We start from the raw sequence: 112,006 nt of genomic DNA, 5'->3' as shown, positions 1-112,006 counted from the left end.
GGCATCACCGAGCACGATCACCGTGGTCTGCGGCGTCAGCGTGCTCATGAAGTCCTTCTCGAAATCGACCAGCGAGGAGCCGTAGTCGGACGAACCGAAGCCGACCTTGGACATGATCTCGGCCATCGCCTCTTCCGGCGAGTTCTTCTCTAGAATTTCGCTGACCTCGATCAGGTGCGAGGAGAAGGCAAAGGAGCGGACGTCGTCGACCACCTCGTGCAACGAGTGGATCAGCAGCAGGAAGAAATCGGAGACCTGGGCGACCGAACCGGAGACGTCGCAGATCGCCACGATCTTCGGCCGGTCGCGATGCTTGCGCTTCCATGCGGTCAGGAAGGGCACGCCGCCCCAGGCGGCGTTGCGACGGAGCGTGCGGCGCACGTCGAGATGCCCGCGGCGCTGACGCTTGCGCGGCTTGGAATAGCGCTCACGCAGGCGGCGCGCGATCTGGCGGATCAGGGCGCGCATCTCGGCGACCTGACGCCGTTCGATGCGGGCGAGCGGCGCGTTGCGCAAAATCTCGTTGCGGAGGTTCTCGGCCTCTTCGCGGGCATAGAGCGCTAGCCCCTGCGAGACGGTGTCGCGCACCGCCTCGCGCAAGGCGTCGAGCGCGGCGCGCAAACGCTCGGCCAGCGCAGGGTTGGTCGCAGTGAGTTCGTCGAGGTCGTCGCGCAGGCGCTGCAGGCCCATGGCGTCGAGGATGCGGCTCGAAAAGATGCCGCGCTGGGTGGAGTAGCGGATATCGGACAGCGAGGCGGCGCCCGAGGCGCTGGCGATCGCGGCCGAGATGGCGTTGCGATCCTGCGACAGCAGCATCTGTGCGAGGGGGCCGAGGCTTTCGGGCGGCTGGGCTTGGCCCGGCTCGCCGGCCGAGCCGGATGAAGAAGACGGGTCCGCCTGTTGGTCCGCGTCCTGCGCGGCGTCGTCGTTGCCCGCGGCTTCAGTCTGGTCCTGCCGCGGCTCGGGCTGGCTGAAAAAGAGATCGAAGCAGTCGCCGAGCGCAAGCTTCTCGTCCTGCGACTTGGCGAGCGTCAGCAGCAGCGCGTCGCGCAGCACGGTGCGGTCGGAGATGCCGACTTTCGCGACAGCGCGCATCGCATCGATGCTTTCGGCAGGCGAAACGTGAACGCCGACGCCCCGCGCTGCCCGAAAGAAACGATGGAGGTTCTCGCGCATCGGCGTCAACCGAAGACGTTGGACCGGGCCGCCTTGGCAATGAAGGTCGTCACCTGCGGCGATGCGGCCTCGATGTCCGCTTCGTATTTCAGGAGCACGTTGAGCGTGTCCTTGACGATGTCGGTGTCGAGCTCAGTGGCCTGGAGCAGCACAAGCACGCGCGCCCAATCGATGGTTTCGCTGACCGAGGGCAATTTCTTCAGATCGAGCGAGCGGATTTCGTGGATGAAGCCGACCATCTGCCGGCGCAGCGCCTGCGAGATGCCGGGCACGCGGCTTTCGACGATGCGCTCCTCGAGCCGTTGCTCGGGGAAGCCGATATGCAGATGCAGGCAGCGCCGCTTCAGGGCATCGCCGAGGTCGCGCTCGCTGTTGGAGGTGAGGATCACCGTCGGCGGCGTGATCGCCGAGACGGTGCCGAGCTCGGGGATCGTGACCTGGAAGTCGGAGAGGATTTCCAGCAGAAGCGATTCAAATTCCGCGTCGGACTTGTCGATCTCGTCGATCAGCAGCACGCAGCCGCCCGGCTGCTCCAGCGCCTGCAGCAGGGGACGCGGCTCGACGAATTCCTTGGAGAAGAACACGTCGCCGAAATCGTGCAACTGGTCGAGCGCGGCATGCAGCGTCTGCGCGCCGCCGAGGACTTCACCGAGCTTGTCCTTGAGGATCTGGGTGTAGAGCAGCTGCTTGGCGTATTTCCACTCGTAGAGCGCCTTGGCCTCGTCGAGGCCCTCGTAGCATTGCAGGCGGATCATCTTCATGCCGCGCCAGGCCGCGATCGCCTTGGCAAGCTCGGTCTTGCCGACGCCCGCGGGTCCCTCGACCAGGATCGGCTTCTCGATCTGCTGCGACAAATAAACGGCGGTCGCGATCTGCCGGCTCGCGATGTAGCCCTGCGCGGCGAGGCCGCTCTCCACTGCCTCGATCGACGTCGAGGCCTTCTGATCAGCCACGAAAGGGCGCTCCCAAAGGTCTTGCTTTAGGGCTTGTTCTGCCTGCGTTCCCCGCAAAGAACAAGCCTCGTTTGGGAGGCATCAGATCCGCGTGAACGGCGCTTTTTCCGCTGAGCGCAAATAGTTGGGCGCCTCGCCGTTCGCGGGGTCAGTGCCGCAGCAGCTCCGGCTTGCGGATGGTCTGCCGGAGCTCGGCGCCGCAATCGGCGCATTCATAGACGAAGTCGATTTTGGCGAGGCTCCAATGCGGTTCGACCTCGCGCACATACATTGGCAAAAACCCCATGCAGGTGGGGCAATTCACGGGCGCGATTTCGACATCCTGATGATGCTGTACGTAAGCTGGCATCTCGGCTCTCCTTCGCAGGCGACAACCAAACCCCGCGCAGAAGCTACTGCCGGTCGCTACGAGCGCGTCATCAACTCTTTCGAACGGAGATGGAACGACGGACGTTTGTCGCTCGCTGTGACATTCTTGTTACGTGCCTGTACTGTAACGGGCGGACAGAATGCCTATTTCTGCGGCCAATCCGGCTTTTTCGGCCCATCACCCAACGAAAAGGGAGTAACGCCCATGACGCATGCCATTCGTTTTCACAAGACCGGCGGTCCGGAAGTCCTGGTCTGGGAGGAAGTCAGCGTCGGCAAGCCCGGACCGGGCGAGGCGCGCATTCGCCACACCGCCGTCGGTCTCAACTTCGTCGACATCTACAACCGCTCGGGCCTTTACCCGGCGCAATTGCCGAGCGGACTGGGCAGCGAGGCGGCCGGCGTCGTCGAGGAAGTCGGCTCTGGCGTTACCGATCTGAAGCCGGGCGATCGTGTCGCTTATGGCGCCTCGCCGCTCGGTGCCTATTCCGAGGCGCGGCTGATCCCTGCGGACCGTCTGCTGAAGCTGCCCGATGGCGTCGACGACAAGACCGCGGCCGCGATGATGCTGAAGGGGCTGACGACGCAATATCTGATCCGGCAGACCTATCGGGTGAAGGCCGGCGACACCATCCTGCTGCACGCCGCAGCCGGCGGCGTCGGCCTGATCCTCAGTCAGTGGGCCAAGCATCTCGGCGCGACCGTGATCGGCACGGTCAGCAGCGATGAGAAGGCCAAGCTCGCCAAGGCGCATGGCTGTGACCATGTCATCATTTACACGCGCGAGGATTTCGTGAAGCGCGTCGACGAGATCACCGGGGGGAAGAAGGTGCCGGTGGTTTACGACTCCGTCGGCAAGGACACCTTCCTGAAGTCGCTGGACTGCCTCGCGCCGCTCGGCGTTGCCGCGCTGTTTGGTCAATCTTCCGGTGCGGTCGAGCCGCTCAATCTCGGACTGCTGGCCCAGAAGGGTTCGCTCTACGTCACCCGGCCGACGCTGTTCACCTACGCCGCCAAGCGGGAGAATCTGGTCGCAATGGCGAACGAGCTGTTCGACGTCGTCAAGTCCGGCGCGGTCAAGATCGAGGTGCACCAGACCTATCCCTTGAGGGATGCCGCCCGGGCGCATGCCGATCTCGCCGCGCGCAAGACCACGGGATCGACCGTGCTCACGGTGTGATCCTCGATTTGTGGTGGCGCAGGTCACTCAGGGCCTGCGTCACGTCCGTTCGTGCTTGCGCAGGTCGCGGGCGTGATCAAGGCGGATTGCCTGGAGATCGACCTCTTCGGGGTCGATCATGGGAAGGGCCGCCTCGGCCAGGATGGCCTCGGTGACGTCCTCGACCGAATTCTCCGCGATCTCGTGGATGAACGAGATGTTCTGGTATTCCCCCGAGGCGATCCGGGAGACGACCTCGCGCCGGGTGATTTCCGGATCGACGACCGCCTCGCGGCCGCGCCGTCCATAGTCGATCATCACGACGAAATACTGCATGAAACGATCCTGCCGCGCGCCCGTCACCGGGAACGCGGCAGAGTATTTCCGAAAATCAGAATAAAGTCAAGGGCGATTTCCGAATAACGGAAATCGTCGTCACTTGCCCTTCTTGCGCGGACGCGCCGACTTGGCACGCAGCCGCTCGAGCTGGCCCTTGGGCATGGACAGGCAGATCTCGCCGACCCAGTCCAGCTTGACGCCGACGATCGGCTTGGCGTTGAAGCTGGTGAGATTGACGACGGACGGGCTCTTGCCCCGCTCGATGGTCTTCAAATAGCGCTCGCCGGTCTTGAGCCGGACCACGGCCTCCTCGCCGTAGAAGCTCGACAGCGGATGGCGCTGATCCTTGTAGACCACGATCACGTCGCCGCTTTCGTATTTGGGCAGCATCGAATCGCCCACGATCTCGAATGCGACGGTTTCTTCCATGATCGGGAAGGGCAGTGCGATGTCGCCGAGCCCCTCCGGCGGAACCTGCTCGTAATCCGGCTCGATCACGGCACCGGCGCCGACGCGGCCCATGATCGGTGCGAGATTGAGCTCGAGATATTCCATGATCGGAATGATCTCCGAAGCCTTCACCAGACGCTCGCCGCCGAGGATCTCCGAGACCGCGCCGGGCCGCACGCCCATGGCCGCCGCGAGGCCGCCCTTGCTCTTGCCCGTCTTTTCCAGGCCCCGCTCGATCATTGCAACGTCCAACATGGTGATTCCCTCGTTTGCGCACCGACTTGCCTCTTGTAATCCGAAATTCGGAATTGATGCAATTATGAATATCAGAATTATGGCTTGACTTGAGCTTCGGAATAACGGAAAGTGCGTCTCGCCATCCGGTCGAGCGATCGGAGGAGGCGCATCACAGGACAGCATTATGGAACCGGGCCATTGGCCGTCGGAGCATTCCGACGCGCTGCGCGACTATTTTCGCAAGGGGATGTCTTATGCGGAGATCGCAAGACAGATTAACGCAAGGTTTGGAACGGCTTACACGCGCAACGCGGTGATCGGCCGCGCCAAGCGGCTCGGGCTCGTCATACCGGAATGGATCACGAGCCCATCGCTCGCGCCCTATTTGCCGGGCGAGGCTCCGGTCTCGCCGCGCCGGGCGGTGTTGCCGAACCTGAATTTGCCGCCGAAATCCGCAATGAAGCCTGCGGCGCAAGTGAAGCTCCGCTGCGTCGGCGTTCAGCCGCGCCTGCTCCAACTGGTCGAGCTCGAGCCGGCCGACTGCCGCTATCCCTATGGCGGCGACAAGGACGGGGAGGCGATCGCCTTCTGCGGTCATCCCTGCCGGCCGGGCTCCAGCTATTGCGCACCGCATGCGCGCCTGACACGCCGCTCCGGTGCTGCGTCCTCGCGCGTCCCGGGTCCTGTCGTGCTGAGGCTGGTCTCTGCGGCCTGACCTCGTGCGCCCCGTCCAATCGTCAATTTCGCAAAGGAGCATCCGCTTGGCACGCGTCCGACGCAACAAGTCCTACAAACTGGCGAAGATCTACGACAGGCGGTCACGCGAGCTGCCGTTCAATGCCGACGTGACCGAGGTCGAGGTCGACAATCCGCTGGCGCTGGATTCCGGTGAGAAGATCCTGGCCGTCCGGTCGATCCGCGGCGATCCTCTCGGCCGGCTGCACGCCCACCATCAGATCGACGAGGCGCAATACCTCGGCGGACGTGCCTTCCAGAACGATTGGGAAAGGGCGGAGCGGGGGCCTCAAGCGATGGACCCGACGAGGGAATATGTCGATGGCGCGCGTACGCGCGAACCGGTCACCGAGCGCCAGCGCCAGGCGGTGCTGCGGCTGAACCGGGTCGAGCGCGAACTCGGCACGGACGGCGCCGCGCTGGTGCACGACGTGCTGATACTGGGCCTGACCATGGATCAGATCGCCGTGCGCCGCGCCGTCCGGACGCAGCGCTGGAACGATTACTTTGCGCGGCGCTTTCGCGAATGCCTGGACCGGCTGGCGCTGGTCTACGGCTTTGCGACGGCAACGGGGGCGCAGCGGGCGGAGCGGCGCGGATGAAGACGGTACGCCGGCGGCCATCGCCGCCGGCGTGTCAGCCGGTTGCTCAGGGATGCGGCACGATCTGGTAAGGTGTCGTGTAGGGCTCGACGCGGAGCGAGGCGTTGGCCAGAAGCCCGATCTTGGCGGTCGGGGCCTGCTGCAGTTCGCCATTCGGGCCGCGATGCACGTTGTATTGCCAGACCGTGAGATCGCCCTTCTGCGCCAGCGCGTGCGCGACCGCGCTCGCATCATTGCCGCCGAGCCCCTGCAGTTCCTCCGCCGATAATCCGACGACGATTTCGTCCTTGACGGTGATGATCTTGAACAGGTTCATCTTGGTCTCCTGCGCCCATGCGCCTTGTATCGAGAGGGTGAAGAGCGCGACCGCGGCGCCCTTGATGAGATCGCAGCGAGAAAGCATGCCGTCGTCCTTTAGTGCTGACGCGCGCCCGAATCGAAGAGTTTCAGCCATGGCGCCCGTTGTCTGCGTGGCCGTGTCGCAACGGCTTGGTCGCTCGCTTATGGACAACGGTTCATGGGCGGAAACATTTTCGGATTGGCCGGGACCGCGGCCGCGTCGGAATCAGGAGTCTGGAGAGATCCGGTTCCGGGATCGATGCATTTCGGCGTCGATACAACCGCTGAAGTCTGGCGCAACAATTGCGTGTATGCGCTGGTGAAGCGCCAATTCGTCGCCAACGTCCATTCATATCGGAAACAAGCAGAAACGTTGTGCCGATTGACAGCGATCGGGGCTCTGTGCGTGATGATGACGCTTCTTGACGCAGGTGGGTGACGGCGGTCGATATTCCTGTTATCCGGAATTGCCGTGGCGCGATGCGAACGAAGCATCACTCAATCAACGGTGGGACTTGCCGGACCAGTTGTTGCTTGGCATAATTGCAACCAGACGGTTGAGCCCGTCGTTCGGACGTTCGTTCAGCGTGCCAGCTGGCCGGGCCCACCCGGCCGAGGGTTGTCGCCATAGGGGTCCTGTTGTGGCGTCTTGTTGTGGCGTTCGGTTCTCGAGTGGATCACGAAGGCCGATGCTTGTCATAGGTGCGAGATGAAGAACGTCAATTTCGCGGCTGAACTGCACCTCAGGCTCGGCGCGCCCGCGGGCGGCACGGTCGAAAGTCTGCGCCTGCTCCGCGCGTTCCTGAAGCTCGCGCCTCGACAGCGTTTCGAGGTCATCAAGCTGGTCGAAGACCTCGCCACCGAAGAAGCTCTTCCCGAGCACCCCTTGTCCTGATCCGGCCGCGCGCCTCACGTCCCTTTCTTCCGTTTTCCTGCCGGAGCCGGACCGCCGGCGGGGTTTCCCCGACGCTGGCCGCTGGAAGGCGATCCCGCAAGTGTGGTATCCAGTCGGGAAACGGGAGGAGTGCGACCATGATCGAACCGAAGCTCGAAGTTCCGGCCGAACTGCGCGACCTGGCCGAGAAGACGATTGACCAGGCCGAAAAGGCATTCGGCATGTTTTTCGAAGCCGCCAGCAAGTCGATGTCGACCGTTCCGGGCGCGGGGACGGAGGTGTCGAAGCAGGCGCTGGTTTTCACCGAGCAGAATATGAAGTCGGCGTTCGAGCATGCGCGCAAGTTGGTTCACGCCACCGACCTTCAGGAAGCGATGCGAATCCAGTCCGATTTCCTGCGCAGCCAGTTCACCAGTGCCGGAGATCACATGCGGCAGATGACCGGCAGTCTCATGCAACCGGGCAAGGGTAAGTCCTGATTTGCGGCCGGCGCACGGCGTGCCCACAAGATCGGGCTTGCGCGGCGTGGAGATCCGATGCTGGCGCAGATCCTTTGACGGACCACCGAATGAGGGCGTTCGCCGTCCGTCATCTCTTCTGCTGATCCCTGTCGGTCCTCCGGCAGGGATTTGCATTTCTGGCAGGTGCCGTGCCCGGCGCGCGACTAACGCGCGATGAGATTTGGACGAACCGTCATCTTGCTCTGGGTTGTTGTTTGCGCATGATCGTTCCGGAAAACCGGTTCGCACTTTGCGCTAACGCGGCCCTTCGGGGCCGGATCATGCTTTAACGCAGCGTCGCGATGTAAGCCGCAATGTCGCCGGCTTCGGTCCGGCTCAGGGGGAAATTCGGCATCTTCGGGTGCGGATCGAGCAGGAAGAAGGCCAGCCTCTCCGGGCTGAAGTCCGGCCTGCGCGCCACGGAGGCGAAGGAGGGGACGTCGGCGCTCGCCTGGGTCTGGCCGGCAGCGACGACATGGCAGCTTGCGCACCAGCGCTTGGCAAGGTCGGCGCCGTGGTCGGCATCGGCTGCGAGCGCGGCCGAGGTGCCGACGCTCGAAGTTACGGCAAGCAGCAGGCCAATTCGTCTCAAATGCTGGCGCATAGGGTAACCTTCATGCGTTCGTTGCGGCCGCATTTCTACCCGCAGCACGATCCCGGAAATTGCGAGAGATCAATACGGGCGACGATCGACCGCAGCAGCTTGCGGGCCGAACGATGAAGATGCCGTAAGAACGCCGGCATTCTCGCCGCGGGCAGGCCAAGACTTCTTATATCGAGACTTCTTATATCAAGGCTTGTGGTGTCAAGACTTGTCGTGTCGAGACCCTTCGTATCAAGACTTTCGATATAGTTGGACACGTGTCTCTCCGAGGCCATAGGACCTTGTAGCCTGCTGTCTCGGAGGCGCCTTGATCTGCCGCAAAGCGGATTGCGGCTAATAATCGCCCGGATTCATGATCATCGGGCTTTTCGTGTCGGCCGGCGCCAGCGCGCTGCTGGCGCTGTCGCGCAGGAAGCGGTCGAGCGTTTCCTGGATCTTCTCCTTGACCGAGTTGGGGCCGCGATCGCTCATTTCCGTGTGCTGGGCGCCGGTGTGGATGATGTCGATACCGCTCGCCTTGGCCTCCTCCGGCGTCGGCAGCACGCCGGGATCGGTCACAAAATGCGGGTCCTTCGATCGGAACGACAGGATCTTCATGCCGTCGCTGCGCACGAAGGGGACCCGCAGATTGTCGAGCGTGATCACCTTCGACACCAGCTCCGGGTGTTGATGGGCGACATACATGGAGACATCGCCGCCGTTGGAGTGACCGACGAGGGTGATGTGGTCGTAATCGACGTTCTCCTGCTGTCTCCGCAGCTGGTCCAGCACGAACAGGATGTTGGCCTCGCAGCGGATATAGACCTCGCGCCGGCCGACATATTGCTGGCCGACATGGGTCATCAGCGGCGGGTCGCTCGGCAGGTCCTGCTGGATGCTGGCAACCAGATAGCCGCGCGCGGCAAGCACGTTGGCCAGGAAGGAGTATTCGGTCGCCTTGACGGTGTGGCCGTTGCTGATGATGGCGAGCGGAAGCTTCCAGAGGCCGAGATTGGCCTTGGTCTCGTAATCCCGCCGCACCGCCAAATCGACTGAAATCGGCCGCTGCCGCGAGGCGTCGAACAGCGCCAAGGCCTCGTGGCGGATCGCGAGCCGGCTGACGAGGAAATACTCCCCGATGCCGAGGACGCAGAGAAACGCCAGGATTGCAAGCACCCGCTTCATGGTTTGGTCTCAAATCACGTTTGGCTGAACATGGCCATTGGGAACTCCCGGATCGAGCAACCGTGAGCAGGTTACGGGATTAAATTTAGGCAACTCTGTGAGCAGGCGCGCAAAAGGCCCGGATGTCGGAGCGACTTGCGCAAATGACCGGGGGACTAGAGGCAGCCCGACCGGCCGCGTTCGGGGCATAGCCGGAACGCGCTCGACAATGTGAATAGGAAGCGGGGGCTGCGGCGCTCGTTGTCCGGCGCCCGGTAGCTCAGGGGAACGGCTACGCCGAGATCGGCCTGGAAATCGTCCGGCAGGAAGAAGCGCACGCCGGCTCCGGCCGAGGTGAGCGACAGGCCGTCGCTCAGGCGATAGCCATCGTTCCAGACGGCGCCGGCGTCGCCGAAGGCGTAGAGCTGATAGCCGGTCCAGTAGCGGAAATTGAGCTTCTGGTCGAAGCGCAGTTCGAGCGAGCCGGCAAGGCCGTTGTCGCCGCTGATCTCGGCTGCGCCATAGCCGCGGCCGAAGGCCAAGCCGCCGAGATAGAATTGCTGCGAGGTGAACAACGGCCGCGATGCGGTCTGGCTCGCCGCAGCGAGCTTGAGCGACCAGGCATCGTTGATCGTCTGGTAACGCGTGAACCAGAGATTCAGCACCGAGAAGTTCGAGGAGGCGCCGTCGCGCGACAACAGATCGTCGTCGAAATGCGAAGCGCCGAAGACGTCGAGGCCCTGGCGATAGGTCAGCGTCGCGAAACTGGTGCCGCCGAAGGAATCCTGCAGGCGATAGTCGGCGGTCAGGCTCGCCGTCCTGATGTGGTCGTTGTACCAGGGGCCGTAAAGGTCGTGCTCGGATACATTGCTGAAGGTCGTCGCCGCAGTCAGTGTGAGCGTGGAGGATTGCGATTGCAGCGGAACGATGCTGGCACGCAGTTCGAAGGCCTCGGTCGTCGTGATGTCGCTGTCGAGGCGGCGGAGATCGCCCGGCCTGACCGCGCTGTAGAGCACGGAGGCGCCGAGACGCACGCCGTCGACGCCGACGGGCGTGTCATAGGACAGACGCGCAAAGCCGAGCTGGCGAGGATCGTTGGCAATGGTCGACAGGTTGACCGCCAGCGTGTCTCCGGGCGCGAGGTAGGAGTTGAACGCGCCGGTGGCGTAGGTCTGCCACGGTCCGACCGAGGATGATCCGAGATTGTCCAGGCCGAACGAGGAGAAGACGTGCCATGTCTTCAAGGAGAGGATGAGACGGAAGCGGCCGGAGGTGCCGCCGATTTCCTCCAGAGCACTATCGGTGATCCGAACGCCCGGCCTGCCGTTGATCAGGAAGAGCTGGCGTTCGAGCGTCGGAAGGCGCGACGGTTGCTCCGCCAGAACCGGCCCCAGCATCGGCCTGACGCCGAACTGTTCGGCGCCGTCGCCCTTCAGCTCGACCTCCACGATGGCGCCTTCGATCACCTGGATCCGGACCTGGCCGTCGGCAATGTCCTGCGGCGGCACGATCGCCCGGCTCAGATGGAAACCGTCGGCGCGGTAGAGATCGCTGATCGAACCGGCGATCCCGGCAAGATCCGCCTGCGAGACCTTCTTGCCGAGATAAGGTTGATAGACCGCGGCAATGCGATCGCGGGAGATGGCGTGGGCGCCGCTGACGTTGACGCCGCGCAGCACGAATTGCGGCTTGGTATCGCCACCGGTGTTGGGCTGTCCGACCGTCGGCAGCCTGACCGGCGGCCGGCTCAGCGTTTCCCGCTCGGTTTGGTTTTCAAAGTATTTCTCGGGCTGGCGCGGATCGAACCCGGGCTGGTTGGCCTGTTGGGCGAGCGCCGCGGGAACTCCAGTGAAAATCGGTAGCAACACCGTCAGCGCGGTAACGAGATGCCGCTTCCCAACGCGCGCATGGGACCTTTCCCCGTAGTTCCACGGAGGAATTGCCGCGCGGCGGTAAGGCTTCGTTAGGCGCATGATTTTTCATAGATTTTTATGGTCAATGATTGGTTAATCCGGCCGCTCCGCTGGTCGCTTCCCGCTAATTCTATCTTGAGTGATTTCGGATACCCCTCAGGCTTGGCTGTAACGCGGACTGAGGGATCGTCATGTTCGGCAAGATTGGAATGCGGTGCGCCTTGTTGGCCGCGCTGATCCTGGGAACGGCCTCCGGCGCATCTGCCGCCGATGACGGGGCCTGGTCGGTCAGCAAGTCGTCGGGCGAGGTCTGGCTTGCAACGGACGGCGCGCAGCAGGTGTCGTTGAGCCAGGAAGGGACGCTGAAACCAGGCGATACCATCCGTACCGGGCGCAATGGACGCGTCCTGCTCGTCCGCGGCGAGGAAACGATTCTGATCTCTCCCAACTCCGTGGTCGGCTTGCCGGCCGAGAAGAAGGAGGGTCTGTCGACCACGATCATCCAGCAGGCGGGGTCGATCCTGCTCGAGGTCGAGAAGCGCAACGTCAAGCATTTCGAGGTCGAGACGCCCTATCTCGCCGCCGTGGTGAAGGGAACGCAGTTCAGCGTCACGGTGGGAGCAGGCAGCACCAAGGTCGGCGTGTTGCGCGGCCAGGTCGAGGTCTCCGACTTCAGGACGGGACAGATTGCCCAGGTCATGAAGGGGCAGGCGGCCACGGCCTTCGAGCACGGCAAGCCCGGTCTCAGCCTGAGCGGCGCCGGGACGTTCAACGCGATCGAGCAGGGCAAGCCGCGGGCGCCGAGCATCGAGCGCATTCCCGTGCCGAAATCGGGATTGACCGCGCCGCGCAATGCGGCGAACGGCCATGCGGTCCACGCGCTCGGCCCGATCGACAAGGCAAGCAAGGCGGCTGGCGCGCTGAAGCAGGCGCATCAGGCGGCAGGAAGTCACGCGCCCAAGGCCGGAATCGTGCGCATCTCGAGCTCGCTCGGCGAGGTCAAGCTGAACGTCCATAAGGTCACGCGCGGACTCGCCCATGGCGCGGCGGCTCCCGGCCAGGTGCGCAACGCGAACGCCAGCACGGGTGCCGAGACCGTCTGGAGCGACGGCAAGACCAGCACGACCGCATCGAATAGCGCCGTCCAGACCGCGGTGACGACAAGCGGTGCTGCAACGGCTGGCAGTAGCAGTTCGTCGAGCGCGGCCATCGCGGCAGCGACCGCCGGTTCCTCGAGCGACAGCTCCGGCGGCAACAACGGAAACGCCGGCGGCAATGGTAATTCCGGTAACAACGGCAATGGCAACAACGGCAACGGCAACAACGGTAACGGCAACAGTGGTGCCACCGGCAACGGCAAGGGCAACAACGGTAACGGCAATGGCAATGGCGGCGGCAACGGCAGCAACGGCCATGGTCACGCCTACGGCCGACGCTGAGGCGGCTTCTTAGACGGACGGGGGGCGCCCGCAGAAGCGGGCGCGCGGGAGGATCGGGTGAAACGCTATCGGCCGCATATCCTAGTCGTGATCGCGCTCGCGATCGTGCTGTCCACGGGATGGCATGGTGCGCTTCGCAACGCGCTCACCGATCTGCGGTTCGCCTGGCAATCGCGTGAGGCCAGCGGCGACGTCGTGGTGGTGGCCATCGACGCACCGTCCATCGATCAGATCGGGGTGTGGCCCTGGCCGCGCCGACTGCATGCGGAGCTGCTGCAGGGCCTTGCGGCGGCGGGAGCGGGCGACATCGCCTTCGACGTCGATTTCAGCACGCCATCGGATACCGCTTCTGACGAGGCCTTCGTCAAGGCCCTTCGCGAGGTCGGCGGCTCGACCATCCTGCCGTCCTTCAAGCAGCCGACGCCGAATGGTGGCCCGGCCCACATCAATCGCCCCTTGAAGCCCTTCAGCAACCAGTCGTGGCCGGCCGTGGTGAACGTCGCAGTCGAATCCGACGGCCTCGTCCGACGCTATCCGTTCGGCGAGAAGCTCGGCGATGCCGTGATGCCGTCGATGGCCGTCGTGCTGGCCGGGAAGGACGCCAATCGGCGGCCGCCTTTCCTGATCGATTTCAGCATTCGTGCGGCCTCCATTCCCGTTGTCTCCTATGTCGACGTCCTGCGCGGCAATACTGCCGCGCTCGCCAAGCTGAGAGACAAGAAGATCATCGTCGGCGCCACCGCGCTCGAGCTCGGCGACCGCTTCAGCGTTCCCAACGGCAAGATCGTCTCGGGGCCGGTGCTCCAGGCGCTGGCCGCGGAATCGATCCTTCAGGGCCGGATGCTGCGCTGGACGTCCGATCTCGGCATGATCCTCGGCCTGGGCGTGATCTGCCTCTTGATGATGTATTCGTGGCGTCGCCTCGGGCCGGGAATTCGCGTTGCAATCCTGGTCGGCACCGGGGCGGCTATCGAGCTGACCGCAGCGTTCGTGCAGGCGAGATGGTCCCTCGTCATCGACACATCGCTGCTGCACATTGCCATCGTCGCCTATCTGACCGCGATTGCGCTGGACGAACTCGATTTTCGCGGTCTGCTCGGACGCATCGCCGAGAGCCGCTTTCACCGTATCGCGATGTCGCTCGGCGACGGTCTCGTCTGCACCGACGAGAATCACTGCATCACGGTTTGGAATCCCGGCGCCAGTGCGATCTTCGGTTACGCGCCGGCCGAGATGATCGGCCGTCCGTTCGAAACGCTGTGCGCCGTGCAGGCGGCGGAGGGCGACACGAGACCATCCATGCACGACGCAGCGCGCCAGGCGCTGCTCGTTCCGGGCGGGGCGGTCGTCGTCGAGTTCGAGGGGCGGCGCAAGAATGGCGAAACCTTCCCCGTCGAGGCGAGCTTTTCGGGCTGGCAAGGAACGGATGGCTTTCAGTACGGCGCGATCCTGCGCGATATCTCGGTCCGCAAGCGCGAAGCCGAACGCGTCAAATATCTTGCCGAACATGACGCGCTGACCGGTCTTGCCAATCGCAACACGCTGCATGCCCGCCTGGTCGGGATGGTTGCGGATGCTGAGCGACAGCCCCGCGAGGTCGCATTGCTCGTGATCGGGCTCGACGGCTTCCAGCAGATCAACGACATGCTTGGGCATACGGCCGGCGACCTCGTGCTGCGAGCCGTCGCTGAGCGTCTCCGGATCGAGGTCGATGGCAAGGCGGTCGTTGCCCGGCTCAGCGGCGACGAATTCGCGATCGCGCTTGATTGTGCCGAGGCCGGCGAGCCGATCGCGGCGTTCGCCGAGCGGATCGCGCACGCGTTCGAAGCGCCGCTCGCGACGGCTGCGCGGCAGCACCGCGTCAGGATCAGCATCGGGGTTGCAGTCTATCCTGAAGGCGGACACAACGCTGACGAACTCCTGAGCAACGGCCATCTTGCGCTGAGCCGTGCCAAGGCGACGCGGCGGGGCAGCCATGTGCTCTTCGAGGCCGCGATCAGGCAGGAGCTGGAGAACCGGCTGACGCTGGAGAGCGAACTGGCGCTTGCGGCGGATCGGGGCGAGTTCGAACTGTTCTATCAGCCCCAGGTCCGCCTGATCGACGGTCGCCTGGTCGGTGCCGAAGCGCTCATCCGTTGGCGACATCCGGTGCGCGGTTACGTCTCCCCTGGGGAGTTCATGCCAGTGGTCAACAGCTCGGCTCTGTCCGAGCGGATCGCGAACTGGGTGATGGAGACGGCCTGCCGTCAGGCGCGCGCGTGGGAGCTATCTGGCAGCAACGTGCGGGTCGCGATCAATCTCTCGCCCTCGCAGCTTCAATCCGGCGATCTCGCCCAGTCAGTTTCAGCGCTGCTCGAAGCGACGGGACTGACCGCATCGCTTCTCGAAATCGAGGTCACGGAAGATATCCTGCTGCAGGACGAACGCCGCGTGCTCGCCATCTTCAAGCGGATTCAGGATCTCGGCGTCCGAGTCCTGTTCGATGATTTCGGTACCGGTTATGCGAGCCTGAGCTATCTCAAGAAGTTTCCGCTCGACGGGCTCAAGATTGACCGTTCGTTCGTCTTCGGTCTTCTGGCCAATTCCGACGATGCTGCCATCGTCAGCTCGACCGTCGGCCTCAGCAAGCAGCTCGGCCTCACCGTCGTGGCTGAAGGCATCGAGGACCGAGCCACGGCCGACTTCCTGGTCAGCATGGGATGCGAGGAAGGGCAGGGATATTTCTTCGGTCGGCCGATGCCGGCGCAGGTATTTGAAACGCAATTCCTGGCAGCTGAACTCGAGGCTGTCAGCGCTGCCTGAGGAGCGTAACGTCGCTTCTAGCGCCGCCGCGCGACCGATACGCCAAGAAGGAAGGCGACGAAGAGGCTCGCAAGCGGCGCTTCGCGCGTGATCGCTGCGACCGTCGCGAGAGCTCCGCCAGGTCTCCGCGACTCCTCGACTGCGGAGGTCAGACGGTCGACGGCTGCGTGCACACCACCGGCAACTTCACCGATCGTGCGAGAGACGTCCGCGGCCGTGTCCATGGCACGTTCGGCCATTCCGGGTTGGGACGTGGATTGCGGTATCTCCGTGCTCAAGCGCGATCTCCGAGGCAAGTGATTGAGGCCGGCACCTTTGGCTATCCGCGCGAGCGCTCGTTTTGAACAGCGGGTCTGATGACCTTTGGCTATCCGCGACAGGCGCCGTCATTAACGGCGGGTGCCGGCCTTGAATGAGCAATTCAGCGCGCGGGATTTTGTTCCGGACGATGTGTCGGCGGTGGCGTCCCCCGGGAAACGCCGGATGCGAATCTCTGCTAGGTTGGTGGCAGCCTTGCTGAATTAGGAGACAGCCGTGACCGATCGGACAATCATGGATCGAGCCCGGCGCATCGCCCTGCTCGGTGCGCCCATCGACATGGGGGCATCGCAGCGCGGCACTCTGATGGGCCCCGCGGCGCTGCGGACTGCAGGCCTTGCGACACTGCTTGAAAATCTGGATTTCGAGGTCGTCGATTACGGCGATCTGTCCGCAAGCGAGGTCCGGGACCTCACCGACAGGCCGCCGGAAAGAGCCAATCACTACCGTGAAATCCAGCGCTGGACGCGGATCCTGAGCCGCAGAGGCCATGAGATCGCGGCGACCGGCGCCCTGCCGATCTTCCTTGGCGGCGATCACACGTTGTCCATGGGATCGGTCAATGCCATGGCGCGTCATTGGCAGGAGCGAGGACGGGAGTTGTTCGTGCTCTGGCTCGATGCCCATGCCGACTACAACACGCCGGAGACGACGATCACCGCGAACATGCACGGCATGTCGGCGGCGTTCCTGTGCGGCGAACCCGGCCTCGACGGCCTGCTCGGCGACGATCCGCGCGCGTCGATCGACCCGGACAGGCTCGATCTGTTCGGCGCGCGTTCGATCGACAAGCTGGAAAAGGAGTTGATGCGCGCGCGCCGGATCAGGGTCGTCGACATGCGTCAGATCGACGAGTTCGGCGTCGCCGTGTTGGCCCGGCGCGTCATCGAGCGGGTCAAGGCGAGCAACGGCGTGCTACATGTCAGCTTCGACGTCGATTTCCTCGACCCATGCGTGGCGCCGGGCGTCGGCACCACGGTGCCGGGCGGTGCGACCTATCGCGAGGCGCACCTGATCATGGAGCTGTTGCACGATTCCGGTGTGGTCGGATCGGTCGACATCGTCGAGCTCAATCCCTTTCTGGACGAACGTGGCCGGACGGCGCGCACTGCCGTCGAGCTCATCGGCAGCCTGTTTGGCCAGCAGATCACCGACCGGCCAACGCCGAGCAACGCGATCGCTCCGGGCGAGTAGATCTCGTGGACGGCACTCAGTGCGTGACAAGGGCAACGGCGGGAGTGCGTGCCGTTCTTGGTGCGGGCAGCTTTTGCTGCCGCAGAAGGGAAGGCGCGCCAGTTTGGTCCGGAACTTGCTGGAAGGATGCAGGGAACCGGGAGGGGCGCCTTTGAATTAACCTAACAGTCGGACAATAGCGGATCCTTCGATGACAAGTCGTTTCGCGAACTCTATCTCCACCGCGCTCCGCCATCCCGGCGTGATTGCGCTCATCGTGGCAGGCGTGACGATTGCAGCAATGCTGATCGTCGACCACGGCCCGTGGAATCGCGCCAAGACCCAGCCGGCGCACGTGGCGATGTATGCGACCACAGGCGAAGCGGCGCATGCCGCTGGCGCCGAGGTGCTGCCGACCAGCCCGAAATCGCCGATCGAGCCGGCACGGCCGGGGCCCAGGACATCCCCGACCGTCAATCCCGTGACGCCGTAATCCCGTCAGCTCCTTTCGTCACCCCTTGCGGCCGTAATTCAAGAGTCCCCCGCTCGTCCTCGGCGGATGCGCGCGCAAGGCGTCCTCGTTCGGTTCGGTGCCCCAGCCGGGCCGATCCGGCACGACCAGATGACCGTTTTCGATCTCCGGCTCATGGGTGAACAGTTCGCGGTCCCAGGCCAGACGATCGATGTCGATCTCCATGATGCGCAGGTTCGGAACGGCGGCGCAGAAATGCGCGTTCGTCATCGAGCAGAGATGGCCGTAGAAATTGTGCGGGGCGACGTTGACCTCGAAGGCTTCGGCGGCGGCAGCGATCTTCATCGATTGCCAGACACCGTTCCAGGGCGTGTCGATGATCGCGACGTCCATGGCCTGCGCCTGGAAATAGGGCAGGAATTCGCGCAAGGAGAGCAGCGTTTCGCAGGAGGATATCGGATGCGGACTTTGCCTGCGGATATAACCGAGCGCGTCCGGATTGAAGCTGTCGATCTCGACCCAGAACATGTCGATGTCCGCAATGGTGCGCAGGATCTTCAGGTAGCCTTCGGTCTTGGCGTTGAAGTTGCAGTCCAGGAGGATGTCGACGTCAGGGCCGGCACCGTCGCGGATCGCTTCCAGATGCATGTGCAGGTCGCGCAGGATCTTGCGATCGACGTTGATCTCGGGCGCGAAGGGTGAGCCGAAGCCGGGGCGCCAGCCGGTCGGCTTGCCGTCGTCATAGGAAAAGATGTTGGTCTTGAGCGCGGTGAATTTCTTCTCGCGCACCTCGCGGCCCATCGCCTTGACGCCGTCGAGGTTTTCGATCGGCGGCTTGTACCAGGACGGATGATTGATGCGCCACGTGGCGCAATGCGACCAGTAGACCCTGATGCGGTCGCGGAGCTTGCCGCCAAGCAGCTCGTAACAGGGGACGCCAAGGCACTTCGCCTTGGCATCGAGCAGCGCGTTCTCGATCGCACCTAACGCTTGGGCCACCACGCCGCCGGCGGCGGGACGCGTCGCCGCGAACAATTCGGCATGGATGCGCTCGTGCTGGAAGACGTTCTGCCCGATGACGCGGGCAGAGAGGCGCTGGATGGCAGCCCCGACGCCGGGCGAGCCAAAACCCTCGTCGAACTCGCTCCAGCCGACGATGCCGTCCTCGGTCGTCAGCTTGACGAAATGGTAGTTTCTCCAGCCGGCATCGCAGGCGAGGATTTCGAGGCTTGTTGCTTTTGATGAGGCTGTCATGTCGCTCCCCTGCCGCCCGAAGCGGACGTTGTTTTCTTGTGGCCCGGCCGCAATTGTTAGGCGAGCGACGCCGCGCCGTGAAGCCGGATGTCATGCGGCGAGCCGAGGCATCGCGGCCGGTTTGCGGAAAAACCCCGTAGAATCCGGTGGGGATAGCCATGATCTTCCCGGAATCGTCGCTGAATCGAACCAGAGTTTGACATTTTTGGCCACAATCGGAGGCGACTTTCCCGGCCATGAAATTCTTGGGCGTGATTACGATTCTGGCGTTGCTCACCATGAGTGGGGCCGCCATTTCCGATCAGCTTCTGACGGCCGAGCAGCACGTCGCGCAAGGGGCGGAATAGCGCGGCGGCCGAGGGAGCTTTTTGTCTTTGGGGGGACAGATGCTTTCGATCGATCAGTTCTTGCGGTTCATCAGCGTGCCGGCCGTTTTCGCGGCCTTCGTCATCGCCTCGCAGATCTCGGCGGCGCTGTCGCCAGTCTAGCTTCAGCCGATCAGCGACGAGCCGAGCAGAGCAAGGACGGCCAGCGCCATCAGCGCGGTGCCGAGCCAGCCCAGCACGATCAGCCATGATCGTGCCCTGAAGCGGCCCATGATCGCCCGGCTCGAGACGATCAGCATCATCATCGCCATGATCGGGACCGCGACGACGCCGTTGAGCACCGCGCTCCACACCAGCATGTGGATGGAGTCGATGCCGGTGAAGCCGAGGCCGAAGCCGATGATCGTCGCCGCGGCGATGATGGTGTAGAAGCCCACCGCCTCGTCGGGCTTGGCCTCCAGCGTCGCATGCCAGCCGAAGATCTCCGCAACGCCATAGGCGGCCGAGCCCGCCAGCACCGGTATCGCGAGCAGGCCCGTGCCGATGATGCCGGTCGCGAACAGCGCGAAGGTGAAGTCCCCGGCGAGCGGCCGCAGCGCCTCGGCCGCCTCGGTCGCCGAATTGATCTTGGTGACGCCGTTCGCATGCAGCACGGACGCCGTGGTCAGGATGATGAAGAAGGCGATGCCGTTGGACAGCAGCATGCCCGAGAGGGTGTCGGTCCTGATGCGGTCGAGCTCGTGGGTGCCGCCGCGCTTGAGCTCGCGCAGCGGCTTGTCGCGCTGGCCCTGGTTCATCTCTTCGACCTCCTGTGAGGCCTGCCAGAAGAACAGGTACGGGCTGATGGTGGTGCCGAGCACGGCCACGACCATCATCAGATAATCGGCGCTGACATCGGCCTTCGGCCATACCGCGGCGAGCAGCGCCGTGCTCCACGGGATCTTGACGGTGAAGGCGGTCGCAACGTAGGCGAACAGCGCGAGGGTGAGGAATTTCAGCACCGGCGAATAGCGGCGATAGGGCAGGAACACCTGCAGCAGGGTCGAGCCCGCCGCAAAGATCAGCGCGTGCTCGTGGTTGAGCCCGCCGATGACGAGGGAGAGCGCCTCGGCCATCGCGGCGATGTCGGCGGCGATGTTGAACGTGTTCGCCGCCACCAGCATGGCGACGAGGCCCAGCACCGCCCAGCGCGGCGCGACCTTCATGACATTGGCGGCGAGTCCCTTGCCGGTGACGCGGCCGATCTGCGCGCTGACGAGCTGGATGGCGATCATGAACGGCGTGGTGAGAAACACCGTCCACAGCAGCCCGAAGCCGAATTGCGCGCCGGCCTGCGAATAGGTGGCGATGCCCGACGGATCGTCGTCGGCGGCCCCGGTGATCAGGCCCGGCCCCAGTCTTTGCAGCAGCGTCGGCGCGGACTTCGTCGGGGTGAGGGCGCTGTCGCTCATGGAGGGAAAGACCTCGATCGGGAAAATGTGCCAATGCAATGCTGGGCGGCGAACATAAGTTCCCTGACGAGAGAGACCGGCGACTTCTGATAAAGCTAAATCAGCTTGACCGCCGGGCAAAACACCTGTAGATTGGTACCATCGCCAGACATCCCGAACGTCCGCACGGCCGCATCGTGAGGCTGCCTGCCTTACAGCGGGCTTTCCAACGTCAGGGATGAGGATTGGCGGCGCCGCGTTACTTGACGCTGACGAACATGCCCCAGGCCGCAGCCAGCGCCGCGCCGGAAAAGACGATCAGCGGGTTGTCGCAGAACGCACCGCCATAGGTGCACATGGTGACGCCGAACGAGCCGATCTCGTGATGGCTCGCTGAGTAGAACAGTCCCGACAGCACCAGCAATGCAGCGGCGACGTAGTACATTGGTGATCTCTCCGAAGCTGTCCCGAATGCGTCCGCAAGGAAGCGTGTCCCAGCATGGCGCGAAGGAATTTCGTTTCGCCGAATCCGCTTTGTGGCATTTGAGATAAAGTTGAGCCTTTCGCGACGGGGCGAGCTTCGACAGAAGAAAGGCCCCGCACCGCGGGGCCCTTGTCGTGTTTGAGCAGCTTTAGCGCCGGGTGCCCGTGCCGTAGAGCTCGCGCTCGCGGCCGATGTCCTCCGGCGACAGCGGCGGGCTCGCCGCGTTGAAATCGGACCAGCCGGACTTCTGCCAGGCGGCGCTGCGGTCCTGCAGGTTCACCGACTTCTCGTGCAGAATGGCATCGAGGCGCGTGCGGTCCTGGTCGGGCACCCGCGCGGACACCAAGGTGCCGCCGCGGCGGACGCCTTCGGCATAGCGCGAGGCGTCTTCCTTCGAGATGCCGGCTTCCGTCAGCGCACCGACGATTCCGCCGGTGGCTGCACCGGCCGCTGCGCCGACTGCGGTGGCGGCAAGCCAGCCTGCCGCCACGACCGGACCGAGGCCGGGGATCGCGAGCAGGCCGAGGCCCGCAAGCAGGCCCGCTGCGCCGCCGAGACCGGCGCCGATGCCGGCTCCGGTGCCGGCGCCTTCGGCACGATCGTCCACGCCGTCGCGGTCACGGTCGACCTTGCCGGAGCGAGAGCCGTACCAATTGTCGGAATTGTTGGCGACGAGGCTGATGTCGGAGTGCGGCACGCCAGCGCCTTCGAGCCGGGTCACGGCGCGCTCGGCATCGGCGTAGGTGTCGTATAGACGCGAGATGGTGACGGTCATTGTTGGGTCTCCTCGTGATGTTCGTTACTTGACGGGATTGACGTTGCCCTGGAAGTCGATGCTGACGTCGGTCTTGGTGCCGGCCTTGTCGGCCTTGCCGCGCCAGACGCCCTGGTCGTCCTTCTGCAGGCTGGAGACGTTGGAATAACCGGCTTCCTCGATCCGCGATTTCGCCTGTCCTTCGGTGAAGCTGTTGCGGCCCGCGACCGGCTTGTTCGAGTTGTTCTGGTCCGAGCTGTTGACGGCATTGTTGCCCGGCCCGCTCTGCGCAGGCTGGTTCTGCGCGCCCGCGGGCGCCGCTGCGAGCAGCAAGAGAGTCGTGGCAAGTAGAGTGAGACGTCGCATTTTTTTATCCTCTGGCGTGAATGTGCCGGCGACAACAGGCGAGAGTCGAATTGGTTGCTAAGGTTTGCACGCTCCGAGTGCCGCAGCTCGTCTCGCGCCAGAAGCGCGCGTCCATCAATTTTAGGAACGTTTGCCACGTCGTCCCGTTACGGCGCGCCTCTCGCATGAATTGAGCTCGGACAAGCGGAGCCCCGCCGCCTCCGGAGATGCTGGGCTGGCTGCCGCTCATGTCGGAACTTCAACTGCGCAGGTCCATTATCGCCGGGTTCTCGGCGAGACGGCTCAAGCGATGCAATTACGCTATCCCATGTTGAAGAGGTGGACGGCGGAGGAGCACGCGCAGTTGAAGGCCATGGCTGAAGCGGGGCGGCGGCCTGACGAGATTGCGCGCGAGCTCGGCCGGAGCGAAGCGGCGGTGAGGGTGCGCGCCTGGCAACACGGCATCGGCTTGCGGCTCGTCACCCAAAAGCGCAGCAAATAGATGGCTAGTTTCGCGGGCCGCAGACGTGCGAGGCGATCTTGCCGAGGGCATCGAAGGTCAGGCTTGCGCTGACGACTCCGCCGCGGGCAAAGTATGAGACCAGCACCGCCTCTCCCGACGGCTGGAGATTGTCGAGGCTGGAGGCGGGATAGTTCGCGAGCCGGTCGAGCCAATAGGCGCGCAGGCCCTCCCAGCCCGAACTCGTCTTCAAGCCGCCGCAGCCGCACTGAATCACGGCGTCGTCCGCATACATTTCCAGAACTGTGTCGATGTCGCCGGCGCGGTAGGCATCGAGCCAATCGACCGCAGCGGCCATCGGGTCAAAGGACATGGTCCTACCTACCTGCCGTCTTGTCGGCGAGGTGTTTAAGGGCAGGGCCATGAATGCGAGGTGAAGGCCATCGCGTAAACAGCGCGTGTGCGCATGACGAAACGACAATCCATGCGCAGGGAACTCGGGCGCTGCGCGGGGAACCTCCAGCCTGTTCGACAAGCCGTCGAGCAACAATGCCTTTGAGCAACGCGCGTGGTGCCGAGCGCGCCTTGCGTGCCGATGAATGCGTCACGCAACTTGGGAGAGCGGCAACCCGTTCACTTCGCCGACTGCGCGTCGGCTTGCGCCGTGGCGGGCTCCCAGGGCGCTGGCAGGATGACGCGGATCGGACGCGCTTCGCTGGTGCCCTGCGCGGCAGGCCGGGCTTGATCCTTGATAGGCTCGGCCAGCGCCACCGACACCAGAGCAATCAGCATCGCCAGCGACGTCGTCACAACTCTCATATCCAGCATCACGTCCTCCATCTGCGCACCAACGCCACTGGGGCCAGATGGTTCAGTCGCAATCGGGAACAAGTGGCAATTGCTGCTGTTGGTAGCGGACAGATCCGGATGACCGGACTGCTGGAGGAGGACACCATGAACATCAAGACCATCATTGCCGCTGCCGTGTTGACGTCGTTTGCGGCGCCTGCGTTCGCGCAGTCGTTCTACGTGGTGCAGGACGTGAAGACCAAGAAGTGCACCATCACGGAGGCGAAGCCGACCACCACGGAAACCACGGTGGTCAGCGGCGACACCGTCTACAAGACCCGCGCCGAAGCCGAGACCGGCATGAAGACGGTCAAGGTCTGCACAACCAACTGAGGAGAGAAGCGATGCCCGTACTTCTGCTTTGGGCCGTCCCGGTCGTGGTCGTTCTCGGCGGCGGCGTCTATCTGATTGGCCATATGCACTGAACCCAAAGCCGGCGTCGTGGATTCGACGATGCCGGGCTTTCGAGGGAGGCTGCGCAAGCGGCAAGCAAAAGCCCGCGTGGAGCGATCCGCGCGGGCTTTTGTCTGTGGTCGGCGATCAGGAAAACCTGGAAGGGCCAGGCCTCACCCCGCGAGCGACACGGCCATCGGCGCGAGTCCCCGTACCGCCGGGAGCGACATCAAGCCGGGCCTGGCGAAATGATAGCCCTGAAACAGCGCGATCCCCGCGGCGCGCAGGGCGGTGAGCTCCGCCTCGTTCTCGACGCCCTCGGCCAGAACCGTGATATCGAGTGCGCGCGCGATGCCGGCGAGGCCTGCCACGATGACTTGCTTCGGATGGCTGAGATGGATGTCGCGCAGCAGCTCCATGTCGATCTTGATCAGGTTCGGCTGCAGCCGTGCCAGCAGGCCGAGGCCGGCATAGCCGGCGCCGAAATCGTCCAGCGCCGTCCAGAAGCCGAGCGCCTTGTAGGATTGCACGATGTTCTCGACATGCGCGGGGTCGCTCATCCGTTCGTTCTCGGTGAACTCGAACATCAGGTTGGCCGCCGGAAAATTGGCGCGCCGCGCGGCTTGCAGCGATTTCTGGATGCAGGCGCGCGGTTCGTACACGGCATTCGGCATGAAGTTGATCGAGAGGCGCGCGTGCGGATCCGTGAACAGCTTACCCGCGGTTTCGATCGCCATGACGCGGGCGGCCTGGTCGAAGCGGTAGAGCTGGTCGTCGGTGAGCTGGCTGAGCACGCTGTGCGCGCTCTCGCCGTTCGGGCCGCGCACCAGCGCTTCGTATCCCCAGATCCGGTGCGCGGTGACGTCGACGATCGGCTGGAACGCCATCCTGAATTCGAACGGCAACTCCGTTCCGTCAGCGCATCCCGCGCATTTCACGACCATTTCCAATACTCCCGCAAGCCCTGCAAATATGCCGACGTTACGGGAGCAGCCGTTAAGGAACCGCGAAGGGGGCCGCCATGTTCATTTGTGCACACAGGCAGGCCGGGCCTCGGTGGGAGGGCCCGACGAAACATTGCTGAAACAATGATGAAACCCGATTGTCCTGAACTCCGCATGCCCGGGGCCCGACCAACGGAGCGAAAAGGAGATCATCATGATCCAGATCGGTTCGAAGGAAGAAGTTGCGTTCCTGCTGGCGCTGTTCGGCACCCACACCCAGCCGGTCAAGCGGCCGAAGCCGAAGTCGCAGCAGCGGTGAAAGGCTGATTCCCATGCCCGGTTTGGCCGAATGCCAGAGCCTGCTCAGGCTCCTGATCGCCAGGGGCGATCCCAAGGCCATCCCGATCGCCAAGGGCGCCATCGACCAATATCTCAACACCGCGCCGGTCAGCGCCCGCGGGCGCGGCTTGCGCGTGCTCCAGCGCGACGCACTCGACCAGCATGATGTGGCGGTCGGCGTGCAGCGCTCGTTCGCCGAGACGGTGGACGCCTATATCGAGTGCAAGCTCGCGGAGGAATAGGGCGCGCCAGCAGGTGCAGTTCGCGCGGTCCGATCGACGTTCCCGGAACCTGTTGCAGCCTCAACAGAATTTTTCGGCGCTAGCAACCTTTGTCCCGTCCCGGGCCTAATAGGGCAAAGGAACACGAACATGCCGCGATATTACTTCGACTTGACCGACGAGCGCGGAACGGCGCTCGACGAGGAAGGGCTGGAGCTGTCCAGCATGCGCGCGGTCCGCGCCGAGGCCGCCAAGTCGGTCGGCGACATGGCACGCGACGCCATCATCTCCGCGCCGCCCGCGGGCGCCCGGCAAAGAATGGAAATCGGTGTTCGCGACGCCGGCGGCCCTGTCATGCAGGTGACGCTGTCGTTCGCGATCGAGACCCTCCGGCCCCCTGGACGATCAGGCGATCACTGACGCGTCAACGACTTCAGGGATCGCGCAGGGAGCGGCGGAAGCGGTTCTCCGGAATCGAGCACCGCGATCTTGCGGCCGAGCTGCCAGACCTCGACCTTGCCGAGTCGCGTGAACTGCCGAGCGAAGGTGAGGGCGGACTCGTCGGACGCAGCCTCGAAGGCTTCGGCTGAGCGGAAGATGCCGTCTTCGCCGACGAGGTAAGCGCGATATTGCTGGCTCATGTCGGCGCCCTCAGCCCGGGCGATCGCAGCCAGGAATCGATCTGCATCGCCATCTCGTCCTGCCGCGCCCGGCGCAGCAGCATCTCGCGGCGGTGCCCCGGCGCAAGCGCGCGCGCCTCTTCGCGGCAACGCTTGGCTTCCTCGGCGAGCCTTTCGTTCAGTGTCATGGTCTGCTTGAAACGACGCCGCTTCAACATGGCGCTGCTTCCTCGTGAGAGTGGCGCGGGAGCGCAACTGGCGTTCTCATCACCGGTGAATGCCACGGACCTTGCGGTGACGCCTGGAGCTTATGCCCCGTGCGCGGAAACGTCACATCATTTGATACGTCGCGCGAAATTTTTTTCGAGCGTTCTTCTGAGTGTTTTGAGCGACTTACTCAAGTGGGTGTAGTGGCGCTTGTGTTCACTTTTGGACCGAGGCGAGCTCAGGTCACGTCACCGGCCAAGGCTCTGCAAGGCTCTGCAAGGCTCCGCAAGGCTCTGTCCGCGGACGCCTATAACGAAGAGCAATCATGCTCTCACCTGCGAAGCGAAGGGCGCACAGCGATGCCCGTGTACAGGCCGTTGCCTGCCGATCATGACCGGCCGAAATCATGCGAGAGCTGATGCGCGAGGGCTGGCAATCGACTTGACGTCCACAACACAGCCGGGAGCAGCGGCTCTTCCGCCTCATCGAGCTTCGGGCGGCAGGTGGGCGGAGCTTCCTCGATCGATCCAGAGACCCGCGCTTTTGCGGATCGATTTGGCAATTGGGCCAGCACGGCAGACGGCTCTGTGCCCGTCGAGCCGGCAGGCTTGTACAAAGTGCCGGATTCTCCGGCACGGGGATCAGTCGCGCCCGAGAACGTCCGGCGCCTCACACAGGTCAACGAGTCCAACGCAGGCAGCGTGTTCACGTCGGGGAGTGCTCCGGTGCCGCATCTGCCTTCCACGGAGTTCAACGACCGGTTTGGCAATTGGACCTTGCCGACGGCCAACAGCGACCAACCGCAGCCGAGCAAGCCAATCGGCGCGTTCGCGGACGAACCAAGTTACCTCATTCCACCTCCGATCTTCGGCGTGAATGTTCCAGGCAATCCGAGCAATGGCGCCGAGGAGTGGTTTTCACGCTGGATACGGCCGTTGCTTCGGCCGGATTGAAGACTGATCTCGGAGTTGAGTACGTCGTTGACGATCGTTTGACACGTCGGGCAACAACGGCAGAGGAAGCGGCCACGTGGCGTGCTATGCAGCAGTCGGCCCGAACCACCGCGTCAACGCCTCCTCAAGCCCGCTTTTGCCGTCGTCTCCCACCCACGCGACGTGCCCATCCGGTCGCACCAGCACTGCGCCCGGCGCGGCGACTTGTCCGATTGCCGGAAGCTCCCACACGTCATCGGTGCCGGCGCTGACGATGTCGATGCGATCGGCCCATGGCATGAGGTCGATGCCGCCGCGCCTGCCAAAATCGAGCAGCAGGCCGCGCCCGCCGTGCAGCAGCGTGAACAGGTTCAGCTTCCGTCCCTCGACCGTCAGATCGAGATCGGGCATGCGCCGGCCAAGCAGCGCGTGGCCTTCGCCGAGATCGTAGGCGATGTCGAGCCCGCTCATCATCGCGCCAAAGCGCCGGCGCGGCTCGTCCATGGCGAGCAGGTCGGAAATGATGTCGCGCGCGGCCTTGAGGCCGTCGTCGCCGCGGCGGAGCAGGGCGATCTGCGCCAGGGTGTTTTTCAGCACGCGCGCGGCCACGGCATGGCGCTCGGCGTGATAGCTGTCGAGCAGGCCGTCCGGCGAGATGCCCTTGACCACCTGCGCCAGCTTCCAGCCGAGATTGACGGCGTCCTGCACGCCGAGGTTAAGGCCTTGCCCGCCGACGGAGTGATGGATATGCGCGGCGTCGCCGGCGAGCAGCACGCGGTCCTTGCGATAGGATGCGGCCTGCCGCGCCGCATCGGTAAAGCGAGAGATCCAGCTCGGATTCTTGACACCGAAGTCGGTGCCGTAGACCGCGACGAGGGCGTCGCTGAGATCGCGCAAGGTGGGCTCGCCGGTGCGCGCGAGCGTTGCTTCCGTCAACACGGCCATTACGCGTCCGTTCTCGGTCTTGCTGAGGCCGTGAAAGCCGAGCGCATCGTGACGCAGGCCAAGCTGCGGCTCTTCGCTCATCTCGACCTCGGCCATGAGATTGCTCAGCGTCGGCGAGGCGCCGGGGAAGTCGATGCCGGCGGCCTTGCGCACCAGGCTGCGACCGCCGTCGCAGCCGACCAGATAACCCGCGCGCAAGCGCTCGCCGCCCGAGAGCATCACGTCGATGCCGGCCGCGTCCTGCGCAAAACCCGTCACCTCGCGCGCGCGATAGAACGGGACCGCGAGCTCGGCGACCCGGTCGGCGAGGATGCGCTCGAACAGGTTCTGCCGCAGCGCGAGCCCATAAGCATGCCGCGTGGGGAGGTCGCTGATGTCGAGCCTGGTCCAGGCAAAGCCGGCCAGCTGGACGATCTTGCCTTCGGAGAGGAAGCGGTCGGCGATGCCGCGCTGATCGAGGATCTCGATGGTGCGCGCGTGCAGGCCGCCGGCGCGTGTTTCGACCAGCGCCTGGTCGGCGCGCCGCTCGACGAGGGCGACGTCGACATCGGCGAGCGCGAGCTCGGCGGCCAGCATCAGGCCGGTCGGCCCGGCGCCGGCGATCACGACGTCATGGTCGATCTGGTTCCGCGCGCCGGCTCCCTGGACGCGGCGGCGTGAACGGGACGTCGGAAGCAGGACAGGCATGTTGACCCCCTCGGCTGGTGGCTTTGGATCTGTGTTGGGTCGGGGGTTCTACGGCAGGGGCGGGGCCTTGAAGCAAGCCCGTTGCGCACCACATATTGAGTTGGGAGGAGGGTATTCCTTTTTCCGCGCTCGGCGCGTTGACGCGTCGGGCAAAACACCGCCATATTGGCACCATCAGCCGAGTTTGATTTCACCCGCGCGGGAGCCCTCCGCTGCGGGTTCTATTTTGGCTCGCGATGTTCAGTGAATGCCTGCCGTTCGCTGCAGGATGTCGGCGAGCTCCTCGAACGAGAATGGCTTCCTGATCATCGGCAGGCCGCCGCGCCGGGGCTCGCGTCCCGACAATTGCAGCATCTTCAGCTCCGGGCGGACGCGCCGGGCCAGCTCGGCCAGCTCGTGGCCGTCCATGCCGGGCATGTTGATGTCGGTGATGAGGACCGAGATGTCCCGGTTCTGCACGAGCCGTTCGAGCGCATCCGACCCGCTTTGGGCGGAGATCACCTGGCAGCCGAGATCCTCCAGCATGCCCACGACTACGTCGAGAACGGCGGGATCGTCGTCAACAACCAGGACAGTGTGGCTCATCGTACCAACGTTCCTTCCAACGAAGAGATCAACGCGGCCCCTGTCGGCCAGGTTCCGAACGGCCTAATCGTCCTTCGACAGATCGCCGGGCTTGCTGGGAAGGTCGATGCTGCCGCCGTCGCCGTGCACGAGGTCGCGATCCCGGTCTCCGGTCTCGTCGGCATCTTCAATGATTGCCTCGTGCAGAGGAGGGGCCTCTTCGATGCGCGGCGCATCTTCGTTGCGCGGCGACGTTCCGCTGCCCGGCATGCGACCTGTGCTGGATGTCATGGCGATCCTCCTGATCGACCAACTTATGCCCAGCGCATTCGTTCGTTTGACACGTCGGGCAAAACACTGGCAGAATGCCAACATCGAAAGAAGTTTGGTTCAGCCCGCGCGGCCATCTATCCGCGGCGGGCTTTTTCATGTCCGCTGTTCGCAGCGACGATGTTGCGCCAGACGAGGTTTGACACGTCGGGCAAAACACCGGCAGAATGACATCATCGAGACGAGTTTGTTTCACCCGCGCGGACAACATCCGCTGCGGGTTTTTTCGTCTCGATTTCAGAATCGGACGGTGGCCGCGCATCCGGCCACGCACTCGACGTGACGTTCATGGAGCGCCGATCGGCGCGCCGCCGTCCGAACCATTGCTGGCCGCGCACGCGCGAACGTGCCGGCCCGCGGCGTCAGGGCCGATCGCCCGCGCCGCTGCGGCCTCCGGAAGACACGGAGATAGGGTTCGCGCCCGAAACGATCGCGCCTCGCCTTGCGCGATCTGCCGCGCATTTCTTTTTTCGTGGAGGGAATGATGACAGTCTATCTGATATCGCTCGCGCTCGCGGGCCTCGTCGCGGTCCTGCTGTGGGAGATGTTGTCGTGAGCGATGATATGAAAAGCGATCCAGAGAGCGCGCCGGCGCGTTCGCCCGCGGTCAGGAAGACGTCGAGGGCGCGGACCCTGACTGAGATCCGCTCGCTGGCGCGCGGCCATACCAGGACGGCCCTCAGGGTTCTCGTCGGCATCATGCGCAGCGATGACGCGACGCCGGCCGTGCGCCTCTCGGCGGCCAACGCGATCCTCGATCGCGGCTGGGGAAAGGCCGCGCAGCCGATCGAGACCGGCGAAGACGGTGAAACGATCCATCGGGTCGAGCGTGTCATCGTGCGTCCGGAGGACGCCGTCGGCGGCGAGGATGCCGGTCCGCGCGATGGAAATTGATCGAGCTCAGATCAGCTCTCCTTCCTGCGGTCGCGATGCAGGCGCTGCAACTCGTTCAGACAACGAGCCATTGGACTTCGAATTAAACCTGCGGTTGACGGTGTTCTTGTTGTGTTCTATGAAGTGCAGCGCCATCGCTGCGTGAGTTTCTGCGATGTCGGCGTTGGGAATGCTGATGCGACGCCGGATGACGGGAGAAGCAGAAACGTGAAGCTCAGTCGAGGCGGCTTGATCTGCGTTGGCTTCTATACGTGCTATGCGCTGTTCCTGTTGGCAGCGGCTTATTTTGCCGAGAATATGCGCGGCGTCTTCTTGACGCTCAGCGCCCTTCCGGGCTGGCTCATCGCCGCGACCATGCCCGCAATCACGATCGAGCCGCTGGTCGATCACCCCATCGTCGTTGAAGTCGGCGTGTATCTATCGAGTTTTGCGGTCGTCTATTTGTGCGGATGGATGCTCGAGAAGATCATCTTCGCAGTCGCGCCTACACTGAACCGCATCGATGATTGGTGGTTCGATCGGGTTCGCAAGGACGGCCGATAGTTCGGGGTTCCTGGATCGGCGGGACTGGTTGTCTCATCCTGGCGCCTTCCCTGGATAATGTCTCAAAGAATGTTATCGTGCCGGCCCTTGTGGGCACGGCCATGCTTAGGAGTTCGCAGTGGCAGGTCGACACGCCCTCACCGTTCAGCTTAATCCCTATGGGGCCGGACACGCGGCCGTTACACTGACTGATCCGTCGGGACAGACTTATGCGGGCTTCGGTCCAAGATTGCACAATATGCCGGTCTGGCCCGGAAAATTCGATGTGCATACTGTGCCAACGGGATCGATGTCGCTACCTTCCGACTTTTCCAACGTGTTGGGCGACGACTATCGGACTTTCACGGTGCCAATCTCCGAGGAACAGGCAAGGGCTGCGCACGCCGAGATCTCATTGGGCGCGAGGAGCCTTGGTACAACGCCTTGAAGCTCGATCCTCGTGTTTGCACGACGATCGTTGATCGCATCATGCGAGCGGCTGGAGTGAACGCGGGACTCTATGCGCTCCCGAGGATCGATGATGAGTATCTGTCCGATATTGCAGATACATTGGCGCAGGACCCGTGGGCGAAGATCATGAGCCAACACCGGCTACCTATCCCGGACACACTGCGCGGCATCCAGCGGGACTATGCGTTCATCGGCGGGGGATACGATACGCCGTCGGAACGTGTGGGGCGTCCGCAGTCCGGACTATCTCTTGAAGCCACTGGCCGAGTGGCGGGCGTGCCCGAGCGTCCTGCAGATCGTGATGCTGTCTGGCCGGATAAGAGCTCGACGTTTGCCGAGCGGTTTGGCGATTGGATCGCGCCTCTGACCGGCCACGCGTCAGCTTCGACCCCACTGGCTTACATTCCGGAGCATCAGCTGTATCTACGAAGCGCGGACAAGGTGCCTGCGACTCGACCTGAAGATGTGCGGATCTTGGGGAGGATGCCTGCCGAAAAATCGGACCGATCCGTGTTCAATTCGGGCAGTGCCGGGGCGGTGCCCTTCATTCCGCCTGACGCTTCGTTTCCGTCTTCGCCAGGGAACGACCTCGCGGAACGATACGCGACCTGGCCTTCGCCTTCCGGGGGCGGCGTCTTTGCTGGCTTCAATCAAGCGCCGCAGCGACGATCCGATACCCCAGACAACGAAGATTGGTCCGCAATGTGGCGCAGGCGCATCGGCCTACCCTGAGGCGAGCTAACACGTTCAGTGCGCCTGAAGCACGGCGTTATCGGGCATCTCGAATTGAAATCGGGGTTGCTCCTTTGACACGTCGGGCAAAACACCGGCAGAATGGCATCATCGAAATAGTTCGGTTCGGCCTGCGCGGGATGCACCCGGCTGCGGGCTTTCGTTTCGGTGATCCCTAATTTTTGGTCTGCTTGCCGGTCCGGCGTTGCCCGGCATAGGCGCGCTGCACCTGGTCGCTGCAATAGGACAGCTTTCGGCCGTCGCCTGTAAAGTGTCCGTTGTTGATGATCCAGAGGATGACGGTCTTGTCGTCGATCTTCTTGAACATCAGGTTCTTGCGGTCTTGAATGGTGTCCGGGTTCTGCACGCTGATTGCGTCAGGGCCTGGAGTCGATTGCAACGTGCAGTCGGCTTCGATCCTGACCGTGTCGGGAAGCTGAACGCGTGTGTTTTCGATCTTGCAGATATTCGAGGCTGTGGTGATCGATTTGCCCGCGAACGCAACGACGGTGTCGTTGAATTTCGCGCAGCGGTCCTCGAACTCGGCGCCTGCCGCCGCGTAGACGCCATCTCGCGGATGGGCCTCCTTCAGGGCTCGATCCTGTTCGGCCTTCTGTTTCGCTTCCACCTTGGCTCTCAAGGTGGCTTCGGCGAGCGCGCGCTGCGTCGCCAGAGGGCAGTAGGCCGCACGCCAGGAAGTATCCTTGAGCTTTCCGTTCAAGCTCTTCTGAACGGAGATCGTGGTCTCATCGACCCGCTTGATGAACATCACCTCGTTGAATTGCCTGTTCTCCCAGTTGCGATCGCGCGGGTTGAGGTTTTGCGCCAGATTGTAGTCGCTGCAGGTCATTCCGACCTTCAGCGAGCCCGGCGCGAGATCGACGATTTTCCTGACTTTGCAGCCCCATTCAGGGCCGCTGACCGAATTCTCGCCGAGATCAATCGTCATGTCGTTGCCTTCGTCGCAGTTCGACTGGAAATTCTTGCCGGGTTCGGCGTAGGCACCGGCCTTGGGGCGCCATTTGTCGGCAGCTATCGGGGACGCTTCTTGGCCAACAGCTGAAAGATCGGTTGCCGACATCAGAAGAACGACGACAGCCACGAACGACGCGCTACGCCTTATCTCATCAAGACTCACGAATTGCTCCTGCGTTGAGGGGGGCGAGCAGTTCGCCGACGTGCCGCAGCTTCGCATCCAGAATAGTGGAACACCCACAAGTTGAGCAAGGGGCTCTATCGTCCGGGTATCGCGCTCGATGCTCAGGATTAGCGAAACATTGGAGAGTGGAATGTCTTGGCAAGAAGCCTTGCGGCGAATGTTACCCCAATTGCGGGTTTCGAACCTCATACAACCATGACGCATCCCGCGTTGCGCTCTCCAGTCGACGGCATCGTGACGAACGCTGGCGAAGGTACGGCCGGTAGAATCGCGATCAGAGACGCCAATGGCATGTCGCACGAGCTTCTGCACACGCACCGCAGATTCGTCAGCGTGGGCGATCCGGTCGTAGCAGGGCAGTTGGTCGGCACGATGGGCAACACAGGAGTGATCGAGGCGTATATCGAAAGCGGCGATCATTATCTTCATTATCAGCTGAAGGACCCTGCCGGTCGTCGACTCAATCCTCAAGCGTACTGGGAGCAGCAAGGACCAATAGATCCAAACCCGGCGCCTCCCGCCTATGTTGACGAGTATCGCCAATATTTGCGCGATGCAGGGGGCGTTCCTGCGACGTCTCGAGAAGATGTGAGAGTTCTGAGGAGAGTGCCCGTCCGCACAACGGAGCGGTCGGCCTTCAACTCGAAGCCCGTTGAGGTGCCCTAAAGCGGCTCCAATTCTCCCCTTCCATCAGCAGTGGAAGATTATTTCAGGAGGCGTTTCGGAATTTGGCCGCCTTTCTCCGAACACGACACCTCTCCCGACCTGACCCGGGCTCAGCAGGGAGAGCCCGACACTCCAAACACCGAAGACTGGTCCGCGATGTGGCGCAGGCGCACTGGCCTGCCCTAGGGCGAGCGAGCGCATCCATTGTCCATCCTGAAAATTCCGACGGCGAAGATCTTCGAGCCGCTGCTGCAACCCGCCCGCTACAAGGGCGTTTACGGTGGACGCGGCTCGGGCAAGTCACATTTCTTCGGCGAGCTCCTGGTCGAGACCTGCCAGGCCGAGCGCGGCACGCTCGCGGTCTGCATTCGCGAGGCGCAGCGTTCGCTGGCGCAATCGTCCAAGCGTCTGATCGAAGGCAAGATCGCAAGCCTCAAGCTCGGCCACGGCTTCAGGCTGTTCAGCGACAAGATCGAGACGCCGGGTGATGGGCTGATTATCTTTCGCGGGCTTCAGGATCACACAGCAGACTCGATCAAATCTCTGGAGGGGTTTCGCATCGCCTGGATCGACGAGGCGCAATCCTTAAGCGCACGCAGCCTCGCGTTGCTGCGTCCGACGATCCGCGTCAAGGATTCCGAGCTGTGGGCGAGCTGGAACCCCCGGCGCAAGAGCGATGCAATCGACGACTTTCTGCGTGGCCGCCAGCCGGACGGCGCCGTGGTCGTCAAGGCGAACTGGCGCGACAATCCCTGGTTTCCCGACGTGCTCGGGGAGGAGCGGCTCTTGGATCAGAAGCTCTACCCGGAGCGCTACGATCACATCTGGGAGGGCGAGTATGCCCGCGCCTTCGAGGGCGCCTATTTCGCCTCTCTGCTGTCGGAGGCGCGTGTCGGGGGGCGGATCGGAAAAGTCTCCGCCGATCCTCTCCTGCCGCTGCGCGCCTTCATCGACATCGGCGGCGCCGGCGCTTCGGCTGATGCCTTCACGATGTGGATCGTGCAGTGGGTCGGCAGCGAGCTGAGGGCGGATTTCCAGCACTTGCGGAGGTGGCGCAGGAGCGTGGAGCAGGCGCAGAGCTACACCTTCAAAGCCGTGATCACCGTGATTGCGACTGGCCTGATGGGGGCTGTCTGGCTTGGTGTCAAAGTTGTGCTCGGCAAGTGAGCTTGCACGGCGGTGACGGTGCCGCACTCGCAGTCACGTTATCCCCGGAAGATGGTCCAGCCCATGTACAGAATTCGCATCGTTGACGCATCCGACGACGACGTCGTCGATGCATTGTCTGATCTGCATCAGCTGACGTTCTTGGATTCGGCTGTGGTGCCCGCATTCGAGTCGGGAGCATGGTGGTTGGCCTATCACGGTGATGACGCGGTCGGTTTCGCCGGCGTCGTTGCATCCACGCACGTCAGAAATGGTGGCTATTTCTCCAGAGTCGGCGTGTTGCAGCGGCATTGGGGACACGGTCTTCAGCGCAGATTGATGCGTGTGGTCGAAACGAGGGGACGGCGTATGGGATGGGACAGCATCGTCTCAGACACAACGGATAACCCGGTGTCCGCGAACAACTTCATCCAGGCAGGTTATCGGCTCTTCGAACCCGAGACGCCTTGGGCTTGGGCGCATACGCTCTATTGGAGGAAGTGGCTTCACTGACCTCGGTTTCCCACCACGCGGAACGATAGCGCCATGCAGCCAGTACGAGGTGTAATTCGACCTTGCATGCCTGGCATGTTCGAGGACCCGTCAGCCTGACGGCTGTCGGGTCCTTTTTGCGCTTTGAGCCCATGCCAGCGAGGTACTTGCGAAGTTGGCGGCGCCGGGCTTTAAGTTTGCTGTCGCAGGAAATTCGGCAGTCATAAGCCGATGTAAGGGAGCGCCATCGATGCCCACCAAGCCTCAATTGCCGGAACGTTCGCCGCGGGCGATGGGAGGGCCGACTGCGCTCGATGGTCTGCTGGTCGTGGATTTCACGCGCGTCGTCGCCGGCCCAGCCTGCACGCAGACGCTCGCCGATTTCGGTGCGCACGTCATCAAGATCGAGAATCCGGACGGCGGCGACGACACGCGTGCCTATGAGCATGCCGAGATCGGCGGTGAGAGCGCCGCGTATCTGAGCCTGAACCGCAACAAACGCGGCATTGCGCTCGACCTTTCTCTTCCCGAGGCGCGCGAGATCGCGCTTGACCTGATCCGCAAGGCGGACGTGGTCGTGGAAAACTTCTCGAGCGGGGTCATGAAGAAGTTCGGGCTCGACTACGAGACGGTCGCGCCCTCCAATCCCAGGTTGGTCTATTGCTCGATCTCGGCCTACGGACGCTCCGGACCGTTCGCCTCGCGCCCCGGCTTCGACCCCATTACGCAGGCGGAGAGCGGCTTCATGTCGCTCAACGGGTTTGCCGACGGCCCCGCGGTTCGAACCGGTCCTCCCATCGTCGACATGGCGACGGGGATGTCTGCCTGTAACGCGATACTTCTGGCGCTGCTGGCGCGTGACAAGCTCGGCCGCGGGCAGCATGTCGAAGTCGCTCTGTTCGACGTCGCGATGGGAATGACCGGCTTCTACGGCATGGCCTATCTCATCAACGGTGAAAATCCCGGCCGGTTCGGCAATTCACCCAGCGGGTCGCCCACCGTCGGCGTCTACGAGGCTTCGGACGGGCCGCTTTACATGGCCTGCGCCAACGATCGGCTCTATCGCCGGCTCGTGGTCGAGGTGTTCAACCGCCCGGATCTCATCAACGATCCGGAGTTTGCCACACGCAAGGCCCGTTCCGAGAACAAGGAGCTCTTGCGCGCAGCCATCGCGGAAGTCTTTGCCAGCGATACGCTCGAGAACTGGATGGCGAAGATGAAGCTGGCCAATATTCCGGTCGGCTATCTCCGAACGGTAGAGGAGGGGTTCAACGCGCCCGAAGCTCGCGAGCGCCATCGCGTGAGCCGGATTCCGCATCGTACGGCGGAATGGGTCCCCAACATCGAGCCGCCGATTACCATGAGCCTGACCGGTGCCATCGATCCCGTTGCAGCTCCTCTGCTGGGGGAGCATACCGAGGACGTCTTGCGCGATGTGCTCGGTTACGACGAGCATCGGCTCACGGAATTTGCCGAGAAGGGAGTCTTTGGAGCGGGCAGACCCTCGACGGGCTAAGCCTGCGGTCAGTCCCGACGGCGTCAAGGTCGCCGGCTTTGATGCGATGCCAGCTGCATCGGCTTGATTTGGCAACGCGGCGGCCGCATAAATACGTGAATTGAGGGACACGAATGACGCCTGGTCGAAAGCCGAGCATGGGTCAGCCCACCGGGTCGGAAGCCGGCGAACGCGCCTATGCGGCAATAATCGCGAAGGCGCGGGCTCTCGTGCCGCGACTTCGCGAGCGGGCGGCGCGAACGGAGGAGCTGCGGCATCTCCCGCCGGAAACCGAGAAGGATCTCCACGACGGCGGTCTATTCCGGATGCTCCAGCCGGCACGGATAGGCGGTGCGGAGCTTGACTATGTCGCCCTCGTCGACTGCGCTGAGCTGCTCGGACAAGCGGACGCGTCGGTGGCCTGGAATCTCGCCAATCTGGCGAGCCATCACTGGATGCTCGGCATGTTCGAGCAGAAGGCGCAGGATCTGGTCTGGGGCCGTGATCCAGACGCGCTGATCGCTTCCTCGTTCATCTTTCCAGCCGGACGCGCGACTCGGGTCGAGGGTGGCTATCAGTTGCGCGGCAGCTGGCCATTTTCCTCCGGTGTCGCCTCCTGCGAATGGAACATGCTGGCAAGCGTAGTCTATTCAGAAGACGAGGCGGACGGCATCGAGTATCGGATCTTCCTGCTGCCCAAGGGTGATTACAAGGTGCTGGACACCTGGAATGTCGCGGGCTTGCGCGGAACAGGGTCTTGCGACGTGGAGGTGAGGGACGCCTTTGTACCCGACCACATGACCGTCGCCGTCGGCGAGCTCGCAGGTGGCCCGACGCCGGGGAGCGAGATCAATCCGAATCCATTGTATGCGCTGCCGGTGTTCTCGTTGTTTCCATACGTCCTCTCCGGCGTCGCCTTGGGGAATGCGCAAGCGTGTCTCGACGATTACATCGAGGTCACACGCCACCGGATTTCGACCTACAATCGCGCCAAGCTGAGCGACTTTCAAAGCACCCAGATCAAGATCGCGGAGGCCTCGGCGAAGATCGATGCCGCGCGGCTGATCATGCGGTCGGCGTGCCTCGATGCCATGGAAGACGCGCGGTGCGGGCACATTCCCGACATGGCAGCCAAGACCAGATATCGGCGCGACGGATCGTTTTCTGTGAACCTGTGCACGGATGCCGTCTCGATGCTGTTTGCCGCGAGCGGCGCGCGCGGCCTGTTCACGTCAGGCGTATTGCAGCGGCAATTCCGTGATGCACACGCCATCAACTCGCATCTCGCATTCAATTTCGATGCGGCCGGGACCAATTATGGACGCGTGGCGCTGGGCCTGCCGTCCGAGAATCTCACGCTGTGAGGCCGGCTGATGATTGATCTGCCGAAGCACCCGGCCGGCCCCGATCCAGCCAATGAGTTCGCGAGCGACAACTCGTCGATCGATCCTCGCGACTTTCGCAATGCGCTCGGAACCTATGCAACGGGCGTGACGATCATCACGGCCGCGGCGCCTGACGGCAAGCCTTACGGCCTGACCTGCAATTCGTTCGCCTCCGTCTCGCTGAATCCGCCGCTGGTGCTGTGGAGCCTCGTCGTCTATTCCTCGAGCCTGACCATTTTCCAGAACGCCAGCCATTTCACGGTCAACGTGCTTGGCGCCTCGCAGCAGGCCCTTGCGAGCAAATTCGCCAAGTCGTCGGACGACAAGTTCACCGGCGTGGACTGGACGCCGGGCCTCGGCAAGGCTCCGGTGCTTGCCGAGAGCGTCGCCAATTTTCAGTGCCGGTCCGTGAATCGCTATTACGGCGGCGACCACGTGATCTTTCTCGGCGCGGTCGAGGCCTATACGTACAACGCGGCGGAGCCGCTGCTCTTCGCTCGGGGCGCGTTCGGTCGGTTTCTCGCGGACGACGAGCGCAAGAAGTCACCCTAGCGTGCCTCGGGGCGCGCTCGACGGGCTCAGGCCTTTGCCGCTGAAAGTTTGTAGATCTCCAGTGCGTCCGCTTCGGCGCCGCGGGCGGCCTTGGCCAACCTGAATAGCTGTCCCGCAAGCGAGGCCATCGGCACCGGCGTCGACGTCGCCTGTGCGACGTCAGCAACCGTATCGAGATCCTTGAGCATCGTGGCAATGTGTCCCAGCGGTGGCGAGTGAATGCTCTGGACCATCCGCGGCACGAAGAGCTGAAGCGGGATGGAATCCGCAAAGCCGCCGGCGAGCGCTTCGGGAAGCCGATTGGCATCAATTCCCGCGTTGACGGCAAGGCGCGTGGCTTCGGCAAGGACAGCCATGGCGCAACCGACGATGACCTGATTGCAGAGTTTTGTGGTCTGACCGGCGCCGGTCGGGCCCATATGGGTGAACCTGCGCGCCATGGCCAGCATGTAGGGCCGGACTCGCTCGATATCGTCTGCTTCCCCACCCGCCATGATCGCAAGCGTGCCTTCCTCGGCGCCTTTCGTCCCGCCGGAAACGGGCGCATCGATCCAGCCAGCGCCATTGGCTTCCTTCAGTCGCTTGGCGAGATGACGCGCAGCGTCAGGATGGATCGACGAGAAGTCGACGACAAGCTTGCCTGCGCCGGGTGCCGCCGCCAGCCCCTCGGGGCCGAAGATCACCTCCGCTACTGCCGCGGCATCCGTCACGCACATGAAGGCGATGTCCGAATTTGCGAGGAGATCGCGAGGCGTGCCCGCGCGCTTGGCGCCCGCATCGACAAGCGGAGCGAGCTTGCCCTCCGAACGGTTCCAGACATTGACCTGATGGCCGTTCTTGAGCAGGCGCCGGGTCATCGGCGTCCCCATCAGCCCGAGCCCGATATAGCCGAGCCTCTCGGCGTTTTGCGGGTTTGCCTTGCTCGCATCAGCCATAGGTTGCCTCCTTCTGTCGCAGCGCAAACGCGGTCCCACCATACATTGCGGTTCGGCCAGCGAAACCGTCGGAGCCGCATGGCTTGCCTGATTGTTTGAACCATGAAACATTTGAGGCGGTCGGGTTGGTTGGCGCCGGTCGGCGCCGGAGCAGCGGAGTGGGCACGATGCGAACCGTTTCGAAGTGGATCCTGGCTTTGGGGACGGCGGCCGCCGTGAGCGCGGGGGCAGCCCCGTCATGGGCGCAGCAGACGATCCGCGTCGGCTGGACCATCCCGGCCGAGGAATCCAAGTACTGGATGATGCGCCGCGCGGCCGAATTTCCCAATATCGGGAAGACCTACAACATCGAATGGACCCAGTTTCAGGGCACCGCGCCGATGACGCAGGCCTTGGCAGCGGGCGCGCTGGACTGCGCGACGCAGGCGCCGCTGTCGCTCGCGAACGGTGTGGTCGGCGGCAATCTCAAGGCCTACATCGTAGCGCAGCATGTGTTCGAGAAGCCTGGCGGTTTCTCGGTCTATTGGGCCGTCAAGGACGACTCGCCCATCAAGACAATCGCCGACCTCAAGGGCAAGACGGTCGGCATTTCCGTGATTGGCGGCGGCACCCAAGGTCCGTTCAACCTGCTGCTGAAGCAGAATGGTGTCGATCCAGCCAAGGATATCAAGCTGGTCGAGGTCGGGTTCGCAGTCTCGGAGGATGCGCTGCGCCAGGGCCGTGTCGACGCCGTCAACATGAATCAGCCTTTTGCCGCGCGCGCGGAGGCGAAGGGCGGCACCCGGAAGCTGTTCTCACTGTCCGAGGCCATGCCGAACATCGTGCACATCCTGGAGGCCTGCCGCGCCGATTTCGTCGACAAGAACCCGGAACTCGTTAAGGCCTATGTCCGCGACATCACCTCGGGCATGAAGAAGGTCTTGGCGAACCGCGAGGAGACTCTCAAGGTCGTCAACGAAGTGCTGAAGGCGCCCATCCCGGTGCTCGAGACCTACCTGCTGAAGGACAACGATTTCGGCCGTGATCCGGGGGCGGCGCCGAACTTCCCGGCGATCCAGAAGATGCTCGACATCTACGCGGAGACCGGAATGCTGCCCAAGCTGGATGTCGCGCAGTTCAAACATCCGACGATCGTTGCTCCCCTGCAATAGGCGACCGCGCGAACGTACCGGCCGAGGATCTCGCGGCATTCCGGCTCTCCAGGCCGCCGCATGAAGAAGATGCACGCATGAAGAAGTTGCGATCACGAGTGACGACGGACGGCCTCGACCGAGCCCCGCACCGGGCATTCATGCGTGCCATGGGGCTCGACGACGCTGCGATTGCAAAACCGATGGTGGGCGTCGTCAGCATGAAGGGCGAGCAGACGCCCTGCAACATGACCCACGACTTCCAGGTGGCTGCGGCCAAGACCGGCATCGAGGAGGCGGGCGGCACGCCGCGTGAATTTTCGACCGTTTCGGTGTCCGACGGCATCAGCATGAACCACGAGGGCATGAAGTTCTCGCTGTTTTCGCGCGAGCTGATCGCCGATTCGATCGAGGCTGTCGTTCATGGTCTGGCCTACGACGCGCTGATCGGATACGGCGGATGCGACAAGACGCTTCCCGGCGTCATGATGGGTATGGTCCGTTGCAACGTGCCGTCCATCTTCATCTACGGCGGCAGCTCGCTGCCGGGGCGCGTGGACGGTCGTACGCTGACGGTGCTCGACTCCTATGAGGCCGTCGGCAGCTTCATGACTGGCGAGATCGACGGCGCTACGCTCGAGCGGATCGAGCGGGCCTGCCTGCCGACGATCGGCGCTTGCGCCGGCCAGTTCACTGCTAACACCATGGGCATGGTCTCGGAGGCAATGGGATTGACCATTCCCAACGCCTCGATGGTGCCAGGTGTCTATGCGGAGCGTGCGCAAATCTCGCGGCGGGCTGGGCGCCTGATCATGGAAATGGTGGAACGCGGCGGGCCGTTGCCACGCGACATCGTGACACGGAGGTCTCTCGAGAACGGCGCGGCCATCGTCGCTGCCACGGGCGGCTCGACAAACGCAGCGCTGCATCTGCCGGCGATCGCGAACGAGGCCGGCGTTGCGTTCACGATCGATGACGTGGGCGAGGTCTTTGCAAGAACGCCGTTGATTGGAAACCTGCGGCCGGGTGGCAAATACACCGCAAAAGATGTCTACGACATCGGCGGCGCCGCCGTGGTAATCCGTGAACTGATCCAGAGCGGCCATCTCGATGGCAGCTGCATCACCATCACTGGCCGCACGCTTGCTGAAGAATACGGCGCGGCGAACGCGCCGGACGGCGAGGTGGTTTACGCGTCTCGTGCACCGATCATGCCTGATGGTGGTGTGGCGGTGCTGAAGGGAAATCTCTGCCCCGATGGCGCGGTGATCAAGGTCGCCGGCCTGAAGAGCCAGTTCTTCGAAGGCGTGGCGCGGGTGTTCGAGGATGAGGAGACTTGCGTCAAAGCCGTTCGCGACCGGAGCTACAAGGCGGGCGAGGTTCTCGTCATCCGCAATGAGGGCCCGGTCGGTGGCCCCGGCATGCGTGAGATGCTCGGCGTCACGGCGCTGATCTACGGGCAGGGCATGGGCGAAAAAGTGGCGCTGATCACCGATGGCCGGTTCTCCGGCGCGACCCGCGGCATGTGCATCGGCTACGTGGCTCCCGAAGCTTTCGTCGGCGGTCCGCTGGCGCTCGTTCGGGACGGTGACCGGATCCGGATCGATGCCGCGAACCGGCGGATGGACATCCTGCTCGATGAGCAGGAACTCGCCGCAAGGCGGCGGGATTGGAAGCAGCGTGCGCCGCGTCACCGCGCAGGTGCTCTTGCAAAATATGCGCGATTGGTTGGGCAGGCGCCGGGCGGAGCCGTGACACATGAAGGCCCGGCAGAGTGGCCGTGGTTCGAATGACGCATCGCACGGGTGCGCAAACGATCGTCTGTCTGGCAGAGTTCTTGCTAAGCCCGTGTCTCACGGTAATGCGAGCGACGGAATGACTGCAGTGCCTGCGAGATCGAGCGAATGGGTGAGACCGGTGACATCACAAGAGCCGGCTTCTGCAATCATCGAGATCGACCATGTCTCGCAGGTCTTTCAGACCTCGGCGCGCAAGGATCATTTGGCGCTTTCGGAAATTTCGCTGACGATCGAGGAGGGAGCCTTTGTCTCGATCCTCGGTCCGTCGGGCTGCGGCAAGTCGACACTACTCTACATCGTCGGCGGCTTCGTCAACCCGACCAGCGGTGCGGCGAGGATGAAAGGGCAGGCGATCACGCGGCCCGGTCCGGATCGCGGACCGGTGTTCCAGGAGTTCGCGCTATTTCCGTGGAAGACCGTGCTCGGCAATGTGATGTACGGCCCGCGTCAGCAGGGCGTGCGCGCCAGCGAGGCAGAGGCGCAGAGCCGGGCGTTGATCGAGATGGTCGGCCTCAAGGGGTACGAACATTTCTATCCCAAGGAGTTGTCGGGCGGCATGAAGCAACGCGTCGCGCTGGCGCGCACGCTGGCCTACCATCCCGAAGTCCTATTGATGGATGAGCCGTTCGGGGCGCTCGACGCCCATACGCGGACCCGCTTGCAGAACGATCTGTTGAACATCTGGGAACGAGACCGCAAGACGGTGCTGTTCGTCACCCACTCGGTCGACGAGGCCGTCTTCCTGTCGGACAAAGTCGTGATGATGTCGAAATCTCCCGGTCGCATCAGAGAAGTCATCGACATCGATCTGCCGCGGCCGCGCCGCCGCAACGAGCTGTTGCTCGACCCGCGCTATCAGAAGTACGTCGTCGATATCGAGCGCATGTTCGATGAAAGCGACGAAGCCGGGCCTGCCCTATGATGTCACCGGCCACCTTGCTCAGACGATCTGCTCCGGTGCTAGCCTGCATCGGGTTGCTGGCGGTGTGGCAGGCAGCCTCGCTTGTGCTGAAGAATGACAGTTTCCCCACGGCAATCGAGGCGATCCGCGCGATTCCCGATATTCTCGGCGACAAGGAATCCCTGATCAACATCCTGGCCTCGCTTCGCCGCATGGCGCTCGGGTTTGGCGTGGCGGTGCTGATTTCGATCCCGCTGGGCCTGTTGATGGGACGCAGCCGAAGCGTTGCGGCCTTTTTCAATCCGCTCCTGATGGTGATCTATCCGGTGCCGAAGGCCGCCTTGATGCCGATCATCATGCTGTGGCTGGGCGTCGGCGACGTCACCAAAACCTTGGTGATCTTCCTCGGCGTCAGCCTTCCCGTGATTTACCATAGCTTCGAAGGTGCCAAGGCCGTCGAGGAGAAGATGCTGTGGTCGGGCGCCGCGATGGGGCTGTCGCCGGCCCAGCGGCTGGTGCGGATCGTGCTGCCGGCGGCGCTGCCGGAAATCTTGACCGGATGCCGCACGGGCCTGGTGCTGGCGCTGATCACGATGATCACGAGCGAGATGATCGCCCGCCAGTCCGGTGCCGGCAACATCCTGTTCAACGCGCTCGACATGGGCCAGTACGACACCGTCTTCGCGATGATCATCATCGTGGGCGCCATGGGCATTTGCTTCGACGCGATCTTTGAGAGGGTTCGGGCCAGGCTGGTGCGCTGGTCAGAGCCTCAGTTCGACCTGCCGCTGAGCTTCTCGTGATGGTGCGCCTTCTCTCTCCGAACATGCTTCTCGGGATCGCCCCGATCGCACTGGTCATCGCCCTGTGGCAGGGGCTGGTGTCCTTCGGCTTTGCGCCTGCGGTCCTGCTGCCCCCGCCGGGCATCGTCTTCAGCAGGCTGCTTCAGCAGCTCGCGACGTGGACGTTTCAGCAGGAGATCGCGGCAACCCTCATCCGGCTGTTTGCCGGGTTCGCGATTGCGGTTGTGCTCGGCGTCAGTATCGGCATCGCCGCCGCCGCCAGTCCAGCGATCAATTCGGTGGTTCGACCGATCGTCCGCGTCTTGGCCCCACTGCCAAAGGTCGCGCTCTATCCGGCGCTTCTGCTGCTTCTTGGATTTGGCCATGGATCGAAGATAACCCTGGTGACTGCAGACGCGCTCTTCCCCATCCTGCTCTCGACCTATTACGGTGCCTCGACCGTCGAGCAGAAACTGATCTGGTCGGCCATGGCGGCGGGAACGTCGCGCGCCGAAATTCTGTTCAAGGTGGTACTGCCGGCGGCGATGCCGTCGATCTTGACCGGGTGCCGGATCGGCCTTGTCATTTCCTGCATCGTGGTGTTTCTAGCCGAGATGATCACGTCGACGGACGGATTGGGGCACGCGCTCGTGACTGCGGCGCGAACTTTTCAGGCCGTCGACATGTTTGTGCCGCTAATCACGATCTCGCTGTTGGGGTTGATCCTGAACGCCCTGCTGGGCGCGCTGCGGGCTTACCTGCTGCGGGGTTTTCTAGAAGCGTGATCTGAACGAAGAAGAAACAAGACCGGGAGTGACCCATGCTGGCAGATCGCATCGAGGCAAAATGGATCGACGCATTTTGCGAGATCTTTGAGCGATGCGCCGTCAAGGCAGGCGATACCGCCGCAATTCTCTCGGAGACGCAGTCGCGCGCGTTGAATGTGCATCTGGCCGAGCTTGCCCTGCTGCGTATGGGCGCACGGCCGTTTCACGTGGTGATGCCGACGCCGCGTAACCGGAATATCGTTCCGGTTCGTTCGACGGGAGCGAGCGAGGCGATCCAGAAGCTGGGCCCGGTCATCACTGCCCTGCAGCAGGCCGGCTTTGTGGTGGATTGCACCATCGAGGGCCTGATGCACGCGGTGGAGACGCCGGAGATCCTCAAGGCCGGCGCGCGGATCCTGGTGATTTCGAATGAGCACCCCGAGGCGCTGGAGCGGATGGTGCCGGATTCGGCGCTCGAGAAGCGGGTTCGTGCGGCAGCGAAGATGCTGCGGGGGACCAAGCGGATGCGGGTGACCTCGAAGGCCGGAACGGCGCTGGATGTCGACATGGTCGGCGCGTCCACGGTCGGTGTGTGGGGCTGGACCGACAAGCCCGGCACGCTCGCGCATTGGCCCGGCGGCATCGTCGTCAGCTTTCCCAAGAGCGGGACCATCAACGGCACGCTCGTGATGGCGCCCGGCGACATCAATCTGACGTTCAAGCGCTATCTGGCCTCACCGGTGACAATGACGCTAAAGGACGACTATGTCGTCGATCTGGCCGGCGAGGGCACGGATGCCGCGATGATGCGCGCCTATCTCGCCGCCTGGGGCGACCGCGAGGCCTATGCGGTCTCGCATGTCGGCTTCGGTATGAATCCGGGCGCACGCTACGAAGCGCTGTCGATGTACGACCAGCGTGACACCAACGGTACGGAAATTCGCGCCGTCTCCGGCAATTTCCTGTTCTCGACCGGTGCCAACGAATTCGCCGGCCGCTATACGGCAGGCCATTTCGATCTGCCGATGATGGGAACGACCATCGAGCTCGATGGCGTGGCGGTGGTGCGGGAAGGCGTGCTTCAGGACGTCTTCGGTTAGCCGCGGTCGACCACGGGCGGCCGAGCGAGGTCGAAGTGCCGGAGCAGGTCGACCATGGCTTGGAGCCGTTTCACGCGATACGCATCGACATCCATCCCGGAGTAGTCGAGGAAGCCGGCACCCGTGCGCAGGCCGATCCGCCCCTCATGCATGTTGCGGGAAATGACCTCCGGCGCCCGATAGCGGTCGCTGCCGAGTGCGCCCTCGAGGTAACGGCTCGCGTAGTACAGGATATCGCCGCCGCCCCAGTCGATGAACTCGAGCAGCCCGAGCACGGCGTAACGGAAGCCGAACCCGTAGCGGATCGCCTTGTCGATCTCCTCGGCGCTGGCGACGCCTTCCTCGACCATGCGTGCGGCCTCGTTCATCGCCAGTGCCTGGATGCGCGGCACGATGAAGCCGGGCGTCGCTGCGCAGACAACCGGCACCTTGCCGATGCCTTCGAGCAGAGCCTTGACCTCGTCGATGATGGCGGGATCGGTGGCTTTGCCGGGTGAAACCTCGACAAGCGGAATGAGGTAGGCGGGGTTGAGCCAGTGCACGTTGAGAAAGCGGCGCGGGTTCACGATCGCACCCGAGAGATCGTCGACGAGGATGGTCGATGTAGTCGACGCGATGATCGTGTCGGGGCCGACTTGCCTTGAAGCCGCCCCCAGCACCTCGCGCTTGAGCTCGACGACCTCGGGGACGCCCTCGAAGACTATTCCGGTTCCGGCCAACGCCGCGCCGCTCTGGCTCGCCGGCACCACCGAGACCCGCGCGATCAGCGGATCAACATCCGCCTCGGTCAATAGCCCCAGCGTCGACAGGCTGGCGAAGGTCTTTCTGACTTCACTGAGTGCGTCCGCCTCCAGCTTGGCGAACTCCTCCGTGGAGCGAGCCTTGATGTCGACCATTGTGACCTTGTGCCCGGCGTAGGCGAACGCCACGGCGATGCCGCGACCCATGCGGCCGGCGCCGAGACAGGCAATGTTGGTGCGACTGGTCATCGGTCAGAATCCATTGCGAAGCAGCGTCTGCAGTTCGGCCTTGCCGAGCTTGTCGAGCCCGAGCGTCTCGAGCGTGCGGCCGCCTTGCGCAAAATCCTCGCCGCAGATCGCGCCACCGATCGACAGGAAGGCCTTGGCCAATGGCGTGGATACGCCCGCGAGGCCGGCGACCGAGACGAGCAGCGACAGCCCCAGCCGCAGATCCTCGCGCATGTAGCGATGCTCCGTCAGCACGATCCGCTCGCGCCAGTCGCCGGAATCGGTCAGGCGGTCGTGCGAGCCGCGGCCATACATCCAGATCTCGCCTTCCCTGGCGTAGTGATGGGCGAGCGGGAAGTGCGGCGCGCCGTAGCCGAGCGCCTCGCGCACCGCCATCCGCTCGGCGTCGAGCGCGTCGGTGACCCGGCGGATCGCGATTTGCGTACCTTCTTTGTGAATGTCCCAGCGTTCGAAATGCTCGATCGGGCCCGCATTCATCACGATCAGCGGCGGATGGATGATCGGGCCGGCATTCATCAATGCGCCGGACAATGCGTCTCCGCACGGCTCGATCGCATCGGGAAAGGCGCGCCCGATCACTTCGAGGGCGTGCGGCGCCTGGTCGAGCGGGAATACGCCGACCGGCAGCCGTTTGGCGCGGATGGTGATGGCGACCTCGAACGGTCCGTGCTTGCGGGTGAGCCACGGCAACGTACCGGTTTCGGCAAAGCTCGCCTTAGCCTGGTTCCCCGCATCGTGCGCGGCCTGGGCGAAGATCATCGAGCCGAATGTCGCCGGCGGCAGAAATAAGACCTGACCGTCCTGCAGATGCGGGGCGAGCAGGCGGGCGATATCCGGTTGCGCGAAGGCAGGAGCCGGACACAGGATCAGCTCCACGCCATCGACCGCCTCAGACATATCGGTCGTAACCAGGGCGAGCCTCACGTCGTGGCGACCGTTGTGGTCCTTCACCAGGATGCGCGAGTCGGCGGCGCGATGCGCCGCGACCTGGTCGGCATCACGGCGCCAAAGCCGCACCTCATGCCCTGACAGCGCAAAATCGCCCGCGGCCGCGAAAGAGCCGTTTCCCCCGCCAAGAACCGCAATTTTCAAGATGCTTCTCCTTGCGCACGTGACTGCGCATCAAGCTGCTTCAGCAGGAAATGCTGGACCTTGCCCAGAGCCGTGCGCGGCAGGTCTTTGACGAAAACGATGTCTCGCGGAACCTTGTAGCGCGCGAGCTGCACCTGCAGCTGGGCTCTCAGGTCGTCCACTTCGAGTTGGCGACCGGATCGCGGGATCACGTAGGCGATCGGCACTTCGTCCCAGCGCGGGTCCGGCCGTCCGATCACGGCGCATTCGCTGACATCGGGGTGCTCGAGCAGAACGCGCTCGATCTCGGCCGGGTAAACGTTCTCGCCGCCTGAGATGATCATGTTCTTCTTGCGGTCGCGCACCCAGAAATAGCCGTCGGCGTCGCACAGGCCGATATCGCCGGTGCGGTACCAGCCGTCGTGCAGCGCGTCACGCGTTGCGGCCTCGTTGCCCCAATATTCGAAGAACACGTTGGGGCCGCGCACGGCAATCTCGCCCGGCGTGCCAGCCGGCACCTCGTGGCCGGAATGATCGACCACCTTGGCTTCGCAGCACAGGCCGGCAAGTCCGGTCGATCCCGCCCGCGAGAGATCGCCGCCAAGGCGTGTGTAGACGGCGATGGGGCAAGTTTCCGTGGAGCCGTAGACCTGAAGCACGGGAATGTCCCGTGCGACGAAACGCTCGATCAGATGTGGCGGCACGATGGTCGAGCCGGTGGCGACGGCCTTGAGCGAGGAGAGATCGGCGGTTGCCCAGGCGGGATGCTCGCTGACGGCCTGGATGATCGCCGGCACCATCACGGTCAGCGTCGGCCGTTCGTCTTCGATCGCGGAGAGCGCCGTGTCCGGCGTGAATCGGGCGTGGATCGTGACCGTCGCGCCGAGCTGCAGCGCCGGCGTCGTCTGGATGTTGAGGCCGCCGACATGAAAGAACGGCAGCACGGTCAGCACGTGATCGTCCGACGTCATGTTGTGCATGTGCTGGCTCATGACGCCGTTCCAGAACAGCGCCTCCTGGCGCAGCACTGCGCCCTTCGGCCGCCCCGTCGTTCCCGAGGTGTAGACGATCAGCAACGGGCAGGAGAGATCGGTGTGCGGATTGCGGCTGGTGCCGTCGCTGCGCGCCAGCAGGCTTTCGAACGTCGTGCCGCGAGGCGGCGAGAAGTCGAGGCCGACAACGGATGTCCCCGATGCAAGCTCGGAAAGAATGCTCTCGAACGCCCGTTCGAGCACCAGCACCTTTGCACCGGCGTCGGTGAGAATGAAGAGCTGCTCGGCGACCGCGAGCCGCCAGTTCAGCGGCACCAGCATCGCACCCAGCCGCGCGCATGCGTAGAGCAGAACCAGATAGTCCGGCCGGTTCAGGCTCAGGATCGCAACGCGATCGCCGCGGCCGACACCCAGCTCCTGTTTCAATGCCGTCGCGGTCCGTTCGATACGCGCGGCGAACGCGACATAGCTGAGCCGTTCCCCCTCGAAGGTAATGGCCGTCTTGTCTGGCGAAAACGCCGCGTTGCGATCGATCAGACTGCAGAGGTCCACCGTCAGTCGTCCGTCTCGCCGGCTTCGTACAGCGCCTCGCGGCCGATCCGGTCGAGGCAAAGCTCGGCCGTCCAGGGCAGCATCAGCGAGCCGCAGCGGCTGTCGCGGTATATCCGCTCCAGCGGCAGCGAGCGAAGCATGGCTTGGCCGCCGCAGGTGCGGATCGCGAGCGCCGCGAGCTCATTGGCGCCTTCCATCACCGAATATTGCGCGGCATAGGCCCGAAGCACCTGCTCCTTGCTCGGATTGGCGCAGGCTTCCGTGACCGCCTGGAACCAGATCCCCTTGATCTGCTCGAGCTTGATCTGCATCTGGGCCACGGCGATCTGCTTGGTCGGATACATCCGCCGCTTGACCGGTGGCATATCAGGCACTTCGCCGCGTAAGTATCGCACGGTGAAGTCATAGGCGGCCTGCGCGAGGCCCATATAGGTCGGTGACAGCGTCAGGAACATGTGCGGCCAGCGCATCGCGGCCTGGAAGTAGACGCCGCGCGGCATCAGCGCGGAGTCCTCGGGGACGAACACGTCCTTGAACAGCAGCGTCCGCGAAACCGTTCCGCGCATGCCGAGCGGATCCCAGTCGCCGACGACCGAAACGCCTTCCGATTTGGCCGATATCGCGAGATAGAGCGTGTTGCGGCGAGAGGCCTTCTCACCTTCTTCGATCTCGGTGCAGAGCACGCCGTAATAGTCGGCATGGCCGGAAAGCGATGCAAAGATCTTCTTGCCGTTGACGATCCAGCCGCCCTCGACCGGCCTTGCTTCCGTGCCGAAGGCGACGCCGCCGGCGGCCGCCGCACCGCCCTCGGAGAAGGGTTGCGAATAGATCGCGCCGTCCTCGACGATCCGCTTGTAATGGACCGCGCGGCGTCGTTCGTGCTCGGTGCGGGTCGTTGCATCCATGTCGAGATCGTCGGCCAGCGGGCCCGACCAAAGGGTCGAGCAGACGTGCATATTCCAGGTCAGCGCGGTCGCGCCGCAATAGCGGCCGATCTCGGCGGCGGCCAAGGCATAGGTCTGGTAGTTCGCGCCAAGTCCGCCGTGTTTCTTGGGAACGGCAATGCCCAGCAGGCCGACGCGATGCAGGTCACGATAATTCTCGGTCGGGAAGATCGCCTCGCGATCGTAGGTGGCGGCGCGATCGGCAAACACGGTCTGACCGATCTCCCGTGCGCGGGCAATGATGCCGGCTTGCTCATCGCTGAGGCGGAAGGCGACGGGATCGAAGATCGGGACATCCAGCGCGACCTTGCCGGTTGCGCCTATCGTCTTGCTGACTTGCATGGTCATCGCGCAATCACCTTACGCTTTGGTCGTCACGGAATTGAGGAATCGGCCGAGCGCCGCGTCGAAGGCGTCGGGACGCTCGAGGTTGGCGAGATGGCCGACGCCCGCGAGCTCGACATATTCGGCCCCCGGGATGTAAGTCGCCGTCTTCGCCATCATCGGCGCCGGGGCATTGTTGTCCTTGGATCCGGATAGCAACAGCGTCGGAACGGAAATGTCCTTCAGCGTGCCGCGCTGGTCGAACCCGATCAAAGCCAGCATCATGGCGCGGTAACTTGCCTCGGGCACGGCTCCCATGCACGCGCGCGCAAGCTCCATTCCCCCGGGATCCGGATCGTCACCGACCAGCTCTTTCACCAGCGAAGGCGCCAGCGACGTCATGGTCGCGCCGCGATCGAGCGAGCCAAGCCGCGCCGCGATGAAGGATTTCTGCCAATCGCCGTCGGCCTTGCCGAAAGCGGGGCTGGTCTGCGCCAGCACCACCGCGCGAGCCAGTTTCGGGAACTGCGCCAGCCATTTCTGCACGATCATGCCGCCGATGGAATGGCCGACCAGAATGGGTCTTGTTGCGCCGAGCTGTTCGATGAATTGCTGGAGCGCATCAGCCAGGGCAGCGATGCTGACGCTGGCGAGCGGAGCCGAGCCGCCATAGCCCGGCATATCCCATGCGATCGCGCGAAAGCGGTTGCCGAACGTTGCCAGCTGCTGTCGCCAGCTCCGAGCCGCGCCGCCGATGCCATGCAGGAAAACCAGAGGGATCGCGCCCGGATCGCCTGCGGCTTCATAGGCGAAGCGCCCGTCCTTTGTTATCATGGGCACAGGCTGCGACACGCGACATCCTTCTGCTTGGCCCATGGATGCTAACAGGCCTTTCGGCGATGGGAAGCGATAATTTTATACTTAAAGCAATTTCCGGGCCGCGTTTCGTGGCGCGGCATTCGCGCCGGCGAGCGGCGTCTTCATTGCAAAAGTTTGAAGGTTAAAATATATCGGAAGACGACCATGAGATCCGAGGGAGCCAGCGCATGTCCGGATTGCCGCACTCGCCGCACGCGCTGGTAACCGGTGGCGGCCGCGGCATCGGTCTTGCGATCGCGGCGGCTCTCGTCGGCGCCGGCGCCACTGTGACGATTGTCGGCCGCAACGCGGCGGGGCTTGAAGAAGCCGTCAACGCAGGCGCTGCGCATTTCGCGGCCGTCGCCGACGTCACGAACGAGATCGCTCTGAAGGCCGCCATCGTCGGGGCCCATGCGCGCAAGCCGATCGATATCCTGATCGCAAATGCGGGCAGCGCCGAATCCGCGCCTTTTGCGAAGTCCGACAGTGCCCTGTTTGCGCGCATGATGGACATCAATTTCATGGGCGTCGTCCATGCCATCCACGGCGTATTGCCGGGCATGAAGGACCGTCCCTATGGCCGTATCGTCGTGGTTGCGTCGACCGCAGGCCTCAAGGGCTATGCCTATGTCAGCGCATACACCGCGGCCAAGCACGCCGCGGTCGGGCTCGTTCGTTCGCTTGCCCTGGAGCTGGCCGGCAGCCATGTGACCGTGAATGCGGTTTGCCCCGGATTCACCGACACTGACCTCGTTGCCGGCAGTATCGACAACATCATGAATAAGACGGGACGAAGCCGCGAGCAGGCCATCGCCGAGCTGGCCAGGCACAATCCGCAAGGGCGCTTGATCGCGCCTCAAGAGGTGGCGGATTCCGTGCTTTGGCTGTGCGGGCAGGGCGCCAGCGCGATTACCGGACAGGCCATTGCAGTCGCAGGCGGCGAAATCTAGCGGCGCGGAACAGACACCCAAGGAGATCGCATGAGCAGACCAGTCAATCCCGTCACCGTGCCGCTCGCGGATTACTCGCCGCAGCACTTCCTGCTGGCGGTTGTCGACGGTGTTGCCACCGTGACGCTCAATCGACCCGAGCGCAAGAATCCGCTGACGTTCGAGAGCTACCGGGAGCTGACCGATTTCTTCCGTGCCTGTGCGTTCGACGACGCGGTCAAATCCATCGTGGTGACCGGTGCAGGCGGCAATTTCTCGTCCGGCGGCGATGTGTTCGAGATCATCGGCCCGCTCGTGAAGATGGACACCAAGGGGCTGACCGCCTTCACGCGGATGACCGGCGATCTCGTCAAGGCGATGCGGGCCTGCCCGCAGCCGATCGTCGCCGCAGTCGAGGGCATCTGTGCTGGCGCCGGTGCGATCGTCGCCATGGCCTCGGATATGCGCTTAGCTGCGAGCGGGGCCAAGGTGGCCTTCCTCTTCAACAAGGTTGGGCTGGCCGGCTGCGACATGGGGGCATGCGCGATCCTGCCGCGGATCATCGGGCAGTCTCGTGCCTCCGAGTTGCTCTACACCGGCCGGTTCATGACTGCTGAGGAAGGCGAACGTTGGGGTTTCTTCAGCCGCATCGTCACGCCGGAGCAGGTGCTTCCCCAGGCCCAATTACTGGCGAAGCAGATCGCGGAAGGGCCTACCTTCGCCAACACCATGACCAAGCGGATGCTGGCGATGGAATGGGCAATGTCGGTGGAAGAGGCGATCGAGGCGGAAGCCGTTGCCCAGGCTCTGTGCATGACCACGGCCGATTTCGAGCGCGCCTTCGAAGCCTTCGCCAACAAGGTCAAGCCGGTCTTCCGGGGCGACTAGGCCGGCCGAGCCTGTGCTGAGGCCAGCAGCGGGGACTTGCGCGAAATTATTTTAGGCTTAAAATAGTTTCCATGGCCGGGTGAATTGGCGAGGCTCCCATGAAAGTCGCGATCATCGGTGGCGGACCTGCAGGTCTCTACGCTGCGATCCTGCTCAAGAAGCAGCGCCCGGGCGCCGACATCACGGTGTACGAGCGCAATCGGGCCGATGACACGTTCGGCTTCGGCGTGGTGTTCTCCGACGCCACGCTGGACAATTTCGAAAAGCACGATCTGCCGAGCTATCGCCGCATCACCCAGGAGTTCGCGTACTGGGACGACATCGCGGTGCATTTTCGCGGTACGGTGCACCGGGTCGGCGGCAACGGCTTTTGCGGCTGCTCGCGGCAGAAGCTGCTGTTGATCCTCCAGCAGCGGGCGCGCGAACTCGGCGTGGTCCTGCATTTCGAGGCTGATGTCGATGACGAATCCCGCTTCGCCGACGCCGATCTCGTGCTGATCGCCGACGGCATCAACAGCCGATTCCGCGAGACATATGTCGAGCACTTTCAGCCCGAGGTCGACCTCCGTTCCAACAAGTTCGCCTGGATGGGCTCGACCAGGCCGCTCGATGCCTTCACCTTCATCTTTCAGGAGACCGAGTGGGGGCCGTTCATTGCCCACGCCTATCAATACGAGGCTGGGCACTCGACCTGGATCTTCGAGACCGACCCTGAAACGTTCGAACGCGCCGGTCTGACGGGCCTGAACGAGAGCCAGTCCGCCGCGCGAATGGCCGAGATTTTCGGCTGGTTCCTCGACGGGCACAAGCTGCTCACCAACCGCTCGATGTGGCGCAACTTTCCGATGATCCGCAGCAAGCGCTGGGTCAAGGACAACATGGTGCTGCTTGGCGATGCCAAGGCGAGCGCGCATTTCTCGATCGGCTCCGGCACCAAGCTCGCGATGGAAGACGCCATCGCCTTGGCCGAGGCGATGGAAAAGGCGCCGGACATCAAGGCTGCGCTCGACGTTTACGAGCACGGCCGCCGCGAGGAAGTCGAGAAGACCCAGCACGCCGCCGACGTCTCGCTGGTCTGGTTCGAGCATGTCGAGCGCTTCTGGGATTTCGACCCAGTGCAGTTCGCCTTTGGCGTGATGACGCGCTCGAAGGCGATCACCTATGACAATCTGAAGCTCCGCGCGCCGGATTTCGTGGCCGAAGTCGAGAAGTCGTTTGCCAAGCAGGTTCGCGACAGCGGTTTTGACGTCGATACCTCAAAGCCGGTGGTGCCGCTGTTCCAGCCGTTCAGGCTGCGGGAGATGGAAGTCGTCAATCGCGCCGTGATGTCGCCGATGTGCATGTACTCGGCGAAGGAGGGCGTGCCGACCGATTTCCATCTCGTGCATTATGGCTCGCGCGCAATCGGTGGGGCCGGCCTGATCTTCACCGAGATGACCTGCGTCAGCCGCGAGGCCCGTATCACGCCCGGCTGCGCCGGCCTGTGGAACGACGAGCAGGAGGCCGCCTGGCGGCGCATCGTGGATTTTGTCCACGGCAACTCGGCTGCCAAGATCTGCCTGCAACTCGGGCACGCCGGCCGCAAGGGCGCGACCAAGCTGATGTGGGACGGCATGGACCGCCCGCTTGAGGAGGGCGGCTGGGACGTGGTCTCGGCATCGCCGCTGCCTTATTTTCCCGACAGTCAGGTGCCGCGGGAGCTCGATCGTGCCGGCATGAATGCGGTGAGGGATGCCTTCGTCGCTGCGGCCGAGCGCGGCGAACGCTGCGGCTTCGACATGCTGGAGCTGCACTGCGCCCACGGCTATCTGCTCGCAAGCTTCATCTCGCCGCTGACCAATACGCGCACGGACCAGTATGGTGGTTCACTCGAAAATCGGCTGCGGTTCCCGCTGGAGATCTTCGAGGCGCTCCGTGCGGTCTGGCCGTCGCACAAGCCGATGTCGGTACGTATCTCCGCGACCGACTGGGCCGAAGGCGGCATCACCGGCGACGATGCGGTGGCGATTGCGCGCGCCTTCGCTGAGGCCGGCGTCGATCTGATCGACGTCTCCACCGGGCAGACCGTGCGCGATGCGCAGCCCGTCTACGGCCGCATGTTCCAGACGCCGTTTTCCGACCAGGTCCGCAACGAGGCGCGGGTGGCCACGATGTGCGTTGGCAACATCACGACGGCGGACCAGGCCAACACCATCCTGGCCGCCGGCCGGGCAGACCTTGTCGCCCTCGGCCGGCCGCATCTGGTCGATCCCTTCTTCACCATGAGGGCGGCGGCCTGGTACGGGGCCAAGGACGCGTTCTGCCCACCGCAATATCTGCCCGGAATGGATCAGATTTTCCGCAACAGCGTCCGCGATCGGCAGGACATGGACGAGCTGCGAATTAAGGCTAAGCCCAAGACCCGGGCCGAGCTCAAGGCGGAGGCGACAAAGCCGCTTGCGGCGGAGTGACCGCCCGTGCGACGTTAACCCATTGCCTGTGTTTCGAGTGGAGTAAAGGCGATGAAGGCGATTATCGTCGGTGGTGGTATCGGTGGTCTCACCACCGGCTTGATGCTGCGTTCGCGTGGCCTCGACTGCGAGATTTTCGAGCAGGCCGACACCATTCGTGAGCTTGGCGTTGGCATCAACACGCTGCCGCATGCCATGCGCGAGCTCGCCGGGCTCGGCCTGCTCCAGAAGCTCGACGACGTCGCTGTTCGCACCGACCAGCTCTATTATCTCAACCGTCATGGCCAGGAGGTCTGGCGCGAAGCCCGCGGGATCGACGCCGGCCACGACGTGCCGCAATTCTCGATCCACCGCGGCCGCCTCCAGGGCGTCATCCATCGCGCCGTCGAGGAACGGCTCGGGGCTGATGCCATCCACACCGGTTGCCGGCTCGGTGCCTTCACGCAGGACGAGGGCGGCGTCACCGCCTATTTCTTCGATCGCACTGGCGCGCACGTTCACACCGCGCGCGGCGATATCCTGATCGGCGCCGACGGCATTCATTCCCGCGTTCGCGAGACGCTGTTTCCGAACGAGGGCCCGCCGTGCTGGAACGGCCTGATGCTTTGGCGCGGTGCGCGCGACTGGCCGCTGTTCCTCACCGGCAAATCGATGATCGTCGCCGGTGGGCTCAATGCCAAGGTGGTGATCTACCCGATCGCGGAGGGATCGAGCCCGGCGAGCCGCCTGACCAATTGGGCCGTGCTGGTGAAGGTTGGCGAAGGTAACGCCCCGCCGCCGCGCAAGGAGGACTGGTCGCGGCCCGGTCGCCGCGAGGAGCTGATGCCGTACGTGGCTCGCTTCTCGATCCCCCATATCGACGTGAGGAGCCTGATCGCGGCGACGCCCGAATTCTACGAATATCCGACCTGCGATCGCGATCCCTTGCCCTATTGGTCGTCTGGACGTGTCACGCTGCTTGGCGATGCCGCGCATCCCATGTATCCGGTCGGCTCGAATGGCGCCTCGCAGGCGATCCTCGACGCGCGCTGCCTTGCCGACGCTTTGGTGCGCGCCGAGCATCCGCGCCAGGCACTGCTCGAATACGAGAAGAAGCGCCTGCCGATGACGGCCGATATCGTCCGCTCCAACCGGCGCGGCGGTCCCGAGGGCGTCATCGATGCCGTCGAGCAGCTTGCCCCCGACGGTTTCGACAATGTGGACAACGTGCTGAGCTATTCCCAACGCGAGGCCATCGTGCGCGGCTATGCCACCAAGGCCGGTTTCGCCGCCGTGCCGGGGCTTGCAGCGGTGCGCGCCTGAGGCCCGCCGCTAGCCGGCGCCGGGAGGCGGCGGCAGGAAGTGGATGTTGAACTCGGCCGCCATCGCCACCACGTCTTCGGGCTTTTGTTCCTTCATGTTGTGAAGGCCCCAGAACAGGTCGAACAGCTTTTTGGTCGGCGAGACCCAGAACAGCACTTTTGCTGTCTGCTCCGATTTGTTGAAGATGCCGTGCGGCACGCCCATGCCGAGCCGGATCAGGTCGCCCGCAGTCGCCTGCGCCTCGGAATTGCCGAGCATGAAGTCGAGCTTGCCCTCCAGCATATAGAGATATTCGTCCTGGTCGGGATGAATATGCGGCGGCACGAAGGTGCCCGGCGGCAGCGTCGCGTGCCAGGAGAAGCTGTGCTCGGTCTTGCTCTTCGGCACATAGGTCTGGCCTAGGATGTTCCAGGAGATGCCCTGGATGCCCTCATTGGCCCGTGTGATGCCGGTGATTTCGCTGCTCATTGAAGTCCTCCCGTAACCAGTCGCGGCTTTAGTTCGCCGCCTTGCAGTCCTTGGCGTAGCGGTCGCCGTAATTCTCGAAGACCTTTTGCACGATCTCGGTCTGGAACTTGCCGTCCGGACGCTTGGCAACCTTGGTCAGATAAAAATCCTGGATCGGATAGCCGTTGGTGTTGAACTTGAAGGCGCCGCGCAGCGATGTGAAGTCGGCCTTCTTCAGTGCGGCTCCAACCGCATCCTTGTTCGAGAGGTCACCCTTCACGGCCTTGATCGCGCTGTCGATCAGCATCGCGGCATCATAGGCCTGGAACGCGTAGGTGCCGGGTACGACATTGTAGGCGGCCTCATAGGAGGCGACGAACTTCTTGTTCTGGGGATTGTCGAGATTGGGCGCCCAGTTCGCTCCACCAAACATGCCGACGGCTGCGTCCTGCTGAGCCGGCAAGGTCGATTCATCCACCGTGAAAGCCGAGAGCACCGGGATGCTGTCGGCGAGGCCCGCCTGCCGGTATTGTTTGACGAGATTGACTCCGAGACCGCCGGGCATGAACGTGAAGAGAGCATCGGGCTTCTGCGAGGAGATCTTGGACAGCTCCGGCTGGAAGTCGAGCGTGTTCAGCGGCATGTAGGATTCTTCGACGATCTCGCCCTTGTAGTCGAGCTTGAAGCCCGCCACCGAATCCTTGCCGGCCTGATAGTTCGGCACCATCAGGTACATGCGCTTGTAGCCGCGATCCTGCGCGACCTTGCCGAGGATCTCGTGCACCTGGTCGTTCTGATACGAGGTCACAAAGAAGAACGGGTTGCAGTCCTTGCCGGCAAATGTCGACGGGCCGGCATTGGGGCTGATCAGGAAGGTCTTCGATTCCGTCACGGGCCGGTGGATCGCCTGCAGGATGTTGGAGAAGATCGGGCCGACCACGAAGTCGACCTTGTCGCGCTCGAGCAGGCCCTTGACCTTGGTCACCGCCGCATCCGGCTTCAGCTCATCATCCGCAACGATCACCTCGATATCGCGGCCGCCCATCTTGCCGCCGAGATCCTTCACCGCGAGCGCAAAGCCGTCGCGAACCTGTTGGCCGAGTGCGGCCGCGGGCCCCGACAGGGTCACGATCACGCCCAGCTTGATCTTCTCCTGGGCGAGGGCGGGAGTCATCGCCGTGCCAAGCAGCATGGTGGCTGCGGCCAAGGTCATTTGCGTCTTCATGATCTGTCCCCTCGTGACTATCGGCGAGCGCTGCAAGCCGCTACTCCAATCCAAGCTTATGCCGATGAAGGCTGCCGCGGCAAGCAGCGCTCAAACGTTCGGCATCCTGCGGGCAGCGGCGCATGCAAGTGGCGCGCCAATTATTTGAAGCCTAAAGAAGTTGACGTGCGGTCGATTGTTGCAGCTTTGGACTTGCGGCCGGACCCGATTTATTTGAAGCTCAAAATGTTGGGGAATCCGTGCCGGCGCCAATGCCCGCCGAGAGTGACTGCACCGCGATGCTCGATTCCGAGACCAAGGCCGTCGAAACGCCTGAAGATCACGCCGACGAGCTCCGGCTGTGGTTGCGCCTTCTGACCTGCACGACGCTGATCGAGGGTGAGGTCCGGGGCCGGCTGCGGCACCGCTTCGACGTCACGTTGCCCCGCTTCGATTTGATGGCACAGCTCGACAAGGCGCCTGACGGCATGACGCTGTCTGATGTCTCCAAGCGCATGATGGTGTCGAACGGCAACGTCACCGGTCTCGTCGAGCGCCTCGTGGAATCCGGCCATCTCGACCGGCGGACGTCCGAGACGGACCGTCGTGTCCAGGTGATCCGCCTCACAAAACTCGGTCGCGCCGAGTTCCGACGAATGGCTGCGGAGCACGAGACGTGGATCGCCGATCTGTTTGCTGACCTTTCGCCGAAAGATGTGCGCGAATTGATGCGGCTGCTCGCCAAGACCAAGGCCTCGGCGCAGAAATCGGCCGCCCGTCGCCGGCCGTAAGCGCTGGGCCGGCAGGCCGCCCAATCCCTTTTGCCGCAGGAAAAAGCACGCCATGCCCAAAATCCGCTATTGCGCCGAATTGTTTTAAGCCTAAAATGTTTTCCAGATCGTGCTGCCGGGTGCAATCCATGCTGAAAGGAGCGTGCGATGGCCAACGCCGCCAAGGTTCAAGTGAAGGGCTCGCATGACGGCAATGCCGCGACGGCCCATGTCGATAGGTTTGCGCAGCAGCATCTGCCGCCGCGGGAGCTGTGGCCCGAATTCATCTTCACGCGGCCGGAGCTGAACTACCCACCACGCTTGAATTGCGTCAGCTCCTTCCTCGATCGCTGGGTCGAGCAGGGTCATGGGGACGCGCCCTGCGTCATCAGCCCCGCCGTCAGCTACACCTATCGCGAGCTGCAGGCGCTGGTGAATCGCATCGCCAACGTGCTGGTCGGCAAGCTCGGTCTCGTGAGCGGCGGTCGGGTGCTGCTGCGCTCGGCCAACAACCCGATGATGGTCGCGACCTATCTCGCGGTGATCAAGGCCGGTGGCATCGTGGTGGCGACGATGCCGCTGCTCCGCGCCAAGGAGCTATCCTACCCGATCCAGAAGGCGGAGATCACGCTGGCGCTGTGCGACGGCAAGCTCGCCGAGGAAATGGAGAAGGCGAAGGCTGCGGCGCCGAATCTCAAGCGGGTTGTCTATTGGGGCAATGGCGCGGCGGACTCGCTTGAAGCTCTCATTGCCGATGCGAGTGCGGAGTTCAAGGCCGTCGACACCGCCTCCGACGACGTCTGCCTGATCGCCTTCACGTCGGGCACGACAGGCGACCCCAAAGGCACCATGCATTTCCACCGCGACATGCTCGCGGTCTGCGACGGCTATGCGCGCAACATCCTGCGCGCCCAGCAGAAGGATCGCTTCGTCGGCTCGGCGCCGCTCGCATTCACCTTCGGCTTCGGTGGCGTGCTGTTTCCGATGCACATCGGCGCCTCTTTCGTGGTGCTGGAGAAGACGACGCCGGACGATATTCTGACGGCGATCGAGCAGCACAGGATCACGGTCTGCTTCACGGCCCCGACCGCGTACCGTGCCATGATCGGCAAGCTCGCCGGCCGCGACATCTCCTCGCTGCGAAAATGCGTCTCCGCCGGCGAGACACTGCCCAAGCCGACCTTCGATGCCTGGCTCAAGGCCACCGGCCTCAAGCTGATGGACGGGATCGGCTCGACCGAGTTGCTGCATATCTTCATCAGCGCGACCGAGGACGAGATCCGCCCGGGCGCGACCGGAAAGCCCGTGCCGGGCTATGAGGCCAAGATCGTCGACGACGACGGTCGCGACCTGCCGCCAGGCACGATGGGCAAGCTTGCCGTGCGCGGTCCGACCGGCTGCCGTTATCTCGCGGACGAGCGGCAGCGCAAATACGTCCAGAACGGCTGGAACATCACCGGCGACACCTATCTCATGGATGGCGACGGTTATTTCTGGTACCAGTCCCGCTCCGACGACATGATCGTGTCGGCCGGCTACAACATCGCGGGCACCGACGTCGAGGCGGCGCTGCTCACGCATCCGATGGTTGCCGAGTGCGGCGTGGTGGGCGCGCCGGATGAAGCACGCGGCATGATCGTGAAGGCCTATGTCATCGCGGCGGCTGGCGTGACGCCGGACGCAAAGCTCGTGACCGAGCTGCAGGAACATGTCAAACGCGAGATCGCGCCGTACAAATATCCGCGCGCCATCGAGTTCGTGACTCAGCTGCCGAAGACCGAGACTGGAAAATTGAAGCGATTTGCCTTGCGGCAACTGGCCCAGGCGGCCGTGACATCCTCAGGCGTCGCGGCGGAATGAGAGAAGGATGAAGCATTGTCCGTGATGACGCCGAAAGGCCCGCAGCTTGCGGTGCTGTCGACAGCTGCCGAGGATGACACCGGTTCGCGGGTGCAGGTGCTCCAGCCGTCGGGGTGGCCGATGCCGAAGGGCTATGCGAACGGCATGGCCGCAGAGGGACGCATCGTCGTCACCGGCGGAGTGATCGGCTGGGATGTCGAGGAGCATCTCGCCGACGGTTTCGTCGGACAGGTGCGCCAGACCCTGAGCAACATCGCCGCGATTCTGGCTGAGGCCGGCGCGCGGCCCGAGCACCTCGTGCGATTGACCTGGTACGTCGTCGACATGGACGAGTACTTGTCCAACCTGAAGGAGCTCGGCAAGATCTATCGCGCCATCTTTGGCGCGCATTACCCCGCGATGGCGCTGGTGCAGGTGGTGCGCCTCGTGGAGAAGGCGGCGCGCGTCGAGATCGAGGCCACCGCCGTCATTCCGAGCTGACGCGCGTCAGCTCGCCTTGGAGAGTTCGTCGTCCTCGGGCGAATTCAGGTAGATGCCCGACATGGTGTCGACCCAGCACAGATGGTCGTGCACCTTCTTCACGCCCTCGACGTTCTCCGCAGCAACGATCGCGGCCTGCCGCGTGCGCTCTTCGGTGATGACGCCGCTGAGGTGAACGATGCCGTCGCGGACGATGACGTTCAGCCCGAACGGGCACCAGTCGTGCTTCTCCATGGTGTCGATGATGCGGCTGCGAATGTGGTCGTCGTCCGCCGTTGGATCCTGCACTTCGCGCGCAAGCCCAGCCACCGCCTGCAGCAGATTGGCCCGCGATACGATCCCGACGACCTTGTCGCCGCGTACCACCGGCAGCCGCTTCACGTTGTTGCGCTCCATGAGGTCGACGATCTCGGCGAGCGCCGTATCCTCCGTGATGGTGACGGGCGAATCCGTCATCACCTCGGCAACCTTGCGACCATGCTCGTGGACGAAATCGCTGGCCGATTTGCCCGGACCGAGGATGAACCGCAGCCAGCGTCCGCGCTTGCGCCCGGTGCCGATTTCGCTGCGGCGGATGAAATCTCCTTCGGAGACGACGCCGACCAGCTTGCCGGCATCGTCGACCACCGTGAGGCCGCTGACATGCCGCTTCAGCATGATATTCGCCGCCTCCACGATGCTGGTGTCGGGGGTGACCGAGATGACCGACCGGGTCATGATCTGGTGGGCGCGCATGGACGACTCCGCTGGCTTGTCGAATTTCAATGCGTGAAAACTAGCCCGGGTATCGAGGTGCGGTTTGACTCAGGTCAATGGGACGGAGCCCGTCCGTCCTGATGAAGCAATTGTGATACGCGCCTGGATTTGATGCAGCTCAACGCTTGTGGGAAGCCTAGCCATATCCTTCCGCCGACGTAGACCAGCAGCCCTTGGGACCATTGAGCCATGAGCGTCGTGCAGATATTTCCACGGGCCGAGGAGCCGGCAGTCCAGGCTCTCCCTGCCAATCCCGCCGCGGGTCCCGAAGCCCCGACAATAAGCTCCGAGAAGCTTGACGGGATGCTACCTGCCGCCGATCGCTCGCCTGTATCGGAGCCATATCCCCTCGACCGTGCGTTTCACGCGATGCTAGCGCGATTCACGGGCGGCATTTCGCCATTGGCCTTGTCGCTCGCCTGGCTCGACTGGAGCTCGCATCTCGCCGCGGCGCCCCAGCGCCAGATGGAGATTTCCCGCAACACGCTGCGCGACATCGGCCGGCTGGCCGAAGCCGCGGCGCACGCGACGTCGCCTGAGCAGAAGCCGTGGTCCGTGATTCAGCCGCAGCCCCGGGATCGCCGCTTCGGGGGGGCGCAATGGGAGACCGCGCCGTTCAATCTGCTGGCGCAGGCGTTCCTGCTCACCGAGCGGTGGTGGCACGATGCCACGACCGGCGTGCGCGGCGTGTCGCATGCCAATGAGGCCATCGTCGAGTTCTCGATGCGCCAGACGCTCGACATGCTGGCGCCGTCGAATTTCGCAGCGACCAATCCGAAGGTTCTGGAGAAGGCGTTCCAGAGTGGCGGGGAGAATTTCGTCTTCGGCTGGCAGAACTGGTGCAGCGACCTGATGCGCCTGCTCTCCAACGCAAAATTGACGGATGACGCGCAGTTCGTGGTCGGCAAGACGGTGGCGGCGTCACCCGGCAAGGTCGTCTACCGCAACGAGCTGATCGAGCTGATTCAGTACCACCCGACCACGGCGCAAGTCCGGCCCGAGCCGATCCTGATCGTGCCGGCGTGGATCATGAAATACTACATCCTCGATCTGTCGCCGCAGAACTCGCTGGTCAAATATCTGACCGGCCAGGGCTTCACGGTGTTCGCGATTTCCTGGCGCAATCCGGATGCGAGAGATCGGGATCTCGCCTTCGACGACTATCGCAAGCTCGGCGTCATGGCGGCGTTGGACATGATTGGACAGGTCATGCCGGGGCGGAAGACCCATGCGCTCGGCTATTGTCTTGGCGGCACCTTGCTGTCGATCGCCGCCGCTGCGATGGAGCGCGACGGTGACGACCGTTTCGGCACCGTCACGCTCCTTGCCGCCCAGACCGACTTCACCGAGGCCGGTGAGCTGACGCTCTTCATCAACGAAAGCCAGGTCGCCTTTCTCGAAGACATGATGTGGCAGCGCGGTTATCTCGACACGACGCAGATGGCCGGTGCCTTTCAGCTGCTGCGCTCGAACGAACTGATCTGGTCCCGCCTGTCGCACGACTATCTGATGGGCGAGGGCGCGCCGCTGAACGATCTGATGGCCTGGAATGCGGACGCGACGCGGCTGCCGTATCGCATGCATTCGGAGTATCTGCGCAAGCTGTTCCTCGACAACGATCTGGCCGGCGGGCGCTATCACGTCGGTGGCAGGAGTGTTTCGCTGTCCGATATTCACGCGCCGATGTTCGTGGTCGGCACGCTCGCCGATCACGTGGCGCCGTGGCGATCCGTCTACAAGATCCACTATCAGGTCGATGCCGACGTGACGTTCCTGTTGACCAGCGGCGGCCACAATGCCGGCGTCGTTGCGCCTCCAGCGGAGCCCGGCCACAGCTACCAGGTGCTGACGAAGGCGGAGGACGCACCCTATGTGGGTCCGGACGAATGGCTGAAGCTGGCTCCGCACGTTGAAGGGTCGTGGTGGCCGGAATGGGCCAAATGGCTGGCGGCGCACTCCGGCGCGCCCTGCGATCCACCGCAGATCGGAGTTGGAGACGCTGCGGGACTGCCCGATGCGCCGGGGGACTACGTCCACACCTAAGCTTCCGGCTCGGAATTCGGCGCGAGATCGGAGGAGCGGAAAGGCCTGGCCTTGTCCAGTTTGCGGTAGGCCGCCGAGGCCGCTCGCAACAGCTTCTTTTCCCGCTTGCGGTCGAGGAAGCGATGGCTGGCATCGAGGCCGGCGCCGTTCAGCGACGCCGCCAACGCCTGTCCACGCGCATCGTCGTTCAGTTGTCCGAGCGAGCGTTGCGCCTTGCGCAATTTTTTGAGGATGGACTGCTGTTTCTTCAAGGCGTCCTCGGCGAACAGGTCCTGGAGCGACTCGATCGAATAGGTCATCCTCTTGTTGAGAAGTCGCAGCTTGTGGCGCTTTTCGACGTCGAGCTTGCGGAGCTTTCGCGCTTTCTTGAGTAGCGTCGCCTCCCATTCGGTCAGCCTCGCCGTCGCATGCTCAGCGAGCGTCGAGCGGCGCAGTCGAATGGCTTCCTTGCTGCGTCGGGTCGACCAGGGCCCGCTCTCGATCCAGGCCGAAGTCTGCTCGACGAGGCGGCGATAGCGGGCCGATTGCAGCGCACGTGCCAGTAGGCGGTGGCTCTCGGCGCGTTTCTCGTCCCAGTGCCGGAGCTCGGCGATCACTGTGAGTTCACCGTCGCTCTCGGCGATAACCCGCTCGATCGCCACATCGAGATCCCTGACCATGCCGAGCTGGCTGTTCAGCCATTTCAGTTCGGTCCAGACAACCGGCCGCAGGGCGTCGTCGACCATCGGCGAGAAGAAGCGGATGGCGGTGCGCAGATGCGTCAGTGCGATCCGGATCTGATGCAGCGCGTCGGGATCGCCGCGGCAGGTGCCGTCATGCTGGGCGAGGACGGCCGCGAGGTGACGGCGCGCGATGATCCGGAACGCCGTATCGCAGGCCATGCCTGGGCTCAGGCGGCCGGGCAGGGCATTTCGTCGCCCCGCCAGCGTGGCGCGAGCGGCCGTCGAGGTCGTGCTAGGTCGCGCCATCTTTGCCCGCGCCAATCAGATTGCCCTGTTTGCCTTCAGCGATCGCGTGCCGGCAGTTTTGGAGCGTCTGCTCTTGCGTCCCGGATGCATCGACGGTCGCCCATCCGACATGGCCGATATTATAGTGCTCTTGCAGCGCGGCAACCTCTTGCGTGGCGTCGGATGCGTCGCCCCGGCGGCTTCCGATCCGGATCTGCCGAGTCTTGAGGTCCGCGACCAGGAACAGGCCGTTCAGCGGCACGTAGCGCTCGCGCGCCAGTGCGGCGATCGCGTCCCGTTCGTCCTCACGCGCGAACACGCCGTCGATAACCGCCGAATGCCCTTGCGCCAGCACCCGCCGGGCGAGTTGAATCAGCCTGTCATAAACGCGAGCCGTGTGCTCCGGTGTGTAGGCGGATGGCGGCAGGCGGTGCGTGTCCTCAACCCCGAACATTTGCTTGCGGACGATGTCGCTGCGCAGCACGACGGCTCCGGGCGGCGGTGCGACGAGGGGCGCGAGCGCCTGCGCCAGAACCGTCTTTCCGGTGCCGGACAAGCCGCCGACGGCAATCAGGCGCGGCGTGGCCGGATGGATCAGCGTCCTGGCGAGGTCGAAGTAACGCCGTGCCTCGTCGAGGATGCTGGGGTCATCGGAATGCGGCGGCTTCAGCCGTGCCAGGGCCACCTGGGCGCGGATCGCGGCCCGTATCGACATGAACAGCGGCAGAATCGAGAGCGCGTCGAGATTGTCGGCAGAGGTCGCGGCGAGATAGCGGTTCAGGACGATGTTGGCGGCGCTGGGTTGATTGTGGTGCAGTAGATCCATCAGCGTGAACGCGAGATCGTAGAGCACGTCGACGGTTGCCATCCGCGCATCGAACTCGATGGCGTCGAACAGCACGGGCCGGTCATCGAGCAGCACGATGTTTGCCAGATGCAGATCGCCGTGGCAGCGGCGCACGAAGCCCCGACGGCCGCGCTCCGCGATCAGGGAGCGGAGGCGCAAGAATGCTTCGTGCGACACCTTGCCGAGCTTGTCGATCTCGTCAGCGTTGAAACGGCCGCCAGCCCGCAGGCCGTGACTGTTGCCGTCGATCAAGGCGGGGATGGACGAGACCCATGCTTTTCCGTCGGCGTGAACCGCCGCCTTGTGCGGAGCCACAATCGCGTCGGCGGCCGCAGAGGCCAGCTTCGCATCCAGCGGCCCGGCCTTTGCCAGATGATCCAGCGTCCTGTTTTCGTCGAAACGCGACATATCGACCGCGTACTCGATCGGCCGGCCGGGACCGCCAACCTGCACCGACCCATCCGGCTCTTCCGTGATCGCGACGACACGATGATAGATCTGCGGCGCCAGCGGCTGGTTGATCCTGATTTCCTCCTCGCACGCGGCCTTGCGTTTCTCGAGCGTCGAGTAGTCGAGGAAGGGAAATTTCACGGCACGCTTGATCTTCAGCGCGCGCATCCCGTCGAGGAACACTGCAGCGCCATGCGTGTTGATCTGCGTCACGCCGGGATGGTCGGTCAGCGTCCGAAAGATCCGCTCCTGGGTCGCCATTTCATCCGTCATGGAACGAGTATCCAAAAGCACCATCAGGGCGTCAGTACGGCCGCGCCGAGAATTTGACCGGTTCGCAGCATGTTCAGGACGTCGTTGGCCTGATGAAGCGGAAATGCCGTCGTTTCGGTGCGTACGCCGGCTTGGGGAGCGATCTTGAGAAAATCCAGGCCGTCCTGCCGGGTCAGATTGGCGACCGAGATCAACTGCCGTTCCTGCCAGAGCAGGTCATACGGAAAGCCTGGAATATCGGTCATGTGGATGCCCGCGCATACGACGCGACCGCCTTTGCGGACCGCGCGCAACGCGGCCGGGACAAGTTCGCCAGATGGTGCGTAGATGATGGCCGCGTCGAGCGGCTCGTCGGGCACTTCGTCGGACGCCCCCGCCCAGACCGCGCCGAGACGTCGGGCAAGGTGTTGTGCGGCAGCATCGCCGCGTCGCGTGAATGCATGGACGGATCGCCCTTGCCAGCGCGCGACCTGCGCGATGATGTGGCCGGCCGCGCCAAAACCGTAGAGGCCGAGCCGCTCGGCAGGGCCGGCCAGCACCAGCGAGCGCCAGCCGATCAGCCCCGCGCACAGCAGAGGGGCAATCTCCACGTCGTCGCCTTCCTCACCGAGGGGAAAGGCGTAGCGTGCGTCGGCGATGGTGTGGGTCGCATAGCCGCCATCGCGCGTGTAGCCGGTGAACAGCGGCGCGTCACACAGGTTTTCCATGCCGTCCCGGCAGAAGCGACAATGGCCGCAGGTGAAGCCGAGCCAGGGAATGCCGACCCGATCACCTGGCGCATGCGTGGCGACATTCGGACCCACGAGATCGACCCGGCCGACGATCTCGTGGCCGGGCACGATCGGATAGCGGATATTGGGCAGCTCGGCATCGACGAGATGAAGGTCGGTTCGGCATACGCCGCAGGCGCTGACCTTCACCCGGAGCTGACCCTCGCCGGGTATCGGGTCGGGCCGCTCCTCTATCTCGAGCCGCGTTCGTGGGGCGGGCAACACCATCGCACGCATGAGTTTCTCCGGGGCAACCGCTCCGTCTGAATTATCCGTAGAAGAACCGGGCGGCCAGTCCTTGATGCTGGTCAACGCCTGTTCTGGCCGAAGTTCCGCTGGCTTGACAGGGATCAAGCGGCTCGACGAAAGCCGGCCTATTGTGGCGGCCAAGGAGAATCCCGATGCCCATCAAGGACGTCTTTCTGCCGCTTGTCGGCCAGCCCCGCGGGCCGGCCCTGGCTGCGATCGAGAAATGCGTAACCGTCGCCGCCGAACTCGGCGCCAGGATCACGGCGCTCGCGCTCGAGGAAGAAGTGTACGAGCGGCCGAAGGTCTTGCTGCCCTACGACCGCGAGTCCGCGGAAGACAGCAAATCGCGCGAGCCGAGCGACATGCAGCAGCTCCTGAACGCATTCACCAGTGCGACGTCCCGCGCCAAGATTCGCGCCCAGAGCCGAACGGGCAAGGTGCCGGCGGACCAGATCGCGGCGGTCGTGGCCGAGCACGCCCGTTTCTGCGATCTCACGCTGCTCCCCGTGAAGCCGCACGACAGTCGGACGGAGAGCATCGTCGAAGCCTTCCTGTTCGGATCCGGCCGACCGCTCTTGCTATGCCCGGAGCATCTTGCGGACGCGCTTTCGCCCAAATTCGAGAATGTCGTGATCGCCTGGGATCACTCCGCGCGTGCGGCACGCGCGATCGGCGACGCGCTGCCGATCCTGCAGGCGGCGGCGACCATCCGCGTGGTGACGGTGGCGGACGACAAGACCGACGCGATCGTGCAATCCGGAACCGCTCTGGTCGATCATCTCAGGGAACACGGTGTCCATGCGTCGTTCGAAACGGCGAAAGGCCGCGGCAGCTCGATCGGCAAGGTCCTGGGAAACTTCGTGAATTCCCACGACGTGGACGCCATCGTGATGGGCGCGTATCATCACTCGCGTCTGAACGAGATCGTCTGGGGCGGTGTGACAAAGACCGTCATTGGCCAGCCACCGTGCTGGGTTATGATCTCGCACTAAGCTCGCCATTCGTCGAGACTGATCGTCAACCATCGGAGCCGTCGCCGACCGGGCGCATTTGATTTCATGTCAACCTATCGTCTGAACAACCTGCTGGCGCCGCGTTCGGTTGCGCTTGTCGGCGCGAGCGCTCGCCCGGTCTCGGTGGGACGCGCGGTTTTGGAGAACATTCACAAGGCTGAATTCAAGGGGCGGTTTGGCCTCGTCAATCCACGCCATGCGGAAATCGCCGGCGTCGCGGCGGTGAAGAGTCTGGACGCCCTGGACTTCGTTCCCGAGCTCGTGGTCATCACCGCGCCCGCGCGCGAAATCCCCGGCATCATCGACCAGGCCGGACGGCGCGGCACGGCAGGGGCCTTGATCGTCTCGGCCGGGCTTGGCCACGGACCGGGATCTCTGCACGATGCTGTCATCACCGCGGCCGGCAAATACGGCATGCGGCTGATCGGACCGAATTGCCTCGGCATCATGATGCCCGGGGTCAGCCTGAACGCCAGCTTTGCCGCGCATATGCCGGGGGCGGGCAGCCTCGCGCTGATCTCGCAATCGGGGGCGATCGCCGCCGGCATGGTCGATTGGGCTGCGCAGCGCGGCGTCGGCTTCTCCGGCATCGTCTCGATCGGCGACCAGATCGACGTCGACATTGCCGATCTGCTCGACTATTTCGCGATGGATCACAAGACCCGCGCGATCCTGCTTTATATCGAGTCCATCAAGGACGCACGCAAGTTCATGTCGGCGGCGCGCGCGGCCGCGCGCGTGAAGCCCGTCGTCGTGGTGAAGTCCGGCCGGATGGCGCAAGGCGCGAAAGCCGCGGCGACGCACACCGGCGCGCTCGCTGGCGCCGACGCCGTCTACGACGCGGCGTTCCGCCGCGCGGGCGTGCTGCGGGTCTCAGACCTGCGAGAGCTGTTCGATTGTGCCGAGACGCTCGGCCGTGTCGAATCGCCGACCGGAAAGCGTCTCGCCATCCTGACCAATGGCGGCGGCATCGGCGTGCTCGCCGTCGATCGACTGGTCGAGCTGGGCGGAATTCCGGCGACCATCTCGGCGGAGGCGCGCAAGAAGCTCGATGCGGCGTTGCCTCCGACCTGGTCCGGTGCAAATCCCGTCGACATCGTGGGCGACGCCGACGCCGCGCGCTATGCGGCGGCGCTTGAGGTGCTGTTGGCCGATCCCGACAATGACGCGGTTCTGATTCTCAACGTGCAGACGGCGATTGCCTCGGCGACCGAGATCGCCGCGATTGTGACGGAGCGCGTCGCGAAATATCGCGAGCAGCATCGCCGATGGGCCAAGCCGGTGCTGGCAGCCTGGATTGGCGCCGATCAGCACATCATTCAGGCGCTGTCCGGCGCCGGCATGCCGAACTATCCGACCGAAGACGACGCCGTGCGCGGCTTCATGCACCTTGTCCGGCACCGCGAAGTGGTCGAGGAGTTGAGCCAGGTTCCTCCCGCGATGCCCGACACGTTCATTCCGGACACAAGGGGCGCGAGGCAGATCGTCACCGCCGCGATCGCGGACGGCCGGCAATGGCTTGAGCCGGTCGAGATCAAGCACCTGCTCGAAGCTTACGACATCGCGATGGTGCCGACCAATGCGGCAGCCGATGTCGAGCAGGCGGTGGCCTATGCGAACGAAATCTTCGCGCAGGGCGGCACCGTCGTGCTGAAGATCCTGTCGCGGGACATCGTCCACAAATCCGACGTCGGCGGCGTCGTGCTCAATCTGACCACGCCGGAGGCCGTGCGTGCGGCCACCTCCGACATTCTCTGCCGGGCAAGAAAGCTGCGGCCCGAGGCCCGCATCGGTGGCGTCATCGTCCAGGCCATGGTCGTCAAGGCAAAGGCGCGCGAGCTGATCCTGGGCCTCGCCGACGATCCTACTTTCGGCACCGTCGTGGTGTTCGGCCGCGGCGGGACGGCGGTGGAGATCATCAACGACAAGGCCCTTGCGTTGCCGCCGCTGGACTTGCAGCTCGCCCGCGATCTGATCGACCGGACTCGCGTGTCGCGGCTGCTAAAGGCCTATCGCGACGTGCCCGCGGTCAAGCAGGATGCCGTGGCCATGGTGCTGGTCAAGCTGGCGCAGATGGCGGCCGACATCCCCGAGATCCGCGAATTCGACATCAATCCGCTGCTCGCGGACGAAACCGGCGTGACCGCGGTCGATGCCCGCGTCGCGGTCGGGGCGCCGCAACGGAAATTTGTCGGCTCCGGCCCGGCCAATTTCGCGGTTCGCGCCTATCCCTCGCAATGGGAGCGCCGCCTCAAGCTCAAGGACGACTGGCGCATCTTCGTGCGGCCGATGCGGCCCGAGGACGAGCCGACCATCCACGAATTCCTGCGCCACGTCACGCCACACGACCTTCGCCTGCGCTTCTTCGCGCCGATGAAGGAGTTTACCCACGAATTCATCGCGCGCCTGACCCAACTCGACTATGCGCGCGCGATGGCCTTCATTGCGTTCGACGAGGCCACCGGCGAAATGGTCGGCGTGGTGCGACTCCACTCGGATTCGATCTACGAGAGCGGTGAATATGCGATCCTGCTGCGCTCCGATCTCAAGGGCAGGGGGCTCGGCTGGGCCCTCATGCAGCTCATCATCAACTATGCCAAGTCGGAAGGGCTGAAAGTCATATCGGGCGACGTGCTCCAGGAGAACACCGTGATGCTCGAGATGTGCCGGCACCTCGGCTTTGAGGTCAAGCCGGATCCGGCCGAACCCGATATCTGCGACGTCAAATTGAAGCTCTGAGTGCGCCCGTCAGGGGTGCGCTTCGGCCGAACCTGCCGTGGCGGAAGTCTTGGTCGACGGCTTGGCCGTCGACCGCAGATTCTTCACGATGATTGCGATCAGCGGCACAAGCACCGGCACGATCGTGCTGAGCGGATGGTGCACCGCGCCCGACACCTGGGCCTGGAGTGCACGCGCCTCGAGTTGAAGGGCTTCGATGGAAGAGTCGTGGATTTCGCTGGCGAGCTCGATGTCGCGGCCGGACGGAGCGCGGCTGGCGATGGCGAAGAGTGCGGCCGCGATGGCGAAATTGACGGCGCCGAGGATGGCCGCGGCGGCAATCGCGCTCCAGATCTGGACCAGCGCGAAATAGGCCGACAGCTCCAGCATCAGAAGCCCGAATGCTGCGATCAATGCCGCAAAGGCGCGCAGGCCGAGGCCGACCAGCAGATGGCGCAGCCTGATGTCCGCGATGATCCTGTCGGTGCGCCACAGCGCGCGCAGATGTTTGACCACATTCTCGGTATTCACCTAATGTCTCCTCAGCATGAAGCCGACAACCACGCCGAGGGCGAAGGCGGAGGCGAGCGATGTGATCGGACGGTCCGCAATGAGGCCCTGAAGCTGCTCCTGCTCTTCCTCGACAGTCTCGCCCAGCTCGGTCAGGGCGACTCTGATCTGGTCGGCGAGCGCTTCGGCGCGATCTTTAGAGCTCTCGAACATCTCTTCGCCAGCGGTGCCCAGCAAGCGCGTGACGTCAAGCTTCAGCGCGCGCAATTCTTCGCTCATCCTGTCGCTGTTGAACATGGACTTGATATCCCCATTGAACGGACGCAAGCCTAGGGCCCGCGCACGCGATCGCGCTTGATTTGCGTCAATCGGCAGGGCAGGTCCGCGCTTGAGACAGGTCAAGCCGGCCGCCATATGCTGGCCTAGAAATGCCGTCTGAATGGGGACCGATTGTCCCGACGAGGTGGAAGCGTGAACCACGAACCGCTGTTGCTCGCAACGCCGTCCGGCGACGTGCTGAACCTGCGCCCCGAGGGGCCCTGGACCGCCGCGAATGTGGTGACGCTCGAGACCTTGTCCCGGTCTGTCGGCGCCGACGTCGATCGCTCGCGCGCCGTCACGCTGGACATGTCGGGCGTCAGCGCGCTCGATACGCTCGGTGCCTGGGTCCTGGAAAAACTGTCGCGCAGAGCAGCATCGTCAGGCAGGTCGGCCGAATTCGTCGGCGTCGCCGATCATTTCACCGGGCTGCTGGACGAGGTGCGCCAGGTCAACCGCCACACACCCGCTCCTGTGGCTGCGCCCAATCCGGTTTTGTCGAGGCTCGGCGATCTCGGCAAGTCCACCGTTGGCGCGCGGGAGGACATCACGATCTTCCTGCAAATGCTCGGCGCATTGTTCATGGCCGTGATCGGTGTGCTGCGCCGGCCGCGTTCGCTGCGGCTGACCTCGCTGGTCTATCAGCTCTACCGCATCGGATGGCAGGCAATTCCCATTGTCGCGCTGATCACGTTCCTGATCGGCGCCATCATCGCACAGCAGGGCTTCTTCCATTTCCGCAGATTCGGCGCGGAGTCCTATACCGTCGACATGGTCGGCATCCTGGTGCTGCGCGAGCTTGGCGTGCTCATCGTCGCCATCATGGTCGCCGGCCGGTCCGGCAGCGCCTACACCGCCGAGCTCGGCTCGATGAAGATGCGCGAGGAGATCGACGCGCTCTCGACCATGGGGCTCGATCCCGTCGACGTCCTGATCCTGCCGCGCGTCGCGGCCCTGATCATCGCGCTGCCCATCCTCACCTTCATCGGATCGGTTGCCGCGCTCTATGGCGGCGGTCTCGTCGCGCAGTTCTATGGCGACATGGGCCCGGCGATCTACATCGCGCGGCTGCACGAGGCCATCTCCGTCACGCATTTCGAGGTGGGCATCCTGAAGGCGCCGTTCATGGCGCTGGTGATCGGGATCGTGGCCTGTAGTGAGGGATTGCGCGTCAAGGGGAGCGCGGAGTCGCTCGGGCGGCAGACCACGACGTCGGTGGTGAAGTCGATCTTCCTGGTGATCGTGCTCGACGGCTTGTTCGCGGTCTTCTTTGCCTCGATCGGAATGTGACGATGGACGCATCGCAAGACCAGTTCGCGATCCGCGTCCGGGACCTCGTGGTCGGCTTCGGCCGCCAGACCGTGCTCGACCAACTGTCGCTCGACGTCCGCCGGGGCGAGATCCTCGGGCTGGTGGGAGCATCCGGCGGTGGCAAGTCGGTCCTGATGCGAACCATCATCGGCCTGATCCCGCGCCGGAGCGGGACCATCGAAGTCATGGGACAACCCACCGGCGGCCATGGCCGGGGCGCAGCCACGATATGGGGCATCCTGTTCCAGCAGGGTGCGTTGTTCTCCTCGCTGACAGTCCGCCAGAACGTGCAGTTTCCCTTGCGCGAAAACCTCGTCCTGTCGCAGGAGCTGATGGATGAGATCGCGATCGCCAAGCTCGAAATGGTCGGCTTGCGCGCTCAGGACGCCGACAAATACCCGTCAGAGCTGTCCGGCGGCATGACCAAGCGCGTGGCTCTGGCCCGTGCGCTCGCGCTCGATCCACCGATCCTGTTCCTCGACGAGCCGACCTCCGGCCTCGATCCGATCGCTGCCGGCGATTTCGACGCGCTGATCAAGACCCTGCAAAAGACGCTGGGCCTGACCGTGTTCATGGTGACCCACGACCTTGCGAGCCTGACCACGGTCTGCGATCGCGTCGCCGCGCTGGCCGACGGCAAGATCGTGGCGATCGGCCCGATGCGCGAATTGCTGCAATCCGAGCATCCCTGGGTGCGCGCCTATTTCCACGGCAAGCGCTCGCAGATGCTGCAACACGAAATGAGATAAGACATGGAAACCCGCGCTCCTTACGTGCTGATCGGCAGTTTCGTGCTGGCCGCGATCCTCGCGGTGTTCGGCTTCGTCTATTGGCTGAACAACACCGGCGGCATCGGACCGCGCACGAACTATCAGGTGCAGTTCCAAGGGCCGGTCCCCGGCCTCCTGGTCGGCGCCGGCGTGCTGTTCAACGGCATTCGCGTCGGTGAGGTGACCCAGCTCGGGCTCGCGCCCGACAACCCCCGCTTCGTCAATGCGACGATTTCGGTTGCAACAGCGACGCCGGTCCGCTCCGACACCAAGGTCGGTCTTGAATTCCAGGGCCTGACCGGCGTGCCGGTGGTGACGTTGGAGGGGGGCGTGATCGTCGCCAAGTCCGGTGACAAGTCCGGCGAGCCCCTGACCTTGATCGCGGAGGCCGGCGCCGGCCAGAGCATGACGCAGGCCGCGCGCGATGCGCTGCGGCGGGTCGACACGGTGCTTCAGGACAATTCCGGCCCGCTGAAGGACACGATCGCGAATTTCAAGACGTTCTCCGATGGGCTCGCGCGCAACACCGGCAAGATCGACGGCATTCTGGCCGGCCTGGAGAAAATGACCGGCGGCGGCGCCCCTGCGCAGAAGATTACCTACGATCTGCGCACCCCGCAGAACCTCGGGCCGGCCGGCAAGACGCTTTCCGCGTCGCTGGCCATTCCCGAGCCGAGCGCGGTGGCCATGCTGCAGACCCAGCGCATGCTGTTCGCGCCAGTTGGCGACAGGCCGGGCTTTGCCGACTTCCTCTGGGCCGACAGCATTCCGAAACTGGTGCAGGCGCGCCTGATCGACAGCTTCGAGAATTACGACATCGCCCACGCCCCCCTGCGCACGAGCGATCTCGGTCAGGCGGACTACCAGCTCCTGATCGACATCAGGCGCTTCCGGATCGCCACGGAGGGCGAGGCGAGGGTCGAGATCGCGCTGTCGGCACGGATCGTCGACAAGAACGGCAAGGTGGTCGCCTCGCGCCTGATCGAAGCCGGCGAGAAGCTCGACAAGGTCGAGCCGGCCGCTTCGGTTGCCGCCTTCGATGCGGCCTTTGCTCGCATCGCCAAGGAGCTGATCGGCTGGACCGTGCAGGCGGTGTAACGCCGTCTATTCCAGCGTCTTCAGGTAGGACAGAAGGTCGTGGATCTGGTCCGGACTGAGCTCGAAGGCCGGCATGTCGGCGTGACCGGTATAGATCCCCTCCGCCAGCGCCTCGCCGAGGGTCTCGATCGGGTAACGGCGATGCAGGGTGCGTAGCGGCGGCGCGCCCTCGAGCGGGCTGCGGGAGGCGCGGTCGATCGCGTGGCAGCGGGCGCAATTGGCCTTTGCAAAGGCCTTGCCGCGCTGTTCAGCGCTCGGGGCCGCCAGCGCCGGTGTCATCAGAAGCAGCCCAATCAGACCGTGACGCAGGGCGCGTTGCAGCATGGAAAGTGATCCCGTCGAAATCTGGAGCAGAATAAGACGGGGATGCCACTCAAATTTGATCTGAGTCAATTGGCTTTGGCGCAGTGCAGTAAAATGCCCCCGCGCGGTGGACTCGGCCTGGGGCCGGGGGCAGCCGGCGCGGGGAGCGGTGGATGAAGCCTTCCGTGGTCATGATTGAGCCGAACGGACATTTTTGCAGCGATTGTGCCGTACGCGGTGCGGCGGTTTGTTCGTCACTGGATGCGGCCGAGCTCAGGGAGTTCGAGCATCTCGGGCGCCGCGTTCATTTTGACGGAGGCGAGACCGTGTTCTCCGAGGAGGACATCACGACCTCGTTCTACAACGTTCTCGAAGGCGTCATGCGGCTGTACAAGCTGCTGCCAGACGGCCGCCGGCAGATCGTCGGTTTTGCCTTGCCCGGCGACTTCCTGGGGATGAACATATCCGGCCGGCATAATTTTTCCGCCGATGCGATCGGCGTCGTGACCGTGTGCCAGTTCGCCAAAGCCCCGTTCGGCCGCTTCATCGAAGACCGGCCGCAGCTGCTCAAGCGGATCAACGAGCTGGCCATTCGCGAGTTGAGCCAGGCGCGCGACCATATGGTGCTGCTCGGGCGTCGTTCGGCCGACGAGAAGGTCGCGACCTTTCTGCTCGGCTGGCGCGAACGGCTGGTCGCGCTCAAGGGTCTGTCGGACACGGTTCCGCTTCCGATGAGCCGTCAGGACATCGCCGACTATCTCGGCCTGACCATCGAAACCGTCAGCCGCACCTTCACCAAGCTGGAGCGTCACGGCGTGATCGAGATCATCCACGGCGGCATCAGCCTGCTCGACCCCGCGCGCGCCGAGGCGCTGGCCGCAGCCTGACAGTCCGTTCGCGACGCCCTGACGTTTTTGATCTCAATCAATGACGTCGGCCGGCTGCGGCAAAACAATGCCTCAAATTATCGGGAGGGGATGATGCCTGCTGACGCGTTGCTGGTAACCGTTGTCGTCGTCGCGATCTTCGTCGGATTTGCCGCAGCCTTGGCTTACGCGGACCGGCAGACCAGCTCAGGCCGGCTCGATCCGGATTCCAAAAGCTGACGTTTTCCAGGTTCCTGGTCAGTCAGGCAGGTCGACGCTCGTCCGGCCGGCTCCGCCGACGTGTTAGCGCCTCAACGCAATCAAGCTTGCGCGGCCTGCAACTCTGCATCGATTAGAGCGCATCGGCGCATCCTTCGGATGCGGCCCTCCGGCTTGACCGCGGCTTTTTCGCGGCATTTGCCTCAAACCGCGCATGTGCTTTCCGGTTGAAAAGCCTGATAACGTTGACTACGCAGGAACGACAGTGCCTCGCAGTCTTAGGAGCCCCGCGGCGTGCCTCAGGACAAGACCGGCGACCCCCGACAGTCGGCGGGCAACAAATTATCGGTCCTGCGCAAGCACCCGATCTTCGCGGATCTGGAGCCGGAAGCGCTCGATCAGCTCTGCCGCTACGCCAAGCACACCAGCGTCAAGCGCGGCGCGACGATCGCCGCCAAGGGCGATCCCGGCAACAATCTGTTCGCGGTGATCTCGGGGACGGTGAAGATTTCCTCATCCTCACCGGATGGCCGGAACGCCATTCTCAACCTGATCGGTCCCGGAGAGATCTTCGGCGAGATCGCGGTGCTCGATGGCGCGCCGCGTTCGGCGGACGCGACCGCCAACACCAATTGCGAGCTCTACATCATCGATCGCAGGGACTTCCTGCCGTTCGTGAAGAGCCAGCCGGCGCTGGCGATGAAATTCATCGAGCTGCTCTGCGCGCGTCTGCGCTGGACCAGCCAGCAGGTCGAGCAGGTGATCCTGCAGAATCTGCCGGGGCGGTTGGCGAGCGCGCTGCTCGGCCTCACCGAGGAGCGCAAGTTCGATTCCGGCAGCGGCACGCTCGCCATCACGCAGCAGGAGATCAGCGAGATGGTGGGGATGACGCGCGAGAGCATCAACAAGCAATTGCGCGCCTGGGCCGGCCGCAACTGGGTTCGCCTCGAGCACGGTGCCATCGTCGTGCTCGACACCGATGCGCTGCGTGAACTCGCCGAGAGCGGCCTCGACGGCGAGTGATGCCTCAGGGCTGATCGTCAATGATGGCGACGGCGCGAGTCCAGCCCGCCGAGGCGCGCTCGATCTTCACCGGAAAGCATGAGACCGTGAACCCGGTCGATGGCAATTGGTCGAGATTGTGCAGCTTTTCGAGATGGCAATAGCCGATGTGCCGTCCTGCCTTGTGGCCTTCCCAGATCAGGCCGGCGTCTTTGGTCTCGGCATATTTCTTCGCAGTGTAGACGAACGGCGCGTCCCAGCTCCAGCCGTCGGTGCCGGTCAGCCGCACGCCGCGTTCGAGCAGATACATGGTGGCCTCATAACCCATGCCGCAGCCGGAATTGACGTATTCGTCTTTGCCGAATTTCGCGCCGGCGCTGGTGTTGACGACGACGATCTCCAGCGGCGACAGCGTGTGTCCGATGCGCTTCAGCTCCCTCTCGACGTCCTCGGGGCCAGCCACATAGCCGTCCGGCAGGTGTCGGAAGTCGAGCTTCACGCCGGGTTGAAAGCACCATTCCAGCGGGACCTCGTCGATCGTCCATGATCGCTCGCCGCGATTCATGGTCGGGTGGAAGTGCCAGGGCGCGTCGAGATGCGTGCCGTTATGGGTCGACAGCGAGACCTGTTCGACGGCCCAGCCCTGTCCGTCCGGCAAATCCTGCGCCTTGAGCCCATCGAAGAACTGCAGCATGCGGGGCAGGCCCTGCTGGTGATCGATGTACTGGATGGTTGGATGGTTGCCGGGCGGATCGGCCGTCACGTCGTTTTTGAGCGGCACCGAGATGTCGATCAGCTTCCGCGGCATGGGCATTCCTTCGAGACGGTCCGCTGTTTCGGTCATCTTGAGGGCCCCCCATCGGCCGCGTCAAGTCACGTGCCGGCGAAGCAGGCCGTTCTGCCGCTTCCACAACGAGGCGAATTGAGCCAGATTGATCGATGCAACTGTTGCATCGATCAATGCCGGAATTGGCTTGGACAGGGAATGCCGCGCGCCCTACGGACGATATTGGCGCTTGACTTCAAACTTGGAGTAGAGCGACCCAAGGCGGCCCTCAGGCTGCCGACAACGACATAATCAACCCAGGAGGAAAGCTCAGATGAAGACACTGACCGGTATCGTCACAGCCGTTGCGCTGGCACTCACAGCCCCCCTGGCGACCGCGCGCGACTTCCGCTCCGCCGACGTCCATCCCGCCGATTATCCGACCGTCGAGGCCGTCAAGTTCATGGGCAAGCAGCTCGCAGCGGCGAGCGGCGGCAAGCTCGGCGTCAAGGTGTTCCCCAACGGAGCCTTGGGCTCGGAGAAAGACACCATCGAGCAGCTCAAGATCGGCGCGCTCGACATGATGCGGATCAACGCATCGCCCCTCAACAATTTTGTGCCCGAAACCATCGCCCTCTGCCTGCCGTTCGTGTTCCGCGACACGCAGCACATGCGCACCGTGCTCGACGGGCCGATCGGCGACGAGATCCTGGCGGCCATGGAGCCCGCGGGCCTGATTGGCCTTGCCTATTACGACAGCGGCGCGCGCTCGATCTACACGGTGAAGGCGCCCGTCAAGTCGCTCGCCGATCTCAAGGGCCTGAAGATCCGCGTCCAGCAATCCGACCTGTGGGTCGGCATGATCCAGAGCCTCGGCGCCAACCCGACTCCGATGCCCTATGGCGAGGTCTATACCGCGCTCAAGACGGGACTGGTCGATGCGGCTGAGAACAACTGGCCGTCCTACGAATCCTCCCGCCATTTCGAGGCCGCCAAGTTCTACAACGTCACCGAACATTCCCTCGCACCCGAAGTCCTCGTGATGTCCAAGAAGGTCTGGGACGCGCTGAGCAAGGACGATCAGGCCATGGTCCGCAAGGCGGCCAAGGAATCGGTGCCGGTCATGCGCAAGCTCTGGGACGAGCGCGAGCAGGCCTCCCGCAAGACCGTCGAGGCGGCCGGCGTCCAGGTCGTGACGGTGGCCAACAAGCAGGAGTTCGTCGACGCGATGAAGCCGGTTTACGACAAGTTCGCCGGTGACGAGAAGCTGAAGGGCCTCGTCAAGCGTATCCAGGACACGAAGTAAACCAGGGCGGTACAGGGTCCGGCGTCGCCGCAAGGCGACATCGGACCCTCACGAGGGGAGACGCGGGATGACGGACCCACACGTCGCGGATCACGAGCACGACGCGGTCAGCCGCCCGTCCTCCGTCTTGCTGTCGCGGATCAATGCACCGATTGCGCGCGTGGGCATGTACCTGTCCGTAGCCGGACTGCTCGTCATCGTCGCCATCGTCTTCTACCAGGTGTTCGGACGCTACGTGCTCAATTCCAGTCCGACCTGGACGGAGAACCTCGCGCTGGTTCTGATCCTCTACGTCACGCTGATCGGTGCTGCCGTCGGCGTGCGCGATGCCGGGCACATCGGCATGGACAGTCTCCTGGTGATGCTTCCCGACCGGGCGCGAGAGAAGATCGAGATCGTGATCCACGTTCTGGTCGCCATCTTCGGCGTCGCCATGGCCTATAACGGCTGGATCCTCGGCGCCTCGGTCGGCACCGTGAAGATCCCCAATCTCGGCCTGCCCGAGGTCATCCGCTACGTGCCGCTGATCGCCTCCGGGCTCCTGATCGTCTCCTTTTCAATCGAGCACATCATTGCTCTCCTGCGCGGCGAAGAGGTCGTCCCCTCATGGAACTGATCATCCTCGGCGCCACGTTCTTCGGCTTCCTGATCCTCGGCGTCCCCGTCGCCTTCGCGATCGGCCTCTCGGCCATCTGCACCATCCTCTACGAAGGCCTGCCGGTCGCCGTCATCTTCCAGCAGATGATGTCGGGGATGAACATCTTCTCCTTCCTCGCCATTCCGTTCTTCGTCTTCAGCGGTGAGCTGATGCTGCATGGCGGCGTCGCCGACAAGATCGTGCAGCTGGCCAAGAATCTGGTCGGGCACATCCGCGGCGGTCTCGGCATGTCGAACGTGGTCGCCTGCACGCTGTTCGGCGGCGTCTCCGGCTCGCCCGTGGCCGACGTTTCGGCGATGGGTGCGGTGATGATCCCGATGATGAAGAAGGAAGGCTTCGACACCGACTACGCCGTCAACGTCACCACCCACGCCTCGCTGGTCGGGGCCTTGATGCCGACCAGCCACAACATGATCATCTATGCGCTCGCCGCCGGCGGCAAGGTGTCGATCGGCGCCCTGATCGCGGCCGGCCTGCTGCCGGCGATCGTGCTGATGGTGTGCATGCTGGTCGCCGCCTACGCGGTCGCGGTGAAGCGCGGTTATCCCGCCGGAAAATTCCCGGGCTGGGCCGAGGTCGTCCGCTCGTTCGCGGCCGCGCTGCCGGGCCTCCTGATCGTCGGCATCATCCTCGCGGGCATCCTGTCCGGCGTCTTCACGGCAACGGAATCGGCGGCCGTTGCCGTCACCTACACGATCCTGCTGACGTTCTTCATCTACCGCACCATGACCCTGCAGAACTTCCTGCGCGCCGCCGCCAAGGCGGTGAAGACGACGGGCGTGGTGCTGCTGCTGATCGGCGTCTCCACGATGTTCCAGTATCTGATGGGTCTCTACGAAGTCGCCGACTTCGCCGGCGACCTCATGAGCAAGGTGTCCTCGCAGCCCTGGATCATCTTCCTGCTCATCAACATCATCCTGTTCGTGCTCGGCACCTTCATGGACATGGCGGCGACCATTCTGATCTGCACCCCGATCTTCCTGCCGATCGCGATGAAGGCGGGCATGGATCCGGTGCAGTTCGGCATGCTGATGCTGATCAACTGCGCGCTGGGACTGAACACCCCGCCGGTCGGAACCACGCAGTTCGTCGGCTGTGCCATCGGCGGCATTTCGGTGGGCGCGGTGATGCGCACCATCCTGCCGTTCTACGCCGCGCTGATCGCAGCCCTGATGTTCGTGACCTACGTCCCCGCATTCTCGCTGTGGCTGCCCCGCCTGCTGATGGGCTACAAGGGCTAGCAGCAACGCAGGAGACCACTCAGTGACGGACTATCGCAAGCTCTTCGATCTCACCGGCAAGACGGCCGTGGTGCTCGGCGCCGCCTCGGGGATCGGCAAATCATCGGCCGAGGCGCTGGCCGGGCTCGGGGCCCGTGTGGTCTGCGCCGATCGCGCGCTTGACGCCGCGGAGGCGACCGCTGCCGGCATCCGCGACAAGGGCGGCTGGGCGGAAGCAGCTGCTTGCGACGCCGCGAGCGCTGCGGACGTCAACGCGCTGGCGAAAACCGTGATGCAGAAGTTTCCGCGGCTCGACATCGCCGTGACGACGCCCGGGCTCAACATCCGCAAGACCATCCTCGACTACACCGAGGAGGATCTCGATCGCGTCCTCAATCTGAACGTCAAGGGCACCGTCTGGTTCTTCCAGGCCTTCGGCCGCATCATGGTCGCGCAGAAGGGCGGCAGCATCATCGCCTGCTCCTCGGTGCGCGCGGTGACGATCGAGCCGGGTCTCGGCGTCTACGGCTCGACCAAGGCGGCGATCGGCCTCCTGGTGAAGGGCTTTGCCTCCGAGGTCGGCCATGCCGGCGTGCGCGTCAACGCGATCGCGCCGAGCATCGCCGAGACCGCGCTCACCGGTCCGTTCAAGCAGCGCCCCGACATCTACAATCTCTATGCCGGCCATACCGTGTTCAACCGCTGGAGTAGCGCCGACGAGGTCGCGACCGCCGTCGCCTATCTCGCCTCGGATGCCGCGAGCTATGTCAGCGGCAGCACGCTGTTCGTCGATGGCGGCTGGACCGCCGTCGATGGTCCGCCGACCGGGCTTACACAGCTGCACAAATAGGCCGGCCGTTCAGCCGGCAAAGCCCACGCGCTGGCGCAGCTCCCTGCTGTCTGCGCCGGTCAGTAGCGCGACCAGCGCGGCGGCCTCCTTCGGATGCGCGGCGCGCGCGGTCACGCCGGCCGTATACATCGTCACCAGTTCGCAACCCGGCGGCAGCGCACCTGACAGCGCGATGCCGTCGGTCGCGATGATCTCGGTCGCCTGGGTGCAGCCGATTGGTCGCGTCGCGGGCGAATTCGCCAGCTCACGCATCGCTGTTGCGCCGTTCGGAAAGATCTTGAGGCGCGAGGCGACCTCATAGGCGATGCCGAGCTGGTCCAGCACCCTTGCAACGTGCTGTCCTGCGGTGGAAGCCTTCGTATCCGGAACGTAGATCGCGTCAGCAGAACGCAGCACGTCGCGCAGATCGGATTCGGTCCTCACCATCACCTTGGGATCGCGGCTGCGGACGGCTAGCGCCGTCTCGACCCTGCCGACGTCGGCGATCGAGGAGGGGACGACGAGCGCTTCGGCGGCGAGCTTTGCCAGCAGCACCTGTGTCAGGATCACGAGGTCGGCCGGCGCACCGGCGCGCAGCTTGTCGGCCATGATGCCGACCGCGCCGAACTCGCCGTCGATGCCGAAACCGGTCTGCGCCTTCAAGGCCTCCGCAAGTCCGCGCACCAGGCCTTGGGCCGCGCCGCCGCTCAAAATGTTCACTGTCGTCACGATGCCAGCTCCATGGCTGCAATGATCCTGTCGCGGGTGATCGGCAGGTCGCGCACGCGCACGCCGAGGCAGTCGAACACCGCATTCGCGATCGCCGCCGTCACCGGGCCGTGCGCGGCCTCGCCGGCGCCGACCGGCTCGATCTCCGGCCGCTGGATGATCTCGACATCCACTGCCGGCACCTCGCTGAAGGTCAGGATCGGATAATCGGTCCAGGAAGTCGAGGTGATGCGCGTCCGGTCGAAGCGGACGCGCTCCTTCAGCACCCAGCTCGTGGCCTGGATCGCACCGCCTTCGATCTGGTTGATCACGCCGTCCGGGTTGATGGCCTCGCCGACATCGACCGCGAGCGTCAGCCGCTTCACGCGGATGTCGTCGGTGCCCTCGATTTCGGCAATTGCGGCGCAATAGGCGCCGGTGTTCTTGTAGCGGGCGAAGCCGACGCCATGACCGATGCCGGGCCGCTTCTGCGGCTTCCATCCGGCGCGCCGCGCCGCGGTGCTGATGACGTCGCGCGCGCGCTGGTCGCGCAGGTGCCGCAGGCGCAACGCGATGGGATCCTCGCCGCGCAAGGCGGCGATCTCGTCGAGCAGGGACTCGATGGCGAAGACATTGCCTTGCCCGCCCAGTGTCCGCAGCGCCGAGGTCCGCACCGGCATGGTCAGCAGCCGGTGACTGGTGATCGTCCAGGCCGGGAGATCGTACAGCGGAACGGAGTTGCGATCGCCGCCGCCGCCATTGGCCGCCGGCGGGTCGGTCGAGATCATGCGCGGATAGGGATTTGCGATCTCGGTTGCGGCCAGCAGCGCCGGCTGTGCGGCACGCCCCGGCCTTGCCGTGTGACCGTTGCTCCAGATCGCATGACGCCAGCCGACGATCTCGTTGTCGGCGTCGAGATCGGCCTCGATCTCGATGGCCATCGCCGCGCCAAACGGGGCGTGAGACATCTCGTCATGGCGCGACCACTGCACGCGCACCGGTCGCCCATCGGCCGCCTTCGCCAGCAGCACGGCGTCGAGTGCGACGTCGTCGGCCGCATTGTGCCCGTAGCAGCCGGCCCCCTCCATGTGCTCGACCACGATATTCTCGGTCGGGAGCTTGAGGACGATCGCGAGATCGGCGCGGAGCGGGTAAACACCCTGGCTGTGCGTCCAGACATGGACGTGGTCGCCGTCCCATTGGGCCATCGCACAGGAAGGTGCGATTGAGCCATGTGCGATGTAAGGGCGGGTGTACTGCCGGCGGAGGGTTTGGGCGGGCTTGCGCGCCGGCTCCGCCGTCCTGATGTCGATGATGGTGGTCTCGACCGGTTGGCTCCTGAGAAAACCCGGCAGATCGTCTTCATCCGGCAGCGGCTCGCCGGCCGACCATGTCGCGGCCTTGCGCAAGGCCTTGAGTGCAGTTTCCGCCGCCGTCCCGCTGTCGGCGACCACGCCGGCAAAGCCGCCGTCGCGGACGATCGCAACGAGGCCCGGGACGACGCGCGCAGCCTCCTCATTGAGCGCCGTCAGTTTGGCGCCCGAGATATCCGGCCGCAGCACGCGCCCGTGCATCAACCCCGGCAGCGCGCAGTCATGGATGAAGCGTGGCCGCGCGAACACCTTGTCGGGAATGTCGATACGCTGGAGCGAATGTCGGGCGACGCCGCGCTTGGCGACGCTCTTCGCGCTCGCATCGGCGGTGATATCGTAGTCCAGCGAGACATCCCCGGCAAGCTCCCAATAGCTGGTCCTGACATTGCCGGGGCCCGAGATGGTGCCGTCCTCGACATCGAGCAGCGCTGCATCGACGCCGAGGCGTTCCGATGCCGCGGCGAGGAAGCGCCGGCGCACCTCGGCGCAGATGTGCCGCAGCGCGCGGCCGGACTGCTGGATCGACAGGCTGCCCGAGGTGACGCCTTCGTTCGGGCTCATGGCCGTCGAGGCGCGGATCATGTCAATGCGGCCGATATCGACGTCAAGCTCATCCGCCGCGATCTGTGCCAGGGCCGTGACGATGCCCTGGCCGATCTCGACCTTGCCGGGCGAGATCGCCACACGACCTTCGCCGGTGAGTCGCACCCAGGACGACAGTCTTGGATTGGCCGCAAGACTGACCGGCAATTTCGCGGCAGGGGACGACGTGCTCATGACGCCGCCATCTCCGCCGCCGCGCGGAGCACGGCGCGGACCATGCGATTATGCGACCCGCAGCGGCACAGGTTGCGATCCAGTGCGGCTCGGACCTCTGCCTCCGTCGGCGACGGATTGCGCGTGAGCAGCGCCGCGGCGCTGACGAGGATTCCGGATGCGCAATAGCCGCACTGCATCGCCTGTTCGGTGATGAAGGCGCGCTGTAGCGGATGCGGACGCTCTGCGGTCCCGAGGCCTTCGACCGTGACGACCTCCTTGCCCGCGACCGACCACATCGGCATGTCGCAGGACGTCATCGCGCGGCCGTCGACCATGACGTGACAGGCGCCGCACTCGCCGGCACCGCAGCCGAAATGCGGGCTGGTGACGTCGAGCCGGCCGCGGAGCACATCGAGCAACGCCCGGTCGGAATCGGCTTCCACGACGATTGGCGTGCCATTGAGCTGGAATTGGACGGTGGGCATTACGTGTTGTGGCCTCAGGACTTGTCGAACTTCTTGACGACGTCGGCCCATTTCTCGATGTCGCCGCGCAGGAACTTGTCGAATTCCGCGGGTGTCATCGACATGGGGACGGCGCCCTGTTCGGTCCAGAGCTTGACGATATCGGGTCGCTTCACCATTGCGTTGACGGCCGCATTGAGCTTGTCGATCACGGGCTTCGGCGTGCCTGATGGTGCCATCAGGCCGAGCCAGATCGTCGCCTCGTAGCCTGCTACACCCGCCTCGATCGCGGTCGGCACGTTCGGTAACACGGTCGATCGCTGCTTGCCGGTGGTGGCGAGCGCGCGGACCTGGCTCTCGGCGATGTTCGGCGCCATCGCCGGCACCGCGTCGATCATCATCTGCACCTGTCCACCGATCACGCCGCTGCGGGCCTCGCCGCTGTTGCGATAGGGAACATGGACGATGTCGATGCCGGCCATGGCTTTGAACAGCTCGCCGGCCATGTGATAGGGCGTGCCCTGACCGGAGGAGGCGTAGTTCAGCTTGCCCGGTTGCGCTTTGGCGAGTGCGATGAACTCGGCCAGCGTCTTCGCCGGAACCTGAGGGTTCACCACGATGACGAGATCGGAATAGTTCACGGGCGCGATCGGCGCGAGGTCGCGCATCAATTCGTATTTGCGCTTGTCCGGCGTGAGCAGCGATTCATTTGCCGTCTGGGTGTTGGACATCATCAGCAGCGTGTAGCCGTCGGCCGGTGATTTCGCCGCCTCGACCGTGCCGATGACGCCGCCGGCGCCGGTGCGGTTCTCGATGACGAAGGGCTGGCCCAAACTCTCCTGGAGCACATTGCCGATCAGCCGGGCTGCGACGTCGGCCGGCCCGCCGGCACCGAACGGCACGACGATCCGCACTGCATGGGACGGATAATCCTGCGCGGACGAGGGGGCGGCCGGGACTACGGCGAGCAGGCCGGCAGCCAGCGCCAGCATGAAGCTTCGGGCTGTCATGCCCACCTCCCTGATAACGTTCTTGTTGGCCGGCACTGTAACGGCTGGGAATACGGGCTGTCGACGCCTTACAAAGGCGGTCGGGCGGGGAATATCGGGAGGTCTTCGGTGTGATTGCGCCGCCCTTCGCGGTCGCAGCAGGAACCGCAGTCGCGCACGGTTTGAGCAAATCGCATGGGCGTTGCCGGATAAATGCCCTCGGCTGACAGGTATTTTGGTGTTACGAACTGGGACATGAACCAGCACGCCAAAATCGAAATCCGCCATTCGACCTGTCCGCACGATTGCCCGTCGGCCTGTGCCCTCGACGTCGAAGTGGTCGAGGGCCGCAGCATCGGCCGTGTCCGAGGTTCGAAGCGACAGACCTACACGGCCGGTGTCGTCTGCGCCAAGGTCGCCCGCTACGCTGAGCGCATCCATCACCCCGAGCGGGTGACATTTCCGATGCGCCGCGTTGGGCCCAAGGGCTCGGGGCAATTCGCGCTCATCTCCTGGGACGAAGCGTTGGACGAGATCGCGGAGCGCTTCAATGCGGCCGAGCGCGAGTTCGGCGCGGAATCGATCTGGCCCTATTACTACGCCGGCACCATGGGCCTCGTGATGCGCGACGGTCTCAACCGTCTCACCCATGTGAAGAGATATTCGCGCTTCTACCAGACCATCTGCGCCAATGTCGCCCGCATCGGCTTTGCGATCGGCACCGGCAAGATCGCCGGCGTCGATCCGCGCGAGATGGCGCTGTCCGATCTCGTCGTGATCTGGGGCACCAATCCCGTCAACACCCAGGTCAACGTGATGACGCACGCCGCCCGCGCCCGCAAGGAGCGCGGCGCGGAGATCGCGGCGGTCGACATCTACGACAACGAGACGATGAAGCAGGCTGACATCAAGATCATCCTGCGGCCCGGCACCGACGGTGCCTTCGCCTGCGGCGTGATGCACGTCCTGTTCCGCGACGGCTATGCCGATCGCGCCTATCTGGACAAGTACACCGACTGCCCCGCCGAGCTCGAGGCGCATCTGCAGACACGCACGCCGGAATGGGCGTCCGCGATTTGCGGCGTGCCTGTTGCGGAAATTGAAGCCTTCGCCAAGGCCGTCGGCGAGACCAAGCGCAGCTTCTTCCGCTTTGGCTACGGTTTTACGCGCAGCCGCAACGGCGCCACGCAGATGCACGCGGCCAATTGCATTCCCGCGGTGACCGGTGCCTGGCAGTATGAAGGCGGCGGCGCCTTCTTCAACAATTACGCGCTGTGGCATTTCAATGAATCCATCATCGAAGGCCACGATGCCATCGACCCGAGCGTCCGCGCCCTCGACCAGTCCAAGATCGGGCGCATCCTCACCGGCGATGCCGAGGCCCTGCTGGGCAAGGGACCGGTCAAGGCGATGCTGATCCAGAACACCAATCCGATGACGGTGGCGCCTGAGCAGGCGCTGGTGCGGCAGGGCTTTGCGCGCGAGGATCTGTTCGTCGCGGTGCACGAGCAGTTCATGACGGAGACGGCCGAGATGGCCGACATCGTGCTGCCGGCGACCATGTTCATGGAGCACGACGATCTCTATTACGGCGGCGGCCACCAGCACATCTCGGTGGGTGCGAAGCTGATCGACCCGCCCGGCGAATGCCGCTCCAACCACGAGGTGTTGCAGGCGCTGGCCCCACGGCTTGGCGCCAGGCACCGGGGCTTCGAGATGACGCCGCGCGAATTGATCGACGCGACGCTGAAGCTGAGCAATCACGGCGACATCGGCGGCCTCGAAGCCGACATCTGGCGCGACCTGCAGCCGGACTTCCGCACCTCGCATTTCCTCGATGGTTTCGCGCATGCCGACGGGAAATTCCACTTCAAGGCCGATTGGGCGCATCCGCCGTTCGGTGTCACGATGGGCGATGTCGACAGCATGCCGTCGCTGCCGGACCATTGGGCCGTGATCGAGCACACCGACCGGGCCCATCCGTTCCGGCTTGCGACCAGCCCTTCGCGCAGCTTCCTCAACACCACCTTCAACGAGACGCCCTCGTCGCAGGCGCGCGAGGGCAAGGCGAGCGTTATGATCCATCCCCTGGATGCCGCCGCGCTCGACATTGCCGACGGCGACGCCGTGACGCTCGGCAACACCCGCGGCGAGACCACGCTTGTGGCGACGCTGTTCGAGGGCGTGCGGCGCGGCGTGCTGATCGCGGAATCCGTTCACCCCAACAAAAACCATATCGGCGGGCGCGGCATCAACATGCTGACGGGCGCCGAAACCGTCGCGCCGATTGGTGGGGCCGCCTTCCACGACAACAAGGTCTGGATCAAGAAAGCTGATCGACTCGCTTCTTGACCTCTCCTGCCTCCGCTGTGGAATCGTATCCGGGAAGACGTGGCGCGAAACTCGCCCGCGGCTATCCTTCGAGACGCCCGTCTGCGGCGGGCCCTCAGGATGAGGGCGGAGAATGCTGCAGCACTTTCTAGGGGGCTCCGATGCAACGAAGCTTCATCCTGAGCAGCGCGCCCTTGCGCGCGTCTCGAAGGACGAGCCGCTTGCTCGACTGCCTTTTCGAAACGTCAAGCACAGCTCACGGCACACACTCCGTGACGCCATAGCCTGCAAACTCCTTCGCGATATCGGGGTTCATGGACTTCGCCTGCGCGATGTCGGTGGCGCCGTCGCCGCCGCCTCTGCGGGTGGCGATGCCCCGGCCGAACAGCGACGATGACGAGCGTGGGTTGCGCTGAATTGCGTCGGTGTAGTCCTTGATCGCCTCATTGGTTCGGCCGAGCTTGAGGTTGACGAGCCCACGGCTATCGAGCGCATCGCTCAAGCCGGGATCGATCTGGAGCGCCAGGTTGCAGTCGGCCAGTGCGCCCTGCAGATCGCCGGTCGCAGCGCGCGTCCAGCAGCGATTGTTGAGCGCCTCGCCATCCCCGGGATTCCTGCGGATCACGACGTCGAAATCCTGCATGGCGAGCGCGTAGGCGCGCTTGATCGCATAGACCTGGCCGCGCTTGTAGCGCGAGACGATGTCATTGGCGTTCGCGGCGATCTTGCGGCTGAGATCGGCGACGACCGGATCCCGGGCGAGATCGTCGGCGCTGGGCGTGGGCTGTGCTTGCGGCGCCTCGCAGGCCGGCTTTTGGGGCTTCGTCGGCGCCGGGTCGCCGGCCTTGTTGTCGGAAGGCTGGGCTACTGACCCTGCAAACGAGAATTCCGTGGTCAGCGAGGATGACAGCCACGGCACCTGGTCCCGCTTGGTGGCGGCCACCACGCCGTTCTTGGTGTTGGTCAGGGCCTGCTCGGCGGTGATGTTCGGGGCGCGGATCTCGCGAAGCAGCTCGGCGACGAACAGGCTGTGATCGGTCTTGCCCCCGGCCGCGGCCGCGCCGAGTGCCGCGGAGTAGAGCACCAGCGAATTGCTCGGCGCGATCGCCGGCGCAAGGCCGGCCGAATAGCGGCGGAAGCGCCGCTCGAACGGATTGCGGCGCGAGGCGTCGATCAGCGCGATCTTGATCGCCGCGCCGCGGGTGTTCATCTCGGCCAGAATGGTGTCGAGGCTGAAGCCGTCGCGCGCCACGTCCGGCTCGGTCCAGATCTGCGCGTCGACCGGAAGCAGATAGGTTTGCCGGTTGGATTGGATGGCAAAGCCGTCGAAGAAGATCAGCGCCACCGTGCCGCGTTCGATGCGGGCATAGAAGCGGTCCAGCACCTGCCGCATCGTGTCGCCCGTGAGATTGCTCTGGAGGTCGACGACGAAGCCGCTGCGCTTCAATTCTTCAGTGACGTCCCGGGCGTCGTTGGCGACGTCGTTCAGCACGAATTCATTGTCGGGATATCTGGCGTTGCCGATCACCAGCGCGAGCTTGGCGGCATCGGCCGCGCGGCTTGCGGGGCTCGCGCCGACTGCGAGCAGGCCTGCCAGCAACAACATCATTCCAGCGCGCATGAAATGGCTCATTGGTGATCACAATCTCCGGTCAGGATAGCGGCCGTCACCCGTCGTCCAATCGGCGCGCGATTTTGTGCCCACACGCTGCGCCGACACCGCGTTGCAGATTGCCCTTGCGCGCGCCGCCCGTCCTGCCGCAAATGGCGGCAGATCGAAAGGCAAGGAAGCGAGTGGACCATGACCGACACCACAGCAATCATCACCGAGAAGCGCGGGCAGGCGTTCTGGATCACCATCAACCGGCCGGAGAAACGCAACGCACTGAACGGCGAGGTCATCGCCGGCATCACCAAAGCCTATCGCGACGCGCATGACGACAAGGACGTCCGCGTCATCGTGCTGACAGGCGCGGGCGACAAGGCGTTCTGCGCGGGCGCGGACTTGCAGAATTCCGGCGCCGCTTTCGCGATGGATCATTCTAAACCAAATGTCGACTATGCCGATCTGTTACGTTTGTCACAGAACGCCACCAAGCCGGCGATTGCGCGGGTCGGCGGCGTCTGCATGGCCGGCGGCATGGGTCTCTTGTGCATGACCGACATGGCGGTTGCGGCCGATCACGTCGTCTTCGGCCTGCCGGAGGTGAAGGTCGGCGTGTTCCCGATGCAGGTGCTGAGCCTGCTGCAGAACATCGCGCCGCCGCGCCTCGTCAACGAATGGGCGCTCACGGGGGAACCGTTCGACGCCAGGACTGCGCAGGTCGCGGGCCTGCTCAATTACGTGGTGCCCACGGCGGAATTGGATGCCAAGGTCGACTGGCTGATCGGCCGCATCGTCGACAAATCCCCGACCGCGATCCGCCGCGGCAAATACGCCATGCGCGCCATCGCCTCGATGTCGTTCGACGAGAGCATTGCCTACACCGAAAGCCAGATCGCGCTGCTGGCGATGACCGAGGACGCCAAGGAAGGTCTGAAGGCGTTCAGCGAGAAGCGAAAGCCGGTCTGGACGGGACGGTAGAGGCGAGGGCGCTCTCGTGTCCCGGACGCGCTGCAGCGTGTAACGCTGCTGCGCAGAGCCGGGACCCAGAAGGCGGCAGGGACACGTGTGGCGAGATGGGCCCCGGCTCTGCAGCGCACCACCCAACGATGCTTCGCATCGCCGGGGCGCTGCGCAGCGTCCGGGGCACGAGACGCTGGCATGATCGAGCCAATTCACGTCTCAAACAACAGGCACGTCAAACAACAGGCACGCCTTTGCGGCCTCGCGGCGGTTACCGCCCGAGCTTTGCTCTTCTCGTCGCACCCTCTCAAACAAAGGGTGCGGGGAAGGCCGGGTGCCGGCTGGCACCCGCAAGACTCCCGTGCAAGAACGATGCACACGCAAGGCACAGGAGCGATCCAGGGCAGCCGAGACATCCGGCCTTCCCTGCGCAGTGGGTTGACGGCTTATGCGTGCTCTCCCCGGAGACGAGTTCCTGCTTGCCTCCGTCGCCTCGCGAAAGTCACGGGCGCGCCTCGGTTGAAGCGACGCCGCATTCGCAGGGGCTTGACCGTAGCAACGACGGCCAGGACCACACGGTTTTGCCGTACGCGGGCTTCCCGCTCCACCCCCAAGGCGTCTTCGCCCCGGGGGCTTCGCAGGCATCGAGCGCCGTTCGTACAACGCGGCTTGCGGGACGCTCACGGGGTTCGGCTCAATCCATCGCCCCGCCCTGCGTCCGACATCCGCGACGGCGCTGCCCAGCGTCCACCGCAGCCCGATCCGCGGTTCGTGACGACGTACGACCGCCCCTTGTCACGGGATCAGGATGGCGGCAGGATGCGGGAAATCGGAAATTCTGTAAAGGCGAATATTTTGAGGCGGGGCGGTTGACCGAGGGCTTGGGTGTTTTGCCCGTCGGGTGGCGCAAGGGCTTGTAGGTGTCTACGCGCAACCGTCATTCCGGGGCGCGCCGCTTGGCGCGAGCCCGGAATCCATTTGTCCGCGTCGTCTGTTGCCTGATGGATTCCGGGCTCGCGCTTCGCGCGCCCCGGAATGACGAACTACCCCGCGTTGGCCTTCAGGCCCGCCGCCTGGATACCCGCGACCGCACAGGCCTCGTCATTATCCGAGGTGTCGCCGGACACGCCCACCGCGCCGAGCAGGGTGGTGCCGTCCATGATCAGCACGCCGCCGGGGACCGGCACCAGCGCGCCCTTGGCAATGGTGTTCACCGCGTCAATGAAATAGGCCTGCTCCTGCGCGCGCTGGAACAGGGCGCGCGAGCCCATGCCCATCGCGAGGGCGCCGTAGGCCTTGCCGTGGGCGATCTCGGCGCGCATCAGGCTGGTGCCGTCCTGGGCCGCGGCGATCTTGAGCACGCCGCGGGCGTCGAGGATGGTCACCACCAGCGGCTTGAGCTTCAGCTCGCCGGACTTGGCGAAGGCGGCGTCGAGGATCTTGCGGGCGGTGTCGAGCGTGAGGTCAGCCATGGTCGGTTTCCTTTTGAGCTGGAGAAGTGGATTGGGTCTCGGCGCGGTCGAGGCTCATCGCCAGCACGCGCGCGACGTGAAGGGCTTCGCGCTGGGCGCCGTCATGGATCTGATGGCGGCAGGAGGTGCCGTCGGCAACGACCAGCGTATTCTGATCTGCGCGGCGCACGGCAGGCAGCAGCGACAGCTCGGCCATCTCGATCGAGGCGTCATAGGTGTCAGCGCCATAGCCGAACGCGCCGGCCATGCCGCAGCAGCTCGACTCGATGGTCTCCACCTTGAGGCCCGGAACGAGCCGCAGCACCTGCTCGACCGGCTTGAAGGCGCCGAAGGATTTCTGGTGGCAATGGCCGTGCACGACCGCCTTGTCGGCGATGGCGCCGAGCGGCAGTTGCAGCCGGCCGGCCTCGGCCTCGCGCACCAGAAACTCCTCGAAGGTCAGCGCATGGGCGCCGACGGCCTTGGCGTCGTTGTCCCTGCGCAGAGATGCAAGCTCGTCGCGCAGCGTCAAGAGGCAGCTCGGCTCGAGGCCGACGATCGGCACGCCGCGCGCGGCAAAGGGCGCAAACGCAGCGACGAGACGGTCGAGCTCCGACCTCGCTTCATCCACCAGACCGGCGGACAGGAACGTCCGGCCGCAGCAGAGCGGGCGGCTGCCGTGGGTGGGTTTTGGCATATGGACGCGATATCCGCCCGCCGCGAGCACGCGCAGTGCCGCCTCGAGGTTCTCGCGCTCATAGATGCGGTTGAACGTGTCGGCGAACAGCACGACTTCGCGGCCGGTCTCAGGACCAATTGCTTCCGCGGGCGCCACAAACACATCGCTGCGGAAGGCGGGCAGGGCGCGGCGCGCACTGATGCCGGCAAGACGCTCGAACAGCTTGCGCAGCAGCGGGCTGCTGTTGCGCAAATTCGCCAGCGGCGCGAAGCGCGAGGCGAGGCCGGCATAGCGCGGGAGGTATCCGACCAGCCGGTCGCGCAGCGTCAGGCCGCGGCTGGCGGCGCGCGCGGCCAGCACCTCGATCTTCATCTTGGCCATGTCGACGCCGGTCGGGCATTCGTGGCGGCAGGCTTTGCAGGAGACGCAAAGCTTGAGCGTCTCCATCATCTCGTCGGACGCGAGCGCATCGGGGCCGAGCTGGCCGGAGATCGCGAGCCGCAGCGTGTTGGCGCGGCCCCGCGTGACGTCCTTCTCGTTGCGCGTGGCGCGGTAGGACGGGCACATCACGCCGCCCTCGAGCTTGCGGCAGGCGCCGTTGTTGTTGCACATCTCGACAGCGCCCTGGAAACCGCCGCCGGCGCCGGGATAGGCGGACCAGTCGAGCTTCGTCCTGAGCTCGCCGACGCGATAGTCGGGCTTGAAGCGGAACAGCGAGCGGTCGTCCATCCTGGGCGCGTCGACGATCTTGCCGGGATTGAGCACGCCGTCGGGGTCGAAGCGGTGCTTGACCTCGCGGAAGTCGGCGACGAGACGCTCGCCGAACATGGTCTCGTGGAATTCCGAGCGCACCAGGCCGTCGCCATGCTCGCCGGAATGCGAGCCCTTGTATTCGCGCACCAGCGCGAAGGCCTCCTCGGCGATGGCGCGCATCGCCTTGACGTCCTTGTCCAGCTTGAGGTTCAGCACCGGCCGCACATGCAGGCAGCCTTCGGACGCATGCGCGTACATCGTGCCGCTTGTGCCATGCTTGGCGAACACCTCGTTCAGCCGCGCGGTGTAGTCGGCGAGGTGCGGCAGCGGCACGGCGCAGTCCTCGACGAAGGAGACCGGCTTGCCCTCCTGCTTCATCGACATCATGACGTTGAGGCCGGCGGCGCGGAAATCGGCGATGCCGCTCTGCAGCGCCGGCTCTGATATCTCGACCACGCCGCCCCATTTGCGGGTGTCGTTGGTCCAGCCGAAGCCGAGATCGCCCATCAGCTCGGAGAGCTGCTTGAGACGCGTCAGGTTGTCGGCTTGGTCCTCCTCGGCAAACTCGACCACCAGCACGGCATCCGGATCGCCCTTGATCGCCGCATTGATGATCGGCTTGAACATCGCGATGTCGCGGCCGAGCGCGATCATGGTGCGGTCGACCAGCTCGACCGCGATCGGCTTCAGCTTGACGAGGTGCTGGGCCGCATCCATCGCCTCGTAGAAGCTGCCGAAATGGCAGACGCCCAGCGCCTTGTTGCGGATCACCGGCCACAGCTTCAGCTCGACCTTGGTGGTGAAGGCGAGGGTGCCTTCGGAGCCGACCAAGAGATGCGCCATGTTGTTGCGCGCGTTGCGCGGCGTGAGCGCATCGAGATTGTAGCCGCCGACGCGGCGCTGCACCTTGGGAAAGCGGGCGGCAATCTCGTCGGCTTCGCGCGTGCCGAGATCGAGCATGTCGCGGAACAGGGCGCGGGTGCTGTCGCCGGCGTCGCTATCCGAGAGGTCGCGCGACACCTCGCCAAACCGGCTCAGCGTGCCGTCGGCGAGGGAGGCCTCCATCGACAGCGTGTTGTCGCGCATGGTGCCATAGCGAAGCGAGCGGCCGCCGCAGGAATTGTTGCCGGCCATGCCGCCGATGGTGGCGCGCGAGGCCGTGGAGACGTCGACCGGAAACCACAGGCCGTGCTTCCTGAGCTGGCGGTTGAGGTCGTCGAGCACGATGCCTGGCTCGACCACGCAGGTCCGGCCCGCGGCGTCGAGCGACAGGATCCTGTTGAGATGTTTGGAAAGGTCGATCACGAGGCCGTCGTTGACGGTCTGGCCGCATTGCGAGGTGCCGCCGCCGCGCGGGGTGACCTTCACCCCCTCGTCGCGGGCGATCGCCAGCGCCCGCAGCGCCTCGTCCATCGTCCTGGGCACCACCACGCCCGCGGGCATGATCTGGTAGAACGAGGCATCGGTGGCGTAGCGGCCGCGGCTGAAGGGGTCGAACAGCACGTCGCCGGTGATTTCCCGGGCCAGGCGCGCCGCCAGGCCGTTCTTTTGGGCCGATTCCGGTGATTTTCCAGCCACTTCCGCCGCCATGATCCGCTTTCGTCTATTCGCCGGCACCGTCTTGCCTCCCGTCACGGCCATTGGCAAGCGAGCCCTGCTTCTTGTGCATTGACGGACCTCGCCGGGCGAGGGACAAGCCCGGCGAATAATGATATGCGAGCGGCTTGCGAGCGCTCTGAATTCGGGCTCTCCGACGCCAGCGCCGAGACAAGCTTCAAAGACCGGGAAGGACGCCTATGACCGTGCATACTGGAAGGCATTTCCTACAGATTCCAGGACCGACCAACGTGCCCGACCGCGTGCTGCGGGCGATGGACATGCCGACGCTGGACCATCGCGGTCCGGAGTTCGCCGAGCTCGGATTCGCCGTGCTTGCCGCGATGCAGCGCGTGTTCCGCACCAAGCAGCCCGTGATCATCTTCCCCTCGTCCGGCACCGGCGCCTGGGAAGCGGCGATGGTCAACGTGTTCTCGCCCGGCGACAAGGTTTTGATGTGCGAGACCGGCCAGTTCGCCGTGCTGTGGCGCGGCATCGCCGACAAGTTCAAGCTCGACGTGGACTTCATCCCGAGCGACTGGCGCCATGGCGCCGATCTCGCCGAGATCGAGAAGCGCCTCGTCGCCGACAAGCAGCACAGCATCAAGGCGGTCTGCGTTGTCCATAACGAGACCTCGACCGGCTGCGTGACGCCGCCGCTGGAGGTGCGCAAGCTGCTCGACCGCGTCAAGCATCCGGCGCTGCTGATGGTCGACACCATCTCCGGCCTCGGCTCGATGGAATATGAGCACGACGCCTGGGGCATCGACGTCTCGGTCGCCGGCTCGCAGAAGGGCCTGATGCTGCCGCCCGGCCTCGGCTTCAACGCCGTCTCGGAGAAGGCGCTCAGCGTTGCCAAGGCCAATCCCGGCATGCGCTCCTACTGGGACTGGCAGGAGGTCATCAACTTCAACAAGCTCGGCACCTTCCCCTACACGCCCGCCACCAATCTGCTCTACGGCCTGCGTGAAGCCGTGAAGATGCTGGAGGAGGAGGGCCTCGAGAACGTCTGGTCCCGCCACAAGCGCCATAGCGCTGCGACGCGCGCCGCGGTCAAGGTCTGGGGCCTGGAGACGCAGTGCGCCGATCCCGCCGCACATTCCCCGGCGCTGACCGGCGTACGTGTGCCTGAAGGCCATGACGCCGACGCCTTCCGCAAGGTGGTGCTGGAAAACTTCGACATGTCGCTCGGCACCGGCCTGAACAAGGTCAAGGGCAAGGTGTTCCGCATCGGCCATATCGGTCATTTCAACGACCTGATGCTGATGGGCACGCTCGCGGGCGTCGAGATGGGCCTCGATCTTGCAAGGATCCCGCACCGGAGCGGCGGCGTGCTGGCAGCCATGGACGTCCTGAAGGGACGCGACGCGGTGCCGATGACCAAGGCCCAAGTTGCTTGAGGACCAGGCCGCTCAAGGGCGGCCTGACCGAACTGTGGTGAAGAAAGTGAGCGCGCGATGAACGCACCGACGACGACGAACGAAGACCTGCTCTACTCCGTCACCGACGGCATCGCGCGGATCACCTTCAACCGCCCCCAGGCGCGCAACGCCATGACCTTCGCCATGTATGACCGCATGGCGGAGATCTGCACCGAGATCAACGCCGATCGCTCCATCAAGGCGCTGATCTTGACCGGCGCCGGCGACAAGGCATTCGCCTCCGGCACCGACATTTCGCAATTTCGAGCCTTCAAGACCGCACAGGACGCGCTCGACTACGAGGCGCGCATCGATCGCGTGCTCGGCACGCTGGAGCAGTGCCGCGTGCCCGTAATTGCGGCGATCGCCGGCGCCTGCACCGGTGGCGGCGCCGGCATTGCGGCCTGCTGCGATCTTCGTATCGGCACCGAGACGACGCGGATGGGCTTCCCGATCGCGCGCACGCTCGGCAACTGCCTGTCGATGTCCAACATCAGCCGCGTGGTCGCGCTGGTCGGACCCGCCCGCACCAAGGACATGATCTTCAAGGCACGCCTGGTCGAGGCGCAGGAAGCGCTGGCGCTCGGTCTGCTCACCGAAATCGTCCCTGACGTCGAGACGCTGCAGCGCCGTGCCGACGAGACGGCGAAGCTCGTCGCGAGCCACGCGCCGCTTACGCTGGAGGCGACCAAGGAAGCGGTGCGCCGCATCCGCCGCACGCTGTCGCGCGAGGAGGGCGAGGATCTGATCCTCAAGGCCTATATGAGCGAGGATTTCCGCGAGGGCATGGACGCTTTCCTCAACAAGCGGGCGCCCGTCTGGAAGGGCAAGTAGCTTAGGGATGCGGTTGCCTATCTTGCCGTCCCAACAAAGTATCCGTCTGCCTTGCCGTCCTTGGTGAATCTGGGGCAGACGCAAAAGCCTCCCGGTGAGCTCCCAGTTGGACACACGACCTCTGGTGTCCCCGGCGGCAGTTCGGAGGCCTTCACGAAGCATTCAGGTTTAGGTTTTGGGTCCTGCGGCACGCCCGTGGCGAACGCGGTTGTACCAGCGCCGACAAGCATCAAGACCAAGGCCCCCTGAAGAAGCTCATGCGTGGTACTTATCACGGCAGCAGTACCTCAAGTTTCCGGTTCGCCCAATCCCGCTATAGCTCGGCCGATAGCCCACTCCTAGATCGATGCCGCAGAACGAACGTGTGGAAGAGCCTCATATTCATGCTTCTCGCCGATAAGGACGCCGCCGAGTCAGTGTCTCGGGAGCTTCTCGGTAACTCGTCGCTTCATCTATGAGACGCTTCGTGCATGAGCGTTCGAATTGCTCGGCGATAATTTGAGTGCGGCTGGCGGTCGTCCGCTGAGTGGCTTTTAAGACGCCAGCATTTTGGGCGCGCGCAAAGACATCACAGACCTTTTGCAGAAAGTTCGGCGAGTAACCAAATATCTTAACGCCGTGTTTGGTGCGGAACTCGATCTGACTAGCTATCTCCAAGAGATCTTCATCGACAAACGGCTTAAGATTTTGTGCTGTCAAGAAGGCGGGGAGATTGGTGCCGTTCCTGTAGTATTGCCGTGCTGCGGGTGGCCGAATGCGACCAAGGCCGGCCATAAAGCCTCCTTGAGTAACCACCCGCTGCCCGTTGTCCAGGACGGCAACCTCGATTTCGAAGTCTCCAAACTGTAGGGCGCCTTGATGCGTTGCCTGCGGCAAGTTCCTCGCCCAACGCGCCTTGGCTGCCTTCCGAGCAATCTCCCGTCGCTCGTCACTTGACAGGGCGGCCGCCCTTGCGGTGCCGCCCGCGGCACGGGCGGGAACTCCCCACTGGACTTTCCACCGCGTTCTCCGCCGCTCGTGGTCGAGGTCTAAGCTTACTTTTCTACGCGTATTCATACTGTCACGAATATGGTCAGATCAAAAAATTGCAAGCGTGGTGTGGAAGCAAAATGAGCTTGAGATTGTAACAATCTAGGCCGCGAGCAATTCCGGGTCATTCAGGACGATCTTAACACGTTCAGGTGAAGAGCACTGCCAGACAGCGGTGCAAAATGCCCTCAGCATCATGTCCTTGCATTTGATTTGTGGAACCGGCCGAAACGTGTCCGCGAGAGCCTGAGCGACGCAGAGTGCCTGGTAGATATTCCGCTCTTGGTAAAGCTTCGGACCAAAGAGGCTTCCTAGCAATCCGCCCCAGAAGCTGGGCTTGTGAGAGCGTACCAAGACGCCCCTCTTACCGACGGAGATCCAACAAGCATCTCCGCTCTCCAAGATGATCGTTGCGTCGTGACCAAACTTTTCGTTGATGTAGAGTAAGCGCGGCATCGCTTCGTCACTCTTAGCTTCTTCATTTTCCGAAATTCTATCTAGTCGAGGCGACCGGCTTTCGAAGGGATGGTGACCTTGCCTTGGCAAGGACATTAACTCCCTTCCGGGCTTCTAAGCCCGCGGGTCGTTTTTAACTCAGTTGCGCGAGGCTTGTCTCGTTTTAGATCTCATTCCAAAGTCATAGCGAGGATGATGTCGGATGGCTTGAACTCAGTTGCATTCACCCGCACAATGGACCTGAATTCATCTCTGAATTTCCAATCCGAACAAGAACATAGGGAAGACGCGCGTGGGACATGGAGTGAAGGCCGCGATGGCGCTGACCGCAGCTTTGTGCGGCACGCCGGCATTCGCCGGCTGGGAGCCGGCAAAGCCGGTCGAGATCGTGGTGGCCGCCGGCGCGGGCGGGGCCTCGGATCAGATGGCGCGGATGATGCAGGCCGCGATCCAGAAGAACAATCTGATGAAGCAGCCGATCGTCGTCTCGCTCAAGGGCGGCGCCTCGGGCGCGGAAGCGCTGATGTACATGAAGTCCAGCGAGGGCGATCCGAACAAGGTGCTGATCGCCTATTCGCTGATCTACATGCTGCCCCTGTCGGCAAAGATCCCGTTCAACTGGCGCGAGCTGACCCCGGTCTCGGTGATCGCGCTCGACCAGTTCGTGCTCTGGGACAACAGCGCCGGCCCCAAGACGGTGAAGGAGTTCGTCGCGGCCGCGAAGGCGGCCAGCGCGCCGTTCAAGATGGGCGGCACCGGCTCCAAGCGCGAGGACCACGTGCTGACCGTCTTCCTCGAGCAGAAGACCGGCGCGAAGTTCTCCTATCTGCCCTACAAGTCCGGCGGCGAGGCGGCGACCCAGCTGGTCGGCAACCACACCGAGGCCAACGTCAACAACCCCTCCGAGAACCTCGAGGTCTGGCGCGCCGGCCAGGTTCGTCCGCTCTGCGTGTTCGACAAGGAGCGCATCTCCTACACCACCAAGGTGACGGACACGCAGTCCTGGGCCGACATCCCCACCTGCAAGGAGGAGGGCGTCGACGTGCAATATCTGATGCTGCGCGCGATGTTTCTGCCCGGCAAGGTCACGCCCGAGCAGCAGGCGTTCTATGTCGAGCTGTTCCAGAAGGTGACGCAGACCGCGGAGTACAAGGAGTACATGGAGAAGCAGGCGTTGAAGCCGATCTTCCTCACCGGCAAGGACATGGTGCAGTTCCTCGAGGAGGACGATGCCATCAACAAGTCGCTGATGACCGAAGCCGGCTTCGTCGCGAAGTAGATCTTCCGGGTGAGGGGGACTCTCCACGAGTCCAATTCTCACCGTCCCCGTGGAAACTCTCCCTCACCCCAACCCTCTTCCCGCAAGCGGTGAGAGGGGGAATTGATCGCACTCCGTCCCTAACGGCCCATGTCCCAAACCGATCTCGAAATCGTCGTCGACGATCCGACCGCGCCTGAAGACGATTCGCCCGCCGTGGTCTCGTCCGGCACGGTCGAGATCGTCGTCTGTCTGCTGCTGCTCGCGCTGGCCGTCACGTTCGGCACCGACAATTGGCGCACCGGCGCGTCGTGGGATTCGACCGGGCCCGAACCCGGCTATTTCCCGTTCTATCTCTCGGTCATCCTCGGCGGCGGCAGTCTCTATGGCCTGATCGTGGCCCTGCTGGCTCGTCGCACCGTGTCCGAGACCTTCGTCACGCGCGCACAGGCCCGCCGCGTGCTGGCGGTGTTCGTGCCGACCCTGCTGTTCTGCCTAGTGATGCAGTTCCTCGGCCTCTATGTCGCGAGCTTCCTGCTGATCGCAGGCTTCATGCGCGTGGTCGGCAAGATCGCGCTGTGGAAATCGCTGCTCACCGCGCTCGCGTTCACGGCGATCATGTTCGTCACCTTCGACGTCGCCTTCGACGTCATCATGCCGAAGGGATCGCTCGAAGCGGCCTTCGGTCGCTAGGCGGAATTGGCGATGGAAGCTTTCGGTCTCCTGCTCCATGGCTTTGCCGTCCTGCTGACGGCGAAGACGGTCACGCTGATGATCGTCGGCCTCGTGCTCGGCATCTTCGTCGGCGTGCTGCCGGGCCTCGGCGGCCCCAATGGCGTTGCGATCCTGTTGCCGCTGACCTTCACGATGGATCCGACCTCGGCGATCGTGATGCTGTCCTGCATCTATTGGGGCGCGCTGTTCGGCGGCGCGATCACCTCGATCCTGTTCAACATCCCGGGCGAGGCCTGGTCGGTCGCGACCACCTTCGACGGCTATCCGATGGCGCAGCAAGGCCGGGCGGCGGAAGCGCTGACCGCGGCGTTCACCTCCTCCTTCATCGGCTCGCTGGTCGCGGTGCTGCTGATCACCTTCCTGGCGCCGATGATCTCGTCCTTCGCGCTGAAGTTCGGCCCGCCCGAGTTCTTCGCGGTGTATCTGCTCACCTTCTGCTCGTTCGTCGGCCTCGGGCGCGAGGCCAAGCACAAGACCGTCATCTCGATGTCGCTGGGGCTGCTGCTGGCCGGCATCGGCATGGATACGGTGTCGGGCAATCTGCGCATGACCTTCGGCTCGGCCGAGCTGCTCCGCGGCATCAACTTTCTGGTCGCCGTCATCGGCCTGTTCGGCATCAGCGAGATCCTGCTGACGATGGAGGAGCGCCTCGCGCTGCGCGGTCACGCCGCGAGCATCTCGCTGCGCGTCGTGCTCGGCGTCTGGAAGGACCTGCCGAAATACTGGGCGACGCTGCTGCGTTCCTCCTTCATCGGCTGTTGGCTCGGCATCACCCCGGGCGGCGCGATCGCGGCCTCCTTCATGGGCTACAACCTCGCCAAGCGCTTTTCCGGGGACCCTGAAAGCTTCGGCAAGGGTCGCATCGAAGGCGTGTTCGCCCCTGAAACGGCCGCGCATGCCTCCGGCACCTCGGCGCTCTTGCCGATGCTGGCACTCGGCATTCCCGGCTCCGGCACTGCGGCGATCCTGCTCGGCGGGCTGATGGTGTGGGGGCTCAATCCGGGGCCGCTGCTGTTCGTCGAGCACAAGGACTTCGTGTGGGGCCTGATCGCCTCGATGTATCTCGGCAATGTTGTCGGCCTCGTGCTGGTGCTGACGACCGTGCCGATCTTCGCCTCGATCCTGCGCGTGCCGTTCGCGGCGGTGGCGCCGATGATCGTGGTGTCCTGCGCGATCGGCGCCTATGCGATCCAGAACGCGATGTTCGACATCTGGCTGATGCTCGGCTTCGGCGTGGTCGGCTACGTCTTCAAGAAGATCGGCATTCCCTTAGCTCCGTTCACCCTGGCGCTCGTGCTCGGCAACCGCGCCGAGGATGCCTTCCGCCTGTCGATGATCGGCTCCGGTGGGAACCTCGGGGTGTTCTGGTCGAATGGCCTGGTCGGCTCGATCACGACGCTCGCGATCGTGCTGCTGTTCTGGCCCGTGATCGACGGCCTGCTCGCCCGCGTCGGATTGACACAGCGGACTAAGGTGACGTCGCCAAAAACATAAGTCGTTGTAATTCAACGACATAGAGCTGGAGATGTCGTTGTAGTCCGGGCCCGCACACGCCGCGATTGTTTCCAGATGTTGCCGCTGCGGCACAGCCTTTGGGCAGCCGCTGGCGTATGTTTCCGATCACAAAGTCGTGCGGAGGGGAGAATCTCCATGAAGCGGATCGTGATTGGACTGGCGGCGGCGATGTCGCTGCTCGCGACTAGTGCACTGGCTGCCGATCTCGCAGCGCGCCCCTATGTCAAGGCGCCGATTGTTGATCCGGTCTGGAGCTGGACCGGCTGGTATGTCGGTGCCAATGCCGGATACAGCTGGGGCCGTTCGCGCACGGACGTCACCTACACCAACACGGCAACCGGTGCGGTGATCGCGCCGCCGGCCGGCTCCATCACCAGCGCTTCGTTCGACATGAACGGCGGCATCGCCGGTGGTCAGGCCGGCTACAACTGGCAGAACGCCAACTGGGTGTACGGCATCGAGGGCGACCTGCAGTGGTCGGGTGAGCGCGGCAGCGCGCTGTACAATTGCGGCGGCGTCGCGCCTGCTGGCGGTCCCTGTCTTCCCGGTCTGACGTTCCTTCCCGCCGGCGGAGCCGCGGGAACGACGATATCAATCGACCAGCATCTGCAATGGTTCGGTACGGTGCGTGGTCGCGTCGGTATCCTGGCGACCCCGAAAGTGCTGTTCTACGGCACCGGCGGCCTGGCGTTCGGCGAGATCAAGACCACGGGCACGATGACCGGCTTCACCCCCGCGGGTGTCGCAATCGCCTCGATCGGCTCGACTTCGACGACGCGCGCCGGCTGGACCGTTGGCGCCGGTGTCGAAGGCAAGATCACGCAGAACTGGAGCGCCAAGCTCGAATACCTCTACATGGACCTCGGCCGCTTCTCTTCCGGTCCGTTCACGCTCGCGCCTGCTTCGGCAATCGCGGCGACCGGGTCTTCGCGCTTCACCGATCACATCCTGCGCGCCGGCATCAACTACCAGTTCGGCGGTCCGGTGGTCGCGAGATACTGAAACAACCAAGGCGTCAAACAAGAAGCAAAGCCCGGCCTCATGCCGGGCTTTGTCGCTTTCGGAATTTTCTACGTAGGAGGGGCCTCGACGTGCTCACGCCATCGTTGAGGGTTGCTACGACGATTTGCGCCGCGCAGGACGAGCAAAATGCAACTTCATGAACTCGGCCAAACGACGGAGAGAGCTCTGTCGTGCAAGCTGCTGCAATTCCATGGCCTCGGCGGCCGAGCGGCAGTCGTGAGCAACCTTCAGATATGCAGACTTTACTAATTCTAAGCTCTCAAGGTTCGCTTCTTCCATACACACACGTTCTAGGCGCCAAAATTCCCTCAATTCTCGGTTCATAATGCTTTCTCCCGTCTCTTCAGAAAGCCGCACGATTCTCCTTAACGGAATCATAAAACAGTGAGCGGCGTGGGGCCTGAGCCCGGAATTTTGATGGTGGCTCCATGCCCTCCGATTGACGTTTCCGAAGTCTCATAGTGACGCGATCGGCCTGTAACGCGATCAAACAGCAGCTCAGGATCATTAGGGCGGATAACACCGCTAACAACCATGTATGCAAGGTTGTCATCATGCTTTGCTCTCCCAGCACACAAGCCTACTCCTGGCCAGCGTGGTTGACTCAAACGTTAGACCGTCTGCTGGTGACGGTCTAGGTCCCACACTGCATCGCCAAGTAAATCCGAGCAGCCGCGCCTCCTTCCTGCGAGACGCTTGGAAGAATCCACTTTGGATGCCGCTCGAACACGGCTATTCGGTAAATCCGAGATTAGACGAATGTACACGCTTATATTAATATGTCTATTCTTTCGGTGACTGGCATCGATAAGCTTCATTCGTGTGAGCCGCGCGCAAATGGACCTAGTTTTGAGAATGCTCGGCGGAGTAGCTGCAGTTGCAGTTACCCTCCTCACCTCGTCCTGCGTGAGTTCAGAAGACGGCTCTTCGAGGGCACGGGTGGCAACTGGTGCTCCTTGGGCCCGAGATCTGAACGAACCGCCACCTAACCGGCCACCAGCACATAGACCTGACTGACTATTGCAGTGCAAGCTCCATGACTGGAGATCGAGCTTGGTCAAACAAACACGCGGTAGTGTTCTATTGGTCTCACTATTGCTCCAATGAGCTCCGGCTCACCAGGAGCCAGTCCCGAGTCGGAAGCTCATCCGCGGGCACTACTTGAGATTTTATGTCAACTAGCTAGCCTCTCCCGATCGATTGCCCCACCCCTAGAGCAGGCCGAGCTATGACCCTGGAGCCGAGAAATTAGACTAAAATGGAAGCTGAGCGTGGGTCGAGGCTAATCTCAAATGCAAGGTACCTCCCGTCTCCGATTTTGCGCGGAGTGGATCGGGAAATATCGTATGAAAAGCACCCTTTAGATCTGGTAGATTTCATAAGGGCACTGGAGCTTTCCAACGTCGTTGTGTTCAATCATAGCGCCCGGTCCAGCAGACCGTCCTAAGTTTGGCCTTAACTGCCGTAAATTCGGTGGTCTCCCTCTAACGATATTCCGATTTGTGAGTCACCATCGTGAGACGATGGCGGATTCGATCTAAAGGTCTATCGAGACAAATGACGATGAGGCAGGACACCGCGAAGCTTAGTCCGACTACGATTGCATAGGTGCTATTGATGAATTGGATGATGGGAAAATGAATGATGTAGATTGGATAGGAAAGATCTCCCACAAATCGATCGATGCTGACGTCCTTAAAGGCCGCAAATGCCATCGGCACTACTAGGGCGGATATCGCAGCCGCGACAAAGCTGTATTTGACGGGCAAACTCAATGCAAAGTACTGACCGAGCGCGATCATCGCAACGATCGCGCTTAGTGCTAGGACTTTAGACCTCAAAAAATAAAAGTCCCGGTTTCCGTCGAACAGACGATAGCTCAGCATTCCGAGCAGGAATAGAGGAAGTTCGAAAGGGAAGAAGCGATAAAACCACGGATCATGATCCAATCCGGCGTGGTATGCGGCGAGTCTGCCTGCCGTCAGGGCCAGAGCAAGAGTAAGCAAGAAAGAGCTGCGGACTCGAGCCAAATAAGGTGCGAACAAGTAGAAATAGAGCTCAAGCGCCAAGGTCCAAGATGGGCGCACAATCAGATACGAGGATGGCAGGATGGCTGCTGATTGAAAATTGGCGGTAAAGAAGAGTCGCTCGTGATCTACGCCAAGGAATAACAACGTGTCTTGGAATAATATCAGGAGGTTCGATGCGAAGACTAGGATGGCTGGTTGCCATCCGAGATTTGAAATGTGACGGAATCCGTTGATTGGCCAAAGCGCTAAAAAAGTGAAACCTGCAATGATCCAGTAAGTGGGGTAAATACGAATTGCTCGACTGACATAGAAGGCGGTTGCAGAGGTATATCGCTGGGACAGCACCATCTGCATATAGAAACCGGAAACGACAAAGAACATTTCGACCGCGATGGTTCCGGCCGTGAAGTGAAGCCAAGCAAACGGGGGCCTCGCGTGATCACCAATAACCGCCAACGCTAGAAGTAGTCGTAGTAACCCCATGAACTCACTTCGTAGAAATGTTCCGCTTTAAATCTGATCGGCAGACTACGGAACGGTTGTCATCAGGACAAGGGTCGAGCTAGTTAGTTGGGGTCTAATCGTCTGTCCGCGAAACAATTGGCACCTAAACGACGGCGTGAGTACCCAGGAGGAGGGTCCATTCGGCTTGACGTCTCCTGTTTTTTGTTTAAGGCGCTTGGCTCGCCGTTGAAAGAAGCAAGGGGCCGAGTAGCGGCAGAGCAACTTTGGCAGCTTCGTGGCGCTGGCCTCTTACGATGCAACACGCCTCAATAGGATTCGAGCAGACGATCCGCAGAGGAGACGTATTCGTCGGAAAAGATGTCTTGCGGAGTACCTCGATATTTGAGGTCTTCACCTTGGGAATTCCGATTCGCCTTGAGTTCTAGTGCGGCATTCACACCACCTTAGCGTTCCTAAGCTTGCCGATCTCGTCGGCAGCGAAGCCGAACTCCTTCAGCACCTCGTCGGTCTGCTCGCCGAAGTCCGGCGGCCGCGCCACCATCCTGCTTGGCGTGCGCGACAGCGTCACGGGCTGGCCGACCAATTGGATATGCCGGCCCTCGTCGTTCGGCACGTCCTGGGCAATGCCGAGATGCCTGACCTGCGCGTCCTCGAACATCTGGTCGATGGCGTAGATCGGCCCGCAGGGCACGCCGGCGTCGTTGAGCTCGCGGACCCAGGTCTCGGTCGACTTTGTCACCGTGCGCTTCTCGATCTCGGCGTTGAGCGCATCGCGGTTCTTGGAGCGGGCAGGGGCCGTCGCATAGTCGGGATGGCTGTAAAGCTCCGGCGCGCCGATGGCCTGTGCGCAGCGCTCCCAGATCCGTCCGCCCGTGGTGGCGATGTTGATGTAGCCGTCCGAGGTCTTGAACACGCCGGTCGGGATGCTGGTCGGATGGTTGTTGCCGGCCTGTTTCGCCACCTCCTTTTCCATCAGCCAGCGGGCCGCCTGGAAGTCGAGCATGAAAATTTGCGCCTGGAGCAGCGAGGTCTGCACCCATTGGCCCTTGCCCGAGACCTCGCGCTCGAGCAGTGCGGTGAGGATGCCCATGGCACAGAACAGACCGGCCGTGAGGTCGGCGACGGGAATGCCGACCCGCATCGGGCCTTGGCCCGGCGCGCCGGTGATCGACATCAGCCCGCCCATGCCCTGCGCGATCTGATCGAAGCCGGGCCGCTTGTGATAGGGCCCGTCCTGGCCGAAGCCGGAGATGCTGCCATAGACGATGCGCGGGTTGATCTTGGCGAGGCTCTCATAGTCGATGCCGAGCTTCTTCTTCACGTCGGGCCGGAAATTCTCGACCACGACGTCGGCCTTGGCGACGAGGCGCTTGAACACGGCGAGCCCGCGCTCGTCCTTCAGGTTCAGCGTCATCGCGCGTTTGTTGCGGTGCAAATTCTGGAAGTCGGAACCGCGCCGCGGCCCTCCCGGCTGCTCGCCGCCGGCATCCTCGGTCAGCGCGTCGATCTTGACGACATTGGCGCCCCAGTCCGCCAGCTGCCGCACGCAGGTGGGGCCGGAGCGGACACGGGTCAGATCGAGCACAGTGAAGCGCGACAGGGCTTCCGAGGCATGCGGAAAGGGCATTTTGAGAGGCTCCGGGACAGATTGCGGGGCCTACCATAGTGCCGAAAGGTCACCCGACAAGCGGGGCCGGCGCCGGCCCCGCCTGCCGAAATGCCATGTCTGATGCCACGTCTGACACCTTGCCTAATGCGGTGCCCGACCGATCAGCGCGACAAGCGCTTCAGCTCGGCACGCGCCTTTTCGGCCAGCGGATCGTCGCCGTGGCGGGCGATGAAGAGCTCGAGGGCTTCCCGCGTTCCCTTGCTCAGGGCGGCCTCGTATTCCTCCGCCACCGCAACGGCGGGGTCGCGGGCCATCGGCATGGCGGGCGCGCGCCCCGCCTTGCCCCTGTCGTCCGCTTTGGCCTTTTCCACCATGACAGGCAGTCCTCCGGAGGGGTGTTGGGTCAGTCCGGCGAGCGCGACCAGAACGCCGAACAGGCCGGCCGGAAGCAAACGCCGTTGCATGAAACCCCTGCAAATTACGGGTCCCGCGGGAACAGAGGCCCTTGCTCTCCTCCCGTATGACTACGGGATTTGATGCCTAACAAGGCCTTATGGAAGGGGCGCGGACGCCACTGCCGCATTTAAACCAAACGTTTAACTCTCAAGCTAGAATCATGTGCCATCGAAGCGAATCACGCGCGATGCTCTGTCCTGGAGAGTCCATTGGCTACCGCCGTCAACGTCAGTGCCACCAACAACGCCGAGATCGACGGCCTGCTGTCCGGTGCCAAATGGTCTGGCACGATCACTTACAGTTTTCCAGACGCAACCAGCGACTACCCCACATATAGCGGCGGCAACGGCGAGCCGACGACGTCCGGCTTCACGGCGGTGCCGACGCAGATCCAGGCGGCGATCAACTACGCGATCGGGCTGATCCTCAGTTACACCAACGCCGACATCCAGTACGCCGGCACGAACGGCGCCGACATCATGATCGCGCAGTCGCCGGCGGCAAGCCCGACCGCCTACGCCTACTATCCCGGCAACTACGCCCCCGGCGGCGACATCTGGTTCGGCACCCAATACAATTTCTCGCTGGCCAAGCTCGGCAATTACTACTTCACCACGGCGCTGCACGAGCTCGGCCATGCCGTCGGCCTCAAGCACAGCCAGGAGACCGGCGGCCCCGCCAACGTCGCGGTGCCGAGCGCGCATGACGACAGCGAATACACCGTCATGAGCTATCGCAGCTATGTCGGCGGTTCGACCACGTCCGGCTACACCAACGAAGCGTACGGATATTCGCAGACCTATATGGCCAACGATATCCTCGCGCTCCAGACCATGTACGGCGCGGACTACACGACCCAGAGCACCAGCACGGTCTACACCTGGAATCCGACCACGGGACAGGAGTTCATCAACGGCGTCGGGCAGCTTGCGCCGGGTGGCGGCGTCGGCGGCTCGGCCAACCGCATCTACGGGACGGTCTGGGACGGGGGCGGCGTCGATACCTACGACCTCTCGAACTACACGACGAATTTGAGCATCAACCTCAATCCCGGTGCCTCGTCGGTGTTCTCCTCCGTGCAGCTGGCGTATCTCGGCGACGGCCATTACGCGTCGGGCAACGTCTACAACGCCTATCTCTACAACGGCGATGCACGCTCCTACATCGACAACGCCACCGGCGGATCCGGCAACGACACCATCATCGGCAACGCCATCGCCAATACGCTGAACGGCGGCGGCGGCAACGACACGATCACCGGTGGTGCGGGCAACGACACCATCATCGGCGGCACCGGTACCGACACTGCGGTGTACTCGGGCAGCCGGGCCAGCTATCTCGTGTCCTACAATTCCACGACGCAGACGTTCACTGTGGCCGACCAGCGCAGTGGCGGGCCTGACGGGACCGATACCGTCACCGGTGTGGAAAGCTTCCAGTTCGCCGACGGCACGGTGACGAGTGCGGCGCTGATTAGTCAATTGGTCCCTACCGTGATCGAGTCATTTGGCGCGACGAGTCTAGTTCAGGTTGGAAGCAACTATTTCTTCAATCCAGTTGGTGGGGGAACTGGT

The 112,006-nt window shown here is 63.8% G+C and carries 110 protein-coding genes and 1 pseudogene (1 of these 111 cut by a window edge); 59 read left to right on the top strand and 52 right to left on the bottom strand.

Translation table 11 applies throughout. The features are described from left to right. The 3 genes from CO669_RS21480 to CO669_RS21470 all read right to left on the bottom strand — a co-directional run. Positions 1-1,176, bottom strand: the 5' portion of a protein-coding gene (locus CO669_RS21480; protein WP_097662020.1) for a vWA domain-containing protein. Its footprint begins 216 nt before the window's first position; only the first 1,176 of its 1,392 coding nucleotides appear in the window; the start codon lies at positions 1,174-1,176; its stop codon lies off the left edge, out of view. 5 nt (positions 1,177-1,181) lie between these two features. Beyond that, complete coding sequence (locus tag CO669_RS21475) at positions 1,182-2,129, bottom strand: AAA family ATPase (RefSeq protein WP_027562443.1); 948 nt, start codon at positions 2,127-2,129, stop codon at positions 1,182-1,184. Positions 2,130-2,277: 148 nt separating this feature from the next. Then, on the bottom strand, positions 2,278-2,478 hold the full coding sequence (locus CO669_RS21470) for a hypothetical protein (protein ID WP_036007702.1): 201 nt from the start codon (positions 2,476-2,478) through the stop codon (positions 2,278-2,280). Positions 2,479-2,703: 225 nt separating this feature from the next. Here CO669_RS21470 and CO669_RS21465 point away from each other — a divergent pair, with 225 nt between their 5' ends. Beyond that, positions 2,704-3,678, top strand: a complete 975-nt coding sequence (locus tag CO669_RS21465; RefSeq protein WP_097661931.1) for a quinone oxidoreductase family protein — start codon at positions 2,704-2,706, stop codon at positions 3,676-3,678. A gap of 39 nt (positions 3,679-3,717) precedes the next feature. Here the strand turns inward: CO669_RS21465 and CO669_RS21460 are convergent, their stop codons facing one another. Together CO669_RS21460 and CO669_RS21455 are read right to left on the bottom strand one after the other, a co-directional pair. Further along, positions 3,718-3,993 carry a hypothetical protein gene (locus tag CO669_RS21460; RefSeq protein WP_097662019.1) on the bottom strand — a complete coding sequence of 92 codons (276 nt, stop codon included), beginning with the start codon at positions 3,991-3,993 and terminating at the stop codon, positions 3,718-3,720. Positions 3,994-4,092: 99 nt separating this feature from the next. Next, a complete protein-coding gene (locus CO669_RS21455) occupies positions 4,093-4,701 on the bottom strand; it encodes a S24 family peptidase (RefSeq protein WP_018644790.1) in 609 nt (202 codons plus the stop codon). Between the two features lie 166 nt (positions 4,702-4,867). Here CO669_RS21455 and CO669_RS21450 point away from each other — a divergent pair, with 166 nt between their 5' ends. Together CO669_RS21450 and CO669_RS21445 are read left to right on the top strand one after the other, a co-directional pair. Further along, entirely contained in the window at positions 4,868-5,398 is a 531-nt protein-coding gene (locus CO669_RS21450) for a GcrA family cell cycle regulator (RefSeq protein WP_097661930.1), read from the top strand. A 46-nt stretch (positions 5,399-5,444) separates the two neighbouring features. Next, positions 5,445-6,020, top strand: coding sequence for a hypothetical protein (locus CO669_RS21445; RefSeq protein WP_097661929.1), 576 nt, complete (start codon positions 5,445-5,447; stop codon positions 6,018-6,020). Positions 6,021-6,066: 46 nt separating this feature from the next. Here the strand turns inward: CO669_RS21445 and CO669_RS21440 are convergent, their stop codons facing one another. Beyond that, complete coding sequence (locus tag CO669_RS21440) at positions 6,067-6,423, bottom strand: hypothetical protein (RefSeq protein WP_198964163.1); 357 nt, start codon at positions 6,421-6,423, stop codon at positions 6,067-6,069. Between the two features lie 114 nt (positions 6,424-6,537). On the opposite strand from CO669_RS21440, the gene CO669_RS35350 reads away from it, so the two are divergent. From CO669_RS35350 to CO669_RS21430, 3 genes are all read left to right on the top strand, one after another. After that, positions 6,538-6,798, top strand: coding sequence for a hypothetical protein (locus CO669_RS35350; protein ID WP_143278707.1), 261 nt, complete (start codon positions 6,538-6,540; stop codon positions 6,796-6,798). Between the two features lie 270 nt (positions 6,799-7,068). After that, positions 7,069-7,254 (top strand): hypothetical protein, encoded by a 186-nt coding sequence (locus CO669_RS36080; RefSeq protein ID WP_198964162.1) that lies wholly within the window; start codon positions 7,069-7,071, stop codon positions 7,252-7,254. Positions 7,255-7,391: 137 nt separating this feature from the next. After that, a complete protein-coding gene (locus CO669_RS21430; RefSeq protein WP_097661927.1) occupies positions 7,392-7,733 on the top strand; it encodes a phasin in 342 nt (113 codons plus the stop codon). Between the two features lie 307 nt (positions 7,734-8,040). Here CO669_RS21430 and CO669_RS21425 read toward each other — a convergent pair whose 3' ends face one another. The 4 genes from CO669_RS21425 to CO669_RS21415 all read right to left on the bottom strand — a co-directional run bounded on the left by CO669_RS21425 (position 8,041) and on the right by CO669_RS21415 (position 11,474). Next, on the bottom strand, positions 8,041-8,358 hold the full coding sequence (locus tag CO669_RS21425; RefSeq protein WP_097661926.1) for a c-type cytochrome: 318 nt from the start codon (positions 8,356-8,358) through the stop codon (positions 8,041-8,043). A gap of 35 nt (positions 8,359-8,393) precedes the next feature. Then, entirely contained in the window at positions 8,394-8,615 is a 222-nt protein-coding gene (locus CO669_RS35345) for a hypothetical protein (RefSeq protein ID WP_143278706.1), read from the bottom strand. Positions 8,616-8,691: 76 nt separating this feature from the next. After that, positions 8,692-9,522 carry an alpha/beta fold hydrolase gene (locus CO669_RS21420; protein WP_097661925.1) on the bottom strand — a complete coding sequence of 277 codons (831 nt, stop codon included), beginning with the start codon at positions 9,520-9,522 and terminating at the stop codon, positions 8,692-8,694. A gap of 155 nt (positions 9,523-9,677) precedes the next feature. After that, positions 9,678-11,474 (bottom strand): ShlB/FhaC/HecB family hemolysin secretion/activation protein, encoded by a 1,797-nt coding sequence (locus tag CO669_RS21415; RefSeq protein ID WP_097661924.1) that lies wholly within the window; start codon positions 11,472-11,474, stop codon positions 9,678-9,680. A gap of 131 nt (positions 11,475-11,605) precedes the next feature. On the opposite strand from CO669_RS21415, the gene CO669_RS21410 reads away from it, so the two are divergent. Both CO669_RS21410 and CO669_RS21405 read left to right on the top strand, forming a co-directional pair. Continuing rightward, positions 11,606-12,853: a FecR family protein gene (locus tag CO669_RS21410; RefSeq protein ID WP_097661923.1), complete on the top strand. Its 1,248-nt coding sequence runs from the start codon at positions 11,606-11,608 to the stop codon at positions 12,851-12,853. Positions 12,854-12,910: 57 nt separating this feature from the next. Then, complete coding sequence (locus CO669_RS21405; protein ID WP_097661922.1) at positions 12,911-15,655, top strand: EAL domain-containing protein; 2,745 nt, start codon at positions 12,911-12,913, stop codon at positions 15,653-15,655. A gap of 17 nt (positions 15,656-15,672) precedes the next feature. On the opposite strand, the gene CO669_RS36400 is transcribed toward CO669_RS21405, so the two are convergent. Continuing rightward, entirely contained in the window at positions 15,673-15,933 is a 261-nt protein-coding gene (locus CO669_RS36400) for a hypothetical protein (RefSeq protein WP_097661921.1), read from the bottom strand. Between the two features lie 256 nt (positions 15,934-16,189). Here CO669_RS36400 and rocF point away from each other — a divergent pair, with 256 nt between their 5' ends. After that, positions 16,190-17,167: an arginase gene (gene rocF, locus CO669_RS21395; RefSeq protein ID WP_097661920.1), complete on the top strand. Its 978-nt coding sequence runs from the start codon at positions 16,190-16,192 to the stop codon at positions 17,165-17,167. A gap of 190 nt (positions 17,168-17,357) precedes the next feature. Next, positions 17,358-17,639 (top strand): hypothetical protein, encoded by a 282-nt coding sequence (locus CO669_RS21390; RefSeq protein WP_097661919.1) that lies wholly within the window; start codon positions 17,358-17,360, stop codon positions 17,637-17,639. Positions 17,640-17,657: 18 nt separating this feature from the next. Here the strand turns inward: CO669_RS21390 and CO669_RS21385 are convergent, their stop codons facing one another. From CO669_RS21385 to CO669_RS21360, 5 genes are all read right to left on the bottom strand, one after another. Continuing rightward, entirely contained in the window at positions 17,658-18,872 is a 1,215-nt protein-coding gene (locus CO669_RS21385) for a mandelate racemase/muconate lactonizing enzyme family protein (RefSeq protein ID WP_097661918.1), read from the bottom strand. 490 nt (positions 18,873-19,362) lie between these two features. Beyond that, positions 19,363-20,649, bottom strand: a complete 1,287-nt coding sequence (locus tag CO669_RS21375) for an NRAMP family divalent metal transporter (protein ID WP_097662018.1) — start codon at positions 20,647-20,649, stop codon at positions 19,363-19,365. Between the two features lie 238 nt (positions 20,650-20,887). Continuing rightward, a complete protein-coding gene (locus CO669_RS21370; protein ID WP_097661917.1) occupies positions 20,888-21,073 on the bottom strand; it encodes a hypothetical protein in 186 nt (61 codons plus the stop codon). 187 nt (positions 21,074-21,260) lie between these two features. Then, positions 21,261-21,887: a hypothetical protein gene (locus CO669_RS21365; protein ID WP_097661916.1), complete on the bottom strand. Its 627-nt coding sequence runs from the start codon at positions 21,885-21,887 to the stop codon at positions 21,261-21,263. 24 nt (positions 21,888-21,911) lie between these two features. Next, positions 21,912-22,232 carry a hypothetical protein gene (locus tag CO669_RS21360; RefSeq protein WP_097661915.1) on the bottom strand — a complete coding sequence of 107 codons (321 nt, stop codon included), beginning with the start codon at positions 22,230-22,232 and terminating at the stop codon, positions 21,912-21,914. 307 nt (positions 22,233-22,539) lie between these two features. On the opposite strand from CO669_RS21360, the gene CO669_RS21355 reads away from it, so the two are divergent. Next, the gene (locus tag CO669_RS21355; protein ID WP_245444420.1) at positions 22,540-22,713 is read left to right on the top strand and encodes a Myb-like DNA-binding domain-containing protein; all 174 of its coding nucleotides are present in this window, start codon (positions 22,540-22,542) and stop codon (positions 22,711-22,713) included. 4 nt (positions 22,714-22,717) lie between these two features. On the opposite strand, the gene CO669_RS21350 is transcribed toward CO669_RS21355, so the two are convergent. Next, positions 22,718-23,044 (bottom strand): nuclear transport factor 2 family protein, encoded by a 327-nt coding sequence (locus tag CO669_RS21350; protein WP_097661913.1) that lies wholly within the window; start codon positions 23,042-23,044, stop codon positions 22,718-22,720. A gap of 260 nt (positions 23,045-23,304) precedes the next feature. Further along, positions 23,305-23,499 carry a hypothetical protein gene (locus CO669_RS21345; protein ID WP_245444418.1) on the bottom strand — a complete coding sequence of 65 codons (195 nt, stop codon included), beginning with the start codon at positions 23,497-23,499 and terminating at the stop codon, positions 23,305-23,307. Between the two features lie 126 nt (positions 23,500-23,625). On the opposite strand from CO669_RS21345, the gene CO669_RS21340 reads away from it, so the two are divergent. Continuing rightward, entirely contained in the window at positions 23,626-23,853 is a 228-nt protein-coding gene (locus CO669_RS21340; protein WP_097662016.1) for a hypothetical protein, read from the top strand. Positions 23,854-24,086: 233 nt separating this feature from the next. Here CO669_RS21340 and CO669_RS21335 read toward each other — a convergent pair whose 3' ends face one another. Further along, positions 24,087-24,857 (bottom strand): EAL domain-containing protein, encoded by a 771-nt coding sequence (locus CO669_RS21335; protein ID WP_097661912.1) that lies wholly within the window; start codon positions 24,855-24,857, stop codon positions 24,087-24,089. Between the two features lie 332 nt (positions 24,858-25,189). On the opposite strand from CO669_RS21335, the gene CO669_RS21325 reads away from it, so the two are divergent. Together CO669_RS21325 and CO669_RS21320 are read left to right on the top strand one after the other, a co-directional pair. After that, positions 25,190-25,438 carry a hypothetical protein gene (locus tag CO669_RS21325; protein ID WP_097661910.1) on the top strand — a complete coding sequence of 83 codons (249 nt, stop codon included), beginning with the start codon at positions 25,190-25,192 and terminating at the stop codon, positions 25,436-25,438. A 129-nt stretch (positions 25,439-25,567) separates the two neighbouring features. Next, the gene (locus CO669_RS21320; protein ID WP_097661909.1) at positions 25,568-25,837 is read left to right on the top strand and encodes a DUF6894 family protein; all 270 of its coding nucleotides are present in this window, start codon (positions 25,568-25,570) and stop codon (positions 25,835-25,837) included. Here CO669_RS21320 and CO669_RS21315 read toward each other — a convergent pair. Together CO669_RS21315 and CO669_RS21310 are read right to left on the bottom strand one after the other, a co-directional pair. Next, on the bottom strand, positions 25,831-26,058 hold the full coding sequence (locus tag CO669_RS21315; protein WP_097661908.1) for a hypothetical protein: 228 nt from the start codon (positions 26,056-26,058) through the stop codon (positions 25,831-25,833). The two genes, CO669_RS21320 and CO669_RS21315, sit on opposite strands and share 7 nt — an antisense overlap. Then, positions 26,055-26,255 carry a hypothetical protein gene (locus tag CO669_RS21310; protein ID WP_097661907.1) on the bottom strand — a complete coding sequence of 67 codons (201 nt, stop codon included), beginning with the start codon at positions 26,253-26,255 and terminating at the stop codon, positions 26,055-26,057. Before CO669_RS21310 ends, CO669_RS21315 begins: the two co-directional genes overlap by 4 nt. Before the next feature lie 714 nt (positions 26,256-26,969). Here CO669_RS21310 and CO669_RS35340 point away from each other — a divergent pair. Then, complete coding sequence (locus tag CO669_RS35340; RefSeq protein WP_143278705.1) at positions 26,970-27,197, top strand: hypothetical protein; 228 nt, start codon at positions 26,970-26,972, stop codon at positions 27,195-27,197. An 84-nt stretch (positions 27,198-27,281) separates the two neighbouring features. Here the strand turns inward: CO669_RS35340 and CO669_RS21305 are convergent, their stop codons facing one another. From CO669_RS21305 to CO669_RS21295, 3 genes are all read right to left on the bottom strand, one after another. Next, complete coding sequence (locus CO669_RS21305) at positions 27,282-28,808, bottom strand: FAD-dependent monooxygenase (protein WP_097661906.1); 1,527 nt, start codon at positions 28,806-28,808, stop codon at positions 27,282-27,284. Between the two features lie 240 nt (positions 28,809-29,048). Further along, positions 29,049-29,393: a response regulator gene (locus tag CO669_RS21300; RefSeq protein WP_097661905.1), complete on the bottom strand. Its 345-nt coding sequence runs from the start codon at positions 29,391-29,393 to the stop codon at positions 29,049-29,051. Positions 29,394-29,456: 63 nt separating this feature from the next. Continuing rightward, complete coding sequence (locus tag CO669_RS21295; RefSeq protein WP_245444416.1) at positions 29,457-29,663, bottom strand: hypothetical protein; 207 nt, start codon at positions 29,661-29,663, stop codon at positions 29,457-29,459. A 603-nt stretch (positions 29,664-30,266) separates the two neighbouring features. Here CO669_RS21295 and CO669_RS21290 point away from each other — a divergent pair. From CO669_RS21290 to CO669_RS35335, 3 genes are all read left to right on the top strand, one after another. Continuing rightward, positions 30,267-30,596 (top strand): hypothetical protein, encoded by a 330-nt coding sequence (locus tag CO669_RS21290; RefSeq protein ID WP_097661903.1) that lies wholly within the window; start codon positions 30,267-30,269, stop codon positions 30,594-30,596. A gap of 111 nt (positions 30,597-30,707) precedes the next feature. Next, entirely contained in the window at positions 30,708-31,139 is a 432-nt protein-coding gene (locus CO669_RS21285; RefSeq protein WP_143278704.1) for a hypothetical protein, read from the top strand. 423 nt (positions 31,140-31,562) lie between these two features. Further along, a complete protein-coding gene (locus CO669_RS35335; protein ID WP_143278703.1) occupies positions 31,563-32,321 on the top strand; it encodes a hypothetical protein in 759 nt (252 codons plus the stop codon). Positions 32,322-32,496: 175 nt separating this feature from the next. On the opposite strand, the gene CO669_RS21280 is transcribed toward CO669_RS35335, so the two are convergent. Continuing rightward, positions 32,497-33,669 (bottom strand): hypothetical protein, encoded by a 1,173-nt coding sequence (locus CO669_RS21280; RefSeq protein WP_143278702.1) that lies wholly within the window; start codon positions 33,667-33,669, stop codon positions 32,497-32,499. A gap of 6 nt (positions 33,670-33,675) precedes the next feature. On the opposite strand from CO669_RS21280, the gene CO669_RS36650 reads away from it, so the two are divergent. The 6 genes and pseudogenes from CO669_RS36650 (at position 33,676) to CO669_RS21250 (ending at position 39,216) form a co-directional block, all read left to right on the top strand. Then, the gene (locus tag CO669_RS36650; protein ID WP_097661900.1) at positions 33,676-34,146 is read left to right on the top strand and encodes a M23 family metallopeptidase; all 471 of its coding nucleotides are present in this window, start codon (positions 33,676-33,678) and stop codon (positions 34,144-34,146) included. A gap of 204 nt (positions 34,147-34,350) precedes the next feature. After that, a pseudogene (locus CO669_RS36605) lies at positions 34,351-34,971 on the top strand (PBSX family phage terminase large subunit); the annotation flags it as partial. A gap of 405 nt (positions 34,972-35,376) precedes the next feature. Then, a complete protein-coding gene (locus CO669_RS21265) occupies positions 35,377-35,805 on the top strand; it encodes a GNAT family N-acetyltransferase (RefSeq protein ID WP_097662015.1) in 429 nt (142 codons plus the stop codon). A 229-nt stretch (positions 35,806-36,034) separates the two neighbouring features. Further along, positions 36,035-37,300 carry a CaiB/BaiF CoA transferase family protein gene (locus CO669_RS21260; RefSeq protein ID WP_198964179.1) on the top strand — a complete coding sequence of 422 codons (1,266 nt, stop codon included), beginning with the start codon at positions 36,035-36,037 and terminating at the stop codon, positions 37,298-37,300. A 137-nt stretch (positions 37,301-37,437) separates the two neighbouring features. After that, positions 37,438-38,643 (top strand): acyl-CoA dehydrogenase family protein, encoded by a 1,206-nt coding sequence (locus CO669_RS21255; RefSeq protein ID WP_245444412.1) that lies wholly within the window; start codon positions 37,438-37,440, stop codon positions 38,641-38,643. Between the two features lie 9 nt (positions 38,644-38,652). Next, complete coding sequence (locus tag CO669_RS21250) at positions 38,653-39,216, top strand: flavin reductase family protein (protein WP_097661896.1); 564 nt, start codon at positions 38,653-38,655, stop codon at positions 39,214-39,216. A 26-nt stretch (positions 39,217-39,242) separates the two neighbouring features. On the opposite strand, the gene CO669_RS21245 is transcribed toward CO669_RS21250, so the two are convergent. Beyond that, complete coding sequence (locus tag CO669_RS21245; protein WP_198964178.1) at positions 39,243-40,151, bottom strand: NAD(P)-dependent oxidoreductase; 909 nt, start codon at positions 40,149-40,151, stop codon at positions 39,243-39,245. A gap of 167 nt (positions 40,152-40,318) precedes the next feature. On the opposite strand from CO669_RS21245, the gene CO669_RS21240 reads away from it, so the two are divergent. The 6 genes from CO669_RS21240 to CO669_RS21215 all read left to right on the top strand — a co-directional run bounded on the left by CO669_RS21240 (position 40,319) and on the right by CO669_RS21215 (position 46,630). Continuing rightward, positions 40,319-41,302 carry an ABC transporter substrate-binding protein gene (locus CO669_RS21240; protein ID WP_198964161.1) on the top strand — a complete coding sequence of 328 codons (984 nt, stop codon included), beginning with the start codon at positions 40,319-40,321 and terminating at the stop codon, positions 41,300-41,302. Between the two features lie 77 nt (positions 41,303-41,379). Then, positions 41,380-43,074 (top strand): dihydroxy-acid dehydratase, encoded by a 1,695-nt coding sequence (ilvD, locus tag CO669_RS21235; protein ID WP_097661893.1) that lies wholly within the window; start codon positions 41,380-41,382, stop codon positions 43,072-43,074. Between the two features lie 82 nt (positions 43,075-43,156). Beyond that, the gene (locus CO669_RS21230) at positions 43,157-44,002 is read left to right on the top strand and encodes an ABC transporter ATP-binding protein (protein WP_097661892.1); all 846 of its coding nucleotides are present in this window, start codon (positions 43,157-43,159) and stop codon (positions 44,000-44,002) included. Continuing rightward, positions 43,999-44,784: an ABC transporter permease gene (locus CO669_RS21225; RefSeq protein WP_097661891.1), complete on the top strand. Its 786-nt coding sequence runs from the start codon at positions 43,999-44,001 to the stop codon at positions 44,782-44,784. The genes CO669_RS21230 and CO669_RS21225 overlap by 4 nt, the downstream gene beginning before the upstream one ends. Beyond that, entirely contained in the window at positions 44,784-45,548 is a 765-nt protein-coding gene (locus CO669_RS21220; protein WP_198964160.1) for an ABC transporter permease, read from the top strand. The genes CO669_RS21225 and CO669_RS21220 overlap by 1 nt, the downstream gene beginning before the upstream one ends. Before the next feature lie 35 nt (positions 45,549-45,583). Then, positions 45,584-46,630 (top strand): 2,5-dihydroxypyridine 5,6-dioxygenase NicX family protein, encoded by a 1,047-nt coding sequence (locus tag CO669_RS21215; protein WP_097661889.1) that lies wholly within the window; start codon positions 45,584-45,586, stop codon positions 46,628-46,630. On the opposite strand, the gene CO669_RS21210 is transcribed toward CO669_RS21215, so the two are convergent. The 5 genes from CO669_RS21210 to CO669_RS21190 are packed head-to-tail and all read right to left on the bottom strand — an operon-like array spanning position 46,627 to position 52,354. After that, the gene (locus CO669_RS21210) at positions 46,627-47,619 is read right to left on the bottom strand and encodes a 3-hydroxybutyryl-CoA dehydrogenase (protein WP_097661888.1); all 993 of its coding nucleotides are present in this window, start codon (positions 47,617-47,619) and stop codon (positions 46,627-46,629) included. The two genes, CO669_RS21215 and CO669_RS21210, sit on opposite strands and share 4 nt — an antisense overlap. Before the next feature lie 3 nt (positions 47,620-47,622). After that, a complete protein-coding gene (locus CO669_RS21205; RefSeq protein ID WP_097661887.1) occupies positions 47,623-48,711 on the bottom strand; it encodes an NAD/NADP-dependent octopine/nopaline dehydrogenase family protein in 1,089 nt (362 codons plus the stop codon). Beyond that, entirely contained in the window at positions 48,708-50,234 is a 1,527-nt protein-coding gene (locus tag CO669_RS21200; protein ID WP_097661886.1) for a class I adenylate-forming enzyme family protein, read from the bottom strand. Before CO669_RS21200 ends, CO669_RS21205 begins: the two co-directional genes overlap by 4 nt. A gap of 2 nt (positions 50,235-50,236) precedes the next feature. Beyond that, complete coding sequence (locus CO669_RS21195; protein ID WP_097661885.1) at positions 50,237-51,526, bottom strand: acyl-CoA dehydrogenase family protein; 1,290 nt, start codon at positions 51,524-51,526, stop codon at positions 50,237-50,239. A 12-nt stretch (positions 51,527-51,538) separates the two neighbouring features. Next, positions 51,539-52,354: an alpha/beta fold hydrolase gene (locus tag CO669_RS21190; RefSeq protein WP_097661884.1), complete on the bottom strand. Its 816-nt coding sequence runs from the start codon at positions 52,352-52,354 to the stop codon at positions 51,539-51,541. Positions 52,355-52,548: 194 nt separating this feature from the next. On the opposite strand from CO669_RS21190, the gene CO669_RS21185 reads away from it, so the two are divergent. The 4 genes from CO669_RS21185 (at position 52,549) to CO669_RS21170 (ending at position 57,929) form a co-directional block, all read left to right on the top strand. Further along, complete coding sequence (locus tag CO669_RS21185) at positions 52,549-53,310, top strand: SDR family NAD(P)-dependent oxidoreductase (protein ID WP_097661883.1); 762 nt, start codon at positions 52,549-52,551, stop codon at positions 53,308-53,310. A 30-nt stretch (positions 53,311-53,340) separates the two neighbouring features. Next, complete coding sequence (locus CO669_RS21180) at positions 53,341-54,177, top strand: enoyl-CoA hydratase family protein (RefSeq protein ID WP_097661882.1); 837 nt, start codon at positions 53,341-53,343, stop codon at positions 54,175-54,177. Positions 54,178-54,275: 98 nt separating this feature from the next. Beyond that, positions 54,276-56,627, top strand: coding sequence for a bifunctional salicylyl-CoA 5-hydroxylase/oxidoreductase (locus tag CO669_RS21175; RefSeq protein WP_097661881.1), 2,352 nt, complete (start codon positions 54,276-54,278; stop codon positions 56,625-56,627). Between the two features lie 51 nt (positions 56,628-56,678). Then, positions 56,679-57,929: a flavin-dependent oxidoreductase gene (locus tag CO669_RS21170; RefSeq protein ID WP_097661880.1), complete on the top strand. Its 1,251-nt coding sequence runs from the start codon at positions 56,679-56,681 to the stop codon at positions 57,927-57,929. Between the two features lie 9 nt (positions 57,930-57,938). Here the strand turns inward: CO669_RS21170 and CO669_RS21165 are convergent, their stop codons facing one another. Together CO669_RS21165 and CO669_RS21160 are read right to left on the bottom strand one after the other, a co-directional pair. After that, on the bottom strand, positions 57,939-58,397 hold the full coding sequence (locus CO669_RS21165) for a cupin domain-containing protein (RefSeq protein WP_092215923.1): 459 nt from the start codon (positions 58,395-58,397) through the stop codon (positions 57,939-57,941). Between the two features lie 28 nt (positions 58,398-58,425). Then, positions 58,426-59,601, bottom strand: coding sequence for an ABC transporter substrate-binding protein (locus tag CO669_RS21160; RefSeq protein ID WP_097661879.1), 1,176 nt, complete (start codon positions 59,599-59,601; stop codon positions 58,426-58,428). 251 nt (positions 59,602-59,852) lie between these two features. Here CO669_RS21160 and CO669_RS21155 point away from each other — a divergent pair, with 251 nt between their 5' ends. The 3 genes from CO669_RS21155 (at position 59,853) to CO669_RS21145 (ending at position 62,690) form a co-directional block, all read left to right on the top strand. Then, the gene (locus CO669_RS21155) at positions 59,853-60,371 is read left to right on the top strand and encodes a MarR family winged helix-turn-helix transcriptional regulator (protein ID WP_198964159.1); all 519 of its coding nucleotides are present in this window, start codon (positions 59,853-59,855) and stop codon (positions 60,369-60,371) included. A gap of 147 nt (positions 60,372-60,518) precedes the next feature. Then, entirely contained in the window at positions 60,519-62,210 is a 1,692-nt protein-coding gene (locus tag CO669_RS21150) for a benzoate-CoA ligase family protein (RefSeq protein ID WP_097661878.1), read from the top strand. Positions 62,211-62,231: 21 nt separating this feature from the next. Continuing rightward, complete coding sequence (locus CO669_RS21145; RefSeq protein WP_097661877.1) at positions 62,232-62,690, top strand: RidA family protein; 459 nt, start codon at positions 62,232-62,234, stop codon at positions 62,688-62,690. Positions 62,691-62,696: 6 nt separating this feature from the next. On the opposite strand, the gene CO669_RS21140 is transcribed toward CO669_RS21145, so the two are convergent. Then, positions 62,697-63,425, bottom strand: coding sequence for a CBS domain-containing protein (locus tag CO669_RS21140; RefSeq protein WP_097662013.1), 729 nt, complete (start codon positions 63,423-63,425; stop codon positions 62,697-62,699). 210 nt (positions 63,426-63,635) lie between these two features. Here CO669_RS21140 and CO669_RS21135 point away from each other — a divergent pair, with 210 nt between their 5' ends. Then, the gene (locus tag CO669_RS21135; protein ID WP_097661876.1) at positions 63,636-65,489 is read left to right on the top strand and encodes a PHA/PHB synthase family protein; all 1,854 of its coding nucleotides are present in this window, start codon (positions 63,636-63,638) and stop codon (positions 65,487-65,489) included. Here the strand turns inward: CO669_RS21135 and CO669_RS21130 are convergent. From CO669_RS21130 to CO669_RS21120, 3 genes are read right to left on the bottom strand one after another with little or no spacing between them, the layout of a single operon-like run. Next, complete coding sequence (locus CO669_RS21130; RefSeq protein ID WP_097661875.1) at positions 65,486-66,457, bottom strand: CHAD domain-containing protein; 972 nt, start codon at positions 66,455-66,457, stop codon at positions 65,486-65,488. The two genes, CO669_RS21135 and CO669_RS21130, sit on opposite strands and share 4 nt — an antisense overlap. Then, positions 66,444-68,006 carry a bifunctional aminoglycoside phosphotransferase/ATP-binding protein gene (locus CO669_RS21125; protein ID WP_097661874.1) on the bottom strand — a complete coding sequence of 521 codons (1,563 nt, stop codon included), beginning with the start codon at positions 68,004-68,006 and terminating at the stop codon, positions 66,444-66,446. The genes CO669_RS21130 and CO669_RS21125 overlap by 14 nt, the downstream gene beginning before the upstream one ends. A 23-nt stretch (positions 68,007-68,029) precedes the next feature. Beyond that, positions 68,030-69,013, bottom strand: a complete 984-nt coding sequence (locus CO669_RS21120; protein ID WP_097661873.1) for a zinc-dependent alcohol dehydrogenase family protein — start codon at positions 69,011-69,013, stop codon at positions 68,030-68,032. 164 nt (positions 69,014-69,177) lie between these two features. On the opposite strand from CO669_RS21120, the gene CO669_RS21115 reads away from it, so the two are divergent. Then, on the top strand, positions 69,178-70,017 hold the full coding sequence (locus tag CO669_RS21115) for a universal stress protein (protein WP_097661872.1): 840 nt from the start codon (positions 69,178-69,180) through the stop codon (positions 70,015-70,017). 66 nt (positions 70,018-70,083) lie between these two features. Then, positions 70,084-72,777 carry a bifunctional acetate--CoA ligase family protein/GNAT family N-acetyltransferase gene (locus CO669_RS21110; protein ID WP_097661871.1) on the top strand — a complete coding sequence of 898 codons (2,694 nt, stop codon included), beginning with the start codon at positions 70,084-70,086 and terminating at the stop codon, positions 72,775-72,777. A gap of 9 nt (positions 72,778-72,786) precedes the next feature. Here CO669_RS21110 and CO669_RS21105 read toward each other — a convergent pair whose 3' ends face one another. Both CO669_RS21105 and CO669_RS21100 read right to left on the bottom strand, forming a co-directional pair. Beyond that, the gene (locus tag CO669_RS21105) at positions 72,787-73,287 is read right to left on the bottom strand and encodes a hypothetical protein (protein ID WP_097661870.1); all 501 of its coding nucleotides are present in this window, start codon (positions 73,285-73,287) and stop codon (positions 72,787-72,789) included. Continuing rightward, the gene (locus CO669_RS21100) at positions 73,288-73,563 is read right to left on the bottom strand and encodes a hypothetical protein (RefSeq protein ID WP_097662012.1); all 276 of its coding nucleotides are present in this window, start codon (positions 73,561-73,563) and stop codon (positions 73,288-73,290) included. It abuts the gene before it with no gap. Positions 73,564-73,737: 174 nt separating this feature from the next. On the opposite strand from CO669_RS21100, the gene CO669_RS21095 reads away from it, so the two are divergent. From CO669_RS21095 to CO669_RS21085, 3 genes are read left to right on the top strand one after another with little or no spacing between them, the layout of a single operon-like run. After that, the gene (locus CO669_RS21095) at positions 73,738-74,874 is read left to right on the top strand and encodes an ABC transporter permease (RefSeq protein ID WP_097661869.1); all 1,137 of its coding nucleotides are present in this window, start codon (positions 73,738-73,740) and stop codon (positions 74,872-74,874) included. A 2-nt stretch (positions 74,875-74,876) separates the two neighbouring features. Further along, complete coding sequence (locus CO669_RS21090; protein WP_198964157.1) at positions 74,877-75,644, top strand: ABC transporter ATP-binding protein; 768 nt, start codon at positions 74,877-74,879, stop codon at positions 75,642-75,644. Between the two features lie 3 nt (positions 75,645-75,647). Further along, a complete protein-coding gene (locus tag CO669_RS21085) occupies positions 75,648-76,763 on the top strand; it encodes an ABC-type transport auxiliary lipoprotein family protein (protein WP_097661867.1) in 1,116 nt (371 codons plus the stop codon). A gap of 6 nt (positions 76,764-76,769) precedes the next feature. On the opposite strand, the gene CO669_RS21080 is transcribed toward CO669_RS21085, so the two are convergent. After that, positions 76,770-77,087 carry a c-type cytochrome gene (locus CO669_RS21080; protein WP_097661866.1) on the bottom strand — a complete coding sequence of 106 codons (318 nt, stop codon included), beginning with the start codon at positions 77,085-77,087 and terminating at the stop codon, positions 76,770-76,772. 152 nt (positions 77,088-77,239) lie between these two features. Here CO669_RS21080 and CO669_RS21075 point away from each other — a divergent pair, with 152 nt between their 5' ends. From CO669_RS21075 to CO669_RS21065, 3 genes are all read left to right on the top strand, one after another. Next, a complete protein-coding gene (locus CO669_RS21075) occupies positions 77,240-77,953 on the top strand; it encodes a helix-turn-helix domain-containing protein (protein WP_097661865.1) in 714 nt (237 codons plus the stop codon). Positions 77,954-78,046: 93 nt separating this feature from the next. Further along, the gene (locus tag CO669_RS36545) at positions 78,047-78,172 is read left to right on the top strand and encodes a hypothetical protein (protein WP_283806800.1); all 126 of its coding nucleotides are present in this window, start codon (positions 78,047-78,049) and stop codon (positions 78,170-78,172) included. Positions 78,173-78,445: 273 nt separating this feature from the next. After that, positions 78,446-79,174 (top strand): Crp/Fnr family transcriptional regulator, encoded by a 729-nt coding sequence (locus CO669_RS21065; RefSeq protein WP_097661863.1) that lies wholly within the window; start codon positions 78,446-78,448, stop codon positions 79,172-79,174. 4 nt (positions 79,175-79,178) lie between these two features. On the opposite strand, the gene CO669_RS21060 is transcribed toward CO669_RS21065, so the two are convergent. Then, entirely contained in the window at positions 79,179-79,961 is a 783-nt protein-coding gene (locus CO669_RS21060; protein WP_097662011.1) for a cyclase family protein, read from the bottom strand. A 292-nt stretch (positions 79,962-80,253) separates the two neighbouring features. Here CO669_RS21060 and CO669_RS21055 point away from each other — a divergent pair, with 292 nt between their 5' ends. The 4 genes from CO669_RS21055 to CO669_RS21040 all read left to right on the top strand — a co-directional run bounded on the left by CO669_RS21055 (position 80,254) and on the right by CO669_RS21040 (position 83,953). Next, the gene (locus tag CO669_RS21055; protein WP_097661862.1) at positions 80,254-81,225 is read left to right on the top strand and encodes a TRAP transporter substrate-binding protein; all 972 of its coding nucleotides are present in this window, start codon (positions 80,254-80,256) and stop codon (positions 81,223-81,225) included. 67 nt (positions 81,226-81,292) lie between these two features. After that, a complete protein-coding gene (locus CO669_RS21050; RefSeq protein WP_097661861.1) occupies positions 81,293-81,841 on the top strand; it encodes a TRAP transporter small permease in 549 nt (182 codons plus the stop codon). Continuing rightward, a complete protein-coding gene (locus CO669_RS21045) occupies positions 81,832-83,124 on the top strand; it encodes a TRAP transporter large permease (RefSeq protein WP_097661860.1) in 1,293 nt (430 codons plus the stop codon). Before CO669_RS21050 ends, CO669_RS21045 begins: the two co-directional genes overlap by 10 nt. A 22-nt stretch (positions 83,125-83,146) precedes the next feature. Continuing rightward, positions 83,147-83,953, top strand: coding sequence for an SDR family NAD(P)-dependent oxidoreductase (locus CO669_RS21040; RefSeq protein ID WP_097661859.1), 807 nt, complete (start codon positions 83,147-83,149; stop codon positions 83,951-83,953). A 9-nt stretch (positions 83,954-83,962) separates the two neighbouring features. Here CO669_RS21040 and CO669_RS21035 read toward each other — a convergent pair whose 3' ends face one another. From CO669_RS21035 to CO669_RS21020, 4 genes are read right to left on the bottom strand one after another with little or no spacing between them, the layout of a single operon-like run. After that, positions 83,963-84,661, bottom strand: a complete 699-nt coding sequence (locus CO669_RS21035) for a molybdate ABC transporter substrate-binding protein (protein ID WP_097661858.1) — start codon at positions 84,659-84,661, stop codon at positions 83,963-83,965. Next, on the bottom strand, positions 84,658-86,790 hold the full coding sequence (locus tag CO669_RS21030; protein ID WP_097661857.1) for a xanthine dehydrogenase family protein molybdopterin-binding subunit: 2,133 nt from the start codon (positions 86,788-86,790) through the stop codon (positions 84,658-84,660). Before CO669_RS21030 ends, CO669_RS21035 begins: the two co-directional genes overlap by 4 nt. Then, on the bottom strand, positions 86,787-87,257 hold the full coding sequence (locus CO669_RS21025; protein WP_097661856.1) for a (2Fe-2S)-binding protein: 471 nt from the start codon (positions 87,255-87,257) through the stop codon (positions 86,787-86,789). Before CO669_RS21025 ends, CO669_RS21030 begins: the two co-directional genes overlap by 4 nt. A 14-nt stretch (positions 87,258-87,271) precedes the next feature. Further along, a complete protein-coding gene (locus CO669_RS21020) occupies positions 87,272-88,246 on the bottom strand; it encodes a Bug family tripartite tricarboxylate transporter substrate binding protein (protein WP_198964156.1) in 975 nt (324 codons plus the stop codon). Between the two features lie 234 nt (positions 88,247-88,480). Here CO669_RS21020 and CO669_RS21015 point away from each other — a divergent pair, with 234 nt between their 5' ends. After that, complete coding sequence (locus CO669_RS21015) at positions 88,481-90,577, top strand: molybdopterin oxidoreductase family protein (protein WP_097661855.1); 2,097 nt, start codon at positions 88,481-88,483, stop codon at positions 90,575-90,577. Between the two features lie 235 nt (positions 90,578-90,812). Here CO669_RS21015 and CO669_RS21010 read toward each other — a convergent pair whose 3' ends face one another. Further along, complete coding sequence (locus CO669_RS21010) at positions 90,813-92,177, bottom strand: caspase family protein (RefSeq protein ID WP_097662009.1); 1,365 nt, start codon at positions 92,175-92,177, stop codon at positions 90,813-90,815. 180 nt (positions 92,178-92,357) lie between these two features. Between CO669_RS21010 and CO669_RS21005 the strand changes: the two genes are divergently transcribed. Further along, the gene (locus CO669_RS21005; RefSeq protein ID WP_097661854.1) at positions 92,358-93,140 is read left to right on the top strand and encodes an enoyl-CoA hydratase/isomerase family protein; all 783 of its coding nucleotides are present in this window, start codon (positions 92,358-92,360) and stop codon (positions 93,138-93,140) included. A gap of 1,025 nt (positions 93,141-94,165) precedes the next feature. Here CO669_RS21005 and CO669_RS21000 read toward each other — a convergent pair. Together CO669_RS21000 and CO669_RS20995 are read right to left on the bottom strand one after the other, a co-directional pair. After that, positions 94,166-94,594: a GlcG/HbpS family heme-binding protein gene (locus CO669_RS21000; RefSeq protein WP_097661853.1), complete on the bottom strand. Its 429-nt coding sequence runs from the start codon at positions 94,592-94,594 to the stop codon at positions 94,166-94,168. Then, positions 94,587-97,595: an FAD-binding and (Fe-S)-binding domain-containing protein gene (locus CO669_RS20995; protein WP_198964177.1), complete on the bottom strand. Its 3,009-nt coding sequence runs from the start codon at positions 97,593-97,595 to the stop codon at positions 94,587-94,589. The genes CO669_RS21000 and CO669_RS20995 overlap by 8 nt, the downstream gene beginning before the upstream one ends. A 206-nt stretch (positions 97,596-97,801) precedes the next feature. Here CO669_RS20995 and CO669_RS20990 point away from each other — a divergent pair, with 206 nt between their 5' ends. Together CO669_RS20990 and CO669_RS20985 are read left to right on the top strand one after the other, a co-directional pair. Further along, positions 97,802-99,001 carry a pyridoxal-phosphate-dependent aminotransferase family protein gene (locus CO669_RS20990; protein ID WP_097661852.1) on the top strand — a complete coding sequence of 400 codons (1,200 nt, stop codon included), beginning with the start codon at positions 97,802-97,804 and terminating at the stop codon, positions 98,999-99,001. 57 nt (positions 99,002-99,058) lie between these two features. Then, positions 99,059-99,856 (top strand): enoyl-CoA hydratase/isomerase family protein, encoded by a 798-nt coding sequence (locus tag CO669_RS20985; RefSeq protein WP_097661851.1) that lies wholly within the window; start codon positions 99,059-99,061, stop codon positions 99,854-99,856. Positions 99,857-100,237: 381 nt separating this feature from the next. On the opposite strand, the gene CO669_RS35330 is transcribed toward CO669_RS20985, so the two are convergent. Next, positions 100,238-100,732, bottom strand: a complete 495-nt coding sequence (locus CO669_RS35330; protein WP_143278701.1) for a hypothetical protein — start codon at positions 100,730-100,732, stop codon at positions 100,238-100,240. A gap of 925 nt (positions 100,733-101,657) precedes the next feature. On the opposite strand from CO669_RS35330, the gene CO669_RS20970 reads away from it, so the two are divergent. From CO669_RS20970 to CO669_RS20955, 4 genes are all read left to right on the top strand, one after another. Further along, positions 101,658-102,620, top strand: coding sequence for a Bug family tripartite tricarboxylate transporter substrate binding protein (locus CO669_RS20970; protein ID WP_198964176.1), 963 nt, complete (start codon positions 101,658-101,660; stop codon positions 102,618-102,620). 129 nt (positions 102,621-102,749) lie between these two features. Continuing rightward, complete coding sequence (locus tag CO669_RS20965; protein ID WP_097661847.1) at positions 102,750-103,292, top strand: tripartite tricarboxylate transporter TctB family protein; 543 nt, start codon at positions 102,750-102,752, stop codon at positions 103,290-103,292. 12 nt (positions 103,293-103,304) lie between these two features. Then, on the top strand, positions 103,305-104,828 hold the full coding sequence (locus tag CO669_RS20960; RefSeq protein ID WP_097661846.1) for a tripartite tricarboxylate transporter permease: 1,524 nt from the start codon (positions 103,305-103,307) through the stop codon (positions 104,826-104,828). Between the two features lie 156 nt (positions 104,829-104,984). Beyond that, the gene (locus CO669_RS20955) at positions 104,985-105,851 is read left to right on the top strand and encodes an outer membrane protein (protein ID WP_097661845.1); all 867 of its coding nucleotides are present in this window, start codon (positions 104,985-104,987) and stop codon (positions 105,849-105,851) included. A 1,505-nt stretch (positions 105,852-107,356) separates the two neighbouring features. Here CO669_RS20955 and CO669_RS20950 read toward each other — a convergent pair. The 3 genes from CO669_RS20950 to CO669_RS20940 all read right to left on the bottom strand — a co-directional run bounded on the left by CO669_RS20950 (position 107,357) and on the right by CO669_RS20940 (position 110,440). Further along, complete coding sequence (locus CO669_RS20950) at positions 107,357-108,385, bottom strand: acyltransferase family protein (protein ID WP_097661844.1); 1,029 nt, start codon at positions 108,383-108,385, stop codon at positions 107,357-107,359. Positions 108,386-108,800: 415 nt separating this feature from the next. Continuing rightward, positions 108,801-109,994, bottom strand: a complete 1,194-nt coding sequence (locus tag CO669_RS20945) for a CaiB/BaiF CoA transferase family protein (protein ID WP_097661843.1) — start codon at positions 109,992-109,994, stop codon at positions 108,801-108,803. A 143-nt stretch (positions 109,995-110,137) separates the two neighbouring features. Then, positions 110,138-110,440, bottom strand: a complete 303-nt coding sequence (locus CO669_RS20940; RefSeq protein ID WP_097661842.1) for a hypothetical protein — start codon at positions 110,438-110,440, stop codon at positions 110,138-110,140. A gap of 201 nt (positions 110,441-110,641) precedes the next feature. On the opposite strand from CO669_RS20940, the gene CO669_RS20935 reads away from it, so the two are divergent. Beyond that, a partial coding sequence (locus CO669_RS20935) for a M10 family metallopeptidase (protein WP_198964154.1) occupies positions 110,642-112,006 on the top strand: 1,365 nt, incomplete at its 3' end.

The sequence above is a fragment of the Bradyrhizobium sp. Y36 genome, assembly GCF_002531575.1.
GTDB lineage: Bacteria > Pseudomonadota > Alphaproteobacteria > Rhizobiales > Xanthobacteraceae > Bradyrhizobium.
The sequence above is the reverse complement of the archived record's forward strand: the minus strand, read 5'-3'. Positions and strand labels throughout refer to the sequence as shown.

Excerpts from the sequence above, each read along its gene's own strand:
- CO669_RS21010 (WP_097662009.1), bottom strand. The coding sequence starts at position 92,177 with ATGCGCGCTGGAATGATGTTGTTGCTGGCAGGCCTGCTCGCAGTCGGC.
- CO669_RS21350 (WP_097661913.1), bottom strand. The coding sequence starts at position 23,044 with ATGTCCTTTGACCCGATGGCCGCTGCGGTCGATTGGCTCGATGCCTAC.
- CO669_RS21255 (WP_245444412.1), top strand. The coding sequence starts at position 37,438 with ATGGGTCAGCCCACCGGGTCGGAAGCCGGCGAACGCGCCTATGCGGCA.
- ilvD (WP_097661893.1), top strand. The coding sequence starts at position 41,380 with ATGAAGAAGTTGCGATCACGAGTGACGACGGACGGCCTCGACCGAGCC.
- CO669_RS21325 (WP_097661910.1), top strand. The coding sequence starts at position 25,190 with ATGCCCGGTTTGGCCGAATGCCAGAGCCTGCTCAGGCTCCTGATCGCC.
- CO669_RS21185 (WP_097661883.1), top strand. The coding sequence starts at position 52,549 with ATGTCCGGATTGCCGCACTCGCCGCACGCGCTGGTAACCGGTGGCGGC.
- CO669_RS21355 (WP_245444420.1), top strand. The coding sequence starts at position 22,540 with ATGTTGAAGAGGTGGACGGCGGAGGAGCACGCGCAGTTGAAGGCCATG.
- CO669_RS36545 (WP_283806800.1), top strand. The coding sequence starts at position 78,047 with ATGCCTGCTGACGCGTTGCTGGTAACCGTTGTCGTCGTCGCGATCTTC.
- CO669_RS21245 (WP_198964178.1), bottom strand. The coding sequence starts at position 40,151 with ATGGCTGATGCGAGCAAGGCAAACCCGCAAAACGCCGAGAGGCTCGGC.
- CO669_RS21000 (WP_097661853.1), bottom strand. The coding sequence starts at position 94,594 with ATGGCTGACCTCACGCTCGACACCGCCCGCAAGATCCTCGACGCCGCC.
- CO669_RS21460 (WP_097662019.1), bottom strand. The coding sequence starts at position 3,993 with ATGCAGTATTTCGTCGTGATGATCGACTATGGACGGCGCGGCCGCGAG.
- CO669_RS21310 (WP_097661907.1), bottom strand. The coding sequence starts at position 26,255 with ATGTTGAAGCGGCGTCGTTTCAAGCAGACCATGACACTGAACGAAAGG.
- CO669_RS21470 (WP_036007702.1), bottom strand. The coding sequence starts at position 2,478 with ATGCCAGCTTACGTACAGCATCATCAGGATGTCGAAATCGCGCCCGTG.
- CO669_RS21150 (WP_097661878.1), top strand. The coding sequence starts at position 60,519 with ATGGCCAACGCCGCCAAGGTTCAAGTGAAGGGCTCGCATGACGGCAAT.
- CO669_RS21215 (WP_097661889.1), top strand. The coding sequence starts at position 45,584 with ATGCTGGCAGATCGCATCGAGGCAAAATGGATCGACGCATTTTGCGAG.
- CO669_RS21280 (WP_143278702.1), bottom strand. The coding sequence starts at position 33,669 with ATGAGGTTCGAAACCCGCAATTGGGGTAACATTCGCCGCAAGGCTTCT.
- CO669_RS20985 (WP_097661851.1), top strand. The coding sequence starts at position 99,059 with ATGAACGCACCGACGACGACGAACGAAGACCTGCTCTACTCCGTCACC.
- CO669_RS21260 (WP_198964179.1), top strand. The coding sequence starts at position 36,035 with ATGCCCACCAAGCCTCAATTGCCGGAACGTTCGCCGCGGGCGATGGGA.
- CO669_RS36080 (WP_198964162.1), top strand. The coding sequence starts at position 7,069 with ATGAAGAACGTCAATTTCGCGGCTGAACTGCACCTCAGGCTCGGCGCG.
- CO669_RS21045 (WP_097661860.1), top strand. The coding sequence starts at position 81,832 with ATGGAACTGATCATCCTCGGCGCCACGTTCTTCGGCTTCCTGATCCTC.
- CO669_RS21220 (WP_198964160.1), top strand. The coding sequence starts at position 44,784 with ATGGTGCGCCTTCTCTCTCCGAACATGCTTCTCGGGATCGCCCCGATC.
- CO669_RS21015 (WP_097661855.1), top strand. The coding sequence starts at position 88,481 with ATGAACCAGCACGCCAAAATCGAAATCCGCCATTCGACCTGTCCGCAC.
- CO669_RS21320 (WP_097661909.1), top strand. The coding sequence starts at position 25,568 with ATGCCGCGATATTACTTCGACTTGACCGACGAGCGCGGAACGGCGCTC.
- CO669_RS21005 (WP_097661854.1), top strand. The coding sequence starts at position 92,358 with ATGACCGACACCACAGCAATCATCACCGAGAAGCGCGGGCAGGCGTTC.
- CO669_RS21440 (WP_198964163.1), bottom strand. The coding sequence starts at position 6,423 with ATGCTTTCTCGCTGCGATCTCATCAAGGGCGCCGCGGTCGCGCTCTTC.
- CO669_RS20950 (WP_097661844.1), bottom strand. The coding sequence starts at position 108,385 with ATGGGGTTACTACGACTACTTCTAGCGTTGGCGGTTATTGGTGATCAC.
- CO669_RS21175 (WP_097661881.1), top strand. The coding sequence starts at position 54,276 with ATGAAAGTCGCGATCATCGGTGGCGGACCTGCAGGTCTCTACGCTGCG.
- CO669_RS20995 (WP_198964177.1), bottom strand. The coding sequence starts at position 97,595 with ATGGCGGCGGAAGTGGCTGGAAAATCACCGGAATCGGCCCAAAAGAAC.
- CO669_RS21415 (WP_097661924.1), bottom strand. The coding sequence starts at position 11,474 with ATGCGCCTAACGAAGCCTTACCGCCGCGCGGCAATTCCTCCGTGGAAC.
- CO669_RS21425 (WP_097661926.1), bottom strand. The coding sequence starts at position 8,358 with ATGCGCCAGCATTTGAGACGAATTGGCCTGCTGCTTGCCGTAACTTCG.
- CO669_RS21360 (WP_097661915.1), bottom strand. The coding sequence starts at position 22,232 with ATGCGACGTCTCACTCTACTTGCCACGACTCTCTTGCTGCTCGCAGCG.
- CO669_RS21135 (WP_097661876.1), top strand. The coding sequence starts at position 63,636 with ATGAGCGTCGTGCAGATATTTCCACGGGCCGAGGAGCCGGCAGTCCAG.
- CO669_RS21340 (WP_097662016.1), top strand. The coding sequence starts at position 23,626 with ATGAACATCAAGACCATCATTGCCGCTGCCGTGTTGACGTCGTTTGCG.
- CO669_RS21180 (WP_097661882.1), top strand. The coding sequence starts at position 53,341 with ATGAGCAGACCAGTCAATCCCGTCACCGTGCCGCTCGCGGATTACTCG.
- CO669_RS21410 (WP_097661923.1), top strand. The coding sequence starts at position 11,606 with ATGTTCGGCAAGATTGGAATGCGGTGCGCCTTGTTGGCCGCGCTGATC.
- CO669_RS21295 (WP_245444416.1), bottom strand. The coding sequence starts at position 29,663 with ATGACATCCAGCACAGGTCGCATGCCGGGCAGCGGAACGTCGCCGCGC.
- CO669_RS21465 (WP_097661931.1), top strand. The coding sequence starts at position 2,704 with ATGACGCATGCCATTCGTTTTCACAAGACCGGCGGTCCGGAAGTCCTG.
- CO669_RS21370 (WP_097661917.1), bottom strand. The coding sequence starts at position 21,073 with ATGTACTACGTCGCCGCTGCATTGCTGGTGCTGTCGGGACTGTTCTAC.
- CO669_RS21195 (WP_097661885.1), bottom strand. The coding sequence starts at position 51,526 with ATGACCATGCAAGTCAGCAAGACGATAGGCGCAACCGGCAAGGTCGCG.
- CO669_RS21300 (WP_097661905.1), bottom strand. The coding sequence starts at position 29,393 with ATGAGCCACACTGTCCTGGTTGTTGACGACGATCCCGCCGTTCTCGAC.
- CO669_RS35350 (WP_143278707.1), top strand. The coding sequence starts at position 6,538 with ATGGGCGGAAACATTTTCGGATTGGCCGGGACCGCGGCCGCGTCGGAA.
- CO669_RS21385 (WP_097661918.1), bottom strand. The coding sequence starts at position 18,872 with ATGACAGCCTCATCAAAAGCAACAAGCCTCGAAATCCTCGCCTGCGAT.
- CO669_RS21450 (WP_097661930.1), top strand. The coding sequence starts at position 4,868 with ATGGAACCGGGCCATTGGCCGTCGGAGCATTCCGACGCGCTGCGCGAC.
- CO669_RS21080 (WP_097661866.1), bottom strand. The coding sequence starts at position 77,087 with ATGCTGCAACGCGCCCTGCGTCACGGTCTGATTGGGCTGCTTCTGATG.
- CO669_RS21025 (WP_097661856.1), bottom strand. The coding sequence starts at position 87,257 with ATGCCCACCGTCCAATTCCAGCTCAATGGCACGCCAATCGTCGTGGAA.
- CO669_RS21165 (WP_092215923.1), bottom strand. The coding sequence starts at position 58,397 with ATGAGCAGCGAAATCACCGGCATCACACGGGCCAATGAGGGCATCCAG.
- CO669_RS21455 (WP_018644790.1), bottom strand. The coding sequence starts at position 4,701 with ATGTTGGACGTTGCAATGATCGAGCGGGGCCTGGAAAAGACGGGCAAG.
- CO669_RS21170 (WP_097661880.1), top strand. The coding sequence starts at position 56,679 with ATGAAGGCGATTATCGTCGGTGGTGGTATCGGTGGTCTCACCACCGGC.
- CO669_RS21050 (WP_097661861.1), top strand. The coding sequence starts at position 81,293 with ATGACGGACCCACACGTCGCGGATCACGAGCACGACGCGGTCAGCCGC.
- CO669_RS21240 (WP_198964161.1), top strand. The coding sequence starts at position 40,319 with ATGCGAACCGTTTCGAAGTGGATCCTGGCTTTGGGGACGGCGGCCGCC.
- CO669_RS21085 (WP_097661867.1), top strand. The coding sequence starts at position 75,648 with ATGGAAACCCGCGCTCCTTACGTGCTGATCGGCAGTTTCGTGCTGGCC.
- CO669_RS20955 (WP_097661845.1), top strand. The coding sequence starts at position 104,985 with ATGAAGCGGATCGTGATTGGACTGGCGGCGGCGATGTCGCTGCTCGCG.
- CO669_RS21125 (WP_097661874.1), bottom strand. The coding sequence starts at position 68,006 with ATGACGGATGAAATGGCGACCCAGGAGCGGATCTTTCGGACGCTGACC.
- CO669_RS20945 (WP_097661843.1), bottom strand. The coding sequence starts at position 109,994 with ATGCCCTTTCCGCATGCCTCGGAAGCCCTGTCGCGCTTCACTGTGCTC.
- CO669_RS21345 (WP_245444418.1), bottom strand. The coding sequence starts at position 23,499 with ATGCTGGATATGAGAGTTGTGACGACGTCGCTGGCGATGCTGATTGCT.
- CO669_RS21110 (WP_097661871.1), top strand. The coding sequence starts at position 70,084 with ATGTCAACCTATCGTCTGAACAACCTGCTGGCGCCGCGTTCGGTTGCG.
- CO669_RS21030 (WP_097661857.1), bottom strand. The coding sequence starts at position 86,790 with ATGAGCACGTCGTCCCCTGCCGCGAAATTGCCGGTCAGTCTTGCGGCC.
- CO669_RS36650 (WP_097661900.1), top strand. The coding sequence starts at position 33,676 with ATGACGCATCCCGCGTTGCGCTCTCCAGTCGACGGCATCGTGACGAAC.
- CO669_RS21210 (WP_097661888.1), bottom strand. The coding sequence starts at position 47,619 with ATGACCAGTCGCACCAACATTGCCTGTCTCGGCGCCGGCCGCATGGGT.
- CO669_RS21390 (WP_097661919.1), top strand. The coding sequence starts at position 17,358 with ATGACAAGTCGTTTCGCGAACTCTATCTCCACCGCGCTCCGCCATCCC.
- CO669_RS20970 (WP_198964176.1), top strand. The coding sequence starts at position 101,658 with ATGGCGCTGACCGCAGCTTTGTGCGGCACGCCGGCATTCGCCGGCTGG.
- CO669_RS21365 (WP_097661916.1), bottom strand. The coding sequence starts at position 21,887 with ATGACCGTCACCATCTCGCGTCTATACGACACCTACGCCGATGCCGAG.
- CO669_RS20960 (WP_097661846.1), top strand. The coding sequence starts at position 103,305 with ATGGAAGCTTTCGGTCTCCTGCTCCATGGCTTTGCCGTCCTGCTGACG.
- CO669_RS21075 (WP_097661865.1), top strand. The coding sequence starts at position 77,240 with ATGAAGCCTTCCGTGGTCATGATTGAGCCGAACGGACATTTTTGCAGC.
- CO669_RS21430 (WP_097661927.1), top strand. The coding sequence starts at position 7,392 with ATGATCGAACCGAAGCTCGAAGTTCCGGCCGAACTGCGCGACCTGGCC.
- CO669_RS21090 (WP_198964157.1), top strand. The coding sequence starts at position 74,877 with ATGGACGCATCGCAAGACCAGTTCGCGATCCGCGTCCGGGACCTCGTG.
- CO669_RS21100 (WP_097662012.1), bottom strand. The coding sequence starts at position 73,563 with ATGTTCAACAGCGACAGGATGAGCGAAGAATTGCGCGCGCTGAAGCTT.
- CO669_RS21305 (WP_097661906.1), bottom strand. The coding sequence starts at position 28,808 with ATGCCTGTCCTGCTTCCGACGTCCCGTTCACGCCGCCGCGTCCAGGGA.
- CO669_RS21315 (WP_097661908.1), bottom strand. The coding sequence starts at position 26,058 with ATGAGCCAGCAATATCGCGCTTACCTCGTCGGCGAAGACGGCATCTTC.
- CO669_RS21335 (WP_097661912.1), bottom strand. The coding sequence starts at position 24,857 with ATGGTCGTGAAATGCGCGGGATGCGCTGACGGAACGGAGTTGCCGTTC.
- CO669_RS21155 (WP_198964159.1), top strand. The coding sequence starts at position 59,853 with ATGCCCGCCGAGAGTGACTGCACCGCGATGCTCGATTCCGAGACCAAG.
- CO669_RS21120 (WP_097661873.1), bottom strand. The coding sequence starts at position 69,013 with ATGCGTGCGATGGTGTTGCCCGCCCCACGAACGCGGCTCGAGATAGAG.
- CO669_RS21115 (WP_097661872.1), top strand. The coding sequence starts at position 69,178 with ATGCCCATCAAGGACGTCTTTCTGCCGCTTGTCGGCCAGCCCCGCGGG.
- CO669_RS21160 (WP_097661879.1), bottom strand. The coding sequence starts at position 59,601 with ATGAAGACGCAAATGACCTTGGCCGCAGCCACCATGCTGCTTGGCACG.
- CO669_RS21290 (WP_097661903.1), top strand. The coding sequence starts at position 30,267 with ATGAAAAGCGATCCAGAGAGCGCGCCGGCGCGTTCGCCCGCGGTCAGG.
- CO669_RS20990 (WP_097661852.1), top strand. The coding sequence starts at position 97,802 with ATGACCGTGCATACTGGAAGGCATTTCCTACAGATTCCAGGACCGACC.
- CO669_RS21130 (WP_097661875.1), bottom strand. The coding sequence starts at position 66,457 with ATGGCGCGACCTAGCACGACCTCGACGGCCGCTCGCGCCACGCTGGCG.
- CO669_RS21225 (WP_097661891.1), top strand. The coding sequence starts at position 43,999 with ATGATGTCACCGGCCACCTTGCTCAGACGATCTGCTCCGGTGCTAGCC.
- CO669_RS20965 (WP_097661847.1), top strand. The coding sequence starts at position 102,750 with ATGTCCCAAACCGATCTCGAAATCGTCGTCGACGATCCGACCGCGCCT.
- CO669_RS21250 (WP_097661896.1), top strand. The coding sequence starts at position 38,653 with ATGATTGATCTGCCGAAGCACCCGGCCGGCCCCGATCCAGCCAATGAG.
- CO669_RS21420 (WP_097661925.1), bottom strand. The coding sequence starts at position 9,522 with ATGAAGCGGGTGCTTGCAATCCTGGCGTTTCTCTGCGTCCTCGGCATC.
- CO669_RS21140 (WP_097662013.1), bottom strand. The coding sequence starts at position 63,425 with ATGCGCGCCCACCAGATCATGACCCGGTCGGTCATCTCGGTCACCCCC.
- CO669_RS21265 (WP_097662015.1), top strand. The coding sequence starts at position 35,377 with ATGTACAGAATTCGCATCGTTGACGCATCCGACGACGACGTCGTCGAT.
- CO669_RS20940 (WP_097661842.1), bottom strand. The coding sequence starts at position 110,440 with ATGCAACGGCGTTTGCTTCCGGCCGGCCTGTTCGGCGTTCTGGTCGCG.
- CO669_RS21375 (WP_097662018.1), bottom strand. The coding sequence starts at position 20,649 with ATGAGCGACAGCGCCCTCACCCCGACGAAGTCCGCGCCGACGCTGCTG.
- CO669_RS21020 (WP_198964156.1), bottom strand. The coding sequence starts at position 88,246 with ATGACAGCCCGAAGCTTCATGCTGGCGCTGGCTGCCGGCCTGCTCGCC.
- CO669_RS21230 (WP_097661892.1), top strand. The coding sequence starts at position 43,157 with ATGACTGCAGTGCCTGCGAGATCGAGCGAATGGGTGAGACCGGTGACA.
- CO669_RS21060 (WP_097662011.1), bottom strand. The coding sequence starts at position 79,961 with ATGCCGCGGAAGCTGATCGACATCTCGGTGCCGCTCAAAAACGACGTG.
- CO669_RS21055 (WP_097661862.1), top strand. The coding sequence starts at position 80,254 with ATGAAGACACTGACCGGTATCGTCACAGCCGTTGCGCTGGCACTCACA.